The 114,290-nt window shown below is 62.0% G+C and carries 101 protein-coding genes, 2 tRNA genes and 1 pseudogene (1 of these 104 running past the window's edge); 51 read left to right on the top strand and 53 right to left on the bottom strand.

Translation table 11 applies throughout. From position 1 onward, the window contains the following. Together DDZ17_RS17955 and DDZ17_RS17950 are read right to left on the bottom strand one after the other, a co-directional pair. Window positions 1-1,329: the 5' portion of a tetratricopeptide repeat protein gene (locus DDZ17_RS17955; RefSeq protein WP_116368361.1), read on the bottom strand. 234 nt of this gene lie to the left of the window's left edge; 1,329 of the gene's 1,563 nt are visible here — the first part of the coding sequence; it begins with the start codon at window positions 1,327-1,329; its stop codon lies beyond the left edge, outside the window. A 121-nt stretch (window positions 1,330-1,450) separates the two neighbouring features. After that, window positions 1,451-1,981 carry a porin family protein gene (locus tag DDZ17_RS17950; protein WP_116368360.1) on the bottom strand — a complete coding sequence of 177 codons (531 nt, stop codon included), beginning with the start codon at window positions 1,979-1,981 and terminating at the stop codon, window positions 1,451-1,453. A 344-nt stretch (window positions 1,982-2,325) separates the two neighbouring features. On the opposite strand from DDZ17_RS17950, the gene DDZ17_RS17945 reads away from it, so the two are divergent. The 8 genes from DDZ17_RS17945 to DDZ17_RS17915 all read left to right on the top strand — a co-directional run bounded on the left by DDZ17_RS17945 (window position 2,326) and on the right by DDZ17_RS17915 (window position 8,025). Further along, window positions 2,326-2,402 (top strand) — tRNA-Pro (locus DDZ17_RS17945). A 182-nt stretch (window positions 2,403-2,584) separates the two neighbouring features. Then, window positions 2,585-3,814, top strand: coding sequence for a tyrosine-type recombinase/integrase (locus DDZ17_RS17940; protein WP_116368359.1), 1,230 nt, complete (start codon window positions 2,585-2,587; stop codon window positions 3,812-3,814). Window positions 3,815-3,985: 171 nt separating this feature from the next. Further along, window positions 3,986-4,336, top strand: coding sequence for a hypothetical protein (locus DDZ17_RS17935; protein ID WP_116368358.1), 351 nt, complete (start codon window positions 3,986-3,988; stop codon window positions 4,334-4,336). A gap of 106 nt (window positions 4,337-4,442) precedes the next feature. After that, a complete protein-coding gene (locus DDZ17_RS22515) occupies window positions 4,443-5,282 on the top strand; it encodes a hypothetical protein (RefSeq protein ID WP_157976719.1) in 840 nt (279 codons plus the stop codon). Between the two features lie 102 nt (window positions 5,283-5,384). Continuing rightward, window positions 5,385-5,600 (top strand): helix-turn-helix transcriptional regulator, encoded by a 216-nt coding sequence (locus tag DDZ17_RS17930; protein ID WP_116368357.1) that lies wholly within the window; start codon window positions 5,385-5,387, stop codon window positions 5,598-5,600. Between the two features lie 10 nt (window positions 5,601-5,610). Continuing rightward, window positions 5,611-5,916, top strand: a complete 306-nt coding sequence (locus DDZ17_RS17925) for a helix-turn-helix domain-containing protein (protein WP_116368356.1) — start codon at window positions 5,611-5,613, stop codon at window positions 5,914-5,916. Between the two features lie 199 nt (window positions 5,917-6,115). Further along, the gene (locus DDZ17_RS22510; RefSeq protein WP_157976718.1) at window positions 6,116-6,289 is read left to right on the top strand and encodes a hypothetical protein; all 174 of its coding nucleotides are present in this window, start codon (window positions 6,116-6,118) and stop codon (window positions 6,287-6,289) included. Between the two features lie 1,118 nt (window positions 6,290-7,407). Continuing rightward, window positions 7,408-8,025 carry a hypothetical protein gene (locus DDZ17_RS17915; RefSeq protein ID WP_116368355.1) on the top strand — a complete coding sequence of 206 codons (618 nt, stop codon included), beginning with the start codon at window positions 7,408-7,410 and terminating at the stop codon, window positions 8,023-8,025. A gap of 574 nt (window positions 8,026-8,599) precedes the next feature. On the opposite strand, the gene DDZ17_RS17910 is transcribed toward DDZ17_RS17915, so the two are convergent. The 3 genes from DDZ17_RS17910 to DDZ17_RS17900 form a co-directional block, all read right to left on the bottom strand. Then, on the bottom strand, window positions 8,600-9,148 hold the full coding sequence (locus tag DDZ17_RS17910) for a PilZ domain-containing protein (RefSeq protein ID WP_116368354.1): 549 nt from the start codon (window positions 9,146-9,148) through the stop codon (window positions 8,600-8,602). A 212-nt stretch (window positions 9,149-9,360) separates the two neighbouring features. Then, window positions 9,361-10,380 (bottom strand): EF-P beta-lysylation protein EpmB, encoded by a 1,020-nt coding sequence (gene epmB / locus DDZ17_RS17905; RefSeq protein ID WP_116368353.1) that lies wholly within the window; start codon window positions 10,378-10,380, stop codon window positions 9,361-9,363. Window positions 10,381-10,469: 89 nt separating this feature from the next. Then, the gene (locus DDZ17_RS17900) at window positions 10,470-11,765 is read right to left on the bottom strand and encodes an NAD(P)/FAD-dependent oxidoreductase (protein ID WP_116368352.1); all 1,296 of its coding nucleotides are present in this window, start codon (window positions 11,763-11,765) and stop codon (window positions 10,470-10,472) included. Between the two features lie 115 nt (window positions 11,766-11,880). Between DDZ17_RS17900 and DDZ17_RS17895 the strand changes: the two genes are divergently transcribed. Continuing rightward, window positions 11,881-13,230 (top strand): glutamine synthetase family protein, encoded by a 1,350-nt coding sequence (locus DDZ17_RS17895; protein WP_116368351.1) that lies wholly within the window; start codon window positions 11,881-11,883, stop codon window positions 13,228-13,230. A gap of 104 nt (window positions 13,231-13,334) precedes the next feature. After that, window positions 13,335-14,198: a hypothetical protein gene (locus DDZ17_RS17890; protein ID WP_116368350.1), complete on the top strand. Its 864-nt coding sequence runs from the start codon at window positions 13,335-13,337 to the stop codon at window positions 14,196-14,198. A gap of 33 nt (window positions 14,199-14,231) precedes the next feature. On the opposite strand, the gene DDZ17_RS17885 is transcribed toward DDZ17_RS17890, so the two are convergent. Then, window positions 14,232-14,438 carry a type II citrate synthase gene (locus DDZ17_RS17885; protein ID WP_116368349.1) on the bottom strand — a complete coding sequence of 69 codons (207 nt, stop codon included), beginning with the start codon at window positions 14,436-14,438 and terminating at the stop codon, window positions 14,232-14,234. A 118-nt stretch (window positions 14,439-14,556) separates the two neighbouring features. Here DDZ17_RS17885 and DDZ17_RS17880 point away from each other — a divergent pair, with 118 nt between their 5' ends. Further along, window positions 14,557-15,399 carry a LysR family transcriptional regulator gene (locus tag DDZ17_RS17880; protein WP_116368348.1) on the top strand — a complete coding sequence of 281 codons (843 nt, stop codon included), beginning with the start codon at window positions 14,557-14,559 and terminating at the stop codon, window positions 15,397-15,399. A gap of 98 nt (window positions 15,400-15,497) precedes the next feature. Here DDZ17_RS17880 and DDZ17_RS17875 read toward each other — a convergent pair whose 3' ends face one another. The 8 genes from DDZ17_RS17875 to DDZ17_RS17840 form a co-directional block, all read right to left on the bottom strand. Further along, entirely contained in the window at window positions 15,498-15,716 is a 219-nt protein-coding gene (locus tag DDZ17_RS17875; RefSeq protein ID WP_116368347.1) for a PA3496 family putative envelope integrity protein, read from the bottom strand. A 397-nt stretch (window positions 15,717-16,113) separates the two neighbouring features. Continuing rightward, window positions 16,114-16,632, bottom strand: coding sequence for a shikimate kinase (locus DDZ17_RS17870; RefSeq protein WP_116368346.1), 519 nt, complete (start codon window positions 16,630-16,632; stop codon window positions 16,114-16,116). A gap of 159 nt (window positions 16,633-16,791) precedes the next feature. Continuing rightward, the gene (locus DDZ17_RS17865) at window positions 16,792-17,343 is read right to left on the bottom strand and encodes an HNH endonuclease (protein ID WP_116368345.1); all 552 of its coding nucleotides are present in this window, start codon (window positions 17,341-17,343) and stop codon (window positions 16,792-16,794) included. A gap of 172 nt (window positions 17,344-17,515) precedes the next feature. Then, a complete protein-coding gene (locus DDZ17_RS17860; protein WP_116368344.1) occupies window positions 17,516-17,821 on the bottom strand; it encodes a hypothetical protein in 306 nt (101 codons plus the stop codon). A 133-nt stretch (window positions 17,822-17,954) separates the two neighbouring features. Further along, window positions 17,955-18,569 (bottom strand): fumarylacetoacetate hydrolase family protein, encoded by a 615-nt coding sequence (locus DDZ17_RS17855; protein WP_116368343.1) that lies wholly within the window; start codon window positions 18,567-18,569, stop codon window positions 17,955-17,957. Between the two features lie 114 nt (window positions 18,570-18,683). Beyond that, window positions 18,684-20,036, bottom strand: coding sequence for an ATP-binding protein (locus DDZ17_RS17850; protein ID WP_116368342.1), 1,353 nt, complete (start codon window positions 20,034-20,036; stop codon window positions 18,684-18,686). Beyond that, window positions 20,033-20,713 carry a response regulator transcription factor gene (locus DDZ17_RS17845; protein WP_116368341.1) on the bottom strand — a complete coding sequence of 227 codons (681 nt, stop codon included), beginning with the start codon at window positions 20,711-20,713 and terminating at the stop codon, window positions 20,033-20,035. The genes DDZ17_RS17850 and DDZ17_RS17845 overlap by 4 nt, the downstream gene beginning before the upstream one ends. A 3-nt stretch (window positions 20,714-20,716) precedes the next feature. After that, on the bottom strand, window positions 20,717-21,046 hold the full coding sequence (locus DDZ17_RS17840) for a hypothetical protein (RefSeq protein ID WP_157976717.1): 330 nt from the start codon (window positions 21,044-21,046) through the stop codon (window positions 20,717-20,719). 224 nt (window positions 21,047-21,270) lie between these two features. Between DDZ17_RS17840 and DDZ17_RS17835 the strand changes: the two genes are divergently transcribed. The 3 genes from DDZ17_RS17835 (at window position 21,271) to DDZ17_RS17825 (ending at window position 24,464) form a co-directional block, all read left to right on the top strand. Next, window positions 21,271-21,624, top strand: a complete 354-nt coding sequence (locus DDZ17_RS17835) for a hypothetical protein (RefSeq protein ID WP_116368339.1) — start codon at window positions 21,271-21,273, stop codon at window positions 21,622-21,624. Between the two features lie 135 nt (window positions 21,625-21,759). Further along, window positions 21,760-23,760 carry a serine/threonine-protein kinase gene (locus DDZ17_RS17830; RefSeq protein WP_116368338.1) on the top strand — a complete coding sequence of 667 codons (2,001 nt, stop codon included), beginning with the start codon at window positions 21,760-21,762 and terminating at the stop codon, window positions 23,758-23,760. A gap of 59 nt (window positions 23,761-23,819) precedes the next feature. Continuing rightward, the gene (locus DDZ17_RS17825) at window positions 23,820-24,464 is read left to right on the top strand and encodes a hypothetical protein (protein WP_116368337.1); all 645 of its coding nucleotides are present in this window, start codon (window positions 23,820-23,822) and stop codon (window positions 24,462-24,464) included. 68 nt (window positions 24,465-24,532) lie between these two features. On the opposite strand, the gene DDZ17_RS17820 is transcribed toward DDZ17_RS17825, so the two are convergent. Together DDZ17_RS17820 and DDZ17_RS17815 are read right to left on the bottom strand one after the other, a co-directional pair. Continuing rightward, a complete protein-coding gene (locus DDZ17_RS17820) occupies window positions 24,533-25,219 on the bottom strand; it encodes a thermonuclease family protein (protein ID WP_116368336.1) in 687 nt (228 codons plus the stop codon). A gap of 51 nt (window positions 25,220-25,270) precedes the next feature. Continuing rightward, complete coding sequence (locus DDZ17_RS17815) at window positions 25,271-26,506, bottom strand: cyclic di-GMP phosphodiesterase (protein WP_116368335.1); 1,236 nt, start codon at window positions 26,504-26,506, stop codon at window positions 25,271-25,273. Between the two features lie 247 nt (window positions 26,507-26,753). On the opposite strand from DDZ17_RS17815, the gene DDZ17_RS17810 reads away from it, so the two are divergent. From DDZ17_RS17810 to yghU, 3 genes are all read left to right on the top strand, one after another. Continuing rightward, window positions 26,754-28,367 (top strand): class I adenylate-forming enzyme family protein, encoded by a 1,614-nt coding sequence (locus tag DDZ17_RS17810; RefSeq protein ID WP_116368334.1) that lies wholly within the window; start codon window positions 26,754-26,756, stop codon window positions 28,365-28,367. A gap of 83 nt (window positions 28,368-28,450) precedes the next feature. Next, entirely contained in the window at window positions 28,451-28,894 is a 444-nt protein-coding gene (locus DDZ17_RS17805) for a DUF2147 domain-containing protein (protein ID WP_116368333.1), read from the top strand. Window positions 28,895-28,924: 30 nt separating this feature from the next. Then, window positions 28,925-29,770, top strand: a complete 846-nt coding sequence (yghU, locus tag DDZ17_RS17800; RefSeq protein WP_116368332.1) for a glutathione-dependent disulfide-bond oxidoreductase — start codon at window positions 28,925-28,927, stop codon at window positions 29,768-29,770. A 106-nt stretch (window positions 29,771-29,876) separates the two neighbouring features. On the opposite strand, the gene DDZ17_RS22505 is transcribed toward yghU, so the two are convergent. Next, window positions 29,877-30,365, bottom strand: a complete 489-nt coding sequence (locus tag DDZ17_RS22505; RefSeq protein WP_157976716.1) for an RICIN domain-containing protein — start codon at window positions 30,363-30,365, stop codon at window positions 29,877-29,879. Window positions 30,366-30,483: 118 nt separating this feature from the next. Here DDZ17_RS22505 and DDZ17_RS17790 point away from each other — a divergent pair, with 118 nt between their 5' ends. Both DDZ17_RS17790 and DDZ17_RS17785 read left to right on the top strand, forming a co-directional pair. Beyond that, window positions 30,484-34,473: a translocation/assembly module TamB domain-containing protein gene (locus tag DDZ17_RS17790; RefSeq protein ID WP_157976715.1), complete on the top strand. Its 3,990-nt coding sequence runs from the start codon at window positions 30,484-30,486 to the stop codon at window positions 34,471-34,473. After that, window positions 34,463-36,352 (top strand): autotransporter assembly complex protein TamA, encoded by a 1,890-nt coding sequence (locus DDZ17_RS17785; RefSeq protein ID WP_116368329.1) that lies wholly within the window; start codon window positions 34,463-34,465, stop codon window positions 36,350-36,352. Before DDZ17_RS17790 ends, DDZ17_RS17785 begins: the two co-directional genes overlap by 11 nt. Window positions 36,353-36,362: 10 nt before the next feature. On the opposite strand, the gene DDZ17_RS17780 is transcribed toward DDZ17_RS17785, so the two are convergent. Further along, on the bottom strand, window positions 36,363-36,632 hold the full coding sequence (locus DDZ17_RS17780; RefSeq protein ID WP_116368328.1) for a hypothetical protein: 270 nt from the start codon (window positions 36,630-36,632) through the stop codon (window positions 36,363-36,365). A gap of 110 nt (window positions 36,633-36,742) precedes the next feature. Between DDZ17_RS17780 and DDZ17_RS17775 the strand changes: the two genes are divergently transcribed. Further along, the gene (locus DDZ17_RS17775) at window positions 36,743-37,480 is read left to right on the top strand and encodes an META domain-containing protein (RefSeq protein WP_116368327.1); all 738 of its coding nucleotides are present in this window, start codon (window positions 36,743-36,745) and stop codon (window positions 37,478-37,480) included. A 2-nt stretch (window positions 37,481-37,482) separates the two neighbouring features. On the opposite strand, the gene DDZ17_RS17770 is transcribed toward DDZ17_RS17775, so the two are convergent. From DDZ17_RS17770 to DDZ17_RS17720, 11 genes are all read right to left on the bottom strand, one after another. Next, window positions 37,483-38,604 (bottom strand): BatD family protein, encoded by a 1,122-nt coding sequence (locus DDZ17_RS17770; RefSeq protein WP_116368326.1) that lies wholly within the window; start codon window positions 38,602-38,604, stop codon window positions 37,483-37,485. After that, window positions 38,601-39,260 (bottom strand): hypothetical protein, encoded by a 660-nt coding sequence (locus tag DDZ17_RS17765; RefSeq protein WP_157976714.1) that lies wholly within the window; start codon window positions 39,258-39,260, stop codon window positions 38,601-38,603. The genes DDZ17_RS17770 and DDZ17_RS17765 overlap by 4 nt, the downstream gene beginning before the upstream one ends. After that, window positions 39,260-41,248: a VWA domain-containing protein gene (locus tag DDZ17_RS17760; protein ID WP_116368324.1), complete on the bottom strand. Its 1,989-nt coding sequence runs from the start codon at window positions 41,246-41,248 to the stop codon at window positions 39,260-39,262. Before DDZ17_RS17760 ends, DDZ17_RS17765 begins: the two co-directional genes overlap by 1 nt. Continuing rightward, complete coding sequence (locus DDZ17_RS17755) at window positions 41,245-41,820, bottom strand: DUF4381 domain-containing protein (RefSeq protein ID WP_116368323.1); 576 nt, start codon at window positions 41,818-41,820, stop codon at window positions 41,245-41,247. The genes DDZ17_RS17760 and DDZ17_RS17755 overlap by 4 nt, the downstream gene beginning before the upstream one ends. Continuing rightward, complete coding sequence (locus DDZ17_RS17750; protein WP_116368322.1) at window positions 41,817-42,776, bottom strand: DUF58 domain-containing protein; 960 nt, start codon at window positions 42,774-42,776, stop codon at window positions 41,817-41,819. The genes DDZ17_RS17755 and DDZ17_RS17750 overlap by 4 nt, the downstream gene beginning before the upstream one ends. A gap of 16 nt (window positions 42,777-42,792) precedes the next feature. Then, window positions 42,793-43,761 carry an AAA family ATPase gene (locus DDZ17_RS17745; RefSeq protein WP_116368321.1) on the bottom strand — a complete coding sequence of 323 codons (969 nt, stop codon included), beginning with the start codon at window positions 43,759-43,761 and terminating at the stop codon, window positions 42,793-42,795. 129 nt (window positions 43,762-43,890) lie between these two features. Continuing rightward, on the bottom strand, window positions 43,891-45,483 hold the full coding sequence (locus DDZ17_RS17740) for an arylsulfatase (RefSeq protein WP_116368320.1): 1,593 nt from the start codon (window positions 45,481-45,483) through the stop codon (window positions 43,891-43,893). A 198-nt stretch (window positions 45,484-45,681) separates the two neighbouring features. Further along, window positions 45,682-47,241: a D-alanyl-D-alanine carboxypeptidase/D-alanyl-D-alanine endopeptidase gene (gene dacB / locus DDZ17_RS17735; protein ID WP_206613590.1), complete on the bottom strand. Its 1,560-nt coding sequence runs from the start codon at window positions 47,239-47,241 to the stop codon at window positions 45,682-45,684. 117 nt (window positions 47,242-47,358) lie between these two features. Next, window positions 47,359-48,741 carry a glycerophosphodiester phosphodiesterase family protein gene (locus DDZ17_RS17730; protein WP_116368318.1) on the bottom strand — a complete coding sequence of 461 codons (1,383 nt, stop codon included), beginning with the start codon at window positions 48,739-48,741 and terminating at the stop codon, window positions 47,359-47,361. 58 nt (window positions 48,742-48,799) lie between these two features. Beyond that, the gene (locus tag DDZ17_RS17725; RefSeq protein WP_157976713.1) at window positions 48,800-49,978 is read right to left on the bottom strand and encodes a hypothetical protein; all 1,179 of its coding nucleotides are present in this window, start codon (window positions 49,976-49,978) and stop codon (window positions 48,800-48,802) included. A 20-nt stretch (window positions 49,979-49,998) separates the two neighbouring features. Then, window positions 49,999-50,871 carry an NAD-dependent protein deacetylase gene (locus DDZ17_RS17720; protein ID WP_116368316.1) on the bottom strand — a complete coding sequence of 291 codons (873 nt, stop codon included), beginning with the start codon at window positions 50,869-50,871 and terminating at the stop codon, window positions 49,999-50,001. 136 nt (window positions 50,872-51,007) lie between these two features. Between DDZ17_RS17720 and DDZ17_RS17715 the strand changes: the two genes are divergently transcribed. From DDZ17_RS17715 to DDZ17_RS22495, 3 genes are all read left to right on the top strand, one after another. Next, on the top strand, window positions 51,008-51,895 hold the full coding sequence (locus DDZ17_RS17715) for a TIGR01777 family oxidoreductase (RefSeq protein ID WP_116368315.1): 888 nt from the start codon (window positions 51,008-51,010) through the stop codon (window positions 51,893-51,895). A 440-nt stretch (window positions 51,896-52,335) separates the two neighbouring features. Further along, the gene (locus tag DDZ17_RS22500) at window positions 52,336-53,370 is read left to right on the top strand and encodes a hypothetical protein (protein ID WP_157976712.1); all 1,035 of its coding nucleotides are present in this window, start codon (window positions 52,336-52,338) and stop codon (window positions 53,368-53,370) included. Between the two features lie 31 nt (window positions 53,371-53,401). Beyond that, the gene (locus DDZ17_RS22495) at window positions 53,402-54,301 is read left to right on the top strand and encodes a hypothetical protein (RefSeq protein WP_157976711.1); all 900 of its coding nucleotides are present in this window, start codon (window positions 53,402-53,404) and stop codon (window positions 54,299-54,301) included. 446 nt (window positions 54,302-54,747) lie between these two features. Here the strand turns inward: DDZ17_RS22495 and DDZ17_RS22930 are convergent, their stop codons facing one another. Beyond that, entirely contained in the window at window positions 54,748-54,873 is a 126-nt protein-coding gene (locus tag DDZ17_RS22930) for a hypothetical protein (RefSeq protein WP_277749336.1), read from the bottom strand. A 165-nt stretch (window positions 54,874-55,038) separates the two neighbouring features. On the opposite strand from DDZ17_RS22930, the gene dbpA reads away from it, so the two are divergent. Next, window positions 55,039-56,415 (top strand): ATP-dependent RNA helicase DbpA, encoded by a 1,377-nt coding sequence (gene dbpA / locus DDZ17_RS17705; RefSeq protein ID WP_116368313.1) that lies wholly within the window; start codon window positions 55,039-55,041, stop codon window positions 56,413-56,415. Window positions 56,416-56,450: 35 nt separating this feature from the next. On the opposite strand, the gene DDZ17_RS17700 is transcribed toward dbpA, so the two are convergent. Further along, window positions 56,451-57,314: a PA4780 family RIO1-like protein kinase gene (locus DDZ17_RS17700; protein ID WP_116368312.1), complete on the bottom strand. Its 864-nt coding sequence runs from the start codon at window positions 57,312-57,314 to the stop codon at window positions 56,451-56,453. A 194-nt stretch (window positions 57,315-57,508) separates the two neighbouring features. Between DDZ17_RS17700 and DDZ17_RS17695 the strand changes: the two genes are divergently transcribed. Further along, complete coding sequence (locus DDZ17_RS17695; RefSeq protein ID WP_116368311.1) at window positions 57,509-58,393, top strand: putative RNA methyltransferase; 885 nt, start codon at window positions 57,509-57,511, stop codon at window positions 58,391-58,393. Here the strand turns inward: DDZ17_RS17695 and DDZ17_RS17690 are convergent. From DDZ17_RS17690 to DDZ17_RS17675, 4 genes are all read right to left on the bottom strand, one after another. Beyond that, window positions 58,390-60,009 (bottom strand): ABC-F family ATPase, encoded by a 1,620-nt coding sequence (locus DDZ17_RS17690; protein ID WP_116368310.1) that lies wholly within the window; start codon window positions 60,007-60,009, stop codon window positions 58,390-58,392. The genes DDZ17_RS17695 and DDZ17_RS17690 overlap by 4 nt on opposite strands. A 27-nt stretch (window positions 60,010-60,036) precedes the next feature. Beyond that, window positions 60,037-60,113, bottom strand: a tRNA-Ile gene (locus DDZ17_RS17685). Between the two features lie 137 nt (window positions 60,114-60,250). Beyond that, entirely contained in the window at window positions 60,251-60,469 is a 219-nt protein-coding gene (locus DDZ17_RS17680; protein WP_206613589.1) for an amphi-Trp domain-containing protein, read from the bottom strand. A 172-nt stretch (window positions 60,470-60,641) separates the two neighbouring features. Continuing rightward, window positions 60,642-62,027 carry an aminotransferase-like domain-containing protein gene (locus tag DDZ17_RS17675; RefSeq protein WP_116368309.1) on the bottom strand — a complete coding sequence of 462 codons (1,386 nt, stop codon included), beginning with the start codon at window positions 62,025-62,027 and terminating at the stop codon, window positions 60,642-60,644. A gap of 116 nt (window positions 62,028-62,143) precedes the next feature. Between DDZ17_RS17675 and DDZ17_RS17670 the strand changes: the two genes are divergently transcribed. The 4 genes from DDZ17_RS17670 to DDZ17_RS17655 all read left to right on the top strand — a co-directional run bounded on the left by DDZ17_RS17670 (window position 62,144) and on the right by DDZ17_RS17655 (window position 68,226). Beyond that, window positions 62,144-62,758, top strand: coding sequence for a LysE family translocator (locus DDZ17_RS17670; protein WP_206613588.1), 615 nt, complete (start codon window positions 62,144-62,146; stop codon window positions 62,756-62,758). A 196-nt stretch (window positions 62,759-62,954) separates the two neighbouring features. After that, entirely contained in the window at window positions 62,955-64,820 is a 1,866-nt protein-coding gene (locus DDZ17_RS17665) for a BCCT family transporter (protein ID WP_116368308.1), read from the top strand. A 188-nt stretch (window positions 64,821-65,008) separates the two neighbouring features. Next, complete coding sequence (locus tag DDZ17_RS17660) at window positions 65,009-67,603, top strand: TonB-dependent receptor (protein ID WP_116368307.1); 2,595 nt, start codon at window positions 65,009-65,011, stop codon at window positions 67,601-67,603. Window positions 67,604-67,611: 8 nt separating this feature from the next. Further along, complete coding sequence (locus DDZ17_RS17655) at window positions 67,612-68,226, top strand: hypothetical protein (protein ID WP_116368306.1); 615 nt, start codon at window positions 67,612-67,614, stop codon at window positions 68,224-68,226. 9 nt (window positions 68,227-68,235) lie between these two features. Here DDZ17_RS17655 and DDZ17_RS17645 read toward each other — a convergent pair whose 3' ends face one another. The 5 genes from DDZ17_RS17645 to rpsU form a co-directional block, all read right to left on the bottom strand. Continuing rightward, window positions 68,236-69,315 (bottom strand): NAD(P)H-dependent amine dehydrogenase family protein, encoded by a 1,080-nt coding sequence (locus DDZ17_RS17645; protein WP_116368305.1) that lies wholly within the window; start codon window positions 69,313-69,315, stop codon window positions 68,236-68,238. Window positions 69,316-69,397: 82 nt separating this feature from the next. Continuing rightward, window positions 69,398-71,203, bottom strand: coding sequence for an RNA polymerase sigma factor RpoD (rpoD, locus tag DDZ17_RS17640; RefSeq protein WP_116368304.1), 1,806 nt, complete (start codon window positions 71,201-71,203; stop codon window positions 69,398-69,400). Window positions 71,204-71,458: 255 nt separating this feature from the next. Then, complete coding sequence (gene dnaG / locus DDZ17_RS17635; RefSeq protein ID WP_116368303.1) at window positions 71,459-73,324, bottom strand: DNA primase; 1,866 nt, start codon at window positions 73,322-73,324, stop codon at window positions 71,459-71,461. A gap of 61 nt (window positions 73,325-73,385) precedes the next feature. After that, window positions 73,386-73,844, bottom strand: coding sequence for a GatB/YqeY domain-containing protein (locus tag DDZ17_RS17630; protein WP_116368302.1), 459 nt, complete (start codon window positions 73,842-73,844; stop codon window positions 73,386-73,388). A 33-nt stretch (window positions 73,845-73,877) separates the two neighbouring features. Then, a complete protein-coding gene (gene rpsU, locus DDZ17_RS17625) occupies window positions 73,878-74,093 on the bottom strand; it encodes a 30S ribosomal protein S21 (RefSeq protein WP_116368301.1) in 216 nt (71 codons plus the stop codon). 200 nt (window positions 74,094-74,293) lie between these two features. Here rpsU and tsaD point away from each other — a divergent pair, with 200 nt between their 5' ends. Genes tsaD through folK form a run of 3 tightly spaced genes read left to right on the top strand, consistent with a single transcriptional unit; the run spans window position 74,294 to window position 76,211 of the window. After that, on the top strand, window positions 74,294-75,334 hold the full coding sequence (gene tsaD / locus DDZ17_RS17620) for a tRNA (adenosine(37)-N6)-threonylcarbamoyltransferase complex transferase subunit TsaD (RefSeq protein ID WP_116368300.1): 1,041 nt from the start codon (window positions 74,294-74,296) through the stop codon (window positions 75,332-75,334). Further along, a complete protein-coding gene (gene folB / locus DDZ17_RS17615; protein WP_116368299.1) occupies window positions 75,334-75,690 on the top strand; it encodes a dihydroneopterin aldolase in 357 nt (118 codons plus the stop codon). The genes tsaD and folB overlap by 1 nt, the downstream gene beginning before the upstream one ends. Continuing rightward, window positions 75,690-76,211 (top strand): 2-amino-4-hydroxy-6-hydroxymethyldihydropteridine diphosphokinase, encoded by a 522-nt coding sequence (gene folK, locus DDZ17_RS17610; RefSeq protein ID WP_116368298.1) that lies wholly within the window; start codon window positions 75,690-75,692, stop codon window positions 76,209-76,211. The genes folB and folK overlap by 1 nt, the downstream gene beginning before the upstream one ends. Window positions 76,212-76,284: 73 nt before the next feature. On the opposite strand, the gene DDZ17_RS17605 is transcribed toward folK, so the two are convergent. The 3 genes from DDZ17_RS17605 to DDZ17_RS17595 form a co-directional block, all read right to left on the bottom strand. Further along, the gene (locus tag DDZ17_RS17605; RefSeq protein WP_157976710.1) at window positions 76,285-77,790 is read right to left on the bottom strand and encodes a hypothetical protein; all 1,506 of its coding nucleotides are present in this window, start codon (window positions 77,788-77,790) and stop codon (window positions 76,285-76,287) included. Window positions 77,791-77,890: 100 nt separating this feature from the next. Next, window positions 77,891-78,667, bottom strand: a complete 777-nt coding sequence (locus DDZ17_RS17600) for a pteridine reductase (protein WP_116368296.1) — start codon at window positions 78,665-78,667, stop codon at window positions 77,891-77,893. Then, window positions 78,660-79,892, bottom strand: coding sequence for a multifunctional CCA addition/repair protein (locus tag DDZ17_RS17595; RefSeq protein WP_116368295.1), 1,233 nt, complete (start codon window positions 79,890-79,892; stop codon window positions 78,660-78,662). The genes DDZ17_RS17600 and DDZ17_RS17595 overlap by 8 nt, the downstream gene beginning before the upstream one ends. Before the next feature lie 150 nt (window positions 79,893-80,042). On the opposite strand from DDZ17_RS17595, the gene galE reads away from it, so the two are divergent. Continuing rightward, window positions 80,043-81,056, top strand: a complete 1,014-nt coding sequence (galE, locus tag DDZ17_RS17590) for a UDP-glucose 4-epimerase GalE (protein ID WP_116368294.1) — start codon at window positions 80,043-80,045, stop codon at window positions 81,054-81,056. Between the two features lie 55 nt (window positions 81,057-81,111). Here galE and DDZ17_RS17585 read toward each other — a convergent pair whose 3' ends face one another. From DDZ17_RS17585 to rsmA, 4 genes are all read right to left on the bottom strand, one after another. Further along, complete coding sequence (locus DDZ17_RS17585) at window positions 81,112-82,467, bottom strand: UDP-glucose dehydrogenase family protein (protein ID WP_116368293.1); 1,356 nt, start codon at window positions 82,465-82,467, stop codon at window positions 81,112-81,114. 88 nt (window positions 82,468-82,555) lie between these two features. Beyond that, entirely contained in the window at window positions 82,556-83,374 is an 819-nt protein-coding gene (locus DDZ17_RS17580) for a symmetrical bis(5'-nucleosyl)-tetraphosphatase (RefSeq protein WP_116368292.1), read from the bottom strand. Beyond that, entirely contained in the window at window positions 83,374-83,781 is a 408-nt protein-coding gene (gene apaG, locus DDZ17_RS17575; protein ID WP_479680797.1) for a Co2+/Mg2+ efflux protein ApaG, read from the bottom strand. The genes DDZ17_RS17580 and apaG overlap by 1 nt, the downstream gene beginning before the upstream one ends. A gap of 10 nt (window positions 83,782-83,791) precedes the next feature. Further along, entirely contained in the window at window positions 83,792-84,577 is a 786-nt protein-coding gene (gene rsmA, locus DDZ17_RS17570) for a 16S rRNA (adenine(1518)-N(6)/adenine(1519)-N(6))-dimethyltransferase RsmA (protein WP_116368291.1), read from the bottom strand. Between the two features lie 146 nt (window positions 84,578-84,723). On the opposite strand from rsmA, the gene DDZ17_RS17565 reads away from it, so the two are divergent. The 12 genes from DDZ17_RS17565 to DDZ17_RS17505 all read left to right on the top strand — a co-directional run bounded on the left by DDZ17_RS17565 (window position 84,724) and on the right by DDZ17_RS17505 (window position 99,669). Further along, the gene (locus DDZ17_RS17565) at window positions 84,724-85,479 is read left to right on the top strand and encodes an ABC transporter permease (RefSeq protein ID WP_241505944.1); all 756 of its coding nucleotides are present in this window, start codon (window positions 84,724-84,726) and stop codon (window positions 85,477-85,479) included. Continuing rightward, window positions 85,476-86,213 (top strand): ABC transporter ATP-binding protein, encoded by a 738-nt coding sequence (locus tag DDZ17_RS17560; protein ID WP_116368289.1) that lies wholly within the window; start codon window positions 85,476-85,478, stop codon window positions 86,211-86,213. Before DDZ17_RS17565 ends, DDZ17_RS17560 begins: the two co-directional genes overlap by 4 nt. A gap of 715 nt (window positions 86,214-86,928) precedes the next feature. Then, window positions 86,929-88,149, top strand: coding sequence for a hypothetical protein (locus DDZ17_RS22490; protein WP_157976709.1), 1,221 nt, complete (start codon window positions 86,929-86,931; stop codon window positions 88,147-88,149). A gap of 65 nt (window positions 88,150-88,214) precedes the next feature. After that, window positions 88,215-89,645, top strand: coding sequence for an undecaprenyl-phosphate glucose phosphotransferase (locus tag DDZ17_RS17545; protein WP_116368286.1), 1,431 nt, complete (start codon window positions 88,215-88,217; stop codon window positions 89,643-89,645). Between the two features lie 91 nt (window positions 89,646-89,736). Beyond that, on the top strand, window positions 89,737-90,807 hold the full coding sequence (locus DDZ17_RS17540; protein WP_116368285.1) for an NAD-dependent epimerase/dehydratase family protein: 1,071 nt from the start codon (window positions 89,737-89,739) through the stop codon (window positions 90,805-90,807). Further along, on the top strand, window positions 90,800-91,606 hold the full coding sequence (locus DDZ17_RS17535) for a WecB/TagA/CpsF family glycosyltransferase (RefSeq protein ID WP_116368284.1): 807 nt from the start codon (window positions 90,800-90,802) through the stop codon (window positions 91,604-91,606). The genes DDZ17_RS17540 and DDZ17_RS17535 overlap by 8 nt, the downstream gene beginning before the upstream one ends. A 103-nt stretch (window positions 91,607-91,709) precedes the next feature. Continuing rightward, window positions 91,710-92,489: a phytanoyl-CoA dioxygenase family protein gene (locus DDZ17_RS17530; protein ID WP_116368283.1), complete on the top strand. Its 780-nt coding sequence runs from the start codon at window positions 91,710-91,712 to the stop codon at window positions 92,487-92,489. 97 nt (window positions 92,490-92,586) lie between these two features. Then, window positions 92,587-93,750, top strand: coding sequence for a hypothetical protein (locus DDZ17_RS17525; RefSeq protein ID WP_157976708.1), 1,164 nt, complete (start codon window positions 92,587-92,589; stop codon window positions 93,748-93,750). Window positions 93,751-93,756: 6 nt separating this feature from the next. After that, entirely contained in the window at window positions 93,757-94,980 is a 1,224-nt protein-coding gene (locus DDZ17_RS17520; RefSeq protein WP_116368281.1) for a glycosyltransferase family 4 protein, read from the top strand. 17 nt (window positions 94,981-94,997) lie between these two features. Next, window positions 94,998-97,337 (top strand): polysaccharide pyruvyl transferase family protein, encoded by a 2,340-nt coding sequence (locus DDZ17_RS17515; protein ID WP_157976707.1) that lies wholly within the window; start codon window positions 94,998-95,000, stop codon window positions 97,335-97,337. Between the two features lie 88 nt (window positions 97,338-97,425). After that, a complete protein-coding gene (locus DDZ17_RS17510) occupies window positions 97,426-98,211 on the top strand; it encodes a class I SAM-dependent methyltransferase (RefSeq protein WP_116368279.1) in 786 nt (261 codons plus the stop codon). Window positions 98,212-98,226: 15 nt separating this feature from the next. Then, window positions 98,227-99,669, top strand: a complete 1,443-nt coding sequence (locus DDZ17_RS17505) for an O-antigen ligase family protein (protein WP_116368278.1) — start codon at window positions 98,227-98,229, stop codon at window positions 99,667-99,669. 227 nt (window positions 99,670-99,896) lie between these two features. Here DDZ17_RS17505 and DDZ17_RS17500 read toward each other — a convergent pair whose 3' ends face one another. From DDZ17_RS17500 to DDZ17_RS17480, 5 genes are all read right to left on the bottom strand, one after another. After that, window positions 99,897-100,844 carry a UDP-glucuronic acid decarboxylase family protein gene (locus tag DDZ17_RS17500; RefSeq protein WP_116368277.1) on the bottom strand — a complete coding sequence of 316 codons (948 nt, stop codon included), beginning with the start codon at window positions 100,842-100,844 and terminating at the stop codon, window positions 99,897-99,899. Window positions 100,845-101,298: 454 nt separating this feature from the next. Continuing rightward, window positions 101,299-102,756, bottom strand: a complete 1,458-nt coding sequence (locus DDZ17_RS17495) for a hypothetical protein (protein WP_116368276.1) — start codon at window positions 102,754-102,756, stop codon at window positions 101,299-101,301. A gap of 71 nt (window positions 102,757-102,827) precedes the next feature. After that, the gene (gene pdxA, locus DDZ17_RS17490) at window positions 102,828-103,808 is read right to left on the bottom strand and encodes a 4-hydroxythreonine-4-phosphate dehydrogenase PdxA (protein WP_116368275.1); all 981 of its coding nucleotides are present in this window, start codon (window positions 103,806-103,808) and stop codon (window positions 102,828-102,830) included. Window positions 103,809-103,813: 5 nt separating this feature from the next. After that, the gene (locus DDZ17_RS17485; protein WP_241505943.1) at window positions 103,814-105,175 is read right to left on the bottom strand and encodes a peptidylprolyl isomerase; all 1,362 of its coding nucleotides are present in this window, start codon (window positions 105,173-105,175) and stop codon (window positions 103,814-103,816) included. Continuing rightward, complete coding sequence (locus tag DDZ17_RS17480; protein ID WP_241505942.1) at window positions 105,165-107,603, bottom strand: LPS-assembly protein LptD; 2,439 nt, start codon at window positions 107,601-107,603, stop codon at window positions 105,165-105,167. Before DDZ17_RS17480 ends, DDZ17_RS17485 begins: the two co-directional genes overlap by 11 nt. A 122-nt stretch (window positions 107,604-107,725) precedes the next feature. Here DDZ17_RS17480 and DDZ17_RS17475 point away from each other — a divergent pair, with 122 nt between their 5' ends. From DDZ17_RS17475 to DDZ17_RS17450, 6 genes are all read left to right on the top strand, one after another. Continuing rightward, on the top strand, window positions 107,726-108,808 hold the full coding sequence (locus DDZ17_RS17475; protein ID WP_241505941.1) for an aminoglycoside phosphotransferase family protein: 1,083 nt from the start codon (window positions 107,726-107,728) through the stop codon (window positions 108,806-108,808). Further along, window positions 108,769-109,482: an N-acetylmuramate alpha-1-phosphate uridylyltransferase MurU gene (gene murU, locus DDZ17_RS17470; protein ID WP_421910384.1), complete on the top strand. Its 714-nt coding sequence runs from the start codon at window positions 108,769-108,771 to the stop codon at window positions 109,480-109,482. The genes DDZ17_RS17475 and murU overlap by 40 nt, the downstream gene beginning before the upstream one ends. 61 nt (window positions 109,483-109,543) lie before the next feature. Then, window positions 109,544-110,212, top strand: a complete 669-nt coding sequence (gene rpe, locus DDZ17_RS17465; protein ID WP_116368274.1) for a ribulose-phosphate 3-epimerase — start codon at window positions 109,544-109,546, stop codon at window positions 110,210-110,212. Between the two features lie 271 nt (window positions 110,213-110,483). After that, a complete protein-coding gene (gene trpE / locus DDZ17_RS17460) occupies window positions 110,484-111,968 on the top strand; it encodes an anthranilate synthase component I (protein ID WP_116368273.1) in 1,485 nt (494 codons plus the stop codon). Between the two features lie 184 nt (window positions 111,969-112,152). Then, window positions 112,153-113,424 (top strand): tyrosine-type recombinase/integrase, encoded by a 1,272-nt coding sequence (locus tag DDZ17_RS17455; RefSeq protein ID WP_116368272.1) that lies wholly within the window; start codon window positions 112,153-112,155, stop codon window positions 113,422-113,424. 113 nt (window positions 113,425-113,537) lie between these two features. Then, window positions 113,538-114,182 (top strand): hypothetical protein, encoded by a 645-nt coding sequence (locus DDZ17_RS17450; protein WP_116368271.1) that lies wholly within the window; start codon window positions 113,538-113,540, stop codon window positions 114,180-114,182. Here DDZ17_RS17450 and DDZ17_RS23060 read toward each other — a convergent pair. Further along, window positions 114,171-114,290 (bottom strand): annotated as a pseudogene (locus DDZ17_RS23060) (IS30 family transposase); the annotation flags it as partial. The gene DDZ17_RS17450 and the pseudogene DDZ17_RS23060 sit on opposite strands and share 12 nt — an antisense overlap.

Genomic DNA, 114,290 nt, shown 5'->3' with positions numbered 1-114,290 from the left:
GCCAAACAGCTTGTCCAGCCGGCCCAGGTAGACCAACGTATCGGCACACAGGATCAGGTTCGCCGGCGCATCCAGCGTCGGTAGCGTGGTGAGCAGGTCACCTTCAATGAGTTGGTGATAAACGCCTTTTTTCTCCGCTTCCTGCAGCATCTGCGGCGCCAGGTCGATGCCGGTGAAGCGCTCTACCACATCGCTGAAGGCGGCGCCCACCAGGCCCGTGCCGCAGCCCATGTCCAGCCCGATGCTTTGCTTGCCGCCTTCGGGGTTCAGTTCATCGTACAGCGCGCGCAGCTTGGCGGGGGCGGCGTAGCCCAGGGTGGTGCCCAGGTGTTCCTCAAAGCCCACCGCATAGGCGTTAAACACCGAGCGCACGTAGGCCTCGGGGGCGCGTTCGCTGCGACGGCGCTGCAGGGCGTCCAGGTGGTGGCGGGCGTTGATATCGCCGGGGCTCAGGGCCAGCACCCGCGAAAACGTTTCCGCCGCCGCGGTGTGCAGGCCGCTGTTGGCCTGCACATTGGCCAGCCCCCGCAGGGACGTGACATCGTTGGGCAGGTCTTTCAGGATGCGCTGGTAGCAGGTACCGGCCTGGCCGATGCGCCCCTGGCTGAAGTAGGTGGAGGCCAGTCCCCGGCGCGCGGCGTGAAAATCCTCGCGGATACCCAGCGCGCTTTCATAGCAGGCGATGGCGTTCTCCGCATCGCCCAGGTCCACATAGGTATTGCCCAGGTTGTGGTAGGCCTCGGCGGAAAGCGGGCGCAGCTTGAGGGAGGTCTGGTAGCTTTTCACCGCGTCACGGTGGGCCTTCATGCCGCGCTGGCTGTTGCCCAGGTTGTACCAGCAGTCCGGGTCCCGCGGGTTGCTGGCAAGAACTGTCTGGTAGCAGCGTGCCGCGTCTTCGTAGCGTTCCAGCTTGTTGTAGGTGGCGCCGAGGTTGTTGATGGCGTCGGTAAAGTCCGGCTGCAAGCGCAGGGCGCGGCGGTAGTCTTCCACCGAGGCTTCCAGGCGGTTCATGCGGGTGTGAATCACCCCCAGCAGGTTGTGCAGGGCCGGTTGTTCGGGGTGGTGGCGCACCAGCTGGCTGGCTTCTGCGCGTGCCGCTTCCAGTTTGCCGCGGCCCATCAGGTGGGTCACACGCTGGAAATCGTCCTGTGTCAGCGGGCCGCCGGGCTGGGACTGCAGTGCCTTCAGCGCCTTGCGTGCCTTCTTGTTGCCCGGTTGCTGGGCAAGAATCTGGTGATAGATGCGCTTGGCGGCTTCTACCTGGCCCTTGCTGGCAAGGGAGCGGGCTTCGGCCATTTGCTGGTCGGCGCTTAGGGAACGTTGGCTCATGACGGGGCTGTACTGGGAGTGTTCGGGGAGGCTACTGTAATTGCCTCGCCAGTATTAGTACAGCGCAGGGAAGGGTCGAAAAGGGGAAGATGCGGCCACGGAAACCGTGGCCGCCGGTCAATCAGAAGTTAAAGCCGACACCCAGCACGTAGGCCCAGGCGCCATCGTCGAAGTTGTCTTCGGCGGAGTCACCGCTGTCGAAGAAGAACTGGTACTCCGCACGGCCCAGAATGTAGGTGGACTCCAGCACGTAGTACTTCATGCCGAACTCCAGGCCGGCAAAGCCGCCTTCGTTCACACCGTCACCGTAAACGCCACCCAGGCTGGCGCCCACGAAAGGACGGGCATTACCGCTGCCAAAGTGGTAGTTGGCGTAACCGCGGGTGCTGCCATTCCAGAAGTCGTCGCTGGCATCTTCGCCTTCAATATCGGCAAAGTTGACGCTCTGGCGGATACCCAGTGACAGATTGGGCGAGGTGTACCAGCCCAGGTCACCGGAGATACCGAAGCTGCTGTTGTCGAAATCCTTGTCGCTGCTACCAGTGCCCGACAGCGAGAATTCCCGGTCGCCATCCTGCGGTGCTGCAGCCAGTGCAACCGGCAGCAAAGCAGTGCAGAAACCCAGGGCGACAGTTTGTTGTAGCTTTTTCATTGTGTACTCCTTACGGCGATATGATCGCAATGGCCCCGCGGCAAAGCCGCGACAGCCGGTGCGGGAATACCCGGAATGAGGGAGTTACAAGGGCCAGAGGATCAAAAAATACCCCGGGCGGATTGATTCCCCACCGACTGTTGTTCACTACCGGCGCGGAGGTACAGCGAAATAACCGGCGCTGTACCGCTGCGCTGGAGGTGACGGATTAGACCATTATTTCGCGCGCCGGGTTCAGGCCTGGGAGCGTGAATATTGCCTTGCAAAAGAGCCGCTCAGAAATGTAGACGGGGGGCTTGGTTGCCTTAAAGTCCTCTGATATAGTTGCGCCCCCTTGAAAATCACGGTGTGTAGCGCAGCCTGGTAGCGCACTTCCTTCGGGAGGAAGGGGTCGGAGGTTCGAATCCTCTCACACCGACCATTTACCCCTCCAGCAACATCCAGAAACGTCCTCAAAGCCCTGTAAATCAGGGCTTTTTTGTTTATACTGCCTCCAGAGTCGTCCAGCACTGTCCGGCGACATACCCCCAAAACGGGGGGTATATCTGGGGGTATATTCGATACCCCCGGAACTGATACCCCCAATTGCACAGGAGGCGGGCCATGCCACTGACTGCAACAGAGGTGAAGCAAGCAAAGCCAGAGGGCAAGCCGCGCAAGCTGGCAGACGGGGGCGGCTTGCACCTGCTGATACAACCCAGCGGGGCCAAATACTGGCGCTACAAGTACCGCTATGGCGGCAAGGAAAAGACCCTGGCGCTGGGGGTGTATCCAGAGGTATCTCTGAAGGAGGCGCGAGACGCCCACCAGCAAGCCCGCAAGCAACTTTCCAATGGTATTGACCCTGGCGCAGCAAAGAAGGTGGAGAAGCTGACCCGCCACCTTGCGGCCGCTGAGAGCTTCGAAGCTGTGGCACGAGAGTGGTACACCCAGAAGATGCCGGAAAAGTCTGAAAGCTACCGCGTGCGCACCGGACGCATTCTGGAGAAGGATTTGTACCCCGTGCTGGGGAATCGCCCTATTGCCGATGTAACCGCCCCTGAATTGCTGGCGGCACTGCGACGTATCGAGGCGAGGGGAGCCAACGACATAGCACACCGGGCCAAACAAACAGCCGGGCAGGTGTTCCGCTTTGCGGTGGCCACTGGCCGGGCTGAACGCGACCCCAGTGCCGACCTGAAAGGCGCTCTGAAGCCCAAGGGGCAAAAGAAGCATCACGCAGCCATCACTGACCCACGGGAACTGGGCCGCCTTCTGGTCGCGATAGATGGCTTTGAGGGCACCCCTATCGTCAAGGCTGCACTCCGGCTGTCTCCGCTACTGTTTCAGCGCCCCGGCGAGCTTCGCGCCATGGAATGGGCTGAAATCAATTGGGATGAAAGCCGCTGGGAAATCCCCGCCGACAAAATGAAGATGGGCCAGCCCCACATTGTGCCACTGTGTTCCCAGGCACTAGCTTTGCTGCGCGACCTGCATCCCCTGACTGGTCGAGGGCGGTATGTATTCCCCAGTGCCAGAGGGGCTAGCCGCTGCCTTTCAGACAATGCCGTTAGGGTGGCGTTGCGCACCATTGGGTATGGCAAAGACCAAATTACACCGCACGGCTTCAGGGCCACCGCGCGCACCATTCTGGATGAATTGCTGGGCTACCGGGTGGACTGGATTGAACACCAGCTAGCCCATGCGGTGAAGGATGCCAACGGGCGGGCGTACAACCGTACCGCCCACCTGGAAGGCAGAGCCAAGATGATGCAGGGCTGGGCTGACTACTTGGATAACTTGAAGGCCCAGGCCATGGCGGGGAACGTGATAACCGCGAAGTTCGGCAACTGAATTTGCCCCTCGGGGCGAATAAGCGGGGGTGGAGGTGTTGCAGCACCGCCCACCCCCTAACCATCACAACACCTGAACAGGAGGTGTCACTATGGCTGCGCGCAGTCTATCCCAAAATGCCGGGGGCGATGCCCCGATTCTCCCACCCAAACAGAAGGTCGGGGCTGTAACATGGTCCCCTTGTCCCGTGGGTACTCGGTTTATTTGGTCACCGGCTTTCATGGTGACGACAAGCTGAGTGATGAAAATCTGGGGCAGGTGCTGGCCTTCGAGCCAGAGAGCCACACTTTCGTTTCACCCGGGCTGACCCTGGAAATGGGCCAGCGGCTTCCCAACTACTATCTGCGGGCGAACAACTTTTGCTTCCCCAAGTGGAATGGCTTCCGGCGAATAACGCGCCATGAGCTGCGGGCAAGCTACGAGGCTTTTCTGCGGGAGAACTGCAAGGGTGACTTGATAGTGCCCAGAACGCCGAGAACGCCACGCACAGAGCGCACCAGCAAGGAATTAACCGCGCACTAACCCTACGTTACACTGCAAATTGCAGCGCCTAGGATGGCCCCCGAAAAGCCGTTCCCTTGACGGCCTGGCGCTGCGACTTTTCAAGGGTTGCGCTGGAGGGGGTGCTATGAAACCAGGGTTTTCACTGCCAGAGAAAGAGTATTTTTCGCGAGATGAACTTGCAGAGCGCTGGGGCTGTGGTCGGGATTTAGTAGATTATTATATTAGGCATGGCTTACTAAGGGAGGCTATGTATACCCACCAGCCAACTTACTTTCCAATCCAGGTTTGTGACTATTTCCTGATAGACGCAAGTTCGCCTATGTTTGAAAGACATCGACACGATGTGTTCAATTTTTGTACTTTCACTGAATTGGCGGAAGTCTACGATGTGGAAGTTACCTCGTCTGACATAGTGCAATGCCCAAAGTTTGCCTACGTAGGTGACCCATGTGCTTTTTTTACTGACCAAGAGCCAGGACCATTCACCCAGGGACAGCTACTAGACGGCTACGAACCTGAGTGGGTGCAACGTTTTGTGTTCCTACAGGGGTTCGGTAGTGAGAGATATATACCGGTGACGCGCTCTGACTCAGGAGAATGGATATTCAAAACGGTGTTTGTTGACGGTGAGATGGGGGAGGATTTGATTGTTCCTCGGGAAGAAAGGGATCGCTTTGAGGCTGGTTTGCCAATCGGTTCGGGGTCATTTTCTAAAGCTGAGAATATCGCGAGTGAACCAGATATTACTCGAACTACCGAGAATGGGTATTTGGTTACGATAGGGCTTTTGGCAAGATTGTTATCGAATACTGACGATAAGTTTCTAAAATCAGACGGTTCTGTGAATATTAGGGCGTTATCAATAGAACTTGAAAAATTAAGTATGAGCTTAGATGGCCATCGTTTTGAGGCCTTGAAGAAAAGGATTAGTGCTGGATTGAATACACTGAAAGAAATCTCATAACTCTACAGGTATATACCAACACCCATGAGGTAAATTTCTGATTTACCTAAGCAACTTTGAAAACCTAGCCATGTTCGATAACAGCCACAGGAGGCATAGAACATGGCACAACGTCCAGACCCATCCAAAGCACTTATCCGCCTGCCGCAAGTGCAGGCCATCGTTCCCTACAGTCGCAGTTCACTTTACGCACTCATTGCCGCTGGTGACTTTCCCGCTCCGGTAAAACTCGGTCCTCGTGCCAGCGCGTGGGTGAAGTCCGAAGTGGAAGCCTGGGCAGAAAGCCGTATCGCTGAACGCGAAGAATCGGCAGCGTAGGGGGTGAGTCGTGAAAAAGAAAAAGGCCACCCCGGAAGGCAGCCCCAAGCAATCGCCCTGCAATTCTACTGCCTCGCACCACCAGCGCCAACGGATACTCCAAGCACTTCAGGAAGTCGGTAGCCAGGGATTGACCACAATCCAGATGCGCGAGCAGTTGGACATTATGATGCCCGGTGCCCGCATCTTTGAATTGCGGCACCACTACGGCCACAACATTCAACTGATCTGGGACCGCGAGCGCACTGCGCAGGGCCACGAGCACACTTGTGGGCGCTACATCCTGTTCCCCGGCCAGTGGGAGGGCGCAGCATGAAATCGCCCAGAGAGCGCCTACAGGGTGATATAGCGACATTCCTGTCTGCTGGTGGGGTAATCCAGCAATACGACAGTGCGGACAATGCCAGTGCCAGAGGGCAGCCGGCACGGTCCCGCCGTGAGCAATTGGCACACCGTAAGCGCATGGACGGCTACGAGAGGCACAGTGCTGTCGCCCGGCGCAAGGGGGGTGGCGCATGAAACGCTATCGCTTTGAGGTTCGAGAAGAACTGATAACCCCTATCGAGGTAATGGCCGACAGTGAGCAGGAGGCCCGTGAGCGCGTTTTCAGGCAGGACCGGCACGTTACCCCTTTCGATACGATACGCGGCGATATACGGCTTGTGCTGCGCTCTGTGGACGACAACTAACCATGGGGCGCAACCGTAGCAAGGCAAAGTCTCGCGGCTCTGGTGGCGGTGGTTTTGGGGCGCTCCCGCGTGTGGTGTGGGAGCACCCTGACTATGGCAATTTGTCCGGCAGTGCTGCCAAGTTACTAATGGACCTCGCCTGTCAGTACAAAGGGCACAACAACGGCGACCTGACTGTAGCGCACTCGGTACTGAAGCCGCGTGGGTGGACGGCCAGAGGGACTATTAGCCGTGCGATACAGGAACTTCTGGACGCTGGGCTGGTGGTTTGCACACGGGAAGGGCGCTTTACCAATCCGGGTGGAAGGTGTGCTCTGTATGCGCTCGCCTGGCAACCGATAGATGACTGCCCCGGCAAGGCACTCACTGTAGCGCCCACAAGGACACCGCCGCGTAAGTTTTCACTCGAAACTAAAAAAACACCCTGTCCAGAAACTGGACAAGGTTCGGTCCAGAACGTGGACCGACAGAAGCCGAGGGACGGCAAGGGAAGGTATCTATCGGTCCAGAAACAGGACCGACTGAGGGTAGTCACCTAGTCCAGAACGTGGACGCCTTTATATATTTACCATGGGGTTACTCTTTTACAGAAGTACGAAAACAGCATGAAAGCGAGTCGCACGACACATTTGGGCCAGTATTCACTGGCGAGGGCTGACAGTCGCATTCAACAAGTGACGGTCATTGACTGCTATGGTGCGCCACCTCAAGACCTGGCCGGTGGTGATGCTGGCGGGGTGCGGGTATGTGCCCCGTACACCGGGGTGACAGAGGAAGGCCATGGCAAGGGCATTCGGGTACTGTGTGACCAGGACTTGCCTCAGTCTGAAGTGCTGCGGTTACTGCGGAAGGTGGTGGCCGCCATGGAGTCTCCGGCAGATCAAGTGCCGCTCTAGCGGGTGACTGTCTCTGTTTGCGGGCCTAAAAAGGGGAGAGCGGTCAGCGGTGCCCTTTGTCGTTGCCCAACTCCACAAAATGAAATCTTCCGACCGCACGCGCGAAAATCTGCCTACCCCTGCCGGTGACACCCCCTCAACCCAGATTTTTTACCCCACCCCCGGGTGCTGTGTAAGGGTTACACTTGCCAAAGTAATTAGTGAAAACCAGAGGACACCTTGATGGGCGGATGGGGCAGCGGGCCGCAGAGTAGCGAGCCAGACACCAGCGAAGCCAAGCGGGTGGACATTCGCTTTATGCGGAAACACGGCCTGCTACAGCCGGGCTATTCCAGTTCGCTGCACTGGACCTGCCGAGGTGAGCCAAGCGGATACATTCGCTACACCGTTGCCCAGGACGCCTCCGCCCTGACCCTCGATTACAAAGTACAGCTATATGGCGGCGACTGGGAGCCGATGAAGTACACCGTGCCCCTGGAGGCCATGCCCTGCCGCTACGGGGGTGAGCGCCAATACTTCCACTGCCCCAACCGGCAATGTGCCCGGCGCTGCGAGGTGCTGTATTCCCATGGGCAGTATTTCCTATGCCGCCACTGCTGCGGCTACCTCTACCCCAGCCAGAAGGGCGACAGGCTGGACAAGCTGCTGGAGGCCAAGCGCAAGATCGGTGCGCGGATTTTCGAGGACTGGGACGGCGTAGACGGCTGGTGCAAGCGGAAGGGGATGCACTGGCGCACCTTCGAGCGCGAGAAGCGGCGCTACTGGCAACTGGAGGACGCATGGCAGGGTGCATTCACTGACCGGGCGCGGGCGCTGCTGGGCGAGGGAGTGCGGCTGTAGGCCCCACGGGGGGGGAGTCCCTTCGCTGTGATCGCGGGCCATCTACCGCCCGAGGGTGATTTGCTGGTGCGCTAACTGTAAAAATCGAATATCAGGGCGGGCGAGGTTTTGGCAGCCCCTAAAGCCTAGTTATGAACGGTACGATTACGGTAAGGGAGAACCCCAAGATTTCCCCACGGCCCACCACCTCAGAGCACCAAGATTTCAGCAAGGCATAGTTGCCAATATCGGGGGTGAAAAAAGTAACTGGGGGTATATTTGGGGGTATAAGCGCATGCATGACTTCAGAAAGTGCATATTTATCAATTAGATATGGCGTCTATTCGGGCCATCTCACAGAATACGCAAACGGCCACCCATTTGGGTGGCCGTTTGCGTATTGGCTGTTTGCGCGGGTGAGCACCTCCGCCAGGTTCGACAAACTGTGCCTGCGGCACAGTTTGCACCGAGCCGCGCTAGCGGCGAAGGTCGTGCGCGACCCCGGCCGAGGGTCACAACAGGCCTGAGCCTGTTGTGAGTCATCCTTTACCTCAGCCTTGCTCGATCCAATTGCACAACACGAAGGGCGCTCAACTCACGCCAGGTTCCACTTCAAATCCAGGTTCTTGTCCAGCCACAGGGATTCCAGGGCGTAGAGTATTTCCGTCAGCATGGGCGGCGGTTTCAGGCGGCCGTCGTCACCGAAGATTTCTGGAAAATGAAAGGCGAAGCGGGTGTTGTTGTCGTAGCGGCGCACGAGCACGGCAGGCAGCTGGATGCTTTTGTCTTCAAAGGCGAGTTCGATGTGGGCCTGCAGGCCGGGGCTGGCTTCGAGGATGTCGGACTGCACGCGAATGCCGGTAATGCTGAGGTCGGCGGGGTGTACGGTGACGGCGCCCTGTTCGCTGCGCACGGTTACCCGCAGCTGGGCCAGCTCTTCGGGGCGCAGTTGGTCCAGGTCGAGGCGGTAGCCACGGCGGCGGTTGGCGCGGGCTTCGCTGTGGGCGCGGATGAATTCGGCGATCAGGGGTAGGTCTTCGTCGGCGATGCGGACCTCTTTGGCGCCGTCGCCGCTGCCGATGGTAAAGGCCATGCCATCACCTTCGCTGCGGATGCTCAGTTCTCCCGATTGTATTTGCTTCATAGTGAATCTCTTGCGCGGAACCCTGCCCGACTTATAGAGCAAGCACGGGTGCAATGGAACCGGTGGGAGCGTGCACTACCCAAAATTGGGAAGTGGTGAACAGTTCAGCGAACCGGGCTTCTGGGACCAGGCCGCTGGCGCTGGGTGGCGTGCGCCCTCACCGCTTGCGGGCAGGCAAAAAACCGGCGCGTCGAGGCGGGAGTGCCTGTGGCCTACAGGGGGGGCAGGACGGTCTTGGCGGGCTCGCCGGCAATTTCCCGCACCAAGCGTGGCACCAGGTAGCCGGGCAGGCGGGCGGTTATGGCGCCATGCAGCTCCCGGGCGCGCTGTTCGTTCACTTCGAAGTGGGCGGCCCCCTGCACCCGGTCCAGCAGGTGCAGGTAGTAGGGCAGGGCGCCGCGCTGAAACAGGGCTTCGCTGAGCTCGGCCAGAGCGTCAGCACTGTCGTTCACGCCGGCCAGCAGCACGGCCTGGTTGAGCAGGGTCATGCCGCGCTCGCGGATGCGTGAAAAGGCCGCCGCAACGCTGTGGTCCAGCTCGTTGGCGTGGTTGCAGTGCACCACCATTACCGACTGCAAGCCGGGCGGGGTCAGTGCGTCCAGTAGCGGTGGCGTGATGCGATCTGGCAGCACGATGGGCAGGCGGCTGTGGATGCGCAGCCGCTTCACATGGGCAATGGCGGCAATGTCCTGGCACAGGGCGGCCAGGTGGTCGTCCTCGGCCACCAGCGGGTCGCCGCCGCTGAGGATGACTTCGCTGATGCTGCTGTCCTGGCGCACGTAGTCCAGGGCCTGTTGCCATTCGCGCCGGCTGTTGCGGTTGTCGGCGTAGGGAAAGTGGCGCCGGAAGCAGTAGCGGCAGTTCACCGCGCAGCCGCTGGCCACCACCAGCAGCAGGCGGCCGCGGTATTTGTGAATGATGCCGGCGCGGGGGTTGGCGCCGCCAATCTCCCCGGTGGGGTCGGTGCCAAAGCCGGGGGCGGGCGTCAGTTCGTCGGCGCTGGCCAGCACCTGGCGCAGCAGGGGGTCTGCCGGGTCGCCTGTGCGCATGCGCTGCACAAAGGCGCGGGGGACTTTCAGGGGAAAGTCGCGGCAGGCCGCCGCGCTCATGCCTACCTGCTCCGGGCTCAGGTTGAGCGCGCGCAGCAGGCTGGCGCCGTCGCTGATGACGCTGCGTAATTGTTCGCGCCAGTCGGCGGGAGCCGCTGCGGGTGCGCTTTGGATGATGTGCATGGAGTGGGTGAGCGGTGCCTGAGAAATGACGGAAACAGTAAAAGTGACGGAAATGGCGGCGGCAGGGTGACTGCTGTGGGCGGGCCGGCTCAGCCCAGCCGGTCACGCAGGGCGTAGAATAACATGCCTGCCACCAGCCCGGGCCAGCGCAGCAGGGTGCCCCCCGGGAAGGTATAGGAGGGCACCTGCGCCATCAGGTCAAAACGGCTGGCGTTGCCGTGGATGGCTTCGGCCAGCAGTTTGCCCGCCAGGGTGGCCGTGGGCACGCCGTGGCCGGAGAAGCCGTGGGCGTAGAACACCTTGCCCGACAGGCGCCCGAAGTCGGGCATGCGGTTCAGGGTAATGGCCAGTGTGCCGCCCCAGCCGTAGTCGATGCGGGTCTGTTCCAGTTCGGGGTAGATGCGCAGCATGTAATTGCGCACAAAGCGCTTGATGTCGGCCGGGAAGCGCCGGGTGTAGGATTCGCCGCCGCCGAACAGCAGGCGGTTGTCTGCGGACAGTTTCCAGTAGTTGATCACAAACAGGGTGTCGGACATGGAGGTGTCGTCGCGGATCAGGCGCCGCGCCAGCCCGGCGTCCAGCGGCTCGGTGGCCAGCATGTAGTTGTTGATGGGCATGATGCGCCCGGCGGTGCGCGGCTCGAGCTTTTCCAGGTAGCCGTTGCAGGCCAGCACCAGATAGCGGGCATTCACCTGGCCCTGGTCGGTCTTTACCCGCACTTTGTCGCCTTCGCTGTAGCCCAGTACCCGGCTGCCCTCGAACAGCCGGGCGCCGAGCTGCTGGGCGGCGTCGGCAAGGCCCAGGGCGTAATTCAGCGGGTGCAGGTGGCGGCAGCCGGTATCCAGGGTGGCGCCGTGGAAGCCCTGGCCGCTGGTCATCTGTGCCAGTTCGTCGCCATCGACGTAGCGCACCTGCTGGTAGTTGTACTCGCTGTGCAGGTGCGCAACGTGCTCGCGCAAATCGTCGGCGTCGCCGGGTTTGGAGGCCACGTGCAGGTTGCCCTGCTTCAGCTCGCAGTCAATGCCGTACTCGTCAATCAGGGCGCAGACGGTGTCCACCGCCTCCAGGCCCAGGTCCCACAGGCCGTGGGCCGCTTCTTTGCCCACCCACTTTTCCAGGTCGTGCTGGTCGGCGCGCTGGCCGGTGCCCACGTGGCCGCCATTGCGCCCGGAGGCGCCCCAGCCCACCTTGTTGGCCTCCAGCAGCGCCACGCTAAAGCCGAGCTTGCGCAGGTGAATGGCGGAGGAGAGGCCGGTGTAGCCGCCGCCGATAATGCAGACGTCGGCGTCCACCTCGCCCCGCAGGGGCGGGAAGGCGAGCTGACGGTTGGCGGTGGCGGCGTACCAGGAATCCACATGGGCCTGGTTCTGTGGGTGTTTTGTCATGGGTGAACTATAACGGTTGCCAATGGGAGCCACGGATACCACGTTAGGGTTAGCCCCACTTGCGGCCATGTGGTGCCTTCAGGATACTCAGTGCTTTCACCACTGTGGAGTCCCCATGGACACCGATATACAGGCGATCAAAGATTGGCTTCGCGAGCACCGCATCTCCGAAGTTGAATGCCTGGTGCCGGACATGACCGGCAATGCGCGCGGCAAGTTCATTCCCGCCAACCAGTTTCTGGGCATGGGTCATCCCAAACTGCCCGAGTCCATCATGATCCAGACCGTCACTGGCGAGTACTGTGACGACCACTGGGACTTCGTCGAACCCACTGACGCCGACATGATCCTCAAGCCCGACCTGTCCACCCTGCGGGTGGTGCCCTGGGCCCGGGAACCCACCGCCCAGATCATCCACGACTGCTACAAGCCCAGCGGTGAGCTGCACCCGCTGTCGTCACGCTCGGTGCTGCGCAACATTCTCAAACTCTATGAAAAAGAGGGCCTCAAGCCGGTGGTGGCGCCAGAGGTGGAGTTTTACCTGGTGGCCAAGAACACCGACCCGGACTACGAGCTGATGCCGCCCAAGGGGCGCTCCGGGCGCCGCGAGTCGGCGCGCCTTTCCTACAGCATTGACGCGGTCGCGGAGTTTGAGGACTTCGTGGAGGATATGTACGACTACGCCGACGAGCAGCAGCTGCAGGTGGATACCCTCATCCACGAAAATGGCGCGGCGCAGATGGAGATCAACTTCCTGCACGGCGACGCCCTCAAGCTGGCGGACCAGGTGTTTGTGTTCAAGCGCACCGTGCGCGAGGCGGCCCACAAGTACGGCATGTATGCCACCTTCATGGCCAAGCCCATGCAGCGCGAGCCCGGCAGCGCCCTGCACATTCACCAGAGCGTGGTGCGCGCCGACAACGGCGAGAATATCTTCGCCGACAAGGACGGCAACTTTACCGACGCCTTCCTGGCCTATATCGGCGGCCTGCAGCGCTACACGCCGGAGCTGATTGCCCTGTATGCGCCGAACGTCAATTCCTATCGCCGCCTGGCGCCGGATATTGCCGCGCCCATCAACCTCAACTGGGGCTTTGACAACCGCACCACCGCTTTTCGGGTGCCCCACGACAAACCCGCGGCCACCCGGGTGGAAAACCGCTTCCCCGGTGCCGACGCCAACCCCTACCTGGCCATTGCCGCCACCCTGGCCAGCGGCTACCTCGGAATGAAGCTCGGCCTCAAGGCCACCGAGCCCCACCAGGGCACCGCCAACGAGGACGAAGTGGAGGTGGCGCGCACCCTGGAGGAAGGGCTGCGAAAGCTCCACGACACACCAGAGCTGCAGGATATGTTCGGCGACCTGTTCCTGCGGGCCTATGCGGCAGTGAAGCTGGATGAATTCGAGGAGTTCAACCAGGTGATCAGTTCCTGGGAGCGCGAGCACCTGCTGTTGCAGGTGTGAGCTGAGCGGGCCGGGTGAGCGCGGGGCGGCCAATGGCGGGTATCGGTGGCGCAAGCGAGGCCAGCGGCTTGAGAGAACGAAGTGACGGCAGTGGAGCGGGCGGCGTGACAGAGCAGGCAACCTGGCTTGGCAGCGATCGCCGCTACCGCATTTTCACCTTTGTGAAATACCTCACCTATTTACTGCTGTGCCTGAACGTCTACCTGTTTCTGGACGAAGAGCTGACCGCCCTGCAGTACACCTTTACCGGCGGCGTGGCCCTGGGCCAGGTCATCCAGGTGTTTGCCACCACCATCGATACCGCGGCCTGGGTGGTGTTGCTGCTGTTGTTTGAGCTGGAAACCTCGGTGCTGGACGATGCCCGCATTCGCGGCGGGGTGAAGTACGCCCTGCACGGGACGCGCCTGCTCTGCTCGGTCGCTATCGTTTATGCCTTTACCGGCTACTATGCCGAGGCCGTTACCCTGCATCAGGTGACAGCGATGGCCACCCAGGACGCCTGCAGCCTGCTGGGACAGGGGTTTTCCGTTCTGGTGGACCTGGATGAGTACCTGCCGCTGGCGGCGGACAACTGCGCCAACTATGGCGCCCCGCTGTTTCGCTTGGCGGATTTCGACATTGTGGCGGATGCCGGGCACCTGCGGGATGCCCAGTGGCTGGCCTGGACCGATGTCATCAACGCCGGCGCCTGGATTCTGGTGGTGGTGGTGCTGGAAGTGGAGGTGCGCCTGCAACTGCGTGGGCACTTGTCCGACCGCATCATGGCCGGCACCCGCTATATCAAGTTCGTGCTGTACATCACCCTGTTTGCCGCGGCGGCCTACTGGGGGGTGGCTGGCGACTTCCTCGACTTCTGGGATGCCGCGCTGTGGCTGTTCGCCTTTATCTTTATCGAGATGAACGTGTTCGAGTGGCAACAAACCAGCCCCGGCCCGGCCGCCGGCAAGCCGGCGGCCGCTTCGGCCTGAGGTGGCTGTGTGCCGGGCAGAGCGCCGGCCCGGCTAGACCTCTTCGTCCAGCCCGATGTGCTCAATGCGCGGATATTCCCGCCACTGGAAGGTCTGGCGGTGGTCGCATATCAGGCAGCGGTGCTCAATGTCGCCGCTGTGGGCATCCATCTCGCCGCAGCGCGTCATCATGCCGGTGCCACAGGCATCGCAGATGTAGTTGACCTCTACCGGGCGCACTTCGCGTTTCGTTTCGGGCATCCGTCTGTCTCCTCGATTGGGGCGCCTATGCTAGCGCGACTGCGGTGAACGCGGAAGCGCTCTTGATTAGCGGCCAGCGGCCGCTAAGCTGTGCCGGAACCCGACTGGAAGGCGCCCGGTGGATACCGAACTGCTCCGAACGTTTCTTGAAGTCCGCAATACCCGCCATTTTGGCCGTGCGGCGGACAATCTCTGTATCACCCAGGCGGCGGTGAGCGCGCGCATCAAGCAGCTTGAGGAATCCCTCGGCGTGGCGCTGTTCACCCGCACCCGCAATAACATCCAGCTCAGTGCCGAAGGCGAGCGCCTGGTGCCCCACGCCGAAACGGTGCTGTTGGCCCTGGCCCGGGCCCGGCACGAAGCGCAGCTCGGCGGTGCCGAACAACGCCAGTTGCGCATTGGCCTGCGCAGCGGCCTGTGGGGCGAGGCCCTGCAGCGCAAAATTGCCGCCCTGCGCGATGGCGACCCGGGGCTGTGTCTCAGCATGACCAGCCTGGAGCCCGGCGAGGCCGTGCGCAGGCTGCTGGATCGCTCCCTGGACTGCGCCCTGCTGTGCGACCCGCCGGGGCTGGCGGACCTGGATAGCCTGGCGGTGGGGGAGTTCAGCCTGCGCCTGTACGGCAGCGGCGGGCGCCAGTCGCTGCGCCGGGCCATGAATGGCGACTATGTTTACGTGGACTGGGGCGGCAGTTTTGCCCGCTTTCATGTGCGCCATTTTGGCGACCAGGCCCTGCCGGGATTTAGCACCAATATCGTGGAGCTGGCGCTGGCCTGTGTCAGTGAGGGCGGCGCCTGCTACTTGCCCGCCGGCCAGCGACAGGCCCTGGCTGGCCGTGGCCTGCTGCCGGTGCGGGGTGCGCCTGTGTACACCCGCCAACTGTCGCTGGTGTTTCATCCCGATGCCACCCAGCGCGACACCATAGAAAGCCTGGCCCGGCGCTTTGCAGGGCTGCGCTTGTAGGTGCGGGTGAGGGTGGCAGGCCCCGGCGGTGGGGGAGGGGAGCCCGTTGCGGCTGCAAGGGCAGCCGCACGCGAATGCGGTTGGACCAGGACCGCGGTTTAGAAGTCGTCCAGTTCCAGGTCGTAGTAACCCAGTTCCTCGCGCAGGCGACGCTGTTCGAGTCGCTGCTCGGCGCGACGGCGCTTTTCCGCCAGGCGCTGCTTTTCAGTGGATGCGGGAACGAAGTCGTCGTCGCCGTCCGACAGCTCGGCCATCATTGGCTCGAAAAAGTCGTCGAGGTCGTCGCTACTCGCCGTATCCTGGTTGGTGTCACCCATGGTTTGCTTGCCTCCAGCAGATGATTTTTACCACGTCATCTCGGCGCAAATATCACTCAGGGCAGGGGGTGAGTAAATCAATATTTTGTTGCCGCAACGATAAATAAAAATTGTCGTAATTCGAGAGGGTCGTGCGCCACAAATGCGTGAATACGCGGGAAATACAGGGATATTTGGCGGTAGGTGGAAAGGAGACCGCCGCGCCGTTACGCATCCTTGCGCGAGCCGGGCGGGGGGCGGGGGCGCCCGGGTGTCCTTGTGCCACTGATCGGCGCGGCGGTCTCCACCAAGTACATGGCAAAACCTGTGCCAACCCCCTAACACCGGGGATTCGGGCAGGTGATGGGGCCTGGAATGCGTCCGCTGGCCGTCCGCCGGACAGGGGCGGACGTGTCCGTCAGCGGGCGGTGACCGCGGCGAGAATCAGGGCGGCGACGGTATCGGCGCTGCCGGCACAGCCGTCCACGGTGAGATCGGCGTAGCGTTCGTAGAGCGGGGTGCGCTCGGCAAACACATCGGCAAAGGTCTGTGCCGCGCCGCTGGCAATGCCGCGGCGCGGCGCTGCCGCCACCCGCGCTTCCAGCACCGGCAGGTCCACCTGGATGTACACCACCGGCCCGGCCTCGCGCAGGCGCTGCATGATGGCGTCGCTGTACACCACACTGCCGCCGGTGGATACCACGGCTTTTTCCAGGTCCACCGCCAGCAACACTTCTTCTTCAATCTGGCGCAGGGCCATGTGGCCGCGCGCGTCCACAATTTCCTGCAGGGTGGCGTCTTCGCGCAACTGGATGGCCAGGTCGGTATCGGAAAAGGCAAGGCCGGTGAGCTTGGCGAGAATCACGCCAACGGTGCTTTTGCCGGCGCCGGGCATGCCGATCAGGCTGATGGTGGAGGGCAGGCGGGGGTCAGTCATGGGGGCATGTCCGGGTTGGGGCTGTGTGGTCTGGGGGGGTGGATAGGCAAAGAGGCGCCATTATCCGGCTCCATGGCGCAGGCACAAGTCTGGCGGGGAGAGCCCGGCAGGGTGAGCGCGCAGCGTGTTTCAGTCAGCGGGTTCAGTCAGTGGGCCCGTTCAGTGAGCCCAGTCGCGCTCGGCGTGGAACTGGCGCGACAGGTAGTCCATCTGGTCCGCCAGAATCCGCTCCTTGGCCAGGAAGTGCCACTCCCAGATATTGGGCCGAAAGGGCACCGCCAGCAGTGGCATGTGGGCCTCTTCCGGGGTGCGGTTGTCCTTTGCCCAATTGCAGCGCTTGCAGGCGGCAACCACGTTTTCCCAGCGGTCGAGGCCGCCACGGGAGGTGGGCAGCACATGGTCGCGGGTGAGTTCGGCGCGGCTGAACTGGCGCCCGCAGTAAAGGCAGCGGTGGTCGTCGCGGCGAAACAGCGTGCGGTTGCACAGCGATAATGTGAAGCCGGATACGATGCGGCCCTGCAGGGCGATGATGGGTTGCAAATCGATGCGCGAACGCTGCCCGGTGAGGCGCTGAATGCCGCCGAACACCGGGGGAAGCGGATCCCCGACGCCGTACACGACATCGCCCCTGGCATAGGCGGAAATCGCCTCCTGTGCGGTAATCCAACCGCGTGGTTGGCCCGCAAGATCCAGTTTCAGGATGGGTTGCATGGGCTGCCACAGTAGTGGGTTTCATCAAAGCTACTGCAAAACGCGCGGTGAAACAATCACAGGAAAATGACACGTGAAAGGGCAGTGAAGGGCGCCACTTTGGCGCTGGGCCGGGCCGGGCGCCTGGCGCGGGACCAGGCGGCCCCCCGGGGCCGGGAAGCCGCTGCGTGGGTCAGGCAGCCTGTGCGGTGTCGGCGGTGCTCTCGCCGCGAAAATCGCTCAGGAAGGCGGCGAAGCGCGGGCTGTCTTCGGCCGCCATGCACAGCAGGTTGTGGTACACGGAGCTGTCCAGCAGGCAGATACACTGCTGCAGCAGGACGTCGCCCCGGTAGGCCATCAGGTGGATGTTGCGCTGGTCGGCGATGTCCCAAGCCATGCGGGTCATCCACACGGCGGTGCTCTGGCGCAGGCCCAGGCCGTGGCTCAGGCGGTCTTCAACCGATGCCATGCGCAGCTTGGTTTTGAACGTACTGATCATTGCAGTCTCCTTCGGAATACGTGGGATTGGGGGTCAGTGCAAGAGTGTAAGAAAGCGCGCGGCGCCAGCGTATTGCCGGGCGCGCCAATCGCGTGGCAGCGGGCGCCACGCCTGTGTTGGTGGCGCCGGCGGGCTAGCAGGCGCGCCAGCTGGCGCTGACCAGGGGCTGCCCGGCGTGCATCACGAGGCCGGTAAAGGTTTCGCCGGCGTTCACCTTGCCAACGCCTGCTGGGGTGCCGGTCATGATGATGTCGCCGTCTTCCAGCGTCATAAAACTGGCCAGCTGTTCCAGCACCACCAGCGGCGGGTAAAGCATCAGGCTGACATCGCCCTGCTGGCGCACGGCGCCGTCCACCTCCAGCACCAGGCCAAGGCCCTGGGGCCCACCGGCGGGCAGCGGCACAAAGTCGCTGAACAGGGCGGCCCCGTCGAAGGCCTTGGCGCGCTCCCAGGGCAGGCCCTTGGCCTTCAGCTGGCTTTGCAGCTCGCGCCGGGTGAGGTCGAGGCCAAAACCCACTGCCGTCAGGGCGCCGCCGGCCACTACAAAGGCCAGTTCGCCCTCGTAGTGCAGGGGCTCGCCCACATGGGATTGCAGCTGGCTGCCGATGGCGGAGTTGGGCTTGAGGAAGACCACCATGTCCTGCGGCATCTCATTGCCCAGCTCTTCAATGTGGGCGACGTAGTTGCGCCCCACACAGACAATTTTGGAGGGCGCGACAGCGCGCCCGTCGACGGTGACTGTATTCATCCCGGGAGTGCTCTTGCTGGCGGCGGTTGAATGGACGGGGCCGGGCTGGAGGCCCGGGCGGGCGCATTCTAGCCGCGCCGCCAGGCAGCGGCAAGCGGCGGTCCCCCGGGCGGTTCAGGCGGGAAAGTGCAGGCTGAGGCGAGCACCGCCCAGGGCCTGCCCGTCACCAATGTGCAGCGCGCCGCCGTAGCTGGCGGCAATATCGCTGGCCACCGCCAGGCCAATGCCCTGGCCGGGGGTCTGCGTATCGGCCCGGCTGCCCCGCTGGCGCACGCGCTCGCGCAGGGGCGCTGGAATGCCCGGGCCATTGTCTTCCACGGCAATGGTCAGTTCCTGCGGGCCCTGCCGGGCCTGGATGCGGATGCTGCCGGCTCCGTACTTGCAGGCGTTGTCCAGCAGGTTGCCGAGCATTTCCAGCAGGTCCCGCTCGTCGCCGCGGAACGCGGGTGCGCCTTCTATTGCAAGGTCAAAGGCCGGTTTGCGGTCGCTGTAGACCTTGGCCAGGCTGGCGCACAGGCGCTCGATGACCGGTGCGACTGGCACCGTTTGCAACAGGGTCTGGCCGCCGCCAATTCCGCGCTGCAGCTGGTAGTCGACAATGTCCTGCATGCGTTGGGCCTGCTCGTGCACCAGGGTGGGAAAGCTCGCCTGCGTTGGGTCGGCGCTGGCCACTACGGCCAGCGGGGTTTTCAGGCTGTGGGCCAGGTCGGCGAGGGTGTCCCGGGCCCGCTGGCGGCGCTGCTGCTCACCTTGCAGCAGGCGGTTCAGGTTGGTGGTAAGGGGCCGCACTTCCGCCGGATAGGCGCCCTCAAGCCGCTCGCTGCGCCCGGCTTCGATGGCGGCAATGTCACCCGCCAGGCGGCGCAGGGGCCCCAGGCTCCAGTACAGCACCAGCGGCAGGGTGAGGGCGAACAGCACGGTGGAGCCGCCCAGCCAGAGCCACAGATGGCGGCGGTAGGTGGCCAGGTCCGCATCCACCGCCGCGCTGCTCTCCAGCACGCTGAAGCGCAGCGGTATCTCGGCGCCGGTGGCGGTTTCCCAGATCACCTGGTAGTCCAGCCGGTAGAGCTCACCCTGGCGCTGGAAGCGGCGTTCGCCAGCACCCAGCGGCGCGCCGTGCCAGCGGGCCGCCAGGGTCAGGGCCGAGCGCGACTGCCACAGCACCTGGTTGCCGGCGCCGGTAATGCGCGCGTACAGGCCCGAGCTGGCCTGGTTCAGGCGCGGTTCCAGCATCTCGGTGGGCATTTGCAGGCGGTCGCTGTAATCGGCCTGGGCTAGCAGGGTCAGCACCTGCAGTTGCAGGCGCTCGGCCTGGGCGGCTTCGATACTCAGGCGATGGCTGCGCTCCAGGTACAGCCCGCTGCTGCCCAGAAACAGCAGCACCAGCAGCAGGCTGGCCAGCAGGATGCGGGCCGACAGCGAGCGCCGGTAAAGGGCAGAGGACGGCAGGGCCGCCGGCGTGCTCATCGCTCGCCGCCCGGTGCCAGGCGGTAGCCGGCGCCGCGCACAGTCTCAATGGGCTTGAGGCTGCCGTCGGGGTCGAGTTTACGGCGCAGGCGGCCCACGAAAACCTCGATCACGTTGCTGTCGCGGTCGTAGTCCTGGTCGTAGAGGTGGTCGATCAGCTCCCCCCGGCTTACTACCTCGCCGGCGCGGGCGGCCAGGTAGGCCAGGGTCTCGAATTCAGAGTGGGTCAGCTCGACCGGCTGCCCGTCGCGGCTTACGCTGTGGCCGCGAAAGTCGATGCGCAGGGGGCCGAAGGTGGCGCAGTCGTCGGCCCGGCCGGCGGCGCGGCGCAGCAGGGCATGGGCGCGGGCCTCCAGCTCCGGCAGGTGGAAGGGTTTGGTCACGTAGTCGTCGGCCCCGGCCTCCAGCCCCTCTACCTTGTCCTGCCAGTCCGAGCGGGCGGTGAGGATCAGCAGGGGCAGGGTAAGGCCGTCGGCGCGCCAGTCGCGCACCAGCGCCATGCCGGAGCGCTGCGGCAGGCCCAAATCCACCAGGGCGAGGTCGAAGGTGTATTCCCGCGCCAGATAGTCCGCCTCGCGCCCATCGGCGGCTTCTTCCACCCGCCAGCCCAGCGCCCGGAAGTGCCCGGCCAACTGGCTGCGCAGGTGGTGGTCGTCTTCAACAATCAGCAGGCGCACGGCTCAGTCCTTGACCGTAACGGTGACCACCCGGCCGCTGTCCAGCAGCAGGCGCACCCGGTAGCCCTTGCCCTGGCGTGTCACCTTCAGCACCTTGCCGCCGTGGCTGGCCTGGGCCCGGGCCGCTGCCTGCTGGGGAGATAGCCGCGCCTCCTGCTGCGCCTGCGGGCGCCGTTCGTCGCGCTGCCCCTGGCGGGCCTCGCTGAGGGCGGGTGTCGTCAGGGCCAGTGCCGCCAGGATCAGGCAGAACGCGGCCAGCAGCCGTCGCCGGCGGGATGGGTCCGGCCGCGCATGGGCGTGCAACTGGGCAAGGCGGGGAAAAGGTCGTGACATGGTTGCGCAGTGGGCTCTGGTCAATGGCGGTTGCGGCAGATGGTAGCGCCATCCGTGGCGGTGTCATACCGGCCGCTGCGCCGTGGGCAGGGCTGCAAGCCTAGCGCGGGCCAGATGAACAGTGCCTGAACAGCGGCTGCGCAATCACTGCGCGCTGTTCAGCTTGTGTTCATACGCTGTGTCCTATGGTGGCGACGACGTCACGGTAACGAAGGAGCTGCGTCATGAAACACCTGTTAACTCTGCTGACCCTCGGTGCGCTGCTGGCAGGCGCCAGCAGCGCGGCCCTGTCTGACGACCGGCATCGCGGCGACCGCCATCACGGTGATCGTGAGCGCTGGCACCACGAATATCGCGATCACCACCGGGCCAAGCACTACCGCAAGCACCACGCCCCGCCGCACTGGAAAAAACACTACCGGGGCAGCCACTGGCACCGCCACCCGGACTGGCGCCGCCACGACAGCGGCCACTACCTGGGCGGATTCTTCGGCCTGCCGGGCATCAACATTTCACTGCGCCACTACCATGAGGGGCGCGCCTGCTACGACCGCCACGACAGGCGCCGCCACCACTAGCGGCCGGTGGGGCCCGCCAACAGGGCAGCTGGGGCCGCAGGGCCCCGCTGTTAACGCAGGCATGTCGCTCACTGTTTTTGATCACGGGCAACTCCTATACTCTGCCATGGGGCGGCAAGTGGCCGCCTCGCAGGCATGGACTGGCCGTTCGGCATTCGCCGGGCGGCCCAGGCAAGGGGCAGCCGTGTGGGAGAACAAAGCAATAACCGATCAGGTGACGCGCCAACCGTAACCGGTAGCGACGCCACCGAAGTCAACACTAACAACAGCACCAAACAGGGCACGCTCACCGGCAGTGCCACCGCCACCGGCTTCGACCGGGCCGCGGAGATGGCCCGCGAGGCACAGAGCCAGCAGGGGCGCCTGCTCAATGGCCGGTTTGTGCTGGAGGACATCCTCGGTCGCGGTGGTATGGGCCTGGTGTACAAGGCCCAGGATTTGCGCAAGGTGGAGGCGGAGGACCGCAACCCCTATATCGCGGTGAAAGTGCTGGGCCAGCAATTCAGCCAGCACCCGCGGGCCTTTGTGTCCCTGCAGCAGGAGGCGGTGAAGTCGCAGAAGCTGGCCCACCCCAACATTGTCACGGTGCACGACTTCGACCGCGAAGGCGACACCATCTACATGACCATGGAACTGCTCAAGGGCGACCCCCTGGACGCCCTGCTCAAACTGGAAGCGCCCTTCAGCAAGGAGGTGGCGCTGCGCTACTTTCGCGACCTCTGCGCCGGCCTGGAATATGCCCACAAGCGCGACCTGGTGCACTCCGACTTCAAGCCGGGCAATATCTTCGTAACCACCGGCGGCACGGCCAAAATCCTCGACTTTGGCATCGCCCGGGCGGCCAACAAGAATGCCCTGAGCCACGACTTTGACGCCGGCGAGCTGGGTGCGCTGACCCCGGCCTACGCCACGGTGGAAATGGTGCGCGGAGAGCCGCCGCGCTTCAGCGACGACATTTACGCCCTGGCCTGCGTGTTGTATGTGATGCTGACCGGCGACCACCCCTTCCAGCGCAAAAGCGCTGCCGAGGCGCGGGAAGCGGGCTTGAAGCCGGCCCGCCCCGAGGGGCTCAGCAACCCCGAGTGGCAGGCGCTGTCGGCGGCGCTGAGCTTCGACCCGGCCAAGCGCCCGCCCACCATTGCGGCCTTCCGCGATGCCCTGATTCCGCCGCGCCGGGGCAGTGCCCGTGCCGCCATCGCCGCCATTGTGGTGCTGACACTGGTGGGGGGCGGCTGGATTGGCTGGCAGCAGTACCGGGCCGGCCAGGCCCAGCAGGAGGCCATCCAGAGCCGGCTGAAAACCGCCCAGGACTGTTTTTTCAGCGGTGATTTTGCCTGCGCGGCGGAAAACGCCCTGGTGGCCAGGAACCTGGCCCCGGACAACTCCGAGGCCGAGCGCCTGTTGAGCGCGGCGCGCAAGGAACAGGCCGAGCGCCAGGCCACCGCGCAGATCGAGGCGCGCCTGCAAGAGGCCCGCGACTGCCTGGACGCCAAGGACTTTGCCTGCGCCCGGGTGAAAGCGCGGGAAGTGCTGGCCCTGCAGGCCGGCGAGCCCCGCGCCGAGGCACTGCTGGAGCGGGCCGAGCGCGGCAGCCGGCAGCTGGCGATTGATGCGATTGTGGCCCGCGCCCGGGCTTGCCTGGGCGAGGGCGACCTGGATTGCGTGCTGGCGGCGGTGGATGAGGCCGAGGCGGCGGGAGCCTCGGGGGCCGAGCTCTACCCTCTGCGCCAGCAGGTGGCACAGCAGCAGGCGCAGCAGCAGGCCGAGCAGGCCGCCCTGCAGGCCCAGCTTGATGCGCTGTTGCAGGAAGCCGAGGACTGCCTGAAGGCCTCGCGCTTTGACTGCGTGGCCGATAAAGCCGACGACCTGCTGGCGCTGGACGCCGGCAATACCCGGGCGGTGGAACTCAAACAGGCATCGGCCTCGGCCCAGGCCCAGGCCAGAATGAACCAGCGCACGGCGGACGCCCTGCTGGACGACGCCCGCGACTGCCTGGCGGCGCGCAATTACAGCTGCACCATCGCCAAGTCTGAATCCGCCCTGGCCATTGTGCCGGGCTACGGGCCGGCGCGTGAACTGGTGCAGCAGGCCGAGAATGCCCAGCGCGCGGCGAAAAGGAATATTTCCATTGAGTAAGCTATTTTTGATGTATGTGCAGATTGTGATGTATGTGCAGAGGCCACAGGAGGTGCCGTATGCGTAAACCCAAACCCCTCAGCCTGTGCTGCGCCGTGCTTTGCGCCGGTTATGTGAGCAGCGCCAGCGCGGATTTTTTCAGCCGTCTCAAGGATGTGGTGGAGGACACCGCCAAGCGCACCACCGAGGCGATCATCGTCCAGAAGACCCAGGAAATCATCCGCGACATGATCATCGGCTACACCTCGGTGCAGACCAAGACCCCCGAGGAGGTCAACCGCGACTATGAAAAAGAAACCGGCTCGCGGCCGGTGAACACCACCGTGTCGGCCTATCGCACCCAAATTTTGCCCGGCGATGCGGTGAGCCCCGGCACCAAGGTGCGGGTGAAGTCCTACATTGAGGTGGTGGAGGGCAGCAGCGGCAAGCCGGTGGTGCTGGAGGAGCGCCTGACCATCTGGGACAACGAGGACAACACCATCGCCCTCAAGGCCATGACCAAGGAAGCCGGCGAGCGCGGTGGCGGCTTTACCGGTGAGTTCAGTTTCACCCTGCCCGAGGGCCTGCCCCAGGGCGTGTACCCGGTCAGCTCCGACCTGATGCTGAACGGTGAGCTGGTGGGCGACAAACGCCACAGCCTGCAACTGGTGTGGCTTGGCGACAGCGGCCACCTGCTGGTGGCCGCGGCGCCCGCCCGGTACTGATTGCCTCCATTGGCTGCCACCGTTCGCTGCCGGGTGCGCCCGGCCTTGCCTGATTCCCTGCTGCGCCCCTAGCGGCGCCGGTGCTCCCGGCGCCATTGCCAGGGCGCCTGGGGATTGTTGCGCGCCCACAGGCCGATGCGTTGCTGCCGGGCGTTCTGCTCGGCGGCCTGCAGGGCCCGCTCGTGGGGGGCGTGGTGCTGGTACCACCAGGCGTGGCCGGCGCCCACCAGGGCCAGGTTGAGGTTGTTGCTGCCGATGTACACGGTGCCCACGGCGCGCCCGTAGTCGTCCCTGTCCACCACAACCACTCCGGCCTGGCGTTGGTAGGCAAGGTCGGTCAGGGCTTTGCGCGCGGCCTGGCCGCCGGCCTGGGCCAGCTCCGGGCTGTCGATGCCGTACAGGCGAATCTTGTGCTGTTCACCCCCCGCGTCCAGCAGCGACAGGGTGTCGCCGTCTGCCACCCGCACCACCCGGCCGCTCAGGTCGAAGCGCGGTAGTGGGCTACCTTCGCGGCGCTGGCCCTGCGTTTCCAGTGCGTCGGAGGCCTGGCGCCAGCCGGCGTCGGGGCGGTTGAGGGTCTCTTTGGCCTGTTCCAGCAGTTGCTGGGGCCAGCGGATCTCGCCCTGGGTGACGAGTTGCAGCGCGCTTGCCGCCAGCGCCAGAAAAACCAGATTGCGCAGGCCGCGGGCCCAGGGCGCGCGGGCAAAGGATTTTGCGGCGCCGCGCCGGTGGCGGCGAAAGGGTGGTCGGGGCATGTGCGGGTCTGTCCTGGCGGGCCAGGGGCCATGATACCCCAGGGCTGCCCGCTACAGGCCCGGCAGGCGGATGGCCGAGAGGTCGATGCTGTAGGCGCCCGGTTCCAGGCTGCGGCGAATCAGCAGGGGCTCGTCGTTGTCCGCCGTCTCTTGCAGGTCGATCACCCGCGGCGCCCCCAACTGCCGCTTGCCGTTGTCCAGCAGCAGCATCACCTTGGGTTTCAGGCGGCGCACCCGGCTTTCCGCCACCACCACGCCGATCTCGCCGGAGCTCAGCTCCACCAGGGTGCCGGCGGGGTACACGCCAATGGCCTTGATGAAGGATTCCACCAGTTCGGCCTGGAATTTCACATCGCGCATTTCGTACAGCGTTTTGATCGCCGCCGAGGGGCTCATGGCCCGGGCATAGGCGCGTTCGCTGGTCAGCGCGCCGTAGGTGTCGACGATGCCCGCCACCCGCGCCACCGGAGGGATTTCGTCGCCCCTGAGGCCGGCGGGGTAGCCGCTGCCGTCGTAGCGTTCGTGGTGGTGGGCCACCATGTCCACCACATCCTGGTTGAGAATGCCGCTCTCGCGCAGGATGTCCTGGCCGTGGTGCACGTGCTGGCGCACCTGCCGCACTTCCTCCGGGCGCAGTTTGCGGCTGGCCTTGAGCATTGTCGGGTCGATGCGCAGCTTGCCCACGTCCATCAGCATGGCGCCCATGGCCAGCGAGCGCAGGTCGCGCCGTGGCAGGCCCAGTTCGCGGCCCAGGGTCACCGCCCAGATGGCGGTGCTGAGGGCCTTGTGGTAGCTGTATTCGTCGTGGTGCTTGAGGCGGGTGATCCACAGGCAGGCGTCGGGGTTGCGGCTCACGCTGCCGATCAGCGGCTCCACCGAGCGCTTGAGCTGGGCGGCGCGGATTTTGCCCCCCTCGTTGACCTGCTCGAACACCTGCCACAAGTCCTCGATCAGGGTATCCAGGGCCGCTACTGCCCGAGGGTGCTCCTCTTCAAAGTTGCTGTCGTCCCGGTAGGGGGCCAGGTCGCGATCCTTGAAAATGCCGCTCACCGGCTGCCGGCGGCGGCTCTGGCGCATTTTGCCCTGCAGCGAGCCTTCGCTCTGGCGGCTCTTGCGCGCATCCACCAGCACATAGCTGCAGAAATTGCGCAGCTGTTCGATCTGCTGGGGGGTCTCGATGCGAAAGCCCTGGATGGGGAAGGGTGTTTCCAGCCAGGAGCGATCCAGCGCGCTGACGTACATGCCCTGCTCCAGATCCTTGGTCAACACTTTGATGGTGGTCAGCATACGGTTCTCGGCCCCCTGAGCGCTGCGGCATTCCCTTTCTGGCAATCGCTGCCCGAATAGCCTGCGTGAATAAGCAAAGTCTACGGCGCCCCCCCGGCGCCGGCAGCGGTTTTCTGGCGAAAAGTCGAGAAATCGCGCGCCCGGTGCTCGCGCCGGTTTTGCCCTGGCGCAAAGCCCGTACCCGGCGTGGTGCGCTTCGTGCTAGCCTCCACCCCCTGAACGCGCGGGATCACAGAAGGAGGCGCCGTTGCCAGCAGGGGACAGTCCACACATCGGCACAGCGCCGGCCGCCAGCGCACAACCGCCGCGCACCCTGCCGGAGATACTCTCGCAGCAGGCCGCCCAGTCGCCCGATGCCACGGCCCTGTGGTGGCAGGGCCAGCGCCTCAGTTACGCCTACCTGCAGCAGCGGGTGGAAGAACTGGCCGACACCCTGGCACAGCAGATGGCGCCGGGGGAGCGGGTGGGGGTGCTGGCCTGGAACTGCCCGGCCTTTGTCGAGCTGATCTACGCGGTGCCGCTGGCGGGGCTGGTGCTGGTGCCGTTGAACGCCCGGCTGGCGCCGGCGGAATGGCTGTACCAGTTGCAGCAGGCGGGGGTTACCCTGCTGGTGGGCGACGCGGCCCTGCTGGATGCGCTGGCCAGTCACCCCGACAGCCCGGCCAGCCTGCAACGGGTGTCGCAGGTGTCGTTGGGCGATGAGTTCGAAACCTGGCGCTGCGGCGGCGGGCACCAACGCAACGGGCACCAGCATGACGGGCAACCGCCGCTGCCGACACTGCAGCCAGACGATGCGGTGTGGATTCTGTTCACCTCCGGCTCCACCGGCCGCCCCAAGGGGGCGGTGCTCAGTCACAGCGCCTTCCTGGCCGGGCTGGAATCGGCCGCCCTGGGCCGCCCGGTGGCGCCGGGAGATCGGTACTTCTATCCCTTCCCCCTGTTTCACGTGGCGGCCCACAACGTATTGCTGCAGCACCGCTACGGCGCCGCGGTGGTGCTGGCGCGCAGCTTCGAGGCCGGCGACACCCTGCGCAGCTGCCGCGAGTTGGGCGTTACCACCCTGTCCCTGGCCCCCACCATGATCGCCATGTTGCTGGAGCACCCGGACTTCTCGCCGGCGGATCTCGCCACCGTGCGCTCCATCGGCTACGGCGCCGCCGCCATGCCGGAATCGCTGCTGCGGCGCCTGCTGGCCCAAACCCGGGTGGGCCTGTGCCAGAGCTACGGCATGACAGAGCTGGCCGGGAGTATTTCCTTTCTCACCCCGGCCGACCACGCCCGGGCCGCGCAACAGGATGCCCACCTGTTGCGCTCGGTGGGGCGCCCCCTGCCCACCGCCGAGGTGCGCCTGGTGGATGAGAGCGGCCGCGACTGCCCGCCGGGGGAGCCGGGGGAAGTGCTGGTGCGGGCGCGCCAGTGCATGTCCGGGTACTGGGGGCAGCCAGAAGAGAGCGTCCGGGCGCTGGCGGACGGCTGGCTGCACACCGGCGATATCGGCCGCTTTGACGAACAGGGCTACCTCTACCTGGTGGATCGCAAAAAAGACATGATCATCAGCGGCGGCGAGAATGTGGCCTCCCGCGAGGTGGAGGAAGTGCTGCGCGGCCACCCTGCGGTGCGCGACTGCGCGGTGATCGGCCTGCCTCATGCCCGCTGGGGCGAGGTGGTGGCGGCGGTGATCCAGCTCGCCGATACGGTGGACGACGAGACCCTCACCGGGCACTGCCGCAGCCAGCTGGCGGGCTACAAAACCCCCAGGCGCTGGCTGCGGGTGGACGCACTGCCCGTCAACGCCGCCGGCAAGGTGGACAAACCGGCCCTGCGGGCGCAGTTTGCCGAGGAGGCCTGCCCGGCGGTCTGACGGGTCGGGTCAATAACAAGCGACTAACTAACGTAAAACCCACGTAAAACCCACGGATAACAACACCAACAAAGGAGCACATCATGAAACGCGCATTCACTTACCTCTGCCTGCTGTGCCTGAGCACACTGGCCCTGGCCGATGGCCCAAGCCCGGTGGGGCAGTGGCGTTCCATCGACGACGAGACCGGTAAGGCCAAGGGCGTGGTGGAGGTCAGCATCAACAATGGCGAGCTCAGCGGCCGCCTGCTGAAGTTGCTTGACCCCTCCGAGCCCAACCCGGTGTGCAAGGCCTGCGACGGCGAGCGCAAGGGCCAGCCCATTGAAGGCATGGTGATCCTGTGGGGCTTGAGCGGCAGTGGCGCCACCTGGGAAGACGGCAAAGTGCTGGACCCGGAGAGCGGCAAGGTCTACGACGCGGCGGTCAAGGTGATCGACGGTGGCGAGCGGCTGGAGCTGCGTGGTTACATGGGCGTGTCCTGGTTGGGACGCACCCAGGTATGGGAGCGTATCGACACCGCGCCCTGACTTCATCCGACCAACAGCGAGGAATACCGCATGAGCGATGCCAGCAGCACCTATACACCCCCCCGTGTTTGGCAGTGGGACGCCCAGGACGGCGGCCGCTTTACCAATATCAATCGCCCCATCGCGGGGCCCACCCACGACAAGGACCTCCCGGTGGGCGAGCACCCCCTGCAGCTCTACTCCCTGGCCACGCCCAACGGGGTGAAGGTCACGGTGATGCTGGAAGAGCTACTTGCGGCGGGCCACAGCGGCGCCGAGTACGACGCCTGGCTGATCAACATCAGTGAGGGTGACCAGTTTGGCAGCGGCTTTGTCGGCGCCAACCCCAACTCCAAAATTCCCGCCATGGTGGATCGCAGCGGCGCAGAGCCGGTGCGTATTTTCGAGTCCGGGGCCATCCTGGTACACCTGGCGCAGAAGTTCGGGGCCTTCCTGCCCGAGGCGCCGGCGGCCCGGGCTGAATGCCTGTCCTGGCTGTTCTGGCAGATGGGCAGCGCGCCCTTCCTCGGCGGCGGCTTTGGCCACTTCTACGCCTACGCGCCAGAAAAGTACGAATACCCCATTAACCGTTACACCATGGAAGTGAAGCGCCAGCTGGACGTGCTCGACCGCAACCTGGCAGAGCGCCGCTTCCTGGCAGGGGACGACTACACCATCGCCGACATGGCCACCTGGCCCTGGTACGGTCAGGTGGTGATCGGCAATATCTACGAGGCGCAGGAATTTCTCGACGTCGGTACCTATACCCACGTAGCGCGCTGGGCGAAGGAGATTGCCGGGCGTGCTGCGGTGCAGCGGGGCGAGCGGGTCAACCGCGTATGGGGGCCAGAGGAACTGCGGGTGCCCGAGCGCCACAGCGCCGCCGACCTGGACTGAGCCGCGGCCGTTGGCAGCCCGCCCGGGCTGCCAAAACCCCCGCCGGGCAGGGGCGTAAAGTTCGGTTGGGGATAGGCGTGAGGCGAGCCGGCTGGCCCGCCATGGCTCAGCCGAATTTCTGCTGCTGGGAAGCGCTGCAGGCGGCGGTCACCACATTGCCGCTGGCGGCTTGCAGGCAATGGTTGAAGCCGTTCTTCAGCCGGCCCTTGTCATCCAGCTGCCACTGCTGATCCTTGCTGCCGCCACAGGTCTTCAGCACCACATTACTGCCGGGGGTCTGTGCCTTGGCGTTGACCGCCACGCACATATCGCCGTGGCTCAGCAATTGCTGCTTGGGGTTGATCTGCCACTTCTGGCTGTTGGCGCTGCTGTCGCATTTGCGCATCACCACGTTCACGCCGGCCTTGGACGGGTCGCCCGCAGCCTGCATGCACTGGCCGTTGGGCAGTTCAAAGGCGCGGAACTTGCCCTCTTCCTCCACAATCTTGTGGCCTTCCTGCTGCATCTTCTTGAGGGCGTCTGTGTTGAGATCGATGGCATAGGCGCCGGCAGTACACAGGGCCAGCAGGCCCGGTATGAGGAAGCGATGTTTCATGAGCGTTATCCTTACACTGTATGATCGTCTGGCAGGCCCAGATACGCCGGCTGGCGGCGTGTGCAGCCAGCGGGCGATTACAAGGATAGACCACTGATGCCGGTAAAAAGTGCCCCCGTTGCGTAAAAAATGGCTGTTGCTGCCCCTGGCCCTGCTCATCCTGCTGCCGGTACTGGGGGTGGCGGGCCTGTGTTGGTTGGGCGCCACCGAGGGGGGCACCCGCTGGTTGGTGGCGCGCGTGCAGCCTTTGCTGCCACAGGGCATTACCTGGGGCTCGCTGCAGGGTGAACTGCTCGGCGAATTGCAACTGCGCGGCCTGCAGGTGCAGCAACCGGGCCTTGCCCTCACCGTCGACAGCGCCTCACTCAACTGGCGGCCCGCCCGCCTGTGGCAGCGCCAGGTGGTGGTGGAGTCGCTGCATCTGCAGGGGCTGCGGGTGGTGCTGAGTGAGAGCGACGCAGCCCAGCCCCCCAGCGAGCCCTTCGACCCCACCGCGCTGGACTTGCCGGTGGATGTGATACTGCACCGGGCCACCGTCACCGACATTGAAGTAGCGCAGGCGGCGGTTGGTGCAGCAGCACAGACAGTACAGGCCCCGCAGCGGGTGGACCGCCTGCAACTGGACGAACTGCGCCTGTTGGGCTCGCAGCTCACCCTGGCGCGCCTTGCCCTCGATGCGCCCCAGGGCGGGGTGAGCGCGGTTGCCGAGCTTGGCCTTCGCCAGCACCTGCCGATGGTGCTGAATGTAGATTGGCACTGGCAATTGCCGGATCAGCGCCGTGGCGCGGGGCAGTTGAGCGTGCAGGGCGATCTGCGCGCCCTGCAGCTGCGCCACCGCGGCGGCGGTGATATGCCCATCAACCTGCAGGCCGAGCTGCGCGATGTGCTGGGCCTGCCCGCCTGGTCGGCCCGGCTGGACTGGCCGGCGCTGGTGCTTGCCAGTGCTGGCACTGGTTCTGTCAATGGTTCGGGCGAGCCGGGTGATTTCACCCTGGCGCCCGGCTGGCTGCAAACCGAGGGCAGCCTTGATGCCTTCCAGCTGGCATTGCAAACAGCGGTGAGCGGCATTGGCGCAGACGCGGTGGCGGTGGCCCTGCAGGGCAGTGGCAACAGCGAGTCACTGGCGCTGTCGCCGCTGCAGCTCGAAAGCGGCAACTACCAGCTGCGCATCAGCGGCCCGCTCAACTGGCGTGACGGCGTGACGGCGGACCTGTCACTGGCGGCCACCGGGGTTGAGTTGCAGGCGCTCAACCCGCAGCTGCCGGATCAGGCTTCGATCCAGGGCCAGCTGCGCGCCCACTATCGCGACGGGCACCTGGACGTGCCGGCCCTGCAACTGGCGCTGGGCGATTCGCCCCTGCGCCTGAATGCCACTGCCGCTATTGATCTGCCGGCTGATGCCGAGCCGGTTGTGGACGCCCGCCTGCAGTGGCAGGCCCTGGCCTGGCCCCTACCCATTGCCAGCGGGCAGGGTGAACCCGAGGCCGCCTTCGCCAGCCCCCAGGGGGAACTGGTCTTCAGCGGCAGCCCGGCCGACTGGCAACTCACCCTGGCGGCGGCCATGGCCGGCACCCAGCTGCCGCCGGGCCAGTGGCAGGCAGCGGCCAGTGGCGACACCCGGCAACTGCAACTGCAAGCGTTGCGCGGTGATGTGCTGAGTGGCGAGCTGCTGGTGAGCGGCACGGCGGGCTGGGCGCCGCAGGTGCGCTGGGATCTGGCGGTATCCGGCAAGGGCCTGGAGCCCGGCCCCTGGCAGCCGGCGCTGGCCGGGCGCATGGATTTTGCCCTGCGCAGCGCCGGTGCGCTGGAAGAGGCCGGCCCCCAGGCAGCACTGGTGCTGGAGCACTTGCGCGGCGCCCTGGGTGGCCAGCCCCTGAGCGGTGAGGCGAGCGCCACGGTGACGGGTGATGCGCTGAACCTGAAGCGCCTGGCCCTGCGCAACGGCGACAACCGGCTGGATGCCAGCGGCAGCCTGTCCAGCCAGGCCCTGGCGCTGGACTGGTCGCTGGCCGTGCCGCAGCCGGAAAACCTGGCCCCCCAGGCCGCCGGTAACCTGCAGGCCCAGGGCCATATCGGCGGCAGCGCGCAGGCGCCGCGGGTACAGGCCAGCCTGCAGGGCAGCGCCCTTGCGTGGCAGGACATCAGCCTGTCGCAGCTGAGCGCGCAGCTCGACGCGGGGCTCGCCGCCGATGCGCCGCTGGTGCTGGATGTGCAGCTGGGGCCGCTGGAGCAGGGCGGCATTGTGCTGCTGGATAGCGCCCAGCTCAGCGGCGAAGGCAGTACCGGCGGGCACAGCCTGACCCTGACCCTGCGCGGTGAATCACAGGCCCTGCACACCCAGCTGAACGGCGCTCTGGCGGCCATGGCGACGGGGGAGCAGGGCTGGCAGGGGCAGCTGGCGCAGCTGGAGGCCACCGCCGAAGGCCTGGGCCACTGGCGGCTGAAAGCGCCGGCGCCGCTGCTGCTGGCTGCGCGGCAGGCGAGCCTGCAAAACCTCTGCATCGATGGCGTGGGCAATAGCCAGGGCAGTGCCTGCCTGAGCGGGCAGTGGTCTGCCGATACCGGCAGCGCCGGCGAAGGCCGCCTCGATGGCCTGTCCCTCGGCCAGTGGCTCCCCGACCTTGAGGCAACGCTGTCTGGCCAGTTCCAGGGCGCCCTGGCGGCGGATGGCCGCCTGCAGGGCCACGGCGAATTTGCGGTGAGCCCGGGCCAGGTGCGCGTGGCCTCCCCCGCGGGGGTGCAGGTGATGCCCCACGGCGGCGGCCGGGCGCGGGTAGACGTTGGCGAGCAGGGGCTGGCGGCTTTTGTCAGCCTGCAACCGCTGGAGAGCGGTTACGTGGGGGTTACCGTGGCGCTGCCGGAGTTGGATCGCCTGCCCCTGGCCGAGGACCAGCCCCTATCCGGCAGCGTGCAGGCCAGCCTGGGGGAACTGGGTGGCCTGCAGGCCTGGCTGCCCCAGGTCGAGGATATCCAGGGGCGCCTGGATGCCGATTTGCTGCTGTCCGGCACGCTGGCGCAGCCACTGGTGGCGGGCGACATGATGCTGGCCGGCGGCGGTGCCCGGGTTCCGGCGGCGGGCCTGAACCTTGCGGACCTCACCCTGCACTGGCGGGACGACCCGGCCCGCCCCGGCTGGTTGGCGGTGGATGGCAGCGTGCGCTCCGGACCCGGCTCGCTGGCGCTGTCCGGCGCGCTGTCCATGCGCAGCGGCGCCACCCATCTGAGCCTGCAGGGCGAGCAGATGGAAGTCTTCAACACCGACGATGGCCGGGTGCTCCTGTCGCCGGATTTGCAGATTGACTGGGCCGACCAGCTGCTGCGTCTGCGCGGCCAGGTGGTGGTGCCGCGGGCGAACCTCACCCCCCGGCTGAGCATCAGCCCCGGCGTGGCGGCGGGCGACGCGGCGGCGGTGGAGGACAGCCGCGTTGACGTGGCGCTCATCGCCCCCTCGCCGGATGTGGTGATTCTCGGCGCCGAGACCGCCCCCGAGGCCAGCAACCAGAGCCTGCCCTTCCGTCTGGACAGCGACGTGGAGCTGGTGCTGGGTGATCGCATCCAGGTGAATGCGGTGGGCCTCAAGGCCCGGCTGGCTGGCCGGGTGCGCTTTATCAACCGGCCCGGACAGCGCGATCTGCTGCCGATGGCCGATGGCCAGCTGACGGTGGAGGATGGCACCTTCCGTGCCTTCGGCCAGGATCTGGATATCCAGACCGGGCGGGTGCGTTTTGACCGGGTGCCGGTGAGCGAGCCGGAGATCAACCTGCGGGCGGTGCGCTGGATCGACAACGACCCGTTGGTGAGCGCCGCCGGCGTCGAGGTGACCGGCACCCTCGATCAGCCCCGCATGGACCTGTTTTCACGCCCCCAGCTGGACCCGGCGGAGATCCAGTCCTACCTGCTCACCGGCCGCTCCGAGGCGGGCGCCGACAGCCTGCAGCTCTACGGCACCTACCTGCACCCCAAGCTGTACGTGGGCTTTGGCTTCAACCTGCTGGAGGAGACCGGCGAGTTCAACGCGCTGTATACCATCACCCCGCGCTATGGCATTGAGGCCAACGTGGGTGAAGCCGACAACAACATCAACCTGACCATTACCCATGAGCGCTAGAGCCTGTTACAGCGCGCTTGTCGCCCTTCTGCTGCTGGCCGGTAGCGCCCGGGCCGACACCGTCAACGTGACGGTGCAGGGCCTGGCGGGGGAAGCCCTGCAGAACGTGCAGGCGGCCATTCCCCTCGCAAGGCACAGCGCCGCCGCCCAGCTGCTGCCCTCGGCCATTCGCGAGCAGCACGCCCAGGCCGCGGCCGCCATTGGCCGCGCCCTGCAGCCCTTTGGCTACTACGCACCGGTCATCAATGCCGAGCTTGCACCGCCGGTGGCGGGGGAAGACACCTGGCAGGCCGGCTACCGGGTGCAGAGCGGCCCCCAGCTGGCGGTTACCCGCCTGCAGCTGGTGTACGAAGGTGTTGGTGACGGTGACGGTGATAACGATCCGGACCTCAGCCAGATTGGCGCAACCCTGCCCCTGCAGCAGGGCGATGCCCTGGATCACCGGGCCTATGAGCACAGCAAGCGTGAGCTGCTGGAGGCCGTGCAGCGGCTGGGCTACACCGATGCCCAGCTGGTGGCGCACCGGGTCGAGGTCAACCTGCAGGCCTACACCGCCGAGGTGCTATTGCAGGTGGCCACCGGCAGGCGCTACGTGGTGGGCCCCATTGCCTTTGCGCAGCAGGGCTTTGACGACGACTTCCTGCGCCGCTTTCTCATCCTCTCGCCGGGGGATGTGTACAACACCGCCCGCCTCGCCGAGCAGCGCCGTGTGCTCAGCCGCAGCGGCTATTTTCGCGAAGTGGAGATCGAGCCCGGCGAGGCCAGTGGTGCTGCCGTGCCCCTGACCATCCGTCTGGATACCTATCTTCCCAACCGTTACCGCGGGCGCCTTGGCTGGGGTAGCGACACCGGCGTGGGCGCCCAGCTGGACTGGACACGGCGCTACCTTGGCAGCCGTGGCCAGCACTTCAACCTCGGGCTGGGGGTGGTGGAAGAGCGCCAGCGGCTGGCGGGCGACCTCAACTACCAGATACCCCTGGACCCGCTCACCGACACCCGCGTGGTGCTCGGTGCCCGTCACGAGAGCAAAGACCTCACCTTCGAGGATGTTGATCTTTCCGAGGGCGGAGAGACCCGTATCGCCACTAACCTGTTGACCGCCGCCTGGCAACGGCCCCTGCGCGGGTTGGGTTCATTCACCCTGGACCCGACCGTGGAACTCAGCCTGGTACAGGAGAGCTACGACGTGTTCGAGGTGCTGTTTGGCAACCTCGACAGCACCGGCCAGCAGGCCATCATCGACGTCATCGGCCAGGACGCCTACGACACCCTGGCGCCGGATTTCGAGGCGGTGGTGCCCAGCCTGCGCCTGACCCTGCGGCGCAGCGACAGCCGGCTGTTCATCCACAATGGCGATTACTTCGACTTGAAACTGCTGGGCGCCGATGAATCCCTGGGTTCCAACATCAGCTTCTGGCAGGCGCGCCTGAACACCTGGCAGATTCGCTCCTTCGGCGAGCGCAACCGCGTCCTGCTGCGCACCGCCCTCGGCTACAGCGACGCCGATAGCAGCGAAGTGCTGGGAGTGAACTTCAACGAGTTGCCTGAGTACTACGAATTTCGCGCCGGCGGCGTGCGCAGCGTGCGTGGCTACGGGTTCGAAACCCTGTTCCCGGAAGACGCCATCACCGGCGGCCGCGGCCAGCTGGTGGCCAGCGTCGAGTACGAATACACCTTCATGCCCAACGTCAGCGCCGCCTTTTTCGTGGATGCCGGCAACGCCTTCAACCGCTGGGAGGACTACGACGCCAAAGTGGGCACCGGCTTCGGCCTGCGCTGGCGCTCACCCGTGGGGCTGGCGAGGATGGACCTGGGCTTCCCCCTGGATGATGCCGACGATTCGTTCCAGATTTACATTACGGTGGGGCCGGAGTTTTAGGGCGCGTGCATCAGCCTTCATTGCGTAGCGCCAGCGCTGCAATCTCGTCGTAACTTTCAATCACCCTGGCCAGCAAATCTTTGTATTGTGGGATTTCCCAGCTCACGTCGTACCAGTGGCGGATTTTGTCCAGGTGCTGGTAGAGCACTTCCACTTCGCCCGCAGACAGGGTGTTGCCGGCCTTGACCTCGGCGAGGGCGCGCTGGATCAGCGGCAGTTCGTTGTCCACGAATTCCTGCAGGATGGCCTGCGAAATACCCGGGTTCTGCTGGTTTTTCATGGAGGCTCCGGTGGGGTTTGGCGTTTTGGGCGGGGCAGCCTACAGTGTAGCCAACGATCACCGGTGGCTTCGAGCTTTGGTTGGCAGTAGGTTCTGTAGGGAGTGAGCGAATGAAACACGTTTTCTGCATGGTAGGCCTGCTGGCAGCGGCGGCCGCTGCACCTGCGCTGGCGGATTTTACCCAGGCGCGCTGCGAGGTGTATGCCAAGGGCGAGGAACAGGCCAGCAAGGTGTTGCCCTGCACTTTTAGCCAGCGCCAGGGCGCGGTGAGCATTGCACTGGAAGATGGCACCCGTTATGACCTGCGCCCCATCGGCGATACGCCAGGCAACTATCGCGATAGCGAGGGCCGGCCCGCCTATCGCCAGTCTGGCCTGGGCGAGCAGGGGCTGATTTTCCGCCTGGCCGAGCAGAGCGTCTACGTTTACTGGCGCACCGCCGGGCTCAAGGCAAGGGAGCCCGCCGAGGCGGCTGTGGTAAACAACAGTGGCAGTGTTGCCGACCTAGTGGGCACCGAGTGGCAACTGGTGAACATCCAGTCGATGGACGACAGCGAGGTGGCCCCCGCTGCCGGGGCGGTGTTTGCCATGACCTTCCAGGCCGATGGCGCTGTTGCGCTGCAGGTGGACTGCAATCGGGGCAGCGGTCGCTGGGAGTCCGCCGGCCGTGGGCAATTGCGCTTCGGGCCGGTGGCCACCACGCGCCGCCTGTGTGGCCCAGGCTCACTCGATGGCCGCTTTCTGAATGAGCTGGAATACGTGCGCTCGTACGTAGTGCGCGACGGCCATCTCTATCTCGCCACCCTGGCGGACGGCGCAATTCTCGCGTTTCGCCCGCGCGGGGACTGACCTTAGCGGCTTTGTTGTCCTGGTGGCCTTGGCCGCCCGGGCTGCCTGGCGCTGCCCCGGCCCTGTTCGGTGGGGTTCAGGGCCTGCAGGCGCACCGGCCGAAAGGGCGCCAGCAGCCGGGCGCCGTGGCGATACACCAGCACACCCAGTCCTGCCAGCATCAGCAGCGCGGCAGCGGCGTAGCCAGCGGTACGGCGGTCCAGGCCGCCCGTGGCAGCGCCGCCGGCGGCGTTGGTTGACGCCTGTTGCGGGTTGGCAATCACGTTCAGGGTGCGCGCCGGGAACTCCCGCGTCTGGATTTGCTCGCTGGACAGGTCAAACCACTGGAAGCGCACCGCCGGGATGGTGTACTGGCCGGGCCGTTTGGCGAGGTAGGTGATGGTGTCTTCCCGGGCGCCGGTGAGGGTGCCGCGGTTGCTGCGGTCGCGCACCTGCTGCTTGGTGTAAATGCCCAGGCCCTCGATAGCGCCGCCGGGGAAGGGCGGGAACACCATGCCCGGCACATCGGCGGCGCTGAAGCGAATGCTGCGCTTGAAGGCGGTGCCGGCCGGCACCGGCTCGCCCCCCGGTTCAGGCTGCCACTGCTCTTCTATCGTAAGGTCGCGGGCGCTGATCACCAGCCCGAGCCCCTCGGAGCCCGGGGGGCGCTGCACGCTGAAGGTAACGGCCTCGGTGGTGACGGCGGCGCTGGCCGGCTCTTCGTCCAGGGGGTGGCGCTTGTAGCGGAAGCGCACATGAATCGGCGGCACCTGCAGGTCGCCGTCGCGCACGGCCCACAGGTTCAGCTCGTGGCGCTGCACGGAGTAGTGGGTGCCGTCGATGGTGAGGCTGTCCACGATCGGGTGATCCGCCGGGGGCATCAGCAATACGCCGTCGGGGTCTGGCAGGTCGAAGCTCGCGGCGCTGGCAAAGTACCCCGGGGCCAGCAGCTCCACGATCAGCGAGATGCGCTGGCCGGCCCACAGTGGGTCTTTGCCCTGCAGGTGGGTGCGTACCGCCGGCTCCGGCTGCTGGGCGGCAGCGCCCAGTGACAGCAGGGCCAGCAGCAGCCACAGCCGGCCGCGCTGGCGAGCCGCTTTTATGGCCGCATGCTTGGGCATATTTTGGGCCAGCTGGCAGGTCATGGCTCTGGCTCCGCGTCGGGGGGCGGCGCATCCTGCTGGTGCGCGGCCTGGTAGGCGAACTTGGCACGCAGAAAGTCGCCCGGCGAGGTCTGCACACGGCGCAGCCAGGTGGTGCGCAACTCGGCGTCGGAGAGCACCGGCTGGTTCATATCCTTGGGCGGTTGCTGCTTGTTCTCGCCCTTCTGGTCGAAGGCGATGTCATCGGGTGTGTAGGCATCTGCCTGGGACTGGTCGCGGTCCTTGCCGGCATCGTCAATGCGTTTTTTACGGGCCAGGGCCAGGGCCTTGTTCTCTTCTGCTTTGCTCCAGCCCGGGCGAAAGCCCAGGGCACGATCGTAGCTTTTCACGGCATCCTCGTAGGCGCCGTGCATCAGCCAGGCGTTGCCCTGGTCGAAGGCGCCATCGGCGCCGGGCACGCGGGCGAAGGTGCGGGCGGCGTCTTCAAAGTCGCCGTTGCGATACTGGGCCACCGCCTTGCGCCAGGGGTCCCGGTAGGCCTGGGCGGCGGCCTTGTAGTGCTGCCGGGCCATCAGGCGGTCGCCGCGCTGGTCATCGCTGCGCCAGAATTCCGGGTTGCGCCAGGTGCCGATGATGAGCACCAGGGCGCCAGCGGCCAGCGCGGCCGCGCCCAGCTGGTGCTGAGTGAGGCGGGGCATCATGCGCCCAGCCCCCGCGGCACCATCCAGCCGCGGCGGAAGTACACCAGGGTCATCAGCACCAGCAGCGGCGTCAGCCAGTAGCCGCTTTCGGCCCAGCGCGTCTGCTCGCCGGTACCAAAGCTCTGGGCGAAGCGGGCCGCATTGGCCAGCGCCTGCACGTCGCTGTCGTCGGCGCTCAGGGTTTGCACCGAGGCGCGCACCACCCTGGCCTGCTGTTCCAGGTCGTCGCGCTCCTTGCCCGGCAGCAGCGGCGGCCACAGGCGCACCCGCACGCTGGAGGCATCGCGCCAGGCGGCCAGTGGCGCGGCCTGCTCCGGCGCAATGCTGTCGGTAATCCACAGGATGGAACCGCCCCCGGCCTCCGCCAGGCTCTGCTCCGCCAGGGCCAGGGCGTCTGCCGCGGCGTCGCCGGTCTCGGGCATGACCTGCGGGGTGAGGGCCTGGGCGAAGGTGTTGATGATGCCGGCGTCGCCGGTGGCTGGCATGACCCGGTGGGCGCTGCCGGCGTAGGCGATCAGCGCCGTTTTGGCCTGGCCACGGGCCGCCAGCAGGTCGTGGATTTTCAGGGTGGCGCGCTCCAGCCGGCTCGGCTGCACGTCTTCGGTTTCCATCGATGGCGACACCTTCACCACAATCGCCAAAGCGGCGGTGTCATCGGCGAAGGGCGAGGGCTCGTGCTTCCAGCTGGGCCCGGCAATGGCGATGATCAGCACCAGCCAGCTGAGGCCAATCCAGGCCAGCGGGCCAAGGCGACGGCGGCGCTGTTCGTTGCCCCACAGCAGGGCCAGCAGGTGGGCATCGATAATGCCGCGCCAGGCGCGGCCGGCGTCGCTCTGGCGGTGCAGGGCCCACCACAGCAGCGCGGCGGGGAACAGCGCCAGCAGCCACAGGGGGCGAATAAAATGAAACTGCTCGATGGCCATCAGCAGCCCCACCGGGGCCGCGGCGGCCAGGCCCGCGCCGCCTAAGCCACGTGAGCCGCCTGCACCGCCCGAGCGATGTGCCGCCCGGTAGTAGCGCCACAGCAGGCCGGTGCCCAGGTAGCCGATGGAGACGATCAGCGACAGGGCCAGCGGCCACCAGTACACGTCGCGCCGCGGGCGCTGGGATAGGGTATCTACCTTGCGCGTTTCCAGGGCGTCGAGCTGGTCGTAGATGGCCTCCAGCTGCTGGCGGTCGGTGGCGTGGGAGTACAGCCCGTCGGTGGCGGCGGCCACTTTCTTCAGGGTCACCTCGTCCAGGGCATCCTCGCCGGCGGCGCGCGGGTCGCCCACGGCCACGGTGTGAATCACAATGCCCTTATCGGCGGCGATCTGGGCGGCTTTCTCTGGCGGCACCTGGCTGGAGGTGTCGTTGCCATCGGTGAGGGCGATCAGCACGCGCTCTTCCACGGTGCTGCGCTCAAACACGTTGATGGCCAGGCCCAGGGCATCGCCGAAGGCGGTTTGCGGCCCGGCCATGCGCACCTGGGCCTCGTCCAGCAGTTCGCGGCAGACCTTGAGATCCTCGGTGAAAGGCGCCTGCACAAAGGCAGCGCTGCCAAAGAAGATGAGCCCCACGCGGTCGCCCTGGCGGCGGGCCAGAAAGTCATCCAGCACGGCTTTGACGGCGCTCAGCCGGTCCACGGTGGTGCCGGAAGAATCCTTGAAGTCGCGGGTGGCCATGGAGCCGGACAGGTCCACCGCCAGCAGCAGGTCGCGCACCGGCTGTTCGCGGGTGACCGGCGGTTCGATCACCTGGGGACGGGCCAGGGCCAGCACCGCGCACAGCCAGCACAGCCCCACCACCAGCCAGCGCCACAGGCTGCCACGGGCAATGGCGGCGCCAGTGGAGGGATCGCGCCCCACAACGGCGGCCAGGCGCGGCAAAAAAGGCACCACCAGGCCGCGGCGCGGTTCACTGTGGGGCGGCACCAGCCACCAGAACAGCAGTGGCAGCGGCAATACCAGCAGCAGCCAGGGATGGGCGAGGGTCAGGTTGCTCACGGCGCTGTGCCCTCGTCCTTGTTTTCGCTGACGTTCTCGCCGGCATCGTCGCTAGTGCTGGCATTCTCGCTGGCACTGGCCGGCGGGCGGTGGCGGCGAATCCAGTGGGCGGTTTCGGCGAACAGCCGTTCCAACTGGCCTGTATCCCCGTCGCCGTTACCGTTGCCATTTGCGGCGCGGTAGGTGCTGTCTTCCAGCGCCTGGCCAAGGCCGGAGTTGAAGGCGGTGCCGCCGGTCTCATCCAGAAACCGGAACCAGTCGGCGCCGGTCAGCTGGGCCACGTCCTGCCGGGGATAGGCGGTGAGAGCGGTGCGCTTTAACACAATGGACAGGCCGGCCAGACGGGTGGCAGGAGGCTGCTCGCCGGCGCGCAATGCGGCCAGTTCCGCCAGTGCTTCGCGCCGGTAGCGGTTGCGCTGGAAGCGGCTGAAGGCGCGCAGGGCCAGCCACACCAGGGCAATGGCAACAAAGCCCAGCAGCCACAGCCAGCCGGGCGCCGGGGGCCACAGGGGCACGGGCGCCGGCACCACAATGTCGTGCAGGTTGGCGAGGCTGGTGGGGTCGCTGTTCATCGCGCTCGCACGCCACCCAGGCGGCGGCGTACCTGTTCGGCCACGTCCTCGGCGGTGGACAGGGGGATCACCGGCGTTTCCCGGTGCAGCAGGAAGTGGCGGCCGCTGGCACGGGCGGCGGCAAAATCCTCACGGTAGCGCTCGCGCAGCCGGCTCTGGCTGGTGTCCACTTCCAGCTGGGCGCCGGCGTCTTCAAACACCAGCGGCCCGGCGGCGGGCAGGTCGGCCTCCAGCGGGTCGTGCACAAAGCCGAACAGCACATCGTTGCGGTGGGCAATGCGGGTCAGTAGGTGGCGGCTCTCTTCGTCCTGGCCGGCGCCGTCGCTGATTATGCAGACCAGGGCGTCGTGCTTGGCCAGGCGGTCGCAGCGGCGCAGGGCTTCGTTGAACATGCCGGGGTTGCTGCGGATGCCGCTGTTCAGGTCCAGCGCGTGGTTCTGCTCCACGATGTGCTGCAGGATGCGCATCACCGCTCCGCTGCTGCGCTGGGGGCGCACTTCTATCAGCGTTGAGTCGTTGAAGATCAGCGCGCCCACTCGGTCCTGCTGCTCCAGCACGCGCCAGGCGGCCAGTGCCGCGGCCTCGGCAGCGGTGACCGACTTCATGCGCTTGCGGCTGCCAAAGAACATGCCGATGCGCTGGTCCACCACCAGCAGGGTGACGCGCTCGCGCTCTTCGGTGAAGACCCGGCTGTGGGTGCGGCGGGTGCGGGCAGTGACCTTCCAGTCAATCTGGCGAATATCATCGCCGGGCTGGTAACGGCGGATTTCTTCGAAGTTCAGCCCGCGGCCGCGCAGGCGCGAGGTGTGTCGCCCGGCCAGCAGCGAATGCACCGGCTGGCGCGGCAGGAAACTGAAGCCCCGCGCCCGGTGGCGCAGGTTGAGCAGGTCCTGCAGGCAGGTATAGGCGCCCGCGGGTTTCGCCTTGCTGGCGTTGTTGCGTTGTGGCCTGGCCATGCTGCGCTGGTGGTCCTCAGGCCACGGCCACGTGCTGCACGATGCTGGCCAGCACCTGGGCCGGGGTGACGCCTTCGGCCTCGGCCTCGTAGGTGAGGATGATGCGGTGGCTCAAGCAGGCCTGTAGCACCGCCTTCACGTCGTCGGGGGTGGCGGCGTTGCGCCCTTCCAGCCAGGCGTGGGCGCGGGCGGCGCGGTCCAGCGCCAGGGTGCCGCGGGGGCTGGCGCCCACCTGAATCCACTCGGCAAAGGGCGCGTCATGGTATTCACCCGGGCGCCGGGTGGCGGCAATCAGGGCCACCATGTAGCGCTCTACCGCGTCGGATACTTCCACGGCCAGCACTTCCCGGCGCGCATCCAGCACCGCCTGGGCGGGAATCTGCGGCGCGCTGGCTGCGCCGCTGCCGGCATCCTCGCCGCGCACCAGGCGTAAAATGGCGCGCTCGTCGTCGTCGTTGGCGTAGTCGACAGTGATGTGCAGCAGGAAGCGGTCCATCTGCGCTTCCGGCAGGGGGTAGGTTCCCTCCTGCTCAATGGGGTTCTGGGTGGCCAGCACCAGGAACAATGCGGGCAGGGTGTGGGTTTTGCCGGCCACGGTCACCTGGCGCTCTTCCATGGCCTCCAGCAGGGCCGCCTGGGCCTTGGCCGGGGCGCGGTTGATCTCGTCTGCCAGCACCAGGTTGCCGAAGATGGGGCCGGGCTGAAACTGGAACTTTTGACCTTCGGCTTCGGCGATGTAAATTTCGGTGCCGGTGATGTCGCTGGGCAGCAGGTCGGGGGTGAACTGGATGCGGCTGAAGTCGCTTTCCAGGTTGGCCGCCAGCATCTTGATGGTGCGGGTTTTGGCAAGCCCCGGCAGGCCCTCCAGCAGCACGTGACCGTTGGCCAGCAGGGCGATGAGGAGGTTGTCGATGACGGACTCCTGGCCAATGATGGTGCCCGACAGGCGCTGCTTGAGGTCAAGGATCTGTTGATGGGTGCTCATGGTTCTGGTCCGTCCCTTGGTGATTGGGTGCTCGCAAGGCAGGCGCCGGGTTGTGCCGCTGATACGAAAAAGGGGGCGCAAAGCGCCCCCTCAAAGTGTCGTGAATTACAGCAGGGCTGTAAAGCGCGCCTAGCGCGTTTTCATGGACTCCATTTCTTTAAGGCGCTTCATCGCGTCCTGTTGGCGCAATAGTCCGTAGTTGATGTTTCCGGCATTCAATGACGAACCGGCCTGGTAAGGGTAGTCGGTAAAGTCCGAGAAGAAATTCTTGATCTGCTGCTGGATGGGCACCAATAGCCACATTTGGCGACCGTACCAATCGAGGTAGCCAGCACCTTCTTCAGCGGCTTTCTCATACGGGTCCATACGCAGGTTGGTGATGCCGGCCCAGGCGGTAACTTTACGAGTACCGGTGGCGATATTCCCGTCGTTGACTGCAAAGGAGACTTTCCAGTCATTCCAGCGAACCGCATTCAGGTTGCCGCCCTGGTCAAAATAGAAGATCTGCTCGCGGGGGCCTTTGTCTGCTTCACCCTTTAAGTAGGGCACAAAGTTATAGCCATCCAGGTGGACCTTGAAGCGTTTGCCGTTAAGCCGAGTACCTTTCAGCAAATCTTCTTTGATGTTGGTGGCGCCGCCGGCCGCTGCCAGCGTGGTGTACCAATCGATATTGGAGATCACTTCATTGGACACCGTTCCTGGCTCAATAACACCAGGCCAGCGTGCCATCATGGGCACCCGGAAGCCGCCTTCCCAGGTGGTGCCTTTTTCGCCGTGGAACATGGTCATTGCACCGTCGGGCCACAGTCCAATTTCGGCGCCGTTGTCAGTGCTGTAGACCACGATGGTGTTGTCGGCAATTCCCAGCTCGTCGAGCAGGTCCAGCAGCTGGCCAACGTGGCCGTCATGTTCCACCATGCCGTCGGCATGGATACCCATCCCGGTTTTGCCATACGACTCTTCTTTCAGGTGGGTAAAGATATGCATGCGCGTGGAGTTAAACCAAGTGAAGAAGGGCTTGTCGGCACTGACCTGGCGTTGGATAAAATCCTTGGTTGCGGCCAAAATTTCTTCGTCGATGGTTTCCATGCGCTTCGAGTCAAGCGGGCCGGTGTCTTCGATCTTGCCGTCAGCCGTGGCCTTGATGACGCCGCGGGGGCCATATTTTTTCTTGAACGCGGGGTCCTTCGGGTAAAAGTAACCCTCGGGTTCTTCTTCCGCGTTCAGGTGATAGAGGTTGCCGAAAAACTCGTCAAAACCGTGATTGATGGGTAGGTGCTCATCCTGGTCACCCAGGTGATTCTTGCCGAACTGGCCAGTTGCGTAGCCCTGTTCCTTGAGGACATCGGCCAGGGTGGGCATCCACTCGGCAATACCGTGATCGTCGCCAGGCATGCCGATAGTCAAAAGCCCCGTGCGAAAAGGCTCCTGGCCAAGGATGAAGCTGGCGCGGCCAGCGGTACAGCTTTGCTGGCCGTAGGCATCAGTAAACAGCACGCCCTCGTTCGCTATGCGATCGAGGTTAGGGGTTTGGTAGCCCATCATGCCTCGCGTGTAAGCGCTGATCTGGGATTCACCGATGTCATCACCCCAAATCACCAGGATGTTCGGTTTTTTGTCCTGGGCCTGGGCGCCCAGCGGGACAGCCAGGGTCAGAACCAGCAACGCCAGGGTGGCCCATAGCCCCCTGTTGCCACTGCTATATGACGTACGTGTGTTCATGATGTGCTCCGGTCACTATCGGCTTGGGATCGTTGGGCTGGGAGCGTCCACCGCGACCCCAGCGCGACTAAGCCTAGCAGAAGCTTTCCTGGGCGCCAGCGCCGGCACAGGATTTTTTCGACTTTTCAGCCAGTTTTTTATGGCGCTATTCAGTCCAGTCGGACTCTAAAAACCTTGCCGACTCGAGATTCGTCCAGCTCAGGAGGCTGGAGGCTTGTAGTGCAGGTTGTACAGCACCTTGTCCAGCACTGCCTGGCCGTTCCAGGCCGGGTTATGGTTGACCATGGCAGCCACCGCCCAGGTGGTCTGGTTACGGTCGCGCACAAAGCCGGCGATGGAGCGCACATGATCCAGCGACCCGGTCTTGATGCGCCCCTCGCCCGCAAGGGCGGTGTTGCGCAGACGGCGGGTCATGGTGCCGTCGGTGGCGATGATGGGCATGGACGACAGCAAATCCACCGCAAAGGGGCTGCGCCAGGCTTGCTGCAGTAGCTGCAGCACCTGGCGGGGTGTCAGGCGGCTGGCCCGGCTGAGGCCGGCACCGTTGTCGATCACCAGGCCGGCGGTGTCCACGCCCTTGGATTCCAGCCAGCTGCGCAGGGCGCGCAGGCCGGCGGCGACGTCATCTTGCTCCTGCTCGCCCCGGGTGTGGGCGCCAATGGTCAACAGCAGCGAGCGGGCCATGACATTGCTGCTCCATTTATTGACATCGCGCACCATGGTGACCAGGTCGGGGGAGGTGGTGCTGGCCAGCTCGCGGGCTGTGTCGGGCGCCCTGGCCAGTGCATCCTGCCCAGTGATTGCCACGCCATAGTCTGTCAGCAGCTTGCGTATCAGCGCGGCGGAATAGGTGGCCTGGGGCAGCAGCGACAGGTAGGTGCTGCTGCGGCAGTTGCGCGGCAACGTGCCGCTGACGGTGAGGGTAATGCGGCCATCGCCGCTGGCCACCGGCTGCCAGGTGAAGTCGTCGCGCCCCGGGCAGGTGCCGGCAGGGGCCGCCTTTACCTGGTTGTCGATGGCCACCTGCGGCAGGGCCGGGGTCGCCCAGGCGCGCACCCCGCGCTCGTCGGCCAGCAGGTGGAACTGTTGCAGGTTCAGGTTGCTGAGGTAGGGCGAGGGCGCCACCAGAAAGGGGGCGTTGGGGTTGTCGCCGTTGTCCTCGAAGGCCGGCTGCCCGGCGGCCAGGCGATAGTGGCTGCCATCCAGCACCAGGTTGCCGTCAATGCGCCGGATGCCCATGCCGGGCAACTCGCCGAGCGTCGTCCACAGCCGCTCGATGGTGAGTTTCGGGTCGCCGCCAAAGCGCAGGTACAGGTTGCCCTTGAGCACCTCGCCTTCAATGCGGCCATCGGTGAGCAGGGTGGTGTCCCAGCGGTAATTGGGCCCCAGTATTTCCAGCGCGGCGTAGGTGGTAATCACCTTCACGATGGAGCCCGGGCTCATTAGCGTATCGGCGTTCAGGTACTGTGCCTGGCCCGGCCCGTCCAGGGGAATGGCCGCCAGCCCCAGGGCCCCGGCATCGCCCAGGGCCTTGGTGGCTTCGGCGTTGATGTTGCGCACCCAGGGGCTGTCTACCGTGCCCGCGTTCTGCGCCCAGGCCGTGGCGGGGCCGCTTGCCGCCACCGCCGCGCCTAGCAGAGGCGGGGCGCAGCGGCGCAGCAGGCCGGCGATACTGCGCCGGGCCAACAAGCGATAGACAAAATTACGAGAGAGGCTGGTAGAAAGAAGGCGAGCAAAACGGCGAGCAATGGCAATCACAATGGCGGCCCCGAGAATGTCCCGGCAGGTTACGGTAAGCCGGGCGGCGATGCCACCATCGCCACTGTTCCGTCGGCAATGTTCATCGCCCCGGTTCCACCGTAACAGCGCCGCGCGTTAATCGCAGCGGCGCTGGCCCGGCTCGGTGGCCAGCAGGGAGGCCAGCAGCAGCGGCCTGTCGGTCATGATGGCGTCCACGCCAAGGTCGATCATTTCCAGCATTTCCTCGCACTGGTTCACGGTCCACACCTGCACCGCCAGGTTGGCGGCGTGGGCGTCGCGGATGAAGTCCGGCGTCACCACGCGCAGGAAGAAGCCCTCGGGCACCTGCTGGATCTGGCTGGTATCCGGGGGCACCTGGAAGGCCACATGCTCCGACACCGGTGGAATATCGCCATCGCCCTGGCTGCCCAGCACCAGGCCGGTGCCCTGGTCCAGCGGCACCGAGGTAAATACGCAGGGCGCCACCGCCTTGAAGTTGTTGGCCGCCTCGTCCACGAAGGAGGCGGCAATCACATCCGTGGTGCGCCCGTAGCGCAGTAGTGTCTCGGCAATCTGCTGTTCGTATTTGCCGGCGCCGTCCAGGTCGGGCTTCAGTTCGATGTTGATCAGGTGGTGGGGAAAGGCCTGCAGGGCCTCCTCCAGGGTGGGAATGCGAAAGTCCTCCGCCCGGTAGCCGGGGGGCGGCGGCTGCTCGCCAGTGGCTATGCCGCGAAAGGTGTAGGCCGAGGCCGGGGCATCGTGGGGCGTGCCCTGGCCGGCCACAAACCAGTAGGCCGCATCCAACTCGCGCAACTCGGCCAGGGTGAGGTCCACCACCTGGCCGCTGCCGTTGGTGGTGCGGTCCACGTCCAGGTCGTGCAGGATCACCAGCGCGTTATCCGCCGTCTGGTAGACGTCCATCTCCAGCACATCCGCCCCGGCGGCGGCCACTTCGTAGTAGGCGTACAGGGTGTTCTCCGGGAAATCGATCACCCCGCCCCGGTGGGCGTAGTTCAGCGGGTCGCTGCCCGGGCTCACCCGCCAGGGGTTGGGCGTTTTGCTGAAGGGGGCGCTGCAGTCGGTGTCGTCGTTGGCCACGGTGCCAGTGGCGCGCTCGCTGGCCAGCCGGGCATTGCCCTCTACCGTCAAGGCCAGGGTAAAGCGCTCGGCCGCCTCCGGCTCGGCATCGCCCAGGGTTTCCACGGTCAGTTCGGCGCGGGTGCTGCCTGCGGCAATGGTCAGGTGGCCGTCCTTGGGCAGGTAGTCTTCATCGGCTGTGGCTTCGCCATCCACCGTGCGGTAATACAGCGTGATGTCGCTGGCCTGGGGCTGATCGAGAAACACCGGAAACACCACCCGCCCCATGCCGCCGGCCTCGCCTTCCGGCGCGGCCGCGCCGCGCACGGTGAGCAGGGACGCGGGCCCGACCGGGGCGGGTGGCGGCGGGTCGCTGGCATCGCTGCAGGCAAGCAGCGCCAGGCAGGCGGCCAGCGGGGTAAAGCGGGTGGTTGCGCCCATGGGGCCGTTCCTCTTGTTATCGTTGTGCCGATTGTCTATCAGGTATTTGTACGGGCTGTCAGGGCTGCTCTGCCTGTGGCGGCGCTGGCCGCCGCTGGGTGTCGATGGTGTGTTGCCACAGGCGCCGGGTGACCTGCACCAGGGTGTACAAAAACAGCAGCGGTATCAGCACGGCCTTCAGAATCATCGAGGTGAGCAGCATCACCAGGTTATTGGTGAAGTCGCTGATTCTGCCCTCCAGTGCGTCCAGCTGGCTGCGCAGCTGATTCACATCCGGCAGCTCCGGCACCAGATCAAGCAGGCTGCAGCGCTCGCCACGCTCGCGCTTTTGCAGGCAGTCTGCTTGCTGCCGGGCAACTTGGCGCGCCTCGCTTTTTACCTTCCGGGTGGCCTGTAAACGGCTGGCCTCGCGCTGGCGCGCGCCCAGTTCGCCCTGGCTTGCCCGCAGCGCAGCCGAGCAGTTGGTAAGCCCCAGCGAGCCTCGGCACACCAGGCTCTCGTCGGCCATCTGCTTCTCCAGCTGCGCCTCCCGCTGGCGGATTTGCGCCTGCACATTGGCAATCTGCTGATCCAGCGCCGCAATCTCGTCCTGCAGGGTGGCGGACTGGGCATCCAGGGTGGCAATCTCGCCGCCAAAATCCGCTGACTGCTGGCTCAGCTCCTGAATGCTCTTCAGCTCGCTCTCGAAGGTCTGCATGGCCCGGTGCCGGGCCTCGTCCTGGGCTTGCAGGAAGGTGGTGTCCACCCAGTGGTTGGCGATGATCACCAGGGCAAAGGCAAAGCGGATAAACACCGTGAGAATAAACAGCCTAAGCAGGGTGGCAAAGTAGGCCGTTTGCCGGGTCAGCAGGGCGGCCATGGTCAGCAGGCTGATGCCGGTGAGCAGGGCATTGAAGCCATCGTGAACCACAATGAATTGCAGAATCTGCTGCAGCGCCAGTGAACCCAGGGCAAACAGAATAATGCCGGAGAAGCGCTCGATCAGGTCGTTCACCGGGTCCAGAATCTCACCCACCCCCAGGGTCAGGAAGGGCAGGTTGAGCTCGGTGGCCTGGATGACAGACACAATGCCGTTGATGCCCCGGGCCGTGGCGTAAAAAAGGCCAGCGCTGGTGAGAGACGCTTTGATCTGGGTCATGGAGTAGGCGTCCAGCCAGTGCGTCCAGGCCAGCAGCGGCGCCCCGGCCAGCAGGATAAGCCAGGCGATTACATGCCGTGGGTTGTCGGGTAATTGCATGGGCGCAGCATAACCCAAAATCAGGGCGGGGCTGGTGCCCGGCCCAAGGCCTCGGCCACCGCTGCCAGCACCGGCGCGCAATCGGCCCGCAGGCGCAGGTCGGCCAGCGCGTCGGCGCGGGTGAGGCCTGGGTTCAGCAGGGCCAGTGCCTTGCCCCCGGCCTTGGCATAGCGGCAGAAGCGAAACCCCGAGTACACCTGCAGCGAGCTGCCCACCACCAGCAGCGCATCCGCCGCGTCGATGGCGGCTTTGCAAACCGCCACCGTGGCCGCCGGCACCGCGCCGCCAAAGAACACCACATCCGGCATCAGCATACCGTTGCAGTGGCGGCAGCGGGGCGGCGCTGGGCCGTATTGCCCATCCGCGCTGGCCGTAGCTGTGCCTGCCGTTGCAAGGGTGTCTGCATCGCCGTCCGGGCGCGTGGCAACCACACCGGCCGGCGGGTGGTGGCCGGCCAGGGCAAACTGGCGCTGCAGCAACTCGCGCGGCTGCACATCGGCGCAGAGCAGGCAGCGCACCCGGTCAATTCGGCCGTGCAAATCCACTACCCGGGTGCTGCCGGCCCGCTGGTGCAGGCGGTCCACATTCTGGGTGATAACCAGCGGCACAACGCCGGCGCGCTCCAGGCTCGCCAGCGCCAGGTGGGCAGCATTGGGGCGGGCATCGCGCACCGGCGGCCAGCCGGCCAGCGAACGCGCCCAGTAGCGGCGCCTGGCCCCCTCGTCATCCACAAAAGCCTGGTGAGTGATGGGCGCACTGTGCTGCCAGTTGCCCAGGTTGTCGCGGTAGGTGGGAATGCCCGACGCTGCGCTGATGCCGGCGCCGGTAAGCACCACCAGCCGCGGGTGGCGGTGGATAAAGTGCAGTAGCTGTGAGCCGTCGGATGGGTGCATGTTACACAGTGTACGCGGCAAGGCCTTTGCTGGATGCCCCCGCTGCGCTGTACCCCTGGATGCCTGACCCAAACCCGCATTTGCCTCTGCCGGGGCGTGGGCTACAGTTTGCATACGGCAGAACCCTAGGTGACTTATGGACGTGCTGGTCACGGGCGGCACCGGGTTTATCGGTAGCGCACTGGTGCCGGCCCTGCAGCGGGCCGGGTACCGGGTGAGTGTGCTCACCCGGCAGGCGCTGCCCGGCGATAACGGTGTGCGCTACGTGCAGACCCTGGCGCCGCTGCGCGATGCGCCCCTGGATGCGGTCATCAACCTTGCCGGTGCCTCCATGGCGGGCAAGTGCTGGACGCAGCGTTACAAGCGCGAACTGGTGGCCAGCCGCCTGGACACCACCGTCGCCCTCATCGACTTCCTGCGCGAGCGCAGCGCGCCGCCGGCCACCCTGCTCTCTGCCAGTGCCGTGGGCTACTACGGCCACCAGGGCGACCACTTCCTCGCCGAAGACGCCCCGCCCCATCCCGGCTTTGCCAGTGACCTGTGCCGGCGCTGGGAACAGGCGGCGGCACAGGCCGAGGCACTGGGCATACGCACCTGCTACCTGCGCCTGGGCGTCGTGCTGGATGCCGGCGGCGGCGCCCTCAGCGACATGGCACGCCCCTTTCGCTTTGGGTTCGCCAACTGGATGGGCTCCGGCGAGCAATGGCTGAGCTGGGTACACCGCGCAGACGTCGTGGCGGCCATCCTCTTTTTGCTCGACCAACCCTGCCTGAGCGGCTCCTTTAACATCACCGCTCCCACGCCCGTCACCCACCGCGACCTGTGCACCGCCCTGCGCAAACACTTCCGCACCCTGCCGCCCGTGCCACTGCCCTCCGTGGCCCTGAGACTGGGGCTTGGCGAAATGGCCGAAGAACTCCTGCTGGCCGGCCAGCGCGTCGTGCCCGGTGCGCTGCGCGAGGCGGGGTTTGAATTTCGGTATCCGGCGTTGGATGAGGCGTTGGAGGGGATTTATGGGGGCTAGCCCCACCGCACTGAGACCGCGGCGCCTCGATAAACAATGGAGGTCTGAGGGAGGTGTGCCCGGAAACACGTAAAACAGCTCAAAATATCTCGCGAACTGACCACTATTCGCTGATCGGAATAATCTTCGCACAAATGCAGCCAAATTAGATTACTTGTGAAATATTCGGACTAATCTTTCTTCCTAACGACCTCCCGAATTGGCACCGAGATCGGATTGGATCAATCGTCATCGGCAGTTTGGACACAGTTGAAGCTGTTTACAGTCTGAGATAATCAGTTAGGGAATATCAATCTACGATAATAGATAGAAAAAATATATTAATCCGGTTTTTTCTATTTACAGCTCTCAAATATGGGCTAGATTAAATTTTAAGCATTGGTAGTCAGTACAGCTATTGAAAATATCCCCTATGCGCAAAACACAAGGATGGTGTATTCATGAATAACAAAATACTGTTTTCGTTGCTATTGGTCATGGCGCTTACTGCCTGTGGAGGTGGAAGCGACTCAAATGGTGCGATAGATACACCCCCACCCCCACCCCCACCCCCATCCCCATCCCCATCCCCATCCCCTACACAAGGAACAACTTACGGTATTGGAGGGACTGGCGGGTTTCTAGGATCAAATTCTGGGACTCTTGATGTAATCGCTGCGCTATCAGGTTCTCAAATATTGCGAGACGCCACGCAGCGTCCGGCAACTCCACAAGAGCTTTCGAATTTAAGAAGTATTGATATGAGCAGAACATCCTCCGGCATCGCATTTAACGACTTCCAGCAATCGGCGAACAGATTGCTGGAGCTAGCTGGCATCGATAGCGATGCCCCATTATTTGTCGAGGAGGATCTACGATATAACGCGGGCATTGGGCAAATTAGGGGAGGCCATGCAGGACATGAGTACTTCACTGTAGACGGAAAATATCTAGCAATTGCCAATGAGGTTTCAAACTTCTATGCGCAGTACAATAAAGGGACTTCATTTGAAAGCCCCGCCAGTGCTATCGATAGAATCGTTGCTTATCATGTTATCAATCTCGGAGTTGTTCCGGAATGCTGCTATCCACTGACATCGCTTTCGGCTGATGAAAGAGAAGAATCAGACAGGTATTTTTTGAGCCTTTTTGGATTTATTGCTTATCATGAATTTGGACACTACTTTCTTTACCATATTCTTGATGGGTTGCGAGCCAATGTCGAAATCAATCCGGCCATTCTTTTTTCCAGTGTCAATGAAGATGACGCAGACTTTATATCTGGTGCGCTGTTAAAAAAGTCTGGCCTGGATGTGGAAATAGCAACTTTTGGTATGGATCTTTTTTTCTTTCAGGTCGCCTACGAGAATGGAGTCGCTTTATCGTTTTCACATGTGGTAGGGAACCCGCAAATTCAGCTTTATCCAAGCTCTCCCATCTATAGCTCACTTTTTAATAGAAAAGAAATAATGCGTGATGGATATAGAAGTTACTAAAGCCCATTATTAAAAGCTATAGGGGATAAAAATGAATGATGGAAACTGCGATATAGGGTCTGGTGATAATAATTTATCTGAGACTTCAAGTAAGAACATTAAGCACAAGTTCGAACAGAAAAAGTGGGTAGTTGCGGCTGTGCTGGTTCCAATATTTGCATCGAGTATTCCGATATTATATCAGGAATTCGTTGAATCTAAGCCTTTGCTTGGTGAAAGGTATGCAAAAAAAGTTTCCACGGTTTTTCTGGAGGCAATTTATTTGGGGGATTACTCAGAAGCGTACAGTTACGCGAGCCCTATTATAAAAGACGATATGCCATTTCAGGATTTTAAATCTGCCGCTATGTCTATTACTTCACAATTCTCCCAGCCGCCCGAATTTAGAAATTTCGAATCGGCCAGCCCTTTAAATGGAATGATCATGGTGAAATTTCGGGCGGAGTTCGATGCGGCTTCAGTTTTCAGAGAAGTTGTAACGTTAGTAGAAGATGAGGGTGAATACTCGGTATTTCGGGTTGATATTCAGCCAGTGGAGTGGCCTTCCAGCTTTATACAAAATAATTCTATGACCTGGGCGGGTAAATACCCAGAATTAATTTCACTGTCAGAATTGATTGCTGAGAGCGACAAAAATGTCTGGACTCCAATAGGTGGGTGGGAGCTAGTCACTACAAAAATCGGTGAGCAAGAATCACAAAGAACTTGCAATGTGGTTTCCAAAAGCCGATACGAGAATAATGGTGTTGAAGTTGTGCTAAAGGGTCTATTGGACGGTTGTAGCCTTCAAATAGGTCAGGCTCTGGTTGCCTGGGGTCGTATTGAACTTGTAAGTGGGTCTCAAATTTTTATTGCTAACCCTAGAATTCAAGTCCCCACCGAAGGCTTAACTTCGCCTAGTCTGCCTTCCCATTCGAGCTCTTCAACATGAAGGCAGGACATCGGTATTCACTAAACTGATTTGCGAAGATTGTTTGATGGAGAGCACCGATGTCCCTCGCGGGGATCATTATAGGCATGCTTGGGCTAGAGGTAATGCGGGGCAAGCCCCGCCGAGACGTTGAAGTCTGGGAATAGCCCTACCGGCGGCCACCCTGTAAGCACTGTCAAAACCATGATTTGCGAATCAAGGCGACCTAAAAAAGCGAATGGTGCAGCACATCCGCCAGGATAATCAGATGATGGTCCTGTACCTGCGCCTACCCAAGTATCAAGGCTACGACTGTACTTTCATAGACCTGCGCAAACACCGGGTATCGATGTAAAGCTCGGGCGCCGGGGAAGCGGTCTGCGGCCTTATTCGTATAAAGGCCAGAACGATCGCAGTAATGTTCAGGTTGTCGTAAATAACCTGCGAGAGACCTACCGCAGCATCGCTCAAAATACTTCCCCGGTGTGTACGCTGTCGTAGAGATTCCAACGTTCCCGGTTCTGCCAGCGCACGCAGCGGGTCGAGAGCGAGCTGATTTTCTTGATGGCGACAAGGCGCTTCAACTCGGGCATGATCTGCCCTCTGTCCAGTGAGGTGGGCCACGGAGCTGTGACCGTCGTGAAAAGATGGTGCAGGACTGTTCAGGAGCAGGCGTTCGGCCACACACCCCTGCGAACTATCCGCGCCGTAAATCATCAGATACCCCGCGTTTTTCCATCACCAAGGTAGACCCACCCATGACCAGCAACGCCTTCTCCAGCCTGCCACTGCCGGCTGAGGTTCTCGCCAACCTTGCAGCGCTCGACTACCAGGCCATGACCCCTGTCCAGGCGGGCAGCCTGCCACTGATACTGGCCGGCAGAGACGTGAAGGCCCAGGCCAAGACCGGCAGTGGCAAAACGGCCGCGTTTGGTATCGGCCTGTTGCAGCATCTCGACCCGCTGGCGTACCGGACACAGAGCCTGGTGGTTTGCCCCACGCGGGAGCTGGCCGATCAGGTGAGCAAGGCCCTTCGCTTGCTCGCCAGGCCGCTGCCCAACGTGAAGATACTCACGCTGTGCGGCGGCAAGCCCATGGGGCCGCAGTTGAGTTCGCTGGAGCGGCCGCCCCACGTGGTGGTGGGTACGCCGGGGCGTTTGCTGAAACACTGTGAAAAAGGGTCGTTGAAACTGGGGGATGTAAAAACACTGGTGCTCGACGAAGCCGACCGCATGCTCGACATGGGCTTTCTGGATGACATTGCAACGCTGCTGACATTCCTTCCCGCGCAGCGCCAGACGCTGCTGTTTTCGGCAACCTACCCGCAGGAGATTCTTGCCATCAGCGAAAGCGTGCAGAATGATCCGGTGGAGGTTCGCGTGGAGAGCACGCACGACGACAGCGTGATCCGCCAGACGCTGTATGAAACGGCAGACGGCAACCGGCCCGCTGCGCTGGCTACCCTGCTGCACCGCTTCCGCCCCGACAGCAGTGTGGTGTTCTGCAACCGCAGGCAGCAATGCGAGGAGCTGACTGGCGAACTGAAACGGCATGGCATCAGCGCCATGGCCTTGCACGGCGACATGGAGCAGAAAGACCGCGACCGGGTGCTGGTGATGTTTGCCAACCGCAGCATGCCCGTGCTCATTGCCACCGACGTGGCCGCCAGAGGCCTGGATATCAAGGACCTGGCGGCGGTGGTCAACTATGAACTGCCGCACGACCCGCAGGTGTACATCCACCGCATTGGTCGCACCGGCCGCGCCGGCAGCGAAGGCTTGGCGCTGAGCCTGTTCAGCGCTGGTGAAATGCACCGCGTCCAGGCCATCGAGGCGCAACTGGGCCAGGCCCTGCCAACCGCAGCCCTGCCCGAGATTGCGGCGGACGCCCTGCCCATCAAGCCGGTGATGACCACGCTGTGCCTGAATGCCGGGCGCAAAGCCAAGCTTCGCCCCGGCGACATTCTTGGCGCACTCACCGCCAGCGGCGAGCTGAACCGGGAGCACATTGGCAAGATTGATATTTTTGACAGGGAGGCTTATGTGGCCGTCACCCGGGAGCAGTGCGGCATCGCGCTGGCCCTGCTGCGGGACGACGGGGTGAAGGGGCGGAAAATCCTGGCGAGAAAGGCCTGAGCGCCTGAACCTAAACGCTCCGGGCGGCCGGCGTACTAGAGCGGGTCGTCGGCCTCATCCGCTTCCAGACGCTCGCGCCGCTGTGCTTCCTCTGCCAGTACGGCGCGAATTTCCGCCAGCACCGCGTCGGTGTCGGCACTGTGGGTGTCCAGCTCGAAGTCACCGCTGGGCACGTAGTCCGGGTGCAGGTCGCCGTCTTCATACAGCGCCCAGATTTCCTGCGCGTAGTGGCTGCCCAGCAGCTCTGGGGCGAACTGGCCGTAGTAGTCGGTCATGTTGGCCACGTCCCGCTCCAGCATTGCCCGGGCGTTGTTGTTGGCGGCGGCGTCCACGGCCTGGGGCAGGTCGATGATCACCGGGCCGTCTTCGTCCACCAGTACGTTGAATTCCGACAGGTCGCCGTGTACGAGGCCGGCGCACAGCATGCGCACCACGTACTGCATCATCAGCGCGTGATCCTCCCGGGCCTGCTCCGCCGACATGGCCACATCGTTGAGGCGCAGAGCCGCACCGCCGTCTTCGGCGGTAATCAGCTCCATCAGCAGCACGCCCTCCAGGCAACCGTAGGGTTGCGGTACTCTCACCCCGGCCCGGGACAGCCGGTACAGGGCGTCCACCTCGGCGTTCTGCCAGGTCTCTTCCTGTTGTTGGCGCCCGAACTTTGATCCCTTTTCCATGGCGCGGGCGCGGCGGCTGTTGCGGGTTTTGCGCCCCTCGGTGTACTGGGCGGCCTTCTTGAAACTGCGTTTGACCGCGTCTTTGTAGATTTTGGCGCAGCGCAGTTCACTGCCGCAGCGCACCACAAAAACGTCGGCTTCCTTGCCGCTCATCAGCGGGTACACAACTTCGTCGATCAGACCATCATCGACCAGTGGCTGCAGGCGTTTGGGTGTTTTCACGAAAGGGGTTTGTCCAAAGGGTAGCGGTCCAAGGGGTTACGGTCCAAGGGGCTGCAGTAGGGGGTTCGCCCTGTTGCGGGTACCATAGCGGCAGGGCCCGGCGTTGCTCCTACCTGCATGCTCACAGTGCGGGGCATCACGATGTGGGGCATCACCATGCGGGCCATTACCATGCGAAAGAAGAGTAGATTACCTTGAAAGTTGTCCCATTTCAGCGTCTGACCTGCCCGCTGGATCAGCAGCCACTGGGCGCTGAGCCCGCCCGCTGGGTGTGCGCCGGTGGCCACAGCTTTGATATTGCCGGCAGCGGTTACACCCACCTGCTGCCCGTGCAGCACAAACGCAGCCGCGACCCAGGCGACAGTAAAGCCATGGTGGCCGCCCGGCGGCGGTTCTTGGGGGCGGGCCATTACCGGCCGGTTGCCGAGGCTGTACAGCGCGCTGTGCTGGCTGGCACGGAAGACGGGGCCGAACTGGCCTGCCTGGATGCGGGCTGCGGCGAGGGTTACTACCTGCGTGAACTGGCCGCCGCCGATGCCGACGCAACACTGCACCTGCTGGGCCTGGATATTTCCAAGTGGGCGGTGCAGGCGGCCGCGCGGCAGGATGCGTGCGCCACCTGGGTGGTGGCCAGCAATGCCCGCATCCCGGCACAGTCCGCCAGCCTCGATCGCATTCTTTGCCTGTTCGGGTTTCCGGTGTATGCGGAATTTTCCCGCGTGCTGAAGCCCGGCGGCCTGCTGATAAAAGTGGATGCCGGCGCGGGGCACCTCAGGGAGTTGCGCGAGCTTATCTACGCCAGGGAGAAGAGCACGGCCGCCCGCGAAGCAGCGCTGCCGCCGCACTTTGCATGCCTGGGCGAGGAGCGGGTCCAATACGCGCTGCCTCTGGAGGGCAGCGACAACCTGGCAGACCTGCTGGCCATGACCCCGCACTACCACCGCGCCAGTGTAGAGGCGCGCGAAGCGCTGTCTCAGCGGGCGTCGCTGACCGTGAGTGTGGATGTGCGGGTGGCGACTTATCGCGCCATTGGCGGCGGCCGCCCCGGGGCCATGCCCCAGAGTGCCGAAGGCGGCTAGGCGGCCTGCGAGCCGGCCTGTGAGGCAGCGCGCGCCTTGTCTGCCAGGTACTCGTCGTAGGTGCCCTGGAAGTCGATCAGCGTCTGGTGTTTGATCTCCACCACCCGGGTGGCCAGTGACGAGACAAACTGCCGGTCGTGACTCACGAAGATGAGTGTGCCGTCGTAGTTGGCCAGCGCTTTGTTCAGCGCCTCGATGGATTCCATGTCCATGTGGTTGGTCGGCTCGTCCATGATCAGCACGTTGTTGTCCGTCATCATCAGCTTGCCGAACAGCAGGCGGTTTTTCTCGCCGCCGGAACAGACCCGTGCCTTTTTGTTGGCGTCGTCCGCGGTAAACAGCAGGCGGCCGAGCATGCCGCGCACCGCCAGGTCGTCGTGGCGGGGCAGTCGCCACTGGCTCATCCATTCAAAAATGGTGAGGTCGTTGTCAAAGTCGGCCGTGCTGTCCTGGGGGCAGTAGCCAACAACAGCATTCTCCGCCCATTTGATGGTGCCGCTATTGGCCTGGATTTCCTCAACCAGGCAGCGCAGGAAGGTAGTCTTGCCCACGCCGTTCTCGCCGATCACGGCCAGGCGCGCGCCGGCTTCAAGAATCATCTCGCCGTTGTTGAACAGCGGTTGATCGTCAAAACCGTGGCTCAACCCCTCCAGCACCAGGGCCTGCCGATGCAGCTTCTTGTGCTGCGCGAAGGTGATGTAGGGCGACACGCGGCTGGAGGGCTTGATCTCATCCAGCTTGATCTTCTCCATCTTCTTGGCGCGGGAGCTGGCCTGCTTGGCCTTGGACGCATTGGCCGAGAAGCGATTCACAAAGCTCTGCAGCTCTTCCAGTTCGGCGCTCTTTTTGGCGTTGCTGGCGCGCAGCTGATCCTGGATCAGCGTGGACGCGGCGACAAAAGCCTCGTAATTTCCGGGGAAAATACGCAACTCGCCATAGTCGATATCCGCCATGTGGGTGCACACCGCATTGAGGAAGTGGCGGTCGTGAGAAATGATGATCATGGTGCTTCTGCGCTGATTCAGCACGTCGGCCAGCCAATTGATGGTGTGGATGTCGAGGTTGTTGGTGGGCTCGTCCAGCAGCAGGATGTCCGGGTCGGCAAACAGGGCCTGGGCCAGCAGCACGCGCAGCTTCCAGCCGGGGGCTACCTGCTTCATCAGGCCAAAGTGCAGGGCTTCGTCGATGCCCGCCTCCAGCAGAATTTCACCGGCGCGACTCTCGGCGGTGTAGCCGTCCATCTCGGCGAACTGGACTTCCAGCTCCGCCACGCGCATGCCATCGGCCTCGCTCATCTCGGCGAGGCCGTAAATGCGGTCGCGTTCCTGCTTGACCTGCCACAGCTGCGCATCGCCCATGATCACCGTATCAATCACGCTGTATTGCTCAAAGGCGAACTGGTCCTGGCTCAGAATGCCAAGGCTGCAACCCTGCTCAATCGACACATTGCCAGATGTCGGCGCCAGCGCGCCGCTCAGGATCTTCATAAAGGTGGACTTGCCACAGCCATTGGCGCCAATCAGGCCGTAGCGATTGCCGTTGCCAAATTTGGCGGAAATATTTTCAAACAGCGGCTGCGCACCGAACTGCATGGTGATGTTGGCGGTGGTGATCACGAGGGGAATCCTGGGGAAAGTAGAAAATGGTGGGCCCAGAAGGACTTGAACCTTCGACCTGCCGATTATGAGTCGGATGCTCTAACCAACTGAGCTATGGGCCCCGGGTGTCGCGGGCTGCGACGAAGAGGCGGGGATTATATCGGACAAACTGGCGGGGCGCACAGCCTTGAGCTCCGTATCAACAGCCTTGAGCAGACCAGCAAAGGCCTTGAGCTGCCAATCGACAGCCTTGAGCCTCCTACCATTTGATCTCCACTTCGATACCGGATTCGCCGCTTTCGATTTCGACTTCCAGCTCCACCTCTACCTCGTCGGGCACTCGCACGGTGAGCTTTTTCCCGTCTTTCATAAAGTCCACGCCGTTGTGGCGCGACAGGTTGTCGGCCAGGGCGCGCAGCAGGTCGGCGGCCTGTTCGCGGCGCATGTGGCGTTTTTCGGTGATTTCCAGCAGGTCCATGGGGGCTTCTCCTTGCGGTGTGGGCGAGTGTTACGCGCCGCCGCCGGGGCGGAGAGCTGCGCGCTGTGTGCATTGTTGGGTGGTGGCGCGACAAGGTCAATCGCTTGGCAGTTGCCTGACCTGTGCTGGATGCGCGGGGCGTTGATGAGGGGCGCGGCGGAGGTACGCGCAGCTACAGGGTGAAGGCGTCTGGCGGGCCGGCGCGGTTGAGCAGGTCCTGCAGCTCGCTCAGGGCCTGCTCCATGGTCGCCAGGCTGGTGGGGGCGCTGACGGCTATCCGTATGGCGGGCGGGGCGGGGTAGCCCGGGGGGCTGAACAGTTCGGCGGATTTGACGTCCAGCCCCCGCGCGCGGGCCTGGATCAGGCATTCGCTCAGCGGCAGGGCGTCGGGCAGTGTCAGCCAGCCGTGAAAGCCCTGGGGATGAAAGCGCAGGCGCTGGCCGCTAAGGCAGTGCACGGCCCGCTGCCAGCGCGCGGCCATTTCGGTTTGCACCTGTTGCAGCAGGCGGTCGGCGGTGCCCTGTTCGATAAGCAGCGCCGCCAGGGCGGTAAGCAGGGGGCTGATCATCCAGCTGTGGTTTTGCACGCCGGCCACAAAGGCGCTGCGCAGTGTGGCGGGGGCCTGCAGGTAGCCAAGGCGCAGGCCGGGGGCCAGGGCTTTGCCCAGTCCGCCCACGTGCACGACTGTGTCGGCGCTGCGGTTCACCAGCGGCGCGGGGCAGGCGGTGCTCAGCAGGCCGTGAACGTCGTCTTCAACAATCAGTACGCCGTGTTCGCGGCAGATGGCGATCAGGGCGTCGCGGCGGGCGTCGCCGAGGGTGGCGGTGGTGGGGTTCTGCAGGGTGGGGGTAACGTACAGCAGGCGCGGGCGGTGCTGCCGGCAGGCGGCGTCTACGGCCTCGGGCAGCAGGCCCTCGTCGTCCATTTCCACTGGCCGCACGTGCAGGTGCTGCTGGCGGGCCAGGCTGAGCAGGCCGGGGTAGGTCAGGCGCTCGCAAAGCACGCTGTCGCCGGGGCGGCACAGGGTCTGCAGGGCCAATTGCACGCCGTGCTGGGCGCCGGAGGTGAACAGCAGCTGGTCTGCATCCAGCGCAATGCCGCGGCGGCCGAGCCAGGCGGCCAGGGCCTGGCGGTGCTCGCCGATCCCCTCCGGCGACTGGTACAGCATGAGCTGGTTGAGGGTCGGGCCGTGCTCCGCGAGCTGCCGCAGCGCCTGTTGCAGGGCCTCGGCGCGGTCGATGGCGGGGGGAATGTTGTAGCCGAGGGAGCGGGTCGTGCCGTCCGCTTGCTCGAAGCGCCAGCTCGGCCCCTGGGCGCGGCGCACGAAGGTGCCGGCGCCAACGCGCGCTTCTATCAGGCCGCGGCGTTCAACATCGGCGTAGGCCCGGGTCACGGTGCCGATGGTCACGCCTACCGCGTCGGCCAGGCCCCGGTGGGTGGGCAGGCGATCGCCCGGCGCCAGCTCGCCCTGTTCGATGCGCTGTGCCAGGGCGTCGGCCAGCTGTCGGTAGAGGGGGGTGGTGTCGTGCTTTTGCAGCGATATGTCTGTGAATGTCACGGTGACAATAAACCTTTTGCCGGCGGATTGAATCCCTGTTAGCGTCGATCCTTCCCATTTTTGGCTTGCAATGCAAGCAAAATGCTTAATTGTATCGATACAAAAGAGATTGCCCCGTGGATACCACCCTGCAGCTGTTACTTTCCATTGCCGTGTTCGCCGCCGCCATGACGGGCACGCCGGGGCCGAACAACATCATGCTGACGGCGTCCGGCGCCAACTTTGGCTTTGCCCGCACCCTGCCCCACTTGGTGGGTGTGTCGCTGGGGGTGGCCAGCCTGATCGGCACGGTTGCCGGTGGGCTGGGGGTGCTGTTCGAGGCCTTTCCCGTGGTGCAGCAGGGCCTGCGCCTGGCCGCGGGCGCCTACCTTTTGTACCTGGCCTGGCGCATTGGCACCGCTCCGCCCCCGGCCCGCCAGGCCCTGCAGCCCGGTGAGGCCGCCGCGCGGCCCATGCGGTTTCACGAAGCCCTGCTGTTCCAGTACGTCAATCCCAAGGCCTGGGCCATGGCGATCACGGCGGTGGGGTCCTTCACCATTTCGGGCGAAGGCTACTGGTGGTCGGCGGGGCTGATTGTGGCGGTGTTCATGATGGTGGGCTTTCCGCTCACCTCCGGCTGGGCGGCCTTTGGCGTGCTGCTGGGCCGGGTGTTGTCATCGCCGCAGAGCTGGCGCTGGTTCAACCGCGTGATGGGGATGCTTACGGCCAGTTGCCTGGTGTTTATTTGGTGATGCCCTTTGGGTGGCCTGTCCTGCAGCCTTTTGGACGCTGCACTCAGGCGACTGTAGCCGCCCGACTCTGCAGGCCGGTCCCCTTTCTGGCGCCTGGCCAACTCACAGGCGGGTTGCCCACCGGAGGGTGATCAGCCAGCCGGATGGCATAGATGGTCTACGCTCTGTGGGTGCTTCCGCTGAGAGTAAAAGGCTTATGCGTATCCCTGGGCTTCACCTGATCGACCGCCCCACGTTTATCGGGGCCCTGTTGCTGCTGCTGGTGGTTACTGTGCCGCTGGTGGCCTGGCCCGAGGAGGGCGCCCAGGCGGTGGCCCAGGCCCGGGCCTTTATGACCGACCAGCTGGGCGGCCTGTATCTGCTGCTGGGTATCGCGGCGCTGTTCTTCATGCTGTACATCGTGTTCAGCGAGATCGGCAATATCAAACTGGGCGAGCCGGACGAACGGCCGGAGTTTGCCACCGGCTCCTGGGCGGCGATGCTGTTCTGCGGGGGCATTGGCGCCAGCATTCTTTACTGGGCCCCCATTGAGTGGGCCTTCTACTACAACGACCCGCCCTTCCAGGTGGAGGCCGGCAGCCATGAGGCCATCCGCTGGGCGGCCACCTACGGGGTGTTCCACTGGGGGCTGATTCCCTGGTCCATTTACCTGATTCCCGCCCTGCCCATTTCTTATTTTTTCTACATCCGCAAACGCCCGGTGCTGAAGATTTCCACTGCGCTGATGCCGGTGATCGGCCAGCGCCGGGCCGAGGCCTGGCCGGGCAAGGTGCTGGATGTGCTGTTTATTTTTGGCCTGCTGGGGGGCGGCGCCACCACCCTGGGCCTGGCGGCGCCGCTGATCAACGAGGGCCTGTCCACCCTGTTTGGCATCCAGCAGACGGTGGGCAGCCAGATTGTGGTGTTGATGGTGTGCACCTCGATCTTCGCCTACTCGGCCTACGCGGGCCTGGACAAGGGCATCAGGATTCTCTCCAACATCAATTTCTGGGGCGCTTTGGGCCTGCTGGCGTTTATCTTCCTGGTGGGCCCCACCAACTTCATGTTCGAGACCGGGCTGGACAGCCTGGGCCGCATGCTCACGCATTTTTTTGAGATGGCCACCTGGGCCGAGCCCTTCGGCGGCCTGGCGGATTTTGCCGACACCCACTTCCCCCAGGACTGGACCATCTTCTACTGGGCCTGGTGGCTGGTGTTTGCCCCCAGCATGGGCCTGTTCATTGCCCGTATTTCCCGCGGGCGCACCATCAAGCAGATGGTGGTGGGCTCCATCTTCTTTGGCTCCATGGGCTGCTTCCTGTTCTTCATGGTGTTTGGCAACTACGGCCTGCACTTGCAGCTGACCGGCGAGCTGGATGTCATCGCCATTCTCAAGACGCAGTCGCCCACCGCGGCCATCTACGCCATGCTGCAAACCCTGCCTTTTGGCACCCTGGTGATCGTGGTGTTCACCCTGCTGGCGGTGATCTTCACCGCCACAACGTTCGACTCGATTTCCTACATTCTCGCCTCGGTGGTGCAGTCGGATATCGAGGGTGAGCCCCTGCGCTGGAACCGCCTGTTCTGGGCCTTTGCTCTATCCATCCTGCCCACCACCCTGCTGTTCCTTGGTGGCCTGGATACCCTGCAGACCGCGGCCATTGTGGGTGGCGCGCCGCTGCTGGTGATTGCCGTGATGCTGGCGGCATCGGCGGTAACGGCAGCAAATTACGATCTATTTCACCACCCGGCCTACCGCCGGCCGGTGTTCAACATGGACGAGCTGCCGGAGATCGATCCCTGGTCTGAAGAGGGGCTGGCGCGCAAGCGCTTCCGCGTGGCCAAGGCCCAGGCCCAGGAGGCGGCCGCCGAGCAGCGCGCGGCGCTGGCGGCCATGCTGGATTTCAAACAGGGGCTGCGTGACTGCGAGCCCACCGACGACGAGCTGCGCCACCTGGAGGCGCTGGAAGAGCAGGCCACCCAGGCCGCCGAGCGCAAGGCGGACGCCAGCCACCGGGCCCAGGCGGCGCGTGAAGACTTCGAACTGGCCATGGCGGAGCGGGAACTGCTGAACGGCGACTGAGCGCCACCCCCAAAACCGCCCCCGCTGGCCGCCAGCAGCTGGGCGCCCCCAGCTGGCCGCCCCCCTGACATTGTGCCCGTTTGGGTGGCCGGTTTGGCCATAGTCACCTTCAGGCAGCTGGGTACACTGGCTTCAGTGCTCCATCGACAGACCCCCAGCGATATAACAATAAGCGAGAAGGTGATGTGATGTTGAAACGCCAAGCCAGACCCTGGATGCGCCCGGCCGTGGGCCTCAATGTGCTGTCGCTTGCCATTGGCGGCGCGCTGCTGGTGCCCGCCGCCGGCGTGCAGGCCCAGGTGCTTGAAGAGGTCATCGTAACCGCCCGCAAGCGCCAGGAGGCGATGCAGGACGTGCCGGTATCCGTCACAGCCTTTACCGGCAACCAGTTGCGAGACGCCGGGATTGTGAACCTCAAGGACCTCGGCTATCAGACACCGGGGGTGCAGATTGATCAGTCCAGTGCTGCCCAGATCTGGATTCGCGGCATTGGCCAGCGTGACGATGGCTCGCGCATCGATGCGCCGGTAGGCGTGTACGTGGACGGCCTCTACATCCCCCGCAAAGACGGCCAGCTGCTGGATCTGATCGACGTCCAGAGCATCCAGGTACTGCGCGGCCCCCAGGGTACGCTGTTTGGCAAAAACACCACGGCGGGGGCGGTGGTGGTCACCACCCAGGCGCCGGATACCGAGTTCGGCGGGTTTGTGGATGTGCGCGTGGGCAACTATGACCGGCAGGACGTGAAGGCCACCGCCAATATCCCCCTGATTGACGAAACGCTGCTGTCCAAGGTCACCGTGGGCTCGGTGCGCAGAGACGGCTACCAGCGCAACATAGTGACCGGCCAGCAGGCGGCGTCGGAAGATCGCCAATCCGCCGCCCTGCAGCTGCGCTGGCTGCCGGGGGATGCGGTGAGTGTGGACGGGCTGGCCTACTACGGCGAAACCGCGGAAATCCAGCCGACCACCAATTGCCGCTGGCTGCAGGGCAGCAGCTTCAACGGCGAGGATTCGCTGTTCGGCAACCGCATATTGCCGGGCGATCGCGTGCCGGTGGATGCCTACAACGACAACGACACACCGGTCATGCCCGGCTTCAGCGCCCAAAGCCCCACCTTCGAGGCCGCCTGCCGCCGCTCCCAGGCGCTGCAGGACGACTACCGCACCACCACCGACCAGCGCATTGAATACAATCTCGACAACCTGCTGCTGGGCCTGACCGTCGAGTGGGAAATCAACGACAGCCTCAGCCTGAAAAGCATCACCGGCTATGGCGAACAGGAAAAGTCCGGCAACTTCGGCAACCCCGACAACGACGTGACCGAGCTGCCCTTCTCAACCCGCTATCGCCCCGGTGGCAGCCCCAGTGATCGCGACCATGTCTCGCAGGAGCTGCAGCTGATCGGCAGCGCCTTTGATGACCGCCTGGATTACACCTTCGGCCTGTTCGCCATGAAGGAGAATATCGACGACGGCACCGACGGGTCGGTGAGCTGGTCCACCGGCTCGCTGCTATTTGCGCCCATGCCCATCATGCTGATCAACTCGCCCACCGCCGAGCTGCAAACCTACGAGCTGGAAAACACCACCTATGCAGCCTTCTTCCAGGGCAGCTACGCCCTCACCGACAACCTGGAATTGACGGCCGGCCTGCGCTGGACCAGCGAGCAGCGCGAGCAGTCCGTGTCGCAGCTGCTGCTGGACGAGGCGGCCTTCCGCGAAACCGCCTTTGCCGCCATTGCCGGTGCGCCGGGCATTATTCCCCTGCCGGCCGCCGGCGTGGGGATTGTGACGGATCTGGATGCGCTGCTGGCGGCGGATATCTTCAGCGCCATTAACAACGCCTTCCCCTTGGATGCAGACGGCCAGCAGATCTACCCGCTGCTGCCGGCAGTGGAGCAACAGGCCGATGAAACCTGGGAAGAAGTCACGCCCATGCTCAGCCTTGCCTACCAGCTGCCGGAGGCACTGCTGGATGCGGCGGGTTTGCAATCGGCCATGGTGTACCTGGGCTATGCCGAGGGCTTCAAGTCGGGCACCTTTGAGCCGGTGGGGGTGGACGGCCTGGCCACTGTGCAGCCAGAAACCGTGGCCAACTACGAGCTGGGTTTCAAAATCGATTTTCTCGGTTCCAGCATGCGCCTGAACGGCGCCGTGTTCCGTACCGACTTTGACGAGATGCAACTGCGCCAGGTGCTGCTGGACAGCGGCGGCTCGCCCCGGGTGGTGCTGACCAACGCATCCAGCACCCGCATTACCGGCGGCGAGCTGGAGCTGTCCTGGCTGCCCACCGACAACCTGCTGCTGGTGGCAACGGGCAGCTACAACGATTACGACTACCTGGACTTTGAAGAGCCGCAATTCAGCTCCCGGGCGCTGTTTGCCCAGCAGCCGCTACCGGTCACCGACCGTTCGGCGGAGCCCTTTGCCGAGGTGCCCAAGCTGACGTACAGCCTGGCGCTGCAGTACACCTGGGATACATCCTGGGGGACCTTTGTGCCGCGGCTGGACTACAGCTATGTGGATGAGATCTTCATGGGGCTGGATGCCGGCGCCGGGCAGAACCTCGATCAATCCACCTTTGATGACTACGGTTTGCTGAATGCCCGCCTGGGCTGGCGCTCGCAGTCCGGCCGCCTGGAAGGTGCCCTGTATGCCACCAACCTGACCGATGAGCTGTATTACTTTGGTGCCGCCGCCGTGGGCGATACCACCGGTGCCTTCCAGACCACCACCGCGCCGCCGCGCATGTACGGGCTGGAGTTGCGCTATAACTTTTGAGGTGGCCCGTGAGTAACGACAATGCCGCCACAGACGCCCCGGGCAAACTGCGAACGCAGGCATTGGCGCACCTGTCTGCCTTTCTCGCCTCGGCCGGGGTGTTTATCAGCCTGGATGGCTGGGCGCTCGCAACCGGGGCGGGGGCGGCCACGGTGCTCGCCGTGCTGGCGGGGCTGCTCGCGGGCTTTTTCATGAGCCATATATGTCATGAGTGGGGGCACTTCCTTGGCGCTCGCCTGGCCGGTGCCACAACAACGATCAAGGTGCAGCCCGCGCCGCTGTTTTTCGATTTTGACTACGCGGGCAGCACGGCGCGGCAGGCGCTGGCGCTCTCGGCGGGCGGGCCCTTGGGCAATGTGCTGATCATTGTGTTCACGCTGTACAGCCTGCCGATAGTGAGCCCGGGCCGGGCCGCCCTGCTGGCGAGCATGGTGGGTAGCCTGGTCTTCGTGCTGTTTCTGGAGCTGCCGGTGAGCGGGCGCATCCGCCGGGGGGAAGCGCCCATGGACGCCATGATCGGGCACTTCGGGCAGGGCGAGCCCCTGTTCAGGCGTTGTAAGCGCCTGGGCGTGGCGGCGGGTGCCGCCACCCTGGTAACCCTGTTGGTGTTGCAGCCGCTCTGAGCGGGCGGCTCAAACGCGCATCTGCGCGCCGCCGTGAATGGCCGGCAGGTCCAGCGGGCTGAGGGCGCCGGGCGGCGCTGCGCACACAGCGGGGATGGCGTTCACAATCCGGTTGGCCGCTGAACAGTTGCCGCCCCCAGCGGGGCCCGGCTCTACCGGGTCGTGGCCGTGGGTGCTGACCACCAGCTCGGGGTTGCCGCGGATAATGGTCTGGTGGCAGCCGCGCCCCTCGGCGGGGTAGGGCCAGTGGGGCGCGCAGTCGTCGTCAATGCGGGTGATGTGCTCGACAACAATGCGTGCCTTGCCGGCGCGCATGCCGCGTACCTCAAAGCGGAAGGCGCCCTGGGTGCCGCGCTCGAAAAGGCCCATGCCGGGAACGTCCACGTCCTTGTCCAGCGGCAGCCGCTCCACGGCGGTCTCGATGGCGTCCAGGGGGTAGTCCAGTGCCGCCGCCACCAGTTCCACCATGGGGCCCCACACCCGGCGCATGGCACTGTCTTCCAGCATCTGCGGCACTTCAGCCATCGGGCGGCCAAAGCCGATCACGTTGCGCACAATTTCGGGCTGGTCGTACAGGCCGTAGTTGAAGATTTCCTGCATGCGGATTTCCGCAATGTCGGACACCGCGCCGCTGAGCAGCACAGGGAGTATGTCCATGGCCCAACCCGGGTCAATGCCCGACACAAACACCGAGCTGTTGCCCTGACGACAGGCGGCTTCAACGGCCTGTACCGCCGCGGGAATGCTGCTCTGGCCGCTGGGGTACAGCAGGGGGTAGAAGGCGGTGGAGACGACATTGACGCCGGCCCCCAGTACGCCAAGCAACTCCATGAAGGCTTCTTCGCCCCGGGTGTCCGCGTTGGCGGCGTAAACCACGCAGTCGATGTTGTCGCGGATTGCGTTCTGCCAGTCATCGCGCGCTTTTACGCCCAGGGCGTGGATGCCGGCAATCTCCCCCGCGTCGCGCCCGATTTTGGCCGGGTTGGACACCACCAGGCCCGCCAGTTCCAGGTCGCGGTGGGCGGCAACCGCCCTGATTGCCGGGCGCCCGACGTTGCCGCTGCCCCATACCAATACACGTTTGCTCATGTAGCCATCCTGTTATTGTTGTGTTGAATATAGCAAAAGGCCCGCACGTGGCGGGCCTTGGTTGGAGCAGCAGTGCGCTGGCTTACTCGTCGAGGAAGCTGCGCAGGTAGTCCGAGCGGGTCGGGTGGCGCAGCTTGCGCAGGGCCTTGGCTTCAATCTGGCGGATGCGCTCGCGGGTCACGTCGAACTGCTTGCCCACTTCCTCAAGGGTGTGGTCGGTGTTCATGTCGATGCCAAAGCGCATGCGCAGCACCTTGGCTTCGCGGGCGGTGAGGCCGGCCAGCACTTCCTTGGTGGCTTCCTGCAGGCCCTGGCCGGTGGCGGCGTCCACCGGCGAGGAGATGGTGTGGTCTTCGATGAAGTCGCCCAGGTGGGAGTCTTCGTCGTCGCCGATGGGCGTCTCCATCGAGATCGGCTCCTTGGCGATCTTGAGCACTTTGCGCACCTTGTCTTCCGGCATGTCCATGCGCTCGCCCAGCTCTTCCGGGGTGGGCTCGCGGCCCATTTCCTGCAGCATCTGGCGGGAGATGCGGTTGAGCTTGTTGATGGTCTCGATCATGTGCACCGGGATGCGGATGGTGCGGGCCTGATCCGCGATGGAGCGGGTGATGGCCTGGCGAATCCACCAGGTGGCGTAGGTCGAGAACTTGTAACCACGGCGGTATTCGAACTTGTCCACCGCCTTCATCAGGCCGATGTTGCCCTCCTGGATGAGGTCCAGAAACTGCAGGCCGCGGTTGGTGTACTTCTTGGCGATGGAGATCACCAAGCGCAGGTTGGCCTCAACCATTTCCTTCTTGGCGCGGCGGGCTCTCGCCTCGCCCATGCTCATGCGGCGGTTGATCTCCTTGATCTCGGCAACAGTCAATCCGCTCTGCTCTTCAATCTGGGCGATGCGGCGCTGCAGGCGCTGGATGTCGTCCTTGCGCGCGGTGAGCTTGTGGGCGTAGTCCTTCTTGCCACGGGTGACTTTGCTCACCCACTTGGCATCGGCTTCGGAACCCTGGAAGCTCTCGATAAAGTCCTTGCGCGGCATGCTGCATTCGCGCACGGCGATCTTCATGATCTCGCGTTCCTGGTCGCGCACGCCGGCCAGAATGTTGCGCGGTGAATCAGACAGCGGGTCGAAGACGCGCGGGGTCAGCTTGAAGAATTTGAACAGCTCGCCGAGCTTTTCCATTTCCTTCTGTGCTTCGGCATCGCCGCGCCCCTTGCTGGCAATCACCTTTTCGGTCTTGTTGAACTGGCGCTTGAGGGCGGTGAAGCGCTTTTTGGCTTCCACCGGGTCGGGGCCCGAGTCGGTCTCTTCGTCATCGGAGTCATTGTTGTTGTTCTCCGCGGCAACTTCCGCGGCGGAGGGAACGTGCTCGGCCGGATCCAGGTAGCCGACCATGACATCGCCCAGGCGGCGCTCTTCCCGGGTGACCTGGTCGTATTCGTCCAGCACGGACTGCACGGCGCCCGGGTAGTGGGCCAGGGCGGCCATCAGCTCCCGGATGCCCTCTTCGATACGCTTGGCGATAACAATCTCGCCTTCGCGGGTCAGCAGCTCCACGGTGCCCATTTCGCGCATGTACATGCGCACCGGGTCGGTGGTGCGGCCGGCTTCGGTTTCCACCGCGGCCAGGGCAGCCGCCGCTTCGGCAGCGGCGATGTCGTCGGCGGAACCGTCGCCCTCGCTCATCAGCAGTTCATCGGCATCGGGTGCCACTTCGAACACCTGGATGCCCATGTCGTTGATCATCTGGATGATGTCTTCGACCTGATCCGGATCGGAGATGTCCTCCGGCAGGTGGTCGTTCACCTCGGCGTAGGTCAGGTAGCCCTGTTCCTTGCCGCGGGCGATGAGCTCCTTGAGGCGGGACTGTTGTTGCACGACGTTGTTCATCGAGTGCATACCTATAAACGTAAAAAAAATGTAGCCGCGTATTGTAGCGGATGGGGCGCCGGTATAACCACCGCGGGAACGGGTAATTTCAGGCTTTTTGCTGCCGATATGCCACCGATGGCGTCATTTCCATGGCATTTTCGCGTTGGCGAGCCCTGTGCCGGCCCTGTGACCCGGCGATAGCGGGAGCGGGCCCACTGATGATGGGGGCAAATCCCGTCATTGCAAGGTTGCGGCTGTTGCCGCTGGTTGCCGTCAGCGTCCACGCTTGCCCCGCTCAGCGTCGAGTTTCTGCTTTTCTTTTAGCAGCTCTCTCAGCTGCTGTTTCTCCTCTGCGCTCATTTGAGCGTAGTTGGTGAGTTTTAGTTTGTCGACCTGCGCCGCCAGGGCGGATTTGCGCGGTAATAACGCCAGTTCCGCCAGGGTGTCGGCAAACTGCTGCTCTATGCCCTCGGTCGGAATCAGCCGCTCCTGGCCGGCAAGACGGTTCAGCAGTTCGCCCTGCGCGGTGCCGTACCAGTGCCCCAGCAGCATGGCGGTGGACGACTCCGGCCGGCGCTGCAGCAGGGTGAGCATCTCGCGCAGCAGATCGATGTCATCGCCGTCCAGTGCGGCCAGCGCATCAATGCTGCCCAGGCGCGCCACCTGCGGCTTGTGCAGCAGCAGGGCCAGCGCCGCCTGGGCCAGGTTGGAATAGCCCTTGGGCAGTGGTTTCTGCGGGCTGCGCTGGCGCGGCGCGGTGTCTTCGGCGTGCGCAGCGTGCAGCGGCGCCGGGTTGCCGGCCGGTGTCGGGGCCTCGGCGCTCTGGGGCGGCGGCACCTCAAGCTGCATCAGGCTCTGCAATTCCAGGCCGGTGCGCCGCGCCAGCTCCTGGAACATGAGCTGGCGGTAGACGCCCTCCGGCAGCTGGCGAATGTAGGGCAGCACCGCCTTGCTGAGCCGCGCGCGGCCATCCAGGCTGTCGGTATCTATGCCCTCAGACAGCGCCTCGAACAGGAAAGTTTCCAGCGGCCTGGCCTGGGTGAGCAGGGCTTCAAAGCCGTCGCTGCCCTGGCTGCGCACGGCGGTGTCCGGGTCTTCGCCTTCCGGCAGGAACAGGAAGCGCGCCTGGCGGCCGTCCTCCAGGGTGGGCAGGGCCGATTCCAGGGCGCGGAAGGCGGCTTTGCGCCCCGCCTCGTCGCCGTCAAAGCAGAACAGCACCTCCGGGCTCAGGCGGAAGATGCGTTCCAGGTGGGTTTTGCTGGTGGCGGTGCCCAGGGTGGCGGTGGCATTGCTGATGCCGTGCTGGGCCAGGGCAATCACGTCCATATAGCCCTCCACCACCAGGATGCGCTCCAGTTTGCGATTGGCTTGGCGCGCCTGGTACAGGCCGTACAGCTCCCGGCCCTTTTGGAAGATGGCGGTTTCCGGGGAGTTCAGGTACTTGGGCTTGTCGTCGCCCAGCACCCGCCCGCCAAAGGCGATAACGCGCCCGCGCTGGTCGCGGATGGGGAACACTACCCGGTCACGAAAGCGGTCGTAGGTGCGCCCGGCGTCGTTTTGCACCAGCATGCCGGCGTCCATCAACAGCTTGCGCTGGGCGTCACTGGTGGCAAAGCGTTTCAGCAGGTTGTCCCAGCCGGGCGGGGCAAAGCCGAGGTCGAACTGCTTGGCAATCTGGCCGGTCAGGCCGCGGCCCTTCAGGTAGTCCACTGCCCGCTGGGCCTCGGGGTGTTGGCGCAGCTGCTGCTGGTAGAAGCGGGCGATGTCTTCCATCAGGGCATAGAGGGGCTTGTTGCTCTGCTCTCTGCTCTGTTCTGCCGCCGCCGCGCCGCCAGTCTGCTCCCGCGGTACATCCAGGCCGAGGCTGCCGGCCAGGGTATCCACCGCCGCCGGAAAGTCGACGTTTTCGTAATCCATCACGAAGCCGATGGCGTTGCCGCCGGCGCCGCAGCCAAAGCAGTAATAGAACTGCTTGTCGGGATTGACGCTGAAAGAAGGCGTTTTTTCTTCGTGGAAGGGGCAGCGGGCGGTGTAGTTCTTGCCCGACTTTTTCAGTTTGACGCGGCGGTCCACCACCTCGACGATATCCAGCCGATCCAGCAGCTCGTCGAGAAAGGATTGCGGTATCCGTCCGGCCATTCGGTGTCAGGTGTACTGTGTGGGGTCTGGCGGGCTATTGAACCACGCCGGGGGAATCAGGTCAGCCTGCGGCGAGCCGGGCCTTGACGATCTTGCTCACTTCGCCCATGTCGGCGCGGCCCTGAACCTGCGGTTTGACCTGGCCCATGACGGCGCCCATGGCCTGCATGCCACTGGCGCCTGCGGCGGCGATGGCGGCGTCCACCAACTCGATGATGTCCGCCTCGGACAGCTGTGCCGGCAGGAATTCCTGCAGCACGGCGATTTCGCGCTCTTCCTGCTCGGCCAGTTCACTGCGGCCGGCGTCGTGGTACTGGGTGGCGGAGTCCCGGCGCTGCTTGACCATTTTGTCGAGCACGGCCAGCGCGCGAGCGTCGTCAACTTCGACACGCTCGTCCACTTCGATGCGCTTGAATTCGGCCTGAATCAGCCGGATGGTGCCCAGCCGCTCCTTGTCCCGCGCTTTCATGGCGGCCTTCATGGCCGCCTTGACGGATGCAACGAGGGTGGTGTCACTCATTGGGGAAGGTGCCTGCCCTGCCGGGGTGGCAGATCAGTACAGGCGGACGCGCTTGCGGTTTTCCCGGGACAGCTTTTTCAGGTGACGCTTGACGGCGGCAGCGGCGGCGCGCTTGCGTACCGTGGTGGGCTTTTCGTAGTGCTCGCGCTTGCGTACTTCGGCCAGTACGCCAGCTTTTTCGCAGGAGCGCTTGAAGCGGCGCAGGGCGACATCAAACGGCTCGTTCTCTTTGACCTTAACGTGAGGCATTAAGTCTTCACCTGTATCCAATAGTTTGTGTTTGCCTGCAAAATGAGCAGACAACGCCTGAAAGGGCGCGCATTCTATACCCACAGTGTGGGTTTTGCAAAGCGTTATTCGCCTCGTTATTCGTCCCCGGCGCAAGCCGGCAATGACTCCCACTGCCCAACCCCGTATCATTCGCAGCCAGACCCAGCAAGCGACCTTTTATGCTCATTCTCGGCCTTGAAACCTCCTGCGACGAAACCGGCGTGGCCCTTTACCACACCGGGCGTGGCCTGCTGGCCCACGCCCTGTTCAGCCAGGTGGACATCCACGTGGAGTATGGCGGCGTGGTGCCGGAGCTGGCCTCCCGCGATCACATCCGCAAGGCCTTGCCGTTAATCGAAGAGGTCATGGCCAGCGCCGGGTGCTCGGCGGGGGATATTGATGCCGTGGCCTATACTGCCGGCCCCGGGCTGGTGGGTGCGCTGATGGTGGGTGCCACCCTGGCCCGGGCGCTGGCCTGGGGCTGGGGGGTGCCGTCGCTGGGGGTTCACCACATGGAGGGGCACCTGCTGGCCCCCATGCTGGAGGCCGAGCGCCCGGACTTCCCCTTTGTGGCCCTGCTGGTATCCGGCGGGCACACCCAACTGGTGCGGGTGGATGGCATCGGCGAGTACAAGCTGCTGGGGGAATCGCTGGACGACGCCGCCGGCGAGGCCTTCGACAAGGCCGCCAAGATGCTCGGCCTGCCCTATCCCGGTGGCCCACACATTGCCAGGCTGGCGGAGCAGGGCGATGCGGCTCGCTTCGACTTCCCGCGGCCGATGGTCAATCGCCCGGGCCTGGATTTCAGCTTCAGCGGCCTGAAGACCTATACCCTTAATACCGTGAACGATTGCCAGGCCAGCGGTGGCCTTGGCGAGCAGGACAAGTGCGACATCGCCCGCGCCTTCGAAGAGGCGGTGGTGGCGACCCTGGTGATCAAGTGTCGCCGGGCGCTCAAGCAGGAGGGCCTGAAAACCCTGGTGATGGCGGGCGGGGTCAGCGCCAATCGCAACCTGCGCGCCAGCCTGGCGCAGGCCCTGCAAAAAGATAGGGCCAGGGTGTTCTACCCGGCCCCGGAGTTCTGCACCGACAACGGGGCGATGATCGCCTACGCTGGCGCCCAGCGCCTGGCCGCCGGGCAGCGCGACGAGGGAGGCATTGCCGTGCGCCCGCGCTGGCCCATGGCAGAGCTGCCCCCCATTACACTGGCGGCTGGCTGATGGATACGGTATTCATACGGGAACTGGCGCTGGAGACCGTCATCGGCGTTTACGACTGGGAGCGTGGCGTGCGCCAAACCCTGCTGCTGGATCTCGACATGGCCTGGGACAATCGCCCTGCCGCCGCTGGCGACGACCTGCAGCACGCGCTGGACTACGCCGCTGTGTCGGCGTGTATCGCTTCCTTTATGGGGGCCCAGCAATTCCAGCTGATCGAAACCGCCGCCGAGCAGATCGCCGCCCTGGTGCGCTCTGAATTCGGTGTGCCCTGGCTGCGCCTGCGCCTGTGCAAGCCGGGCGCCGTCGCCGCAGCGCGGGATGTGGGTGTGCTGATCGAGCGCGGGGAGCGGCCCTGATGCCCCGCGTTTACCTTGGCCTTGGCTCCAACATCGAGCGCGAACGCTACCTGGCGGCGGGGCTGGACGCCCTCGCTGCGCTGTATGGCGAACTTTGCTTGTCGCCGGTTTATGACTGTGAGGCCATCGGCTTTGACGGCCAGCCCTTCCTGAATATGGTGGTGGGCATCGACACCCGTGCCAGCGTGGCTGAACTCGCCCGCGACCTGCGGCGCATCGAAACCGAACACGGCCGCCTGCCCGGCGCCACCCGCTACTCCCCGCGCCAGCTCGATATCGACCTGCTCACCTACGGCGACGCCACGGGCGTGGTAGACGGCGTGCGCCTGCCGCGCCCGGAGATCCTGCGCAATGCCTTTGTACTGCGCCCCCTGGCGGACCTGGCCCCCGCCGAGCCCCACCCACTGGACGGTCGCTGCTACGCCGCCCTGTGGGAGGCCTTCGACCAGGGCTCGCAACAGGTCAGGCGGGCCGGCTTTCGCTGGCGGGGGCGGGTGATTTCAACCGCAGATCAGGCGTAGCTCTGATTTGTAGTTCTGATTCGTAGCTCTAATTCATAGCACTGAAATTCATAGCACTGATAGTTAGCGCCGATTATTCGGCGAGCATCGCCAGACACTCCGGCGGATTGATCGCCACCAGCAAAAAACCACGGCTTTCGCCGACGATGTCATACAGCCCCGGCCGGCAGGCCGGCGCGCGTGGCTCAACCCCCGTCAGTATCCGGGCGCACACCGGGCGCTGGCGCCTGTCCTGGCTGCCGCACAGCCACACCTTGTTAAACCCCGCCGCCTTTGCCGCCGGCACCCAGCGCGCAGCCCGCGACAGGGACTCCATCTGCCCCGGCGCCAGCCGGTGGTGCCGCTCGATGCGCTCCACGGCCGCGGCTACCGCGGCATCGTCGCTGAGCAGTACGACGCCGGTGTAGTCCCCAGCGGGCTTGGGCAGGGTGTCCAACAGGGCTTGCTGCAGGGTGCTGGTGATTGTGTTGTACCACTTGAGGGCCTGGCGGTTCTGCAGGTACAGCGCGGTGCCAAGGGCAAGCGCGCAGGCCAGCAACAGCGCGGCCTGGTAGCGGTTGCGCAGCGGGGTAAAGAACATCACCACCAGGCAGGCGAGCCACAGCGGGCCGGCGGTGCGAAAGGAAATCACTATCCCCAGCGGCACGGTGAGCAGGTAGTGCACACCGCCCATGCACAGGGCCAGCAGCGCCAGGGGAACAAAGCGCGCTACCCGGTTGCCCATGAGGCTGAGGATGACGGCCCCGGTGGCCAGCGGCACCAGCCATAATTTGCCCAGCAGCGGCTGCAGGTGCTGTGCCAGGTAGTGCAGGGCGCGCTGGCTATTGTCCAGCAGGTCTGCACCGCTTTCGATGTAGTGCGGCCGCCGCCATTCCTCAATGGCGATACCCAGGCCGCCACCGGCCAGGTAGACCGCCAGCAGGGCCGAGCCGTAGCCCACCACAAAGCCCATGGCCCACAGGGGGATGAGCTTCAGCCACAGGGTTTTGAGGTTGGCGGTGAGGTCCTTGCCTGCCAGCCAGTGCAGGTGCAGCAGCGGCAACAGGTAGTAGAGGTGACTGAAACTGCCAAACAGCAACACTGCGAACAGGGGATAGAAGAGCCCGGCGGGCAGGCGCGGGGCCAGCAGTGCCGCCAGCGCCAGCAGGGCAAAGGCGGGCAGGGAAGTGGCCGGCCACTGCAGCTGGTTCATCAATGGTGTGACCTGCAGGGCCAGGCAGGCCAGCAGCAGGGCATAGGCCGGCGAGCCCACCCAGCGGCGCGCGCTGATAAACACAAACAGGCCCCAGCACAGCAGCGCGGCAATGGCCGCGGCCGGCCCCGGTATCAGCCGCAATACCGGAAACAACAGGTAATTCAGCCAGCGGCCCTCGGTCAGCAGCTTGTCGAAAAAAGCCGGCCGGGGCAGGTAGTACATGGCATCGTGGCGATACACGCCAATGTCGGCCAGCTGCAGCACCAGCAGGCTCGCCAGCACCAGGCCGACAAGGGCTGCCAGCCACTGCGCGCCACTCAATGCACCGCCCGGTGGCCGGGCGGGTGCCGATGCGCGCGGCTCCCCGCTAAGCGCTGTGTGCATCATTGGCTTCCTTGGCCTTAACTATGGCCTTGCGCGGATTCTACCGCGCGCCGGTAGCGATGGTCAGAGCCCGCGCCGCGAGTGCCGCTTGCGTTATTGCTCACAGGCCCGCCAGCCCCAGGCCCCAGCCGCCGTCCACCGCCAGTACCTGGCCGGTAATGAACGGGGCATCCAGCCCGAGAAAGGCCACGCTGCGGGCGATGTCCGCCGGCTCGCCCAGGCGTGCCAGCGGTGTGGCCGCCAGGATGGCATCACGACGGCCTTCGTCGTAGGCCGCGTCGTCCTCTGGCCACAGAATGGCCCCGGGCGCCACGCCGTTCACCCGCACCTGCGGGCCCAACTCCAGGGCCAGGCTGCGGGTGAGCGAGGCGAGCCCGGCCTTGGCCGCGCAGTAGGCGTTGAAGTCCTTGAGCGGCCGCGTGGCGTGAACATCAATCAGGTTCACCACGCTGCCGCCTGCGGCGCACAGGGCCGGCAGCAGCGCCTGCACCAGAAAATAGGGGCCTTTGAGGTTGGATCCGAGCAGGGCGTCAAAGTCCGCCTCGGTGGTAGCCGCCAGCGGCGTCGGGGCAAAGCCGCTGGCGTTGTTCACCAGCAGCGCGAGGGTGGGGTGGGCGGCCTGCAGGTCCTTTGCCATGCGCTGGATGGCGCCAACCTGCTGCAGGTCGGCCTGCCACAGGTGGCAAGAGGCGGGCCGCAAGCGGTTGAGCGCCGCCGCCAGTGCCTCGGCCGCCTGCGACGAGCGGTGATAGTGCAGGGCGATATCCAGCCCGCGGCTGTGCAGCTCACGCGCAATGGCCGCGCCGATGCGCTGGGCGCCGCCGGTCACCAGGGCCAGCTCAGCCTTTGCCAGCTCGGCCTTTGCCGGTTCAGCCATCGCCAGCCTCCCTGCGCAGGGCATCCAGGCGTTGCACTTGTGCGGCGGCAATGGCATCGCCCAGCGCTTTGCCCTGCAGGCCCTGCCCGGCAAAATTCGCCGCGCTCACGCCAGCGGCCAGTGCCGCGGCGCGGCGCAGGTAGTCGCCCTGGGGATAGGGCCGGTCCTCCAGCCCCAGGCGGCCGCGGGCATCCGCTTCGCAGGCCAGCAGAAAGTGCTCAAACGCCGCAGGGCGGCGCAGGGCGCCGGTACTGCGCAGCAGCTTGAGCAGGGTCTTGCCGCGCAGTTGGCGGGCGGTGTGGCACAGCAGGTGGTATTCGCACACCGCCAGCGCCAGGTCGCGGTGGCGGTTGGGCACCTTCAGGCGCTGGCAAAGGGCTTTTACCAGCAGCACGCCCCGGTGTTCGTGGGCGATGTGGCGGGGCAGGACATCGGTGGGGGTGGTGCCCTTGCCCACATCGTGCACCAGGGCGGCAAAGCGCACGGCGGTGTCCTCGCTCAGGGCGCCGGCCTGCTGCAGCACCATCAGGGTGTGAATGCCGCTGTCGATCTCCGGGTGATATTGCGCCCGCTGGGGCACGCCGAACAGGGCATCCACCTCCGGCAGCAGCGCCGCCAGCGCGCCGCAGTCGCGCAGCACCTGGATGTACACCTGGGGGTTGCGCTCGCCCAGTGCCCGGTCGGTTTCCACCCAGATGCGCTCCGCAGGCAGGTGGGCCAGCTCGCCCGAGGACACAATGCCGGCCATCAACTGGCGGGTTTCTTCGGCCACCGTAAAGCCGAGGTGGGCATAGCGGGCGGCGAAGCGGGCCACCCGCAGCACCCGCAGCGGGTCTTCCGAGAAGGCCGGCGAAACGTGGCGCAGCAGCCGGGCCTGCAGGTCCTGCTGCCCGCCGTAGGGGTCGATAATGTCGCCCGCCGGGGTTTGCGCCATGGCATTGATGGTCAGGTCCCGGCGCTGAAGGTCTTCCTCGAGGGTGACAGTGGGGTCGTAGTGCAGCGCAAACCCGGTGTAGCCGTTGCCCTGCTTGCGCTCGGTGCGCGCCAGGGCGTACTCCTCCCGGGTGCGCGGGTGTAGAAACACCGGAAAGTCCTTGCCGACCTGCTGGTAGCCCTGATCCAGCAACTCCTGCGGCCGCGCGCCCACCACCACCCAGTCGCGCTCGGTGACCGGGTAGTTGAGCAGGGCGTCGCGCACGGCGCCGCCGACCAGGTAGGTTTGCATGCGAGGGTCCTTGATCTGTCCCGGCACTTTAGAGAGGAATGGCACCTGGCTCAAGCGGGTCAACATGTCGCGATTGCACAGGCCCGCGCGTTGCGCAGGCCCGGTGCCGCCGGCACACTAGGCCTCCCGCAGTCGTCAAGAAATGGCCCCATGTCAAATACCATCCTTGTTACCGGCGGCGCCGGCTACATCGGTTCGCACACCTGCGTTGCGCTGATCGAAGCGGGCTACCAGCCCCTGGTGTTCGATAACCTCAGTAACAGTAGCGAGGAGGTGTTCCAGCGCCTGCAGCGCATTACCGGCCAACGCGTTCCCTTTGTGCGCGGCGACCTGCGCGACCCGGCGGCGCTGGATGCGGTGTTTGCCAGCCGCGACATCAGCGCCGTGATCCACTTCGCCGGCCTCAAAGCGGTGGGAGAATCCGTCGAACAGCCGTTGGCCTACTACCAGAACAACGTGGCGGGCACCCTCAACCTGCTACAGGTCATGGCGGCCGCCGGGGTGGAATCGCTGGTGTTCTCATCCTCCGCCACGGTCTACGGCGACCCGGCCTCCAATCCCATCCGCGAAGACTTTCCGCGCAGCGCCACCAACCCCTACGGCCAGAGCAAGCTCACCATCGAGCACATCCTCGGCGATCTCAGTGCCGCCCGCCCGGATTGGCGAATCGCCTGCCTGCGCTACTTCAACCCCGTGGGCGCCCATCCCTCCGGGCTGATCGGCGAGAACCCCCAGGGCATTCCCAACAACCTGGTGCCCTACATCGCCCAGGTCGCCGTGGGCCGGCGCGAGGCTCTCAGCATCTTCGGCGGCGACTACCCCACCCGGGACGGCACCGGCGTGCGCGACTACATCCACGTCATGGACCTGGCCGAAGGCCACGTGGCTGCCCTGCGTTACCTGCAGGGCAGCGCCGGCCTGCTGAACGTCAACCTTGGCACCGGCCAGGGCGTGAGCGTGCTGGAGATGCTGGCCGCCTTCGAACAGGCCTGCGGCAAAACACTGCCCTACCAGATAGTGGATCGCCGCCCCGGCGACGTTGCCGAATGCTTCGCCAACGCCGACCTGGCCGCCGCAGCCCTCAACTGGCGCGCCAGCCGCAGCCTGCAGGCCATGTGCGAGGATGTGTGGCGCTGGCAGTCGGGGAATCCGCGGGGGTATTGATGGGGGTGGCTGGCACCATTCCCAAAGTCAGCATTAAATAGTTCTTCCAGCCTGGCTATTTTGATGTCGACTTTGATGTCGACACGGATTTGCCCCTGCCAATCCCGTAGTACTCGATGCCTAGCTCTTCCATGTGGGCGGGATTGTAGAGATTGCGGCCATCAAAAATCAGCGGTTCCTTCAATAAGCGCTTCATCTGTTCGAAGTCCGGTGACCAGAATGCCTTCCACTCGGTACAGATGACCAAGGCGTCGGCGCCTTCCAGCGCTTGCTCCTTGTGCTCAGCGATCTCCAACACGCCGTGGTCGCCATAGATACTCCTACAAGCGTTACCCGCCTGAGGATCAAAGGCTTTAACCTTCCCACCGCGGTCCCAGATAGCTTCCAGTACATAGCGACTAGGTGCTTCGCGCATATCATCCGTGTTGGGTTTGAAGGCCAGGCCCCACAGGGCGATGGTTTTGCCCGTCAGATCGTCGCCAAGCCGCTCTACTACCCGCTGGGCCAGTTTGTCTTTCTGGCGCTGGTTGGTGTCGTGTACGGCAGTGAGGATTTCCGCATGGTGGCCGTTCTGGCTGGCGAGGTGCTTTAGGGCTTGTACGTCCTTGGGAAAACAGGAGCCGCCATACCCACAGCCCGGGTAGATGAACTGGTAGCCGATGCGCGGATCGGCGCCTATGCCGCGGCGAACGTCTTCAATATCTGCTCCCACCGCCTCAGCGATATTGGCCATCTCGTTCATGAAGCTGATTTTGGTGGCCAGCATGGCGTTGGATGCATACTTGGTCATCTCCGCGCTTGGCGGGTCCATGGGCATTATCTTCTCGTGATTGCGGTTGAAGGCCTGGTACATGCGCCGCATCTCCCCAAGCACTGCCGGTGAGCGGGTGCCAATGACAATGCGATCTGGGCTCTGGCAATCCGCCACCGCTGAGCCCTCCTTGAGGAATTCCGGATTTGAGGCTGTTTCCACTGCAACGTTGCGCTGTTGCTCGCGTAAGGCTCGTTCGATGTGAGCCTGCACCGCATCGGTGGTGCCCACGGGTACAGTCGACTTGGTGATGACAACTTTGCGGCAGGTCATATGCTGCGCAATGGTTGAGGCGACCTGCATTACATAGGTGAGGTCTGCAGAGCCATCAGCTTTGGCGGGTGTCCCCACGCAAACAAACAAATAGTCGCTTGCTTGAACAGCCATGTTGGCGTCTGTTGTGAACGACAACAGCCCATTGTCCATACCGCTGCGAAGTAGGTTTGATAACCCCGGTTCATAGAAAGGAACCTCGGCATTGTTGAGGCGATTGACTCGGGCTGCGTCAACATCCATACAGATTACGTGGTGACCGACATCGGCAAAAATGGCTGCCTGGACAAGGCCTACATAGCCACTGCCGAAGATAGAAATATTCATTGATCAGTATTACCAGTGTTACAGAAGGGGAGAATTTGCTGTGGACATAAAAGCTGCAATATAAAGCAGGAAGAGGTGTAAATGTAGCCTAGGTTGTTTTCCCATCCCTGCAGCGGCACCGCGTCCACTCGCCCGTTTCCAGGCAGTACATCGACAGCGAACCACCCCACACGCAGCCGGTATCCAGGCCGATCACGTTGGGCCCTTCCGTCTTGCCCTCCAGCGAGGCCCAGTGGCCAAACAGAATGCGGTCGTTGCGCGTTTTGCGGTGGGGGTGGCTGAACCAGGCTGTCACCTTCTTGCCGCTGGTGGGCACCGGGCCCTTGCTGATCAGATCCAGTTCGCCTTCGGCGGTGCAAAAGCGCATGCGGGTGAGGTAGTTGGTGATGGTGCGCAGGCGGGGCATGCCGGTGAGCTCGTCGGACCAGATGGCGGGCTCGTTGCCGTACATCTGGCGGAAGAATTCGGTGCAGTCGGGGCTTTGCAGCATATCCTCCACCTCCTGGCCCCGGGCCAGGGCGTCTTCCACGCTCCACTGGGGCGGGATGCCGGCGTGCACCATGGTGAAGCCGTTCTCGTAGTGGATCAGCGGCCGGTGCAGCAGCCAGTTGAGCATGGCGTCCCGGTCTGGCGCGGCGAGGATTTTGTCCAGCGTATCCGAGCGGCTGGGCTGGCGCACGCCGGCGGCCACCGCCAGCAGGTGCAGGTCGTGATTGCCCAGCACCAGTTCCAGGTTGTCCCGCATATCGTACAGAAAACGCAGGGTTTTCAGGCACTTGGGGCCGCGATTGATAATATCCCCCACCGACCACAGGCGGTCCCTGTCGGGGTTGAAGCGCACCCGCTCCAGCAGGCATTTCAGCGGCTTCAGGCAGCCCTGAATGTCGCCTACAACATAGGTGGCCATCAGTGTAGGGCCGTGGGGGTGTGCAGGGTAAAGGGCGGAATGGGCACTTCAAAGGCCGGCATGTCGGTGGGGTCGATGTCCGCGTCCAGGGGCGCGATCATCGTGTAGCTGCCCTCCATGCATCCCACCGGCGTTGGCAGCGTGGCGCCGCTGGTATAGCGGAACTGCTCGCCTGGGGGGATGACGGGCTGCTCGCCCACCACGCCTTCGCCGCGCACCTCCTGCACCTCGTCATTGGCGTCGGTGATGATCCAGTGCCGCGACAGCAACTGCACCGGTACCGCACCGTTGTTGCGGATGGTGATGGTGTAGGCAAAGGTGAACTGGCCGGCCTCCGGCTGGGAATGGCTGGGCAGATAGGTCGTCTGTACGGTGACCCGTACCTGCTCGGGCTTGATGTCGGTCACGCGGGGGTCCTTACAGGGCGTTGGCGATGCGGATGAAATCCACCAGTGCCAGTGTCTCTGCCCTGCAGCCTGGGTCAAGCCCCAATTGCGTCAGGCCGGCATCATCCATCAGGCCCTTCAGATTGTTGCGCAGGGTTTTGCGCCGCTGGGCAAAGGCGGCCTGCACCACCCGCTTCAACTGCGCCGGGTCGCAGTCTGGCCAGGGCGAGCGCTGGCGCGGCACCAGCCGCACAATGGCAGATTGCACCTTGGGCGGCGGGTAAAAGGCCTCCGGCGGCACATCAAACAGGTGCTCCACCTCGCACAGGTACTGCGCCATGATCCCCAGCCGACCCCAGGCCTTGCCGCCCGGCTCCGCCGCCAGCCGCTGCACCACTTCCAGCTGCAGCATGAAGTGCATGTCCTGGATCAGCGGCGCAAATTCCAGCAGGCGGAAAATCAACGGTGTGGAAATGTTGTAGGGCAGGTTGCCCACCACCCGCAGCGGTTTGCGGTCCGCGGCCAGCGCCGCAAAGTCGAACTTCAACGCATCCGCGCTATGCAGCTTGAAGCCGGGGTAAATGCTGAACGCCGCCAGCAGGCCCGTGACCAGGTCCCGGTCCAGCTCCACCACATCCAGGCGGCAGCCAGAGGTAATCAGCGCTTCGGTGAGGGCGCCCTGGCCAGGGCCGATTTCAACCAGATGGTCATCACTCGCAGGCTGAATGGCATCGGCAATGCGGCCGATCACCGTGGCATCCTGCAGGAAGTTCTGGCCGAAGCGTTTGCGGGGGAGGTGGGCGGTGTGACGTGTCATCTGGCTATTCTATCCGGCAGCACTCGCGCATACCACGTTAAAAGCCGGGTTCCCTGCGTGGCGGGCCTTTCTGGTAGACTGCGCCACCAAACCACCACCACCGGACGCCAGCCAGCCCCTGCATGTCACCCTCACAATACTTCCGATTGATTGATGTTCAGGCAAAGATGCTGCTAAAGGCAGAGGCGTCCAGATTCAGCCTTGGCTACCTATGGTGGTTGATTGAGCCGATGCTGTGGGTTGCAGTGTTTTACCTGGTGTTCAACGTGATACTGGAATCGCCCCGCAGCGGCACGGAGTTCCTGGTATTTCTTTCCACCGGAAAGCTGGCATTTATCTGGTTCTCCAAGGCGGTATCGCAGGCGTCAAACAGCATTGTGAACAGCCAGGGTCTTGTGGCTCGTATCAACCTGCCGAAAAGCCTTTTTCCAATGGCTGTAGTTCAGGAGAGCTTATACAGGCAGGCGGCAGTTTATTCATTGCTGGTGGCCGTGCTGCTGATCTTCGATTATCCCCCGGCAGTGGGGTGGCTGTGGATGCTGCCGCTGATAGCGGTGTTTTATTTAATGATCGTCGCCTGTGCACTGATAGGGGCCTATCTGGTTTGCATGGCGCGGGACTTCTCTAACCTGATTCCGCTGGGTATGACATTCCTCCTGTTTACTTCGGGGGTCTTCTGGGATGTCCGCGAAATCGAAGACCCAGAAAAACTGAGTATGGTGCTAAACATCAACCCCATTGCATTCGTGCTTGATGCACATCGGCAAATTCTGATGTATGGCCAGGCTCCCGACCTTGATCATCTGTCTTATATAGCTATTGTTTCCATAGCCGCAATTGTCGCGATGCTTGCCTTGATGCGGCGCCACAGCCAGCTACTGGCCCTGAAGGTGCTCACATGACGGACGTCATGGGGAGTCACCGGCCTGTCTTGCTTGAGCTGGATAATGTGACGCTGGATTATCGATCCAGCAAGGACACCTACGACCAAGGGGTGCACCACGTACTTGATCGGGTATCGCTAAGGCTTTACGAGAACGAAACCCTGGGCATTATCGGCCGTAATGGGGTAGGTAAAACGACAATCCTGCGCATCATGGCCGGCATACTGGCTCCCACCAGTGGAACGGTGCGCATGGAGAAAGGTAAAACAGCCTCCCTCTTGTCGATAGGATTGGGATTCAGGAATGAACTGTCCGGCCGTGACAATGCGCTGCTGGCTGCAATGCTGCAAGGCGCAAACAAGCGGCAGGCATCGGGGTTTCTTGAAGAAATTAAAGAGTTTTCCGAACTTGGAGACTCCTTCGAAGAGCCGGTGAAAACCTACTCTGCGGGAATGCGTTCCCGCCTTGGCTTCACCACCGCGCTGATGACGCATGTCGATATTCTGCTGATTGATGAAGTGCTGAGTGTTGGTGATGCGCAGTTCAAGCAGAAAGCTCAGGCTGCGATGAAGGAGCGGGTTAAGGGGGAGCAGACGGTGGTGTTTGTGTCCCATGTGGAAGCCCAGGTGAGGGAGCTTTGCGATCGGGTAATCTGGATCGATAAGGCCAAGGTGTGCTGTGAAGGGGAGGCCGGCTTGGTGCTTGATGAGTACAGGGCTTCGCTGCGGCCCGAGTCACAACCGAGGGCGTAGGCTACAAGGCTCGTTAAAAGATAGTCGGCGCCAGAGTGTGGCTCGACGCTAACTGTCCCACCGGACTTAAGCTTCTCCAGTGTGAAGCCATTGAAAATTGTCAGATATTATTAGATGTCAGCTAATAGGGATATAATTCATCAGAAATTGCTTGATGGGCCGTTCATTGTTGCTCTTTCGTACTAAGTAGTAGCTTTTTTAGTTGAATTTTCATTCGACTGCGGGGGCAATGTCGAGAAATTCATGTGCCAGTAGTTCGTTCGTAGAGGAAAATCCATGTCCGAAGATTTCTCATACCTTGCGCAGAAGATAGCTGACGCTGATTTTCAGAATCAGCGTTTTCGCCATATTCTTACTCGCGACTTTCTGGCGGATGAACATTTTTCTCGCATCCGGAATTGCACCTCGGTGCGATGCGCGTCGTAAAGCTCTCACTTATATGGGCAATATACATGCTCACGAAGATCCAGAAAGCCAGAAGATCTCTGCGGTGGGAGCGCCTCGACCTGGTAGGAGCCAATGCTGACTCCAACGCTGGGGAATTTAAGTATGACGTTAAGCAGCTGTTAAAAGTTATGGCTGGTAGTGTCAGCAAATCCAACACCTAATGTATATATGGATTTGAATTTTTCAGGACACTTGGTTTCTTGAGTGAGCGGGGATTTAGTTGGTCTTATTAGGTTCGCTGTTGTCGGAGGCGGGGTGATACTGGCAGATGGTTGATAGACTTTCGATTACTAACACCCAATTTCTGAAATCCTTGCTTATTGCATTCTTAGGTGTGGTAGCTTCTTTTGTCTTGTGGTGTCTCATTGTATTTCTGCTGTGTGAGAAGGGCTTTCCTACATCGACAGCCGCGCCTGCGAGGTTGTATGAAATAGCGGGGAACCACTTTCGGCCGTTGAAATTTGGTGATGGTGGATTTCAGAATGCTTCGGTAGTTATTTCCGGGTTGAAAGATGGCGAAGCTATTCTTGAGGCCAGAGTTTCTGTTCGCGCAGAACAATTTCCATTGATTAGTCTCGAAACTCGCGGTATGCATCCGGGGCTGGATTTGGTTCTTTTCTGGAGAACTGATCAGAATTCTGGCGTTACAAATCAAGTAGAGCTAGAGGTTAGTCAAAGCGGTAACTATTGGTACAACCTCGCGAATGATTCCAATTGGAAAGGATTGGTTACAACGGTTGCTCTGGGTGTCTACGGTGACCTGCGAGAAGAGCCTTTTTTACTTGAAAAAATGGCTTTTCACTCTTTTAGCAGCTCGGGTATAGCTGCATCGGTCTGGGGTCAGTGGACTGCGTTTTCTGGGTGGTCGCAGCGATCTATAAATAATTTAACAACGGTCTTTGGAGGCGGTAGCGTTAATGCAGCGCCGGTGCTCGCCAGTTGGGCCTTACTTGGCATGGCTCTCACTGCCATGCTCTCTTGGGTGTTCAAGGCGAAAATTGTTTTGTCGTGCGTGATCGCAGGAGCTGTTCCGTGGCTGGTTTTCGATGGTATGTGGCAGTCCAGCCTGAATGCCCAGTTGCACGAGATACGGCTGACTTACAGTGGGAAAAGCGATGAAGAAAAGCACCTGGTGGCACCAGACGCAGTTTACTACAAATACGCCAAGCGCCTGAAAGACGAACGTTTGCCTTCTGAGCCCTCGAGGATCTTCCTGCTAAGTAAGAGAGAGGGGCACGACTACGAACGTTTGAAGATTCAGTATTATCTACTTCCGCATAACATATACAACTACGGCCTTATCCCGCCCCATCAATATGTCCGCAGCGGTGATTATTTACTCCTGATCGGGGAGCATGACCCGGTATACTACAACGAGGAAAAAGGATTTATCGCCTGGCTCCGCGGCATCACGATTCCGGTCGAGCCAGTGGACTATGATCAAATAGGCACGCTGTACAAGGTGGTAGGCGATAGTGTCGTCCACTGATCGCAAGCGGTCTGTTGTGCGACTAATAAAGCTGTGCTCACGAGTGTGTTCGAAGTTCTTTCTTTATGAATAAAATTAAAAAATCCGATGATAACGCTATATTCAGCCGATTGAAGTCTGAGCGGGCAGTTTACGCGCTTTTTCTGGAACTGCTGGATGTAGTCATCATTTTCCTGGTGTTGTGGGCAACATCTGAGTTTTTCTATGCTTGGGACACGCATTACATGGTTGCCAGCATGTTTGCGGCTATTTGTTTTGTTATTTTCGCTAACCAGTCGGGACTCTACCAAGTACGAACGGGTGAGGGGGCGGCCTCAATGCTGTTCAGGCTTTTTCAGGTATGGGGGCTGGTAGTGATGGCTTCCGTTTTACTCGCCTATATGACAAAGACCTCGGCACTCTTTTCGCGCTTCGCTGTCGTTACCTGGTTTGTTTCAACGCCTCTGTTCATGGCACTGACAAGGCGGATCTTGAGCGCGTTGGGAGGAGGCGCAAGAAAGCGAGCGCAGAAGGTAGAGCGGGCTGTGATTGCCGGTATTTCCGGTGTCGGGCTAGAAGTGGCGAGAGCGCTGGTTGACAGGCCGGATTTAGGGATCGAATTGATTGGCTTTTACGACGAAACGCCTGATATCAATGCGCGAACCAGTGGTGAGCTGCCTGTACAACTGCTGGGAAACTTCTCTCAACTGGTTTTTGACGCCCGCGCAGCAAATTATGACACCGTGTTCTTGACCGGATCGTTACAGTCTCCTGAACATCTAAAGGTGTTGGTACATGATTTGGCCGAAAGTCACGTCAGCCTCAAGTACATTCCGGATATTTTTGCGCTCAACCTTTTGCACTCACGTGTTTCCGATGTGGGGGGAATACCCTGTATTAATGTCTACGATTCGCCCCTTGATGGCATCGGGCGGGTTATCAAGCGGATCGAAGACGTCGTACTGAGTCTTATCATATTGCCTATCATTGGTGTCCCGATGTTGGTGATAGCGTTGTTGACAAAGATGACGAGCCCCGGCCCGGTCATGTTCAAACAAAAGCGCTACGGTTTCCGTGGCGAAGAAATCACTGTCTGGAAGTTTCGTACAATGCGGGTCTGCGAAGAGGGCGACAGAGCAGTCCAGGCTACCAAAAATGACCCCAGAGTGACTCCCATGGGTGCGATTTTGCGCAAGACCTCGCTGGATGAACTGCCCCAGTTTCTCAATGTGCTGATGGGGGATATGTCTATTGTCGGGCCCCGGCCTCATCCGCTGGCCCTGGATGATGAGTTTAAAACTTTTATTGAGGGGTACATGCTCCGGCATACCGTCAAGCCGGGGATTACCGGTTGGGCGCAGGTTAACGGTTGGCGGGGAGAGACCGATTCGCTGGAAAAGATGGAGCAGCGGGTGCAGCACGACCTTCACTATATCCGCAACTGGTCGGTCTGGTTCGACCTGCAGATCATCGTAATCACCGTGCTCAAGGGTTTCACTGATCGGAATGCATATTGATAATGACGGTTCGGCCAAGGTGGCCATCTTGCCGGCAAGGGGATAAAGCGTAAATGAAACAGCAAATGATATTCGTAAAGGAGGTATCCCAGTGTCGATTGTAGTGGTTACCGGTTCAGCGGGATTGATCGGATCCGAGGCGTGTCGTTTCTTCGCCGGCCTGGGAATGGAAGTGATCGGTATCGACAACGATATGCGTCAGGTGTTTTTTGGTGCAGAGGCGTCTACTGAATGGAATCGTAAATCCCTTGAGAGGGATTTGACGAGCTACACGCATCTGGAGTGCGATATTCGCGACACCGAAGCTATTGACTCAGTATTCAGGAAGTATGGCAGCGCCATCTCACTTGTAATCCACACCGCTGCACAGCCCTCCCATGACTGGGCTGCGCGCGATCCCTTTGCTGACTTCTCGGTAAACGCAAACGGGACATTGAACCTGCTTGAAGCCTGCCGCCAGCATTGCCCGGAGGCGGTATTCATCTTTACCTCTACCAACAAGGTCTACGGTGACTTGCCGAATGAGCTGCCGCTTGTTGAGCTCGACAGCCGCTGGGAGATAGACGCATCACACGCCTATTCCGGCGGAATCGCGGAAGATATGAGCATCGACCAGAGCACCCATTCGCTATTCGGGGCGAGCAAGGTCGCAGCTGACGTGCTTGTTCAGGAATATGGGCGCTACTTCGGCATAAGGACGGCTATATTCCGCGGCGGCTGTTTGACAGGGCCGAACCATTCGGGAACCCAGCTTCACGGCTTCCTCGCCTATCTGATGAAGTGCGCGGCGACAGGCGACAAGTACACGGTGTTTGGCTATCGCGGCAAGCAGGTGAGGGACAATATTCATTCCGCAGATTTGATTGCCGCCTTTCACGAGGTTTACAAGTCCCCCGACGTGGCTGCTGTATATAACATCGGCGGTGGCCGCCAGAGCAACTGCTCGATGCTCGAGGCAATCACAATCTGCCAGGAGATCACTGGCCGTGAATTGGATTACAGCTATGCCGAAGATAACCGCAAAGGCGATCATATCTGGTACATCAGCGATCTTTCACGGTTCAAGACCCGTTACCCGGGGTGGGATATCCGCTATGACGTCCCGGCTATTTTGACGGAAATTTTCGAACTGAATCGAGAACGCTGGTCCCGTGATGATTGATAAGGGCCGGCACAATGTACTGGGCGTAGGCGTGTGTGCCGTCGACTACGAAACGGCGGTCGATCGCATTCTTGAAGCTGCTTCAGAAGGCAAGACGCTTGGTGTGAGCGCGCTCGCAGTGCATGGTGTGATGACTGGTGCCATGGACTCGGAGCACGCCGCACGCCTCAATGCGCTCGATCTCGTCGTGCCCGATGGCCAGCCCGTGCGCTGGGCGCTGAACTGGCTCTACAAGCTGGACTTGCGCGACCGTGTCTACGGCCCAGATCTTACCCTTAAGGTCGTGGAAGCCATGGCAGCAGCGGGCCATGGCATGTTCCTTTACGGTAGTACTCCTGAGGTGCTTGCGCAGTTTGAGGCGAATTTGCGCAAGAAGTATCCGGGGCTAACAATCAATGGCACGGCCCCCTCCGCCTTCAGGACTGTGTCCGAGGAGGAGCAGCGGGAAATCGCCAGAACCATCCAGGCATCCGGCGCCAAAGCTGTGTTGGTTGGGCTCGGCTGCCCGCGCCAGGAAGTCTGGGTCTACGAGCATTTGAGCCTGCTGGACATGCCGATGCTGGCCGTTGGTGCCGCTTTTGATTTTCACGCCGGCTTGTTGCCGCAGGCTCCGCCCTTTATGCAGCGCTATGGACTTGAGTGGTTATTTCGGTTGTATCAGGAACCGAAGCGGCTATGGAGGCGCTATTTGTTTCTCAATCCAGCTTTTATATACCAGCTGATCAAGCAAAAAACTGGTTGTTTCGGCACGGGGGCTGGTCGCGAAAGCCGGGCGCCAAGGTTCAAGGGTTACGCCTAACGGCGAATCTCCATGGAGTTTTATGAGCCTGCAAACCACCTTGGATTTCGGACGAGTTCCGTCCGTTTTACTCTGCATCGTTAGGTAAACGAAGAGAAAGGCTATGAGTCTGGAAGAAAACGGCTATACCATCGTACGCAATGTGCTATCCGCGCAAGATATTGAGCTTTTACGTGAGCGGATCGACCACGTACTAAAGTTGGAAAAAGTTCTCTCCAAGGACCCTTTACAAGAGCATTTTCCGCCCTATCGTTTTGATAATGGCGTGATACATGATGTCTATCAGCGGTTTGGGTTTTTCCGGAAGTACGCAGAGCTGGATCCCATTTTGGATTGCGTTGAGTCCGCCCTCGGCAGATCATTCTACATGTACGACAATACCCTGTTGTATAAGCCCCGGGACAAGGAGAATGAAGTGCCGTGGCACCAGGACTACATGTCGAGGCCAAAGGAATCCCAAAAACTAATTACTTGGATAGCGATCGATGATGCTACCAAGGAAAATGGCTGCCTCAAAGTTATTCCCGGTTCACATCGGGCTGGGTTTCGTGACTGGTACCGGGTTCGCGGTGAGACGCACCACGACAGATTGAAGCTGGATAGTGAAGAAGTAGGGAGGGCTGAATATGTCGAACTTCCAGCTGGAGATGCAATTATATTTTCCAATTACTTGGTGCACTCGAGTGAACAGAATATGTCCAATGAACCACGGCGGGCTTTCCGAATTGCATACAAAGGGCTCGACAACGCTAAGGTGCCCCGCGGCGTGCCAATATTGATTCGGCACCATCTGGAAGATTATTCCCGTTTGGACAATTTAGAACAGGTAGGGAAATGGAGGGCAATGATCCACAGGATTGGTCGCCGGTTGCAGCAAATCTGATGCACCTTCATAGGATGTTCCGTACTCTGTTCCCGTGACAACAAAACCACTTACAGAAAAGTTGGGCTTGTTCTTTTCTCTCGCCGAGCATGGGCTTATGTCCCTGGCGATGCTTCTGCTCAATATTTACCTGTTCAACAACCTGGCAGAAGCTGAGTACGGCTATTTCGTCCAGCTCTATTCGCTCGCGTTGCTGATTCAAACGATATTTCTCAGCTTTTCCCTGGAGCCGAGTCTTGTTGGGGGAGAAGATCTTAACAACCTCCACCACTTTCGTAAGCTGTGGTCAGCGTGGCTATGGCTGTTTGCAGGTGTACTTCTGCTCTATTTTGCGGGTCACCAAATATTTGGAGCTGATACTCTCACTGGAGTGCTATTTCTGTTCTATACCAGCGGAACGTGTTTTTTGTTTTTCCAGAGGAAGGCTACTAATGTGGGATCAGGGCAACTAAAGGCCTTTTGGGGGTCGCTATTGTATGTTGCCCTGCTGGGTGCTCTGCTTATTGCTTTTCAACGGGGTGTGGAGCCCAGCCTGAACGCCTCGCTTCTCTCAATGGCGGTTGCAAGCCTTGTGGTTCTGGTCCTTGTCTACCGCATCTGGCCAGAAAAAATAAGCATCGCTTATCTGAAAAAACTTGGATCAGCGCATGGGGCGATGACACTAGCGATGATTGCAACGGCTGTCTTTCAATGGGTACCGAATAATTTTATCTTTTTTATCTTGCCCCTATATTCGGATCCTGGTTCGGCGGGTGAAGCAAAGGCACTCCTGAATCTCATCCTGCCCCTCATGCACTTTAATATGGTATTGGGCAGCTTTATGCCGCCACGCCGGAGAGCAGGAATGCTTGGCAAGCAGCGCTTTTCCTATCTTCCCTATATCGCTATCAGTTTTTTTGTCCACGCTACCTATATCCTGGCCCTCTCGCTTTATGCAGAGCCGGTGGTCGGGTTGGTATATAGTCGTGACCTTCCGATCAGTAATCTTGAAATAGCGCTTTTGTGCCTGGTTCCTTCTGTTACTGCAGCGTTGTGTTTTGTCCATACTGAAATAAGGGCGACACTCTCACATCGAATATTTGTTCAAGGCTATGTCGCTATGCTGGTCATTTGTCTGCCCCTCACATTTTACCTTGTCGACAGGTTCGGTTTGCAGGGAGCGCTTGGCTCGATCAGCCTTATGTTTCTGGTTCTTCTCATCGCGCAGTTAACGTTGCTGGTTCACTCGGGTGGGGCGCGCACGACGGAGGCGAGCCTGTGATGCGAGATGCAAGCTTTCTTCACATTGGGATCAACGACAGCAGTGCGTGAAGTGATGGATACATTGAAAATTGTGGTCGCGCACAATCGTTACCAGCAGCGGGGTGGAGAGGATGTCGTGCTGGAGATGGAATCAAAGTTGTTGCAGGAGTGTGGCGTTGATCTTGATCTCCTGCTTGAAGACAATGATGGAATTTCGACAAGCTTTTCAAAGCTGAAAGCCGCGTGTGGCGCTACTTTCTCGGTGCCACAGTACTTCAAGTACAAGAAGTATTTTAATCACTTGGCTCCTGATGTCCTGCATGTGCACAACTTCTTCCCGCGTATTAGTCCGGCCATTTTCTATGCGTCGAAGGCATGTGGCGTGCCGTCTGTTATGACGTTACATAATTTTCGTACGATCTGCCCTACCACAACCCTGTTGCACCACGATGCAGTCACTGAGAGGTCGATCACTGATGGTCCGTTTTGGGCCGTCAAGGAAAAGGTGTACCGGGGGTCCGCTCTGGGAACATTTGCGCTGGCCAGTATGATCAGTGTGAATAAATTTTTCGGAACATGGCGTAACTGCATTGACGGGTACATTGCCCTGACCGAGTTCTCCAGGCAGAAGTTTATTCAGGCAGGCTTTCCAGCAGATAAAATCCATGTGAAACCAAATTTTATATTTGACCCCGGTTACGACCACGCCAGTCGAGCGTGGGAGACCAGGGAATTCGCCCTATTCGTAGGGCGCCTTGCTCCAGAAAAAGGCGTGTCAGTAATGCTGGAGGCATGGAAGAGGCTTGGGATACCGCTGGTAGTGGTTGGCGGTGGTCCACTGGAGGCGCAGCTAAAAGCTGTGGATAATCCAGCGATCACGTTCCTTGGTACGCAGTCGCCCGCTTCTGTGCAACAGTTGATGCGAAGAGCGAGGTTCCTGGTAATGCCCTCCGTCTGGTATGAAGGCTTTCCCATGACGCTCCTGGAAGCCTTTGCGGTCGGCCTGCCAGTAGTAGCATCGGATATTGGTAGCTTGGCGGAACTTGTTCAGGATGGGGTGACGGGAAAGCTTGCCAGAGCGGGAGATGCCGAGCATCTGGCTGCGACCTGTGAGACCCTGTACGATTCCAAGGGCCTGCTAGAAGAGATGTCTGTTAACGCTCGAGCAGCTTACGCTGGAAACTACACTCCGGAAATAAACGTGGAGCAACTGCTGCGGATTTATGATCTGATTCGCCGCAAAAAATAGAAAGCATTAGGCAGATTGTGAAAGCACTACGCTATATAGTCGATTGGTACGCGAAACCTACACGTGGCAGGGGAGAAGTTGGAAAGCCGACGCTGGTCAATTTTCCTATCACGGATAACTGCAATTCCCGCTGCCTGATGTGCAACGTTTGGCAGGAAAATGTCGAAGGTGAATTGAATACCAATGAGATCTTTTCCATTTTTTCCGCGGACGCCTTTAGCGAGGTCGCACACATTGGTGTTTCCGGTGGCGAGCCCACGCTTAGAAAAGACCTCGTGGCTTCGGTTGAGTCACTGCTTGAGGCCCTGCCCAAGCTGCAGTCCCTGTCGATAACTTCCCACGGTTACCACTATCGCCGTTGGTCACGATTTATTGGCCCGATCAAGACTGCCTGCCAGCGAGCGGGCGTTGAACTGGTTCTCAACCTGTCCGTCGATGGCGTCGGTGAACAACATAATGAGGTCAGGGGTATCGAGTCTGCTTTTGAGCGCGTTGGCAAAACACTCACCATTTTCAAAAATGAGGGCGTTCGCGTTCAACTTCAGTGTACCGTGTCTCGTGCCAACGTCTACGGCACAGGCCGTGTGCTTGCGTTTGCACGCCAGGAAGGAGTGGAAGTTATTTTCCGCTGTGCCACATTCATCGAGCGGTTGGCAAATGGCAACCTCGTTGACGGGTTTTCATTAAACACTGCCGAACGGTCATTTCTTGCGGATTTATATCGGTCACCTGACCTGATTGCACAAACACGTTCCGCTGGAAGGCGCCTCTATTACAAGAAAATGGCCGTCTGGTTATTGGAAGGGGGTGCCCGGCCCATGCCGTGTTACTTCCAGAATGAGGGGATCCTTGTGACATCACTTGGCGAGGCTTACCCCTGTTCGGTGTCGGACCTGCGATTGGGTAACTTGAGAAATGATTCCGCCTATGATGTTGTATCCAGCGAGGCCGCGTTTACCAAGCGTGCGCAGGTGAAGTCACGGGATTGCTCTTCTTGTATTCACGACCAATCCGGTGCCTGGCACCCGTGGGAACTGATTGTAGATGGCGCCGACAAGGCCGGCCTTGTAGCCAAACTTAACCAGATTGGCAAGGCTTTTAAAACCCTGTTATTTTTTATAGGGACGCTTGCCCTAGGGGCGCTACCGACACCGCGAACCAAAAAAGGGGGTGACAGCGCACTGCTTATTGGCGCCTATGGCGGGGAGCATGTCGGAGATGCAGCTATTCTTGCAGGGGTTATTGCGCGCTTGGAAAGCCAGCATGGTGTCAGGAAGATAACCGTCGCCAGCTTTCGCCCCGACCGTACCCGCGCTTGGGTAGAGAAACTCGACCTTCCGGTTCCAGTGGAAGTAGCCCCTGCGAACCACCATGCAATTCGTCGCTTGCTAAACGAGCACTCTCATGTGGTTTACGCCGGTGGGCCGCTTATGGAGTTGCCGGCACACCTGGCCAGGCACCTATTTACTTTTGCCCTCGCTGCGAGAGGTGGGGTGACACGTGTGATTGAGGGCGTAGGGGTTGGTCCTCTGAATACGGCGTTTAGTAAATGGTGCGTTTCCAAACTCTTTGCACTTAGTGACGCGTCGACCATACGTCAGGAGCGGTCGGCAGCTGCAAAGCTGGTGACACTGCCGGCGAATGTACGCATCGGTAGAGATCCGGCATTTGACTATCTGGAGTCGAGATCGACAGCGGCGCTTGCCGATTGCCCTCTGGCAGGTGACGTTGCACAACTGATCCTAGGGGCGCGCCACTGTATTGGAATCAATTTACGCCCGCTGTGGGTGAAGTACAGTACAACCGGGGGGGAAGAAACAGCGCGCATTGAAGAGCAATTTATCGCCGAATTGTGCAGCGCGATGGAGGAGATATCCCGCCGGAATGAAGGTGTGCGTTTTATTTTCTTCCCGATGAACCCAGATCAGTTCGGCTTTTCCGATTTTAATCCCGCGACTGCGATTGAGCGTCATCTCTCCCGATCAGGCGCTGAGCCCGTTGATTATCGGGTGTGGAGCGCTGAACCCGATCCCGATTCGATTCTCTTTCTTTTAAGTGCAATGGATGCGGTTATAGCGATGCGCTTCCACGCCTGTATTTTTGCCATGTCATTGAACAAGGCAAATCTGCTTGGCATTGATTATCAGATCGGCAGGAAAGGCAAGGTCTCTCTATTGTTGGAAAGTGAGGGACTGCCTGGGCAGTGCTTTAAGGTCGAGTCTGTTGGGGCAGGAGAATTGGTTGATTTCATTAGTATCGCACTTGAGGTCTCGTCAGGGTGCGCGGTACGTGAGGCACTTGAGAGAAAGGGTGGCCAAACACCGAAAGGTCCCGTCAATGTTATCGCGTCGGTGTAATGAAGATATGACGGCACCTCAAAGCACAGTTCGGGCTAGAATAGGCCTTCGTCCAATACAACAAATCTGAATCGGTTATGGGTTTTTGATGCAGTCTTACAAACTACAATTGAGGCGCTTAGCAGAAAAGCTTTATCGATTCGTGCTTGGCACCCGCCCCTACAATACTATTTTTTCCTTTAACTACCACAATATATCTAGCATTGTTCGGTTCCAAAAAGCCGTTGCTTCCACCTTGGTTGGCAAGTCGTTGGTGTTCGTTGATGTGGCGGGAGGAAAGAGCCCGTACTACGAGATATATAGTGAGTTTGCTGAAAAGTTCGTGGTAGTGGATCTGGAAGAAGCTGTTGCGCAGAATGATCGCTCGGATAAAAAAATGCTGGTTGCCGGGTTTGCGGAGTATTTACCCATCAGAAGCGGTTCAGCAGATGTGGTGTTGTGTAATGAAGCACTGGAGCATGTGCTCGATGACCGCCAAACGGTCGAGGAAATCTATCGGGTTCTCAAACCAGGGGGCATGTTCGTCGGTTCGGTTCCTCATATCAGTCCTATTCATCTGGAGCCCTATGACTTTAGGCGGTTTACCCAATTTGGACTTGCTCAATTGTTAGGTAGGACTGGATTTGATGTTCAGCGTATTGAAGGAAGTGGGGGGGTGTTCAGGGCGGTTGCTTTGTTGATAAATCTTGATGTTCTCCTGCCTATGCTGGATCCCGTAAGAGGTCAGAGGTTCAGTAATGTAAAACATTTCGTATTCACGCCGATTATCGGCTTGATCAACGTTACAGCGTTGATCCTGGACTTGGCTTTTGGCCGGAAGCAACGCTCGCCGGCGGCTTATTGCTGGGTCGCACGAAAGCCATATAGCAAATAGCGAGAACAGAAAGGCATGAGTACAGTAGGTCAAAGCGGATTGAAAGCCACATCGTTGACTAATAGACAATATATATATTTCCTCTTGGCCTCAACGGTACTGTGGTTCCCGTTTTTCAACTTGAATCTAGTAGATAAAACTGGCGCAAATTCGCTGCCTCTATTCAGCGCAACCAAGTTGGCCAGAATTTCTTGGGCAGTTGTTTGTGGCCTCATATTGGTGTGGCTGGTGCTTGTAATGTGTCGAAGGCGCATTCTCAGTTCCTGCTTTAGAGACACGGCTGCTCAACTAACCATCTTTTCAGTAATTGCAGTGTGGATATCTCTTACAGATTCTTTAGAATTTTCTATGCTGGGGGTTTTTCGTGCGCTGGAATTTAGTGTTGTAACTTTATCGTTAGTTTGTATCTATTCAATATTTAAATATTCGCAGGTCGGTTCTGAAACGACTATCGATCTATTGATGGATGTTCTGCTCTACTCGGGGCTGATTACAGTTGTTGCAATTCTATTTTGCTTTGTCCTGGATCCTGGTCGCTTATTCGTTGAAGTTCAAGAACATCGTTGGCGACTTGGTGGACACCTTTGGGCCGAGAGTTTTGTCGCAGTACAACTCCAGAGCTTGCTGATCGGTTTAACTTACCGATTTATCAAGGGTAAGTCGGGAGTGTTCGGATTCCTGTTATTATCGCCGGTAGTTGTTTTACTTGTTTTTTTTGCCGATTCGAGATTATCGCTCTTGGTTCTTGGCGTTCTTATTGTGGGGATATCCTTACTACTCTTTACCCAAGGGATGCGCTCCGTGCTTGCTGCATTTGTTGCATTGGTCTTTCTGAGCGCATTAGTCGCCGTTCCGGTGAAGTCTCGACTTTCTGCCCATTTCGAGTCCATCAACCTTGAGCCCGGTTATAGTATTTTCACCGCGCTTCAACAGTCTCCAGAAGCACCTAGTCAAAGTAATGATTACGTTTCGGCTAAAATTGAGCGAAATGAAAACGCCGCGAAAGAGCTTGGCGCGCTCAATGGGAGGTTGCCGCTGTTTCTAACTGCAGTTAGGGGCGGAATTGAACATTGGATAAATGGTGTGGGTTATGTCGAAGGGGTTAGGGGGTACTTGGACAAAAATCACGAAGCAGATTGGTGGAGGCCTTCAACCGCACATAATGGCTTTTTGGAAGTGATTTTGTCATTGGGTATAGTGGGGGCAATACCATTTTTTATTCTAATGGCAACGTCTTTATTTAGAATTCTTTTGCTTTCCTTCGGTAATTTTTCTGTTCCGGAATTTTTTTTGGTATCGTTGTTTTATATAGTAATTTTGCTTTATGGTCTGCTGCATACACCTTTCGGCAGTGTCGTGTGTGCCACGACGGCAGGCTTAGTGTTCTCGAATTTGATTATCGTGGGCGGGCTATTAGGGGGGGGCGCAGATAGAATTGGTTCTCCTGTAAGCGAATAGCGCACGTCTTGGATCTGCAAGAGTTTAACAGTATCGCCCATGTTCAACTGTTAGCGACACACTGGCCATGGGAATATAATAACGGATGGCCAAACTCGGCCATCGGGGGGCGCCTCCTACCCAGCTGTTGCTGGCTACATAACTCTCATTCAACGGGCGATTAAAATCGTGGGGATTACAATCAACCTGAATTTTCGTTAGGGGAAATTCCGAAGGGCCACGAACGCCTATGTCGGGAGAATTTTCGAAAAGTACTGAATAGTTTGCTGGAGCCCGGATCGAAGTTCGATGGTTGGCTGCCAGTCAAGAATATCTCTGGCTTTACTGATATCCGGTTGGCGCTGCATTGGGTCATCAGTCGGCAGTGGGAGATATTCGATTTGAGAGCGCGAGCCGGTCATTTCGATAACGAGCTCGGCAAGTTGCTTGATGGTGAATTCGCCGGGGTTACCTAGGTTTATCGGCCCGGTCACATCGTCGGAACTGTCCATTAAGGCTATCAATCCGCGCACAAGGTCTGAAACGAAGCAAAAAGAGCGGGTTTGGCTGCCGTCACCGTAAATTGTAATAGGCTCGCCATTTAGTGCCTGAACTATGAAGTTGGACACGACACGTCCGTCATTCGGATGCATGCTAGGGCCGTAGGTATTGAAAATACGAGCGACCTTGATCCGCAGTTGGTGTTGTCTGAAGTAGTCAAAGAAAAGCGTCTCTGCACAACGTTTTCCCTCGTCGTAGCAGGAACGTATCCCTACTGGGTTGACATTGCCCCAGTACTCTTCTGGTTGAGGGTGAATGTTGGGGTCGCCATAGACTTCGCTTGTCGAGGCCTGGAGAATTTTCGCTCGTGTACGCTTCGCGAGCCCGAGCAAATTTATTGCACCATGCACACTGGTTTTGGTGGTTTGCACCGGGTCGTGCTGATAATGAACCGGAGATGCTGGACAGGCCAGATTATAGATCTCGTCAACCTCAACATAGAGTGGAAACGTGACGTCGTGTCGCATTAATTCAAAATGAGGATTGTCGAGCAAGTCGATGATATTGTCCCGTGTGCCAGTAAAAAAATTATCGACACAGAGCACGTCTGCACCTGTTCCGACCAGCGCTCGGCAGAGGTGGGATCCAACAAACCCGGCTCCGCCAGTGATGAGAATTCGTTTTCTGGAATGCACAGTAAGCCCTCTGGTTGTGTCAGGTAGCTAAAAGAATTCAAAGGCAACCTGACATCAAAAACTTTTAGTCAGGTGCGAATTCTTCATTTATGTATCCATGTCAGAGTCATGAACTGCTGATGACGCGAAATGGTCCTTCTAGCGTTTACCAGATTGGCGAGCAAAACACAGCGTTCAGTCGAGTATCGAGAAATCTAGCTTCAGCCTGACAAACTGATCAAGGTTGCGAGCTATATTACCTTCGTTGAGACCTGATAGCGACTGTCAGAGACAATTTGGGAGCTGAAAATATTTGTAGCAGAGAGTGGGTCGATTTTCTCTGTACCCGGTGGCTCAGATATGCCAACGCTGAAGAAAGGAAGCCAGAGTGGCTGGGTATAAATAAGCAGAAGAAGTCAATAGTTTTTTGTAGGGGCTTCACGCACAGTTGGTAGGATGCTTATCTCGGTGCACGCTAGGACCCATTTCGGTATTTTAATCTGCTGGAAGTTGTGTTCCGTTTTGTACTGCGCCAAACATTAAGTGTAGCAGTAACAATAGTAATTGGGACTAGATAAAGGATTGTCCGGTTGAGTGTCACATTATCTATCGCGGAATCACCATACGGCGTAAAACTGAACACAAATATAAGCGCAAGGGAGGTGGTAATTAGGCAAAATCCGAGTGATAGGATTCCAGTGGAAACACTACTTGCCAACCATAGTGCTAGGGATAGCGTAGCTAAGTAAAAAACCAGATTCCAATTGGAGGAGGTAAATAGTGAATCTAAAACAGAATATGAAATATTGTAAAAAACGATGGGCTGGTCAAGCAGGGCACCTACCGTAATGTGGTTGGTTGAAAGTAAAATATTTCCTATGATTGGAAGTCGAAATTCAGCGCTTGTAAGGACTAGGGCCGCGCCTAACAACAGCATGGCCGAGACGGCGGTGAGTTCTATGCTGGGTTTCGGTTTGAGCAGCACTCGAACTATAGAAATAAAAACTATCAGGCAAAAAACAACTCCAGGTTGTTTCACCCAGATACACGCTGCACACCAAAAAAGGGCCGTGACTAGCCACCGCTTATTGGCTGTCGTCTCCCAGGCATGTAATGCGAAGACGGCCAGGCTGAAAACCGACACCATCCACAAGTCTGCGTATCCCGCCAGGATTGTATGGACGTTGACGTAAGGCAAATTGGCAAATAGGTAAAAAGCGATGACTGCGGGAGCCACGCCCACCCCCATCAATCTCAGGTGCCCGTATATTGCACAGCCCAAGGCAACTGGGGCGAACAGCCAGGGTAAGTGGAGCAAGCCACTGTCGGCTCCCGCCGTGGTCATCATCCAAAAATAAACTAGGGGAACAAAGTCCGGGTATTCCGCCGCGCGATAATTGCCCAGAGTATATAGCTCCGGGCTACCTTCCTGTAGCCACCGTGTTGGATTGACAAAGGTGTTGAATTCCCCCGTGTTGAGCCAGATGAGTGCTTTCGGCGCCCAATTCATCCAGGCGTCCCACGGAAAAATCTGTAGGTGAATCATCTCTAGAAAAATAGAAGTGTATCTGTAGGAGACCACCACGATAATTAGGATCACAACACCCTTTTCCCACATAATGGTAGGGAGCTGGAATTCGATACTTTTCTTATTACTACGCTCGGGCCGTACGAATAGGTATAGCATGCTTACTGTGCTGATAAGCACCATGACAAGATAGACTGTGGCTTGAACGGGCCAATGGTGTTGAGCAGCCAGCCGGGTAATGAATGCTACTATGCAGAAACCCGCAAAGTAGCCGTGGCCGGTTAAGGCAAAGAAGTTTATTACTCTGTCGCCGCGAAAGAGGGTTGAAACTACCAGGCTTCCGGCTAGCCACGGTAGCAGAATGGCGACTACCGGGTTCAAGGCACCGTAAAATTCTGTGATCAATCCGGATTCCATAATTCCGTCGGCTTATACTAGCGTTGGCCGGGCTATAACCCGAGCGGCGCAAAGAGTATTTACGGTTTTGCGTTTGCCATTTGCATAGCAACCTCGATTGTCTTCTCCAGACTGCTTGTGGATGCGTTTCCGCTTGCCGCCAAATTCAGCGCAGTGCCATGGTCGACCGACGTGCGCACAATCGGCAGCCCCAGCGTAATATTCACCGCCTCCCCAAACCCGGAATACTTGAGCACCGGCAACCCCTGGTCGTGGAACATGGCCAGAAAGGCGTCGCTCCTGGCCAGCTGATCGGGGTTGAAGGCGGTGTCGGCCGGTAGTGGGCCGTCCAGCTGCAGTCCTTCGGCGCGCATTGTCTCTAGCACGGGGATGATGATTTCGATTTCCTCACGCCCCAGGTGCCCGCCTTCGCCGGCGTGGGGGTTTAACCCGAGTACGGCGATGTTGGGTTGGGCAATGCCGAATTTGCCGGTCAGCTCTGTGTGCAGAATCCGCAGGGTGCGCTCCAGGCTGCTTTGGGTGATGGCAGCGGGCACGTCCTTCAGCGGCAGGTGGGTGGTGGCCAGGGCCACTCGCAGCTTGTCGGTGGCGAGCATCATCACCACGTGCTCGGTGCCGGTTTTTTCCGCCAGGTATTCGGTGTGGCCGCTGAAGGGGATGCCGGCGTCGTTGATGACGGACTTCTGCACGGGCGCGGTCACCATGGCGCTGAAGGTGTGGTTCAGGCAGCCGTTGATGGCAATGTCCAGGGTGTTTAAGACGTAGCGGGCGTTGGCGGGGTCGGGCTGGCCGGGGGTGACGGTTTCGCTGACGGGGGTGTGGCGCACGGGTAGGGTGCCGGGGCGGTGGGCTGTGCGCTGCGGCTGGCTCCACTCCACCAGTGTTACTGGAAGGGCCAGGGCGGCGGCGCGCTGGCGCAGCATGTGTATGTCGCCAATGGCCACCAGTTCGGCCGACCACCCGCGCATGGCTGCCATCAGGGTGATGTCGGGCCCGATGCCGGCGGGTTCGCCGGTGGTGATGGCGAGGGTGGGCGTCATGTCATTTATTTGATGTCGACAAAGGCTTCATCGCGAATTTTGCGCAGCCAGGCGTCCAGCTCTTCCTGGTATTTGCGGCTGTGCAGGTATTCGGCGGCCTTGTTGCGAATGGCCTGGTCGGTCATGTCCTGGTCGCGGCGGTCGGTCACTTCCAGAATGTGCCAGCCAAACTGGCTGCGCACCGGGTCGGTGATCTTGTCGATTTTGGCGCTGTCCATGGCGTTTTCGAATTCGGGCACCATCTGCCCGCTCTGGGTCCAGCCGAGGTCGCCGCCTTCCTGGGCGGAGCCGATGTCTTCGGAATATTCTTTGGCCAGTTCACCAAAGTCTTCGCCGCCTTCAATGCGGGCCTTCAGGTCGGCGGCTTTCTGGCGGGCCTGGTCGTCGGTGAGGATTTCGCTGGGCTTGATCAGGATGTGGCGCACTTTGGTCTGGGCCACAATTTGCTCGCCGCCGCGCTTGGCGTTCATGTTGATGAGGTGGATGCCGCTGGCGCTTTCGATGGGGTCGGCGGTTTCGCCCTGGGCCAGGGTGGGGGCGATGTCGGCAAACAGTGAGGGCAGCTCGCCGGCGCGGCGCCAGCCGAGATCGCCGCCAGTGAAGGTGTATTTGCCGGTGCTGGAGGCAATCACCTGGTCGAAGGGCTCGCCGGCGCGGATGCGCTTCAGGAGCTTTTGCACGTAGGCCTCGGCGGCGGCTTTTTCGTCGGCGGGGGCATCGGGGGAGATGGCCAGCAGGGCGTGCACAATGCGGTATTCGGGCTGGGTCAGGGCCTGGCCTTCTTCGGTGCCAAGGAAGTTGTCGATTTCCTGGTCGGTGATCTGGATGCGCTGGCTGACGTTGCCGGCCTGTACGCGCTGCAGGATCATTTCCCGGCGCACGTTTTCACGCATGGCGGCGTAGGATTGGCCTTCCTGTTCCAGGCGGGCGATGAACTGGTCCACGTTCATGCGGTTCTGGGCGGCGATGCGGGCCACGGCCTGGTCGAGCTGGGCATCGGAGATACGCACGCCCACGCGCTGGCCCATCTGCAGCTGGATGCTTTCGAGGATAAGGCGATCCAGGGTTTCGCGGATCAGCTCATCTTCGGGCGGCATTTCCATGCCGCGGGCCTGCAGGCCCTCGGTGACGGAGGTGAGGCGTTCGCGCAGTTCGGAGGCCATGATCACGTCGTCATCGACAATGGCAACAACCTGGTCGAGGATTTCGGTGGCGGCGTGAGCGGGGGCCGGGGGCAGGCTCAATCCAAGGCCCAAGCCGAGGCTCAGCGCCAGCGCGCCAAGCGCCGGGGCGGCCCGCCGGGGGCGTGCGCCTGCCAGGTGGCGGATGGCTTGCAGGGTGGTGGCGGGAAATCCCTTAATACTCACGTTCTCTGTATCCTCGAATCATGTCTTCCATCAGGCCGGTGACGCGGCTGCCGAAGCCGCCCATGCCCTTGAGCACTATTTGGACCTGTGTGGAGGATTCCTGTTCCAGATTGGGGTCATTGAAGTCCAGCGTTTCCCCGGTGACGGAATCATAGTAGCGCAGGTGTAGCAGGCGTACCTGCCAGCAGCAGGTATCATATTCCACACCGAACATATCTTCCACGCTCTCCCCGGCCTCCACGCTGTAGTTGACGGCGCCGAACAGGCTCCAGCGGTTGCCCAACGGCACATAGGCGGAGAAGTGGGCCTGCTCGGTAACCTGCTGGTTGCGGTTTTCGGTCTGGATGGTGGTCAGCGGGCGGCGGTAGGAGTAGCCCACGCTGAAAATGCTGTTGTCGTCGCGCCGGTAGCTGGCCTGTACGTTGCCGGCGTTCATGTCGGTGCTGTGGGGGTCCCACACCAGGCTGCCGCGCACGGTCATGCGCTCGTTGGGGTAGAAGTTGACCTCGCCGGCCATTTCCGAGCTGCTCTGGTCCAGCGGCGGGGCGCTGGACAGCAGGCGCACTTCCCGGTCGCGGAAGTAGAAGATCTGGCCGATGCTGGCATTGAGGTGTTCGCGGCCGTCCTCTTCGCTGATGTAGCGGGTGGTCAGGCCCACCGACAGCTGGTTGGCGTCGTCCAGCCGGTCGCGGCCGGAAAAACGGGTTTCCCGGAACAGCTGGTTGTAGGTGAAGGTCAGCTCGGCGCTGTCGAAGTCAGGCTGCTCGCTCTGGTCTTCGTATTCGCTGTACAGGTAGTACAGGCGCGGCTCCAGGGTTTGCAGCAGGCCCCGGCCCAGCAGGTGGGTGGGGCGCTCGAAGTACAGGCCACTGTCCAGGCTGAACAGGGGGGTGCCGGTGCTGGGGCTGTCGTTGTTGCCGGGGTCGCTGAGGTCGGTCAGCTCGTATTCCAGATAGCGGTATTTGGCGGTGGGCTTGAAGAAGCCGAATTCCCACAGCATGGGGTAGGTCAGGCCGGCCTCGCCGTAGATCCGCTGGCCCTTGACCCGGTCGTCGTCGCTATCGAAGTAGGAATACTGGCCCAGCAGGATGGGCTCCAGGGCGAAGGGCTCGTATTCGCCGCGGTACTGCCCGGTGAACTGGGGCAGCTTCTGGTAGTCGTTGTTGATGTCATCCGCCAGGGACTGGAACTTCTGGAAGTCCAGCCCGAACAGCCAGTCGTCACCCAGGTAGTCCAGGGAGCCGAGCTGCAGCAGGCTGGTTTCGCGGCGGGTTTCCAGGTTGGTGGTTTGCAAGTCCTTCAGGTAATCGACATCCGAGGCCTTGCTGTAGTCCACCCGCGAGCGCCAGCGCTGGTCGAACAGGCCGTTGTGCTCCACCTTCCCCAGCCAGCGGCTGTGGTCGCGCAGGTCGGGGCGCTCGTCTTCGTAGCGCTTGTCGTTCTTCATATAGGCCCCGCCAACGGACCAGCTGCCCACGGCCGGGTGCAGGTAACGCAGTTCCACCTCGTTGTTGACGCCGCGTTCTTCGATGTAGCGGGGCGTGTACAGGGCGTCGTAGTTGGGCGCCAGGTTGAGGTAGATGGGGGTGGCGATATCAACCCCGCCACGGGTGTCGCTGCCAATGTCCGGCCACAAAAAACCGGTGCGGCGGCGGTCATCCAGGGGGAAGCGCATCCACGGCAAGTAGAGGATCGGCATGCCGCCAACGGCCACTTTGGCACCGCGGGCGGTGCCCAGGCCTTCTGCAAGGTCCAGCTCCATGTTGTCGGCGCGGATCTCCCAGTCCTGGTCCCCCGGGGCACAGTAGCTGAGGGAGCCGTTCTGCACATGCACCAGGCCCTGGGCGTCGCGGCGCAGGGTCTTGGCGGCGCCGCGCATGTGCTGCTGGTGCAGCACGAACTGGCTGTCGATGATTTCCGCCTCGCCGGTGTCCGATGAGAAACTGGCCTCCTGACCCTTCAGCAGGATGCCCGGCTCGCGGATGGTGATGCCGCCGGTGAGCTTGCCGCGGCTGTCGCTGCGATTGTAATAGGCCTCCTGGCCCCTCAGGCGGCGATAGCCCTGTTCGACGGACACGCCGCCGTGGAGGAAGACCTCGTCGCCTTCCAGCTCCGTTTGCGCGGCGCTGGCGTTGATGTCCGACAGCTCCGGGTCGGCGCCGGTGTCGGCCCCGGCCAGGGGGTCGATGTAGCGGCCGCGGCAGCTACGGCACTCCGCGTCCTGCAAGGCTTCCGGCACATGGCGAATGGGCACCCAGTCCAGGGGGTAGGCATTGGGCGCTGGCGGTACATCGGTACTGCAAAGCGCCTGGTCGCCATCCGCGCAGGCACCCTGGCCGCCTTCCCCGGCCGCCTGGGCGAGCAGGGGCAGAGCGAGGCTGAGGGCCAGCGCCAATCGCTGGCGTTTTGCAACAAGAGGGGAAGACACGGGGGTGGATTCTGCCGTTGGGGGAGCCGTGGTCATCAAGCCGGGGTGCATTTTTTGGTATAAACGCGGATGATAATGCATCCCCTCCGTGATGTCTGTGTTTCTTGCCTGGAGTGCCCCTTTTGCCCGAACCCTCTGCCGCTGCACGCCCCATTCCCGACGATTTGTTGCCCTGGGCCGCCACCGCCTGGGGCCGAGAGGCGGCGGCCTGCACCCTCTCGCCCGTGGCGGGCGATGCCAGCAACCGGCGCTATTTTCGCCTGCATGCAGGGGTGGCTGAAGGGGCGGCTAAAGGGGCGGCATCGGTCATTGTGCTGGATGCCCCGCCCGCCACCGAGAAGAACGCGGCTTTTCTGGCGGTGCGCCAGCTGCTGGCCGATGGCGGTGTGCGCGTGCCGGGCCTGCTGGCGGCGGATTTGGAGCGCGGCTTTCTGCTGCTGGAAGATTTGGGCGCGCAGATGCTGCTGCCGTTGCTCAGCCCGCAGAGTGCAGAGGCCTGGTACGCCAGGGCATCGGCCCTGTTGCTGGATATGTCCGGCATTGATGCGGCGGCGGCCGTGCCGCCCTATGACCACGCCCTGCTCACAGAGGAGCTCGGCCGCCTGCCCCAGTGGTTTTTTGGCGAATTGCTGGGCCTGGCGCCCACCAAGGCCGCGCGCGCCAGTTTTGAGGCCCTGGCCGCGGTGCTGATCGACAGCGCCCTGGCGCAGCCGCGAGTACTGGTGCACCGTGATTTTCACAGCCGCAACCTGATGGTGCTGCCCGGGCAGGCACTGGCTGTGATCGACTTTCAGGATGCGGTGTTCGGCCCGGTAACCTACGACATCGTGGCCCTGCTCAGGGACTGCTACATCCGCTGGCCGCAGGCCCAGGTGCAGGCCTGGGCCCTGGCCCATCGGGATGCGCTGCAGCAGGCGGGGCGTATCGAGCCGGTCAGCGATGCCACCTTCCTGCGCTGGTTTGACCTGATGGGCCTGCAGCGCCACCTCAAGGTGCTGGGCACCTTCGCGCGGCTCTACCTGCGCGATGGCAAAGCGGCCTATCTGGAGGACCTGCCACGGGTGATTGCCTATGTGGAGGCGGTGCTGGCCGGGCGCCGCGACACGGAGCCGGCGCTGGGGCGTTTTCACGACTGTTGGCGGGCCGAAGTGCGCCCGGTGATCAATTGCCAGCCCTGGATGCGCGCCGGGAGCGGCCCGGCGTGAAGGCCATGATCCTCGCCGCGGGCCTTGGCAAGCGCATGCGCCCGCTCACCGACCACACGCCCAAGCCCCTGCTGCGGGTGGGCGGCAAGGCCCTGCTGGCCTGGCATATCGAGGCGCTGGTGGCGGCGGGGGTGCGCGATCTGGTGATCAACGCCGCCCACCTGGGAGAACAGGTGGCGGACTTTTGCGGCGACGGCAGCCAGTGGGGCGCATCAATCGCCCTGTCCCGGGAGCCGGAGCCCCTGGAGACCGCCGGCGGCATCCAGCGGGCCCTGCCGCTGCTGGGGGATGCGCCCTTTCTGGTGGTGAACGGTGACGTGTGGACCGACTACCCCTACGCCCAGCTCAACCGGCAGGTGGTGGCGCCGGGGGCCGCGCACCTCGTGCTGGTGGACAACCCGCCCCAGCATCCCGAGGGGGATTTTCGCCTGGTGGCGGGGCAGGTGCTGGAACGGGAAGAGGGCAGCCCCGGGCTGACCTTTGCCGGCCTGGCGCTCTACTGCCCGGCCTTTTTTGCTGGGCTGGCGCCGGGCAAGGCGGCCCTGCTGCCCCTGTTCAAGGCAGCGATTGCCGAGGGGCGGCTGACGGGGCAGCACTATCGCGGGCAGTGGCACGATATCGGCACCCCGCAGCGGCTGGCGGCGTTGGATGCGGCGCTAACGCATTGCGGGTGAAGTCCCACGCCCCAGCCAGTAGAATACGCCCCTATTCCAACCAGCCCCGCCGGAGCCGCCCATGGCCGACTACCTGATCGCCCCCTCCATTCTTTCCGCCAATTTCGCCAAGCTGGGTGAAGAGGTGGATAAAGTACTGGCCGCCGGGGCGGATGTGGTGCACTTCGATGTAATGGACAACCACTACGTGCCCAATCTCACCATCGGCCCCATGGTGTGCAAGGCCCTGCGCCAGCACGGGGTCACAGCGCCCATCGATGTGCACCTGATGGTGAGCCCGGTGGACCGGATGATCGGCGATTTCGCCGAGGCCGGCGCCACCTACATCACCTTCCACCCGGATGCCTCCACCCACGTTGATCGCTCCCTGCAGATGATTCGCGATGCCGGCTGCAAGAGCGGCCTGGTGTTCAACCCGGCCATGGGGCTGGACGCGCTCAAGTATGTGATGGACAAGGTCGACATGATCCTGCTGATGTCGGTGAATCCCGGCTTTGGCGGGCAGTCCTTCATTCCCGCCACACTGGACAAACTGCGCGAGGCGCGCGCGCTGATCGATGCCTCCGGCTACGACATCCGCCTGGAGATAGACGGCGGAGTATCGGCCAGGAACATTGCCGAAATTGCCGCGGCGGGGGCCGACACCTTTGTTGCCGGCTCGGCGATTTTCAACCAGCCCGACTACGCCGCGGTGATCGCCGACATGCGCGCCGAGCTGGCAAAGGTCTGATGCCCCACCGGCCGGCGGGCGTGGCAGTTGCCCGCGCCGCGCCGGGTGGTGCTTTGTTGGGGGCGCTTTGCCTGGTGGTGCTTTGCAGGGTGGTTGTCATAACAAGGCCCCTGTGTAGAATAGGTGCCTCTCTCAATCCCGGAGTGTGCTGTGCCTACAGCGCTGCGTAACAGGAGCGACCTTTGGTCGATGCGTGAAGTCACCTGCTGGCGATGGTAGCCAGGGATTCTGCACGCACTGATTACGCCCATTTCTTCTCCGAGGAACGTCCATGACCCCCGAGGACTTTGCTGCCCTGGCAGCGCAGGACTATAACCGTATTCCCGTCAGCACCGAGGTGCTGGCCGACCTGGAAACCCCCGTCAGCACCTACCGAAAGCTGGCGGAGGGGCCCTATTCCTACTTCTTCGAATCCGTGCAGGGCGGTGAAAAATGGGGGCGTTACTCCATCATCGGCCTGCCCTGTCGCACCCTGCTCAAGGTCTTTGGCCACCGGGCGGAAGTCTGGGTAGACGGCAAATTGCAAGAGAGCCGCGAGGTGAGCGACCCGCTGGCCCACGCCGAGGCCTTCCAACAGCGCTACCGCAGTGCGCCCCTGGCGGGCCTGCCCGTCTTCCACGGCGGTCTGGTGGGTTACTTTGGTTACGACACCGTGCGTTATGTGGAGCCGCGCCTGGCCGCGGGCACGCCGCCGGATCGCCTGGGCACGCCGGACATTCTGCTGATGGTGTCCGAGGAAGTGCTGGTATTTGATAACCTCGCCGGCACCATCCGCCTGATCATCAACGCCGACCCGGCCGAAGCGGACGCCCTGGCCAGGGCCAAGACGCGGCTTTCGCAACTGGTGGCCAAGCTGCCGGAGCCCATGCAGCCCCTGCCGCCGGTAGACCTGCAGGCGGCCCTGGACCCGGCCCTGGAGCAGAGCGCAGCTTCGGATTTCAGCTACGACAGCTACGCCGCCGCCGTCGAGCAGGTGAAGGAATACGTGCTGGCCGGCGATGTGATGCAGGTGGTGCCCTCGCAGCGCATGAGCATCCCCTTTGCCGCGCCGCCGCTCAACCTCTACCGCGCCCTGCGCAACCTGAACCCCTCTCCCTACATGTACTTCCTGGATCTCGACGACTTCCAGATCGTCGGCTCCTCGCCGGAGATTCTGGCGCGACTGGAAGAGGGCGAAGTGACAGTGCGGCCCATTGCCGGCACCCGCCGCCGCGGCCGCAGCGAAGAGGAAGATGCCGCCATGGAGGCGGAGCTGCTGGCGGACCCGAAAGAGATCGCCGAGCACCTGATGCTGATTGACCTCGGCCGCAACGACGTGGGCCGCATTGCCGATACCGGCAGCGTGGCGCTCACCGACAAGATGGTGGTGGAGCGTTACTCCCACGTCATGCACATCGTGTCCAACGTGACCGGGCAGCTGCAGGCAGGCAAATCCGCCATCGACGTGCTGCGGGCCACCCTGCCGGCAGGCACCCTGAGCGGAGCGCCAAAAATCCGCGCCATGGAAATCATCGACGAACTGGAACCGGTCAAGCGCGGCGTCTACGGCGGCGCGGTGGGCTACATCTCCTGGGCCGGCGACATGGACACCGCCATCGCCATTCGCACCGCCGTCATCAAAGACGGCCGACTCTACGTACAGGCGGGCGGCGGCGTAGTGGCGGATTCGCAGCCAGAACTGGAGTGGAAGGAAACCCACAACAAAGCCCGGGCCATGTTCCGGGCGGCGTCCATGGTGTTGGCGGGGGAGCGATAACATGCTGCTGATGATCGATAACTACGAAAAGGGTCCACTGGTTTCCATTGCTGTCCATTGAGTATTTGTAAACCACTGATTTATAAAGACGTAAGTTCCATTGCCGTCTGACGACTACTAGACCAAGCCACCGCAAAAGTGTATAACAAAGTGTATAACGGCACTACCGGAAGGCGTTATACACATGGCTCGCAATCTACTCACTGTTCGCAAGATCGAAACGGCTAAACCTGAACTCAAGCCTTATATGCTGCGGGATGGCGGCAGTCTGTTTCTGCGTGTCCAGCCCAATGGCAGCAAACTGTGGTGGTACCGTTATCGGCTTGGCCAGTCCCAGCAGAACTTCTCTATTGGCGTTTTCCCCAACGTATCCTTGGAGGCTGCTCGAAAAGAGCGGGATTGGGCTCGCAGCATGGTTCGTGAAGGGCGTGATCCGTTGCTGGAGAAGCGGGTCAAGGTGGCGGAGCAAATCGACCAGAATGAGTATACCTTTGAAACCGTGGCGCGCCGCTGGATGGATACCAATGTTCAATGGAGCGACTACTACGCCAGTCAGGTCAGGGGGTACCTCGAGAAGGACGTTTTCCCCAAGATTGGTAAACTGCCTTTCGCGGCAATCAAGACCTCGCACCTGAGGCCAATTCTGCAGACAGTCGTTGATCGTGGGGCACCGACAGTTGCGATTCTGATCAGGCAGTGGTGCGGGCAAATCTTTGCCTACGCATCGGCGGAGGGGCTTTGCGAGGCTGATCCTACGGCGTTGTTGAAGCGGTCAGTGAAGCGGCCCAGGGTCAGGCACAACCCGCCCCTGGCCTGGAATGAGCTGGGGGACTTTCTCAATCGCCTGGATGCTGACGGTGGCTATCGAACCACGGTACTGGCGCTGCGCCTGATTGCACTGACTTTCGTGCGCACAGTGGAGCTGCGTAAGGCGACATGGGCAGAGTTCGACCTGGATAATGCGGTATGGACCATCCCCGCGGCTCGCATGAAGATGCGCCAGCCTCATATCGTGCCGCTCTCGAAGCAAGCGATGACGTCTCTTGATGAGTTGCGCAAGCTCACCGGAGGGGGCGACTACCTGTTCCCGAGCTATCGCAAGCCCGGCCAAGTGATGTCTGCTACCACACTGAACAAGGCGTTGGAGCGTATGGGTTATCTCGGACGGTTCTCCTCACACGGGTTCCGCTCCACGGCCACCACGTTGCTTGGCCTGCTGAGCTATCCGGAAAACCGGGTCGACCTTCAGTTAGCGCACTCCAAGCGGAAGAAGGATTCATCCCGGGCGCCGTACGACCACACCAAATACATCTCGTCCCGGAAAATCATCATGCAAGACTGGGCAGATATCCTTGATGCCCTGGCTCGCGGTGACTCCATGGAAAAAGTGATGGAGGAGTTTGGCCCTTTGTCTGAGCGAAGGAGCAAGCTGTTACGAGTTGCTGAGCGAGAATAGATGGCATCAGTGTGTGAGTTATAGATGGCTGCCGCATATATTTGAGGCAAGTGATAGTACTTGCTCATGTATAGTGGCTAAAGTTGAACAACTCTTAAGGTATTGGAGGGAGTATGACCCTGGATGTAAAGGGCGGCAAAAAAAATACAGCAATCAGCTCCAATCACTATGTGGTGTTTGAGGAGTTGTTGTCTAATGCGATTGACTCATATTTAATCCGTAAAGACTCTGATATAAATGTACCGGACTTTTTCGTCGAACTGAAATTGGATTTTTATCCATCGTCTTTTATAGGCGACGATTACGACATTGAAATATCTTGTGCTGATAACGGTGCCGGGTTTGGTGATGATCAGGTAAAAGCCTTCGTCACAAAAGACTCTACCTACAAGGATTATCTTAGAATTCAAGGGATAGGGAAGTGTAAAGGGGCTGGTAGAATACAGTATTTTCATTACTTCAAGAAAATCAGTATCAGTAGTGTGTTTTTTGATGATGGCACTTTGCAGTGCAGAAAATTGAGTGTTGATTCTGACGTAAGAGAGATCTCTGAATCTGATTTCAGTAAGTTTGATCTTGAAGATGGTGAAGTTTCTACCACAGTCTCCTTGAGAGGGTTGGCTATTGATTCTCATATGGGTGTGGTGAATAACCAAAATATTCGTCGAGAGTATTCTGCTAAAGCTGTTCATAGCTACTTGTACAAAACGTTCCTGCAAAGGCTTATTGTTTTAAAAAACGCGGATTCAACTCGCTAGTGCAACGGGGGGGGTGATTCCAAAAAATACCTGATTCGGTGTTTTCATGCCAAGACATTTTCTTGGTCGATTGTTTAATCTGTCCATTGCCTGTTTGATTTCCTTCTG

The sequence above is a fragment of the Parahaliea mediterranea genome, from assembly GCF_003402235.1.
In the GTDB taxonomy this organism is placed as follows: Bacteria; Pseudomonadota; Gammaproteobacteria; order Pseudomonadales; family Halieaceae; genus Parahaliea; species Parahaliea mediterranea.
The sequence above is the reverse complement of the archived record's forward strand: the minus strand, read 5'-3'. Positions and strand labels throughout refer to the sequence as shown.

Excerpts from the sequence above, each read along its gene's own strand:
- DDZ17_RS17745 (WP_116368321.1), bottom strand. The coding sequence starts at position 43,761 with ATGAGCACCCATCAACAGATCCTTGACCTCAAGCAGCGCCTGTCGGGC.
- DDZ17_RS17660 (WP_116368307.1), top strand. The coding sequence starts at position 65,009 with ATGTTGAAACGCCAAGCCAGACCCTGGATGCGCCCGGCCGTGGGCCTC.
- rpoD (WP_116368304.1), bottom strand. The coding sequence starts at position 71,203 with ATGAACAACGTCGTGCAACAACAGTCCCGCCTCAAGGAGCTCATCGCC.
- DDZ17_RS17950 (WP_116368360.1), bottom strand. The coding sequence starts at position 1,981 with ATGAAAAAGCTACAACAAACTGTCGCCCTGGGTTTCTGCACTGCTTTG.
- DDZ17_RS17935 (WP_116368358.1), top strand. The coding sequence starts at position 3,986 with ATGGTCCCCTTGTCCCGTGGGTACTCGGTTTATTTGGTCACCGGCTTT.
- DDZ17_RS17870 (WP_116368346.1), bottom strand. The coding sequence starts at position 16,632 with ATGACTGACCCCCGCCTGCCCTCCACCATCAGCCTGATCGGCATGCCC.
- DDZ17_RS17455 (WP_116368272.1), top strand. The coding sequence starts at position 112,153 with ATGGCTCGCAATCTACTCACTGTTCGCAAGATCGAAACGGCTAAACCT.
- DDZ17_RS17825 (WP_116368337.1), top strand. The coding sequence starts at position 23,820 with ATGCGTAAACCCAAACCCCTCAGCCTGTGCTGCGCCGTGCTTTGCGCC.
- DDZ17_RS22930 (WP_277749336.1), bottom strand. The coding sequence starts at position 54,873 with ATGCCCGAGTTGAAGCGCCTTGTCGCCATCAAGAAAATCAGCTCGCTC.
- DDZ17_RS17680 (WP_206613589.1), bottom strand. The coding sequence starts at position 60,469 with ATGGACCTGCTGGAAATCACCGAAAAACGCCACATGCGCCGCGAACAG.
- DDZ17_RS17560 (WP_116368289.1), top strand. The coding sequence starts at position 85,476 with ATGACGGACGTCATGGGGAGTCACCGGCCTGTCTTGCTTGAGCTGGAT.
- DDZ17_RS17600 (WP_116368296.1), bottom strand. The coding sequence starts at position 78,667 with ATGGCTGAACCGGCAAAGGCCGAGCTGGCAAAGGCTGAGCTGGCCCTG.
- DDZ17_RS17525 (WP_157976708.1), top strand. The coding sequence starts at position 92,587 with ATGTCCCTGGCGATGCTTCTGCTCAATATTTACCTGTTCAACAACCTG.
- DDZ17_RS22495 (WP_157976711.1), top strand. The coding sequence starts at position 53,402 with ATGAATGATGGAAACTGCGATATAGGGTCTGGTGATAATAATTTATCT.
- DDZ17_RS17805 (WP_116368333.1), top strand. The coding sequence starts at position 28,451 with ATGAAACGCGCATTCACTTACCTCTGCCTGCTGTGCCTGAGCACACTG.
- DDZ17_RS17665 (WP_116368308.1), top strand. The coding sequence starts at position 62,955 with ATGCGTATCCCTGGGCTTCACCTGATCGACCGCCCCACGTTTATCGGG.
- trpE (WP_116368273.1), top strand. The coding sequence starts at position 110,484 with ATGACCCCCGAGGACTTTGCTGCCCTGGCAGCGCAGGACTATAACCGT.
- DDZ17_RS17520 (WP_116368281.1), top strand. The coding sequence starts at position 93,757 with ATGCAAGCTTTCTTCACATTGGGATCAACGACAGCAGTGCGTGAAGTG.
- DDZ17_RS17595 (WP_116368295.1), bottom strand. The coding sequence starts at position 79,892 with ATGCAAACCTACCTGGTCGGCGGCGCCGTGCGCGACGCCCTGCTCAAC.
- DDZ17_RS17505 (WP_116368278.1), top strand. The coding sequence starts at position 98,227 with ATGAGTACAGTAGGTCAAAGCGGATTGAAAGCCACATCGTTGACTAAT.
- DDZ17_RS22490 (WP_157976709.1), top strand. The coding sequence starts at position 86,929 with ATGGTTGATAGACTTTCGATTACTAACACCCAATTTCTGAAATCCTTG.
- DDZ17_RS17715 (WP_116368315.1), top strand. The coding sequence starts at position 51,008 with ATGGACGTGCTGGTCACGGGCGGCACCGGGTTTATCGGTAGCGCACTG.
- DDZ17_RS17895 (WP_116368351.1), top strand. The coding sequence starts at position 11,881 with ATGGACACCGATATACAGGCGATCAAAGATTGGCTTCGCGAGCACCGC.
- DDZ17_RS22500 (WP_157976712.1), top strand. The coding sequence starts at position 52,336 with ATGAATAACAAAATACTGTTTTCGTTGCTATTGGTCATGGCGCTTACT.
- DDZ17_RS17580 (WP_116368292.1), bottom strand. The coding sequence starts at position 83,374 with ATGGCCACCTATGTTGTAGGCGACATTCAGGGCTGCCTGAAGCCGCTG.
- galE (WP_116368294.1), top strand. The coding sequence starts at position 80,043 with ATGTCAAATACCATCCTTGTTACCGGCGGCGCCGGCTACATCGGTTCG.
- DDZ17_RS17780 (WP_116368328.1), bottom strand. The coding sequence starts at position 36,632 with ATGAAAAACCAGCAGAACCCGGGTATTTCGCAGGCCATCCTGCAGGAA.
- DDZ17_RS17820 (WP_116368336.1), bottom strand. The coding sequence starts at position 25,219 with ATGCCCCGACCACCCTTTCGCCGCCACCGGCGCGGCGCCGCAAAATCC.
- DDZ17_RS17510 (WP_116368279.1), top strand. The coding sequence starts at position 97,426 with ATGCAGTCTTACAAACTACAATTGAGGCGCTTAGCAGAAAAGCTTTAT.
- DDZ17_RS17535 (WP_116368284.1), top strand. The coding sequence starts at position 90,800 with ATGATTGATAAGGGCCGGCACAATGTACTGGGCGTAGGCGTGTGTGCC.
- DDZ17_RS17630 (WP_116368302.1), bottom strand. The coding sequence starts at position 73,844 with ATGAGTGACACCACCCTCGTTGCATCCGTCAAGGCGGCCATGAAGGCC.
- epmB (WP_116368353.1), bottom strand. The coding sequence starts at position 10,380 with ATGCACATCATCCAAAGCGCACCCGCAGCGGCTCCCGCCGACTGGCGC.
- DDZ17_RS17530 (WP_116368283.1), top strand. The coding sequence starts at position 91,710 with ATGAGTCTGGAAGAAAACGGCTATACCATCGTACGCAATGTGCTATCC.
- pdxA (WP_116368275.1), bottom strand. The coding sequence starts at position 103,808 with ATGACGCCCACCCTCGCCATCACCACCGGCGAACCCGCCGGCATCGGG.
- DDZ17_RS17850 (WP_116368342.1), bottom strand. The coding sequence starts at position 20,036 with ATGAGCACGCCGGCGGCCCTGCCGTCCTCTGCCCTTTACCGGCGCTCG.
- rsmA (WP_116368291.1), bottom strand. The coding sequence starts at position 84,577 with ATGACACGTCACACCGCCCACCTCCCCCGCAAACGCTTCGGCCAGAAC.
- DDZ17_RS17915 (WP_116368355.1), top strand. The coding sequence starts at position 7,408 with ATGGGCGGATGGGGCAGCGGGCCGCAGAGTAGCGAGCCAGACACCAGC.
- DDZ17_RS17830 (WP_116368338.1), top strand. The coding sequence starts at position 21,760 with ATGGACTGGCCGTTCGGCATTCGCCGGGCGGCCCAGGCAAGGGGCAGC.
- DDZ17_RS17875 (WP_116368347.1), bottom strand. The coding sequence starts at position 15,716 with ATGGGTGACACCAACCAGGATACGGCGAGTAGCGACGACCTCGACGAC.
- folK (WP_116368298.1), top strand. The coding sequence starts at position 75,690 with ATGCCCCGCGTTTACCTTGGCCTTGGCTCCAACATCGAGCGCGAACGC.
- DDZ17_RS17835 (WP_116368339.1), top strand. The coding sequence starts at position 21,271 with ATGAAACACCTGTTAACTCTGCTGACCCTCGGTGCGCTGCTGGCAGGC.
- DDZ17_RS17585 (WP_116368293.1), bottom strand. The coding sequence starts at position 82,467 with ATGAATATTTCTATCTTCGGCAGTGGCTATGTAGGCCTTGTCCAGGCA.
- DDZ17_RS17815 (WP_116368335.1), bottom strand. The coding sequence starts at position 26,506 with ATGCTGACCACCATCAAAGTGTTGACCAAGGATCTGGAGCAGGGCATG.
- tsaD (WP_116368300.1), top strand. The coding sequence starts at position 74,294 with ATGCTCATTCTCGGCCTTGAAACCTCCTGCGACGAAACCGGCGTGGCC.
- DDZ17_RS17840 (WP_157976717.1), bottom strand. The coding sequence starts at position 21,046 with ATGTCACGACCTTTTCCCCGCCTTGCCCAGTTGCACGCCCATGCGCGG.
- DDZ17_RS22515 (WP_157976719.1), top strand. The coding sequence starts at position 4,443 with ATGAAACCAGGGTTTTCACTGCCAGAGAAAGAGTATTTTTCGCGAGAT.
- DDZ17_RS17740 (WP_116368320.1), bottom strand. The coding sequence starts at position 45,483 with ATGAACACACGTACGTCATATAGCAGTGGCAACAGGGGGCTATGGGCC.
- DDZ17_RS17910 (WP_116368354.1), bottom strand. The coding sequence starts at position 9,148 with ATGAAGCAAATACAATCGGGAGAACTGAGCATCCGCAGCGAAGGTGAT.
- DDZ17_RS17605 (WP_157976710.1), bottom strand. The coding sequence starts at position 77,790 with ATGCACACAGCGCTTAGCGGGGAGCCGCGCGCATCGGCACCCGCCCGG.
- DDZ17_RS17900 (WP_116368352.1), bottom strand. The coding sequence starts at position 11,765 with ATGACAAAACACCCACAGAACCAGGCCCATGTGGATTCCTGGTACGCC.
- DDZ17_RS17725 (WP_157976713.1), bottom strand. The coding sequence starts at position 49,978 with ATGCAATTACCCGACAACCCACGGCATGTAATCGCCTGGCTTATCCTG.
- DDZ17_RS22505 (WP_157976716.1), bottom strand. The coding sequence starts at position 30,365 with ATGAAACATCGCTTCCTCATACCGGGCCTGCTGGCCCTGTGTACTGCC.
- folB (WP_116368299.1), top strand. The coding sequence starts at position 75,334 with ATGGATACGGTATTCATACGGGAACTGGCGCTGGAGACCGTCATCGGC.
- DDZ17_RS17865 (WP_116368345.1), bottom strand. The coding sequence starts at position 17,343 with ATGCAACCCATCCTGAAACTGGATCTTGCGGGCCAACCACGCGGTTGG.
- DDZ17_RS17765 (WP_157976714.1), bottom strand. The coding sequence starts at position 39,260 with ATGCCCCGCCTCACTCAGCACCAGCTGGGCGCGGCCGCGCTGGCCGCT.
- DDZ17_RS17885 (WP_116368349.1), bottom strand. The coding sequence starts at position 14,438 with ATGCCCGAAACGAAACGCGAAGTGCGCCCGGTAGAGGTCAACTACATC.
- DDZ17_RS17770 (WP_116368326.1), bottom strand. The coding sequence starts at position 38,604 with ATGACCTGCCAGCTGGCCCAAAATATGCCCAAGCATGCGGCCATAAAA.
- dnaG (WP_116368303.1), bottom strand. The coding sequence starts at position 73,324 with ATGGCCGGACGGATACCGCAATCCTTTCTCGACGAGCTGCTGGATCGG.
- DDZ17_RS17855 (WP_116368343.1), bottom strand. The coding sequence starts at position 18,569 with ATGAATACAGTCACCGTCGACGGGCGCGCTGTCGCGCCCTCCAAAATT.
- yghU (WP_116368332.1), top strand. The coding sequence starts at position 28,925 with ATGAGCGATGCCAGCAGCACCTATACACCCCCCCGTGTTTGGCAGTGG.
- DDZ17_RS17940 (WP_116368359.1), top strand. The coding sequence starts at position 2,585 with ATGCCACTGACTGCAACAGAGGTGAAGCAAGCAAAGCCAGAGGGCAAG.
- DDZ17_RS17645 (WP_116368305.1), bottom strand. The coding sequence starts at position 69,315 with ATGAGCAAACGTGTATTGGTATGGGGCAGCGGCAACGTCGGGCGCCCG.
- dbpA (WP_116368313.1), top strand. The coding sequence starts at position 55,039 with ATGACCAGCAACGCCTTCTCCAGCCTGCCACTGCCGGCTGAGGTTCTC.
- DDZ17_RS17930 (WP_116368357.1), top strand. The coding sequence starts at position 5,385 with ATGGCACAACGTCCAGACCCATCCAAAGCACTTATCCGCCTGCCGCAA.
- rpe (WP_116368274.1), top strand. The coding sequence starts at position 109,544 with ATGGCCGACTACCTGATCGCCCCCTCCATTCTTTCCGCCAATTTCGCC.
- DDZ17_RS17775 (WP_116368327.1), top strand. The coding sequence starts at position 36,743 with ATGAAACACGTTTTCTGCATGGTAGGCCTGCTGGCAGCGGCGGCCGCT.
- DDZ17_RS17720 (WP_116368316.1), bottom strand. The coding sequence starts at position 50,871 with ATGCACCCATCCGACGGCTCACAGCTACTGCACTTTATCCACCGCCAC.
- DDZ17_RS17545 (WP_116368286.1), top strand. The coding sequence starts at position 88,215 with ATGAATAAAATTAAAAAATCCGATGATAACGCTATATTCAGCCGATTG.
- DDZ17_RS17450 (WP_116368271.1), top strand. The coding sequence starts at position 113,538 with ATGACCCTGGATGTAAAGGGCGGCAAAAAAAATACAGCAATCAGCTCC.
- DDZ17_RS17755 (WP_116368323.1), bottom strand. The coding sequence starts at position 41,820 with ATGAACAGCGACCCCACCAGCCTCGCCAACCTGCACGACATTGTGGTG.
- DDZ17_RS17860 (WP_116368344.1), bottom strand. The coding sequence starts at position 17,821 with ATGATCAGTACGTTCAAAACCAAGCTGCGCATGGCATCGGTTGAAGAC.
- DDZ17_RS17750 (WP_116368322.1), bottom strand. The coding sequence starts at position 42,776 with ATGGCCAGGCCACAACGCAACAACGCCAGCAAGGCGAAACCCGCGGGC.
- rpsU (WP_116368301.1), bottom strand. The coding sequence starts at position 74,093 with ATGCCTCACGTTAAGGTCAAAGAGAACGAGCCGTTTGATGTCGCCCTG.
- DDZ17_RS22510 (WP_157976718.1), top strand. The coding sequence starts at position 6,116 with ATGAAACGCTATCGCTTTGAGGTTCGAGAAGAACTGATAACCCCTATC.
- DDZ17_RS17785 (WP_116368329.1), top strand. The coding sequence starts at position 34,463 with ATGAGCGCTAGAGCCTGTTACAGCGCGCTTGTCGCCCTTCTGCTGCTG.
- DDZ17_RS17730 (WP_116368318.1), bottom strand. The coding sequence starts at position 48,741 with ATGGGCGCAACCACCCGCTTTACCCCGCTGGCCGCCTGCCTGGCGCTG.